The sequence below is a fragment of the Kitasatospora sp. NPDC096077 genome (assembly GCF_040303245.1).
Taxonomy (GTDB): Bacteria; Actinomycetota; Actinomycetes; order Streptomycetales; family Streptomycetaceae; genus Kitasatospora.
The window spans coordinates 1-103,042 of the sequence record NZ_JBEOSV010000030.1; the positions used below are offsets into that span (position 1 = coordinate 1).

Annotated in this window: 52 protein-coding genes; 19 read left to right on the forward strand and 33 right to left on the reverse strand. The window is 75.2% G+C overall.

The features are described 5' to 3' along the window. The 4 genes from ABTZ03_RS24470 to ABTZ03_RS24485 form a co-directional block, all read left to right on the forward strand. Positions 1-255 (forward strand): DegT/DnrJ/EryC1/StrS family aminotransferase (locus tag ABTZ03_RS24470; protein ID WP_350515204.1); only part of this gene is annotated, 255 nt, incomplete at its 5' end. Between the two features lie 62 nt (positions 256-317). After that, on the forward strand, positions 318-1,787 hold the full coding sequence (locus tag ABTZ03_RS24475) for an FAD-dependent monooxygenase (RefSeq protein WP_350515205.1): 1,470 nt from the start codon (positions 318-320) through the stop codon (positions 1,785-1,787). Continuing rightward, a complete protein-coding gene (locus ABTZ03_RS24480) occupies positions 1,778-3,064 on the forward strand; it encodes a nucleotide disphospho-sugar-binding domain-containing protein (RefSeq protein WP_350515206.1) in 1,287 nt (428 codons plus the stop codon). The genes ABTZ03_RS24475 and ABTZ03_RS24480 overlap by 10 nt, the downstream gene beginning before the upstream one ends. 5 nt (positions 3,065-3,069) lie before the next feature. After that, positions 3,070-4,236: a nucleotide disphospho-sugar-binding domain-containing protein gene (locus ABTZ03_RS24485; protein WP_350515207.1), complete on the forward strand. Its 1,167-nt coding sequence runs from the start codon at positions 3,070-3,072 to the stop codon at positions 4,234-4,236. A gap of 13 nt (positions 4,237-4,249) precedes the next feature. Here the strand turns inward: ABTZ03_RS24485 and ABTZ03_RS24490 are convergent, their stop codons facing one another. Continuing rightward, positions 4,250-4,897 (reverse strand): DsbA family oxidoreductase, encoded by a 648-nt coding sequence (locus ABTZ03_RS24490; RefSeq protein WP_350515208.1) that lies wholly within the window; start codon positions 4,895-4,897, stop codon positions 4,250-4,252. 77 nt (positions 4,898-4,974) lie between these two features. Here ABTZ03_RS24490 and ABTZ03_RS24495 point away from each other — a divergent pair, with 77 nt between their 5' ends. From ABTZ03_RS24495 to ABTZ03_RS24540, 10 genes are all read left to right on the forward strand, one after another. Beyond that, on the forward strand, positions 4,975-5,400 hold the full coding sequence (locus ABTZ03_RS24495; RefSeq protein ID WP_350515209.1) for a winged helix-turn-helix transcriptional regulator: 426 nt from the start codon (positions 4,975-4,977) through the stop codon (positions 5,398-5,400). 109 nt (positions 5,401-5,509) lie between these two features. Continuing rightward, the gene (locus tag ABTZ03_RS24500; RefSeq protein WP_350515210.1) at positions 5,510-6,241 is read left to right on the forward strand and encodes a hypothetical protein; all 732 of its coding nucleotides are present in this window, start codon (positions 5,510-5,512) and stop codon (positions 6,239-6,241) included. A gap of 190 nt (positions 6,242-6,431) precedes the next feature. Continuing rightward, the gene (locus tag ABTZ03_RS24505) at positions 6,432-7,952 is read left to right on the forward strand and encodes an MFS transporter (protein WP_350515211.1); all 1,521 of its coding nucleotides are present in this window, start codon (positions 6,432-6,434) and stop codon (positions 7,950-7,952) included. A gap of 60 nt (positions 7,953-8,012) precedes the next feature. Beyond that, positions 8,013-9,254 (forward strand): nucleotide disphospho-sugar-binding domain-containing protein, encoded by a 1,242-nt coding sequence (locus ABTZ03_RS24510; RefSeq protein WP_350515212.1) that lies wholly within the window; start codon positions 8,013-8,015, stop codon positions 9,252-9,254. Between the two features lie 45 nt (positions 9,255-9,299). Next, complete coding sequence (locus tag ABTZ03_RS24515; RefSeq protein WP_350515213.1) at positions 9,300-10,349, forward strand: ketoacyl-ACP synthase III family protein; 1,050 nt, start codon at positions 9,300-9,302, stop codon at positions 10,347-10,349. A 112-nt stretch (positions 10,350-10,461) separates the two neighbouring features. After that, a complete protein-coding gene (locus tag ABTZ03_RS24520; protein WP_350515214.1) occupies positions 10,462-11,943 on the forward strand; it encodes an FAD-dependent monooxygenase in 1,482 nt (493 codons plus the stop codon). Continuing rightward, positions 11,940-13,208, forward strand: a complete 1,269-nt coding sequence (locus ABTZ03_RS24525) for a beta-ketoacyl-[acyl-carrier-protein] synthase family protein (protein WP_350515215.1) — start codon at positions 11,940-11,942, stop codon at positions 13,206-13,208. Before ABTZ03_RS24520 ends, ABTZ03_RS24525 begins: the two co-directional genes overlap by 4 nt. Positions 13,209-13,349: 141 nt before the next feature. Further along, entirely contained in the window at positions 13,350-13,616 is a 267-nt protein-coding gene (locus ABTZ03_RS24530; protein ID WP_350515216.1) for an acyl carrier protein, read from the forward strand. A gap of 106 nt (positions 13,617-13,722) precedes the next feature. Next, the gene (locus ABTZ03_RS24535) at positions 13,723-14,505 is read left to right on the forward strand and encodes an SDR family NAD(P)-dependent oxidoreductase (RefSeq protein ID WP_350515217.1); all 783 of its coding nucleotides are present in this window, start codon (positions 13,723-13,725) and stop codon (positions 14,503-14,505) included. Between the two features lie 197 nt (positions 14,506-14,702). Next, positions 14,703-16,145 carry an MFS transporter gene (locus tag ABTZ03_RS24540; protein WP_350515218.1) on the forward strand — a complete coding sequence of 481 codons (1,443 nt, stop codon included), beginning with the start codon at positions 14,703-14,705 and terminating at the stop codon, positions 16,143-16,145. A 64-nt stretch (positions 16,146-16,209) separates the two neighbouring features. On the opposite strand, the gene ABTZ03_RS24545 is transcribed toward ABTZ03_RS24540, so the two are convergent. The 24 genes from ABTZ03_RS24545 to ABTZ03_RS24660 form a co-directional block, all read right to left on the reverse strand. Next, positions 16,210-17,052, reverse strand: a complete 843-nt coding sequence (locus ABTZ03_RS24545; protein ID WP_350515219.1) for a hypothetical protein — start codon at positions 17,050-17,052, stop codon at positions 16,210-16,212. 84 nt (positions 17,053-17,136) lie between these two features. Continuing rightward, entirely contained in the window at positions 17,137-17,841 is a 705-nt protein-coding gene (locus tag ABTZ03_RS24550) for a response regulator transcription factor (RefSeq protein ID WP_350515220.1), read from the reverse strand. A gap of 392 nt (positions 17,842-18,233) precedes the next feature. Beyond that, a complete protein-coding gene (locus ABTZ03_RS24555) occupies positions 18,234-19,205 on the reverse strand; it encodes a GNAT family N-acetyltransferase (RefSeq protein ID WP_350515221.1) in 972 nt (323 codons plus the stop codon). After that, a complete protein-coding gene (locus ABTZ03_RS24560; protein ID WP_350515222.1) occupies positions 19,202-20,557 on the reverse strand; it encodes an MFS transporter in 1,356 nt (451 codons plus the stop codon). Before ABTZ03_RS24560 ends, ABTZ03_RS24555 begins: the two co-directional genes overlap by 4 nt. Positions 20,558-20,706: 149 nt before the next feature. Further along, positions 20,707-31,275, reverse strand: a complete 10,569-nt coding sequence (locus ABTZ03_RS24565) for a non-ribosomal peptide synthetase (RefSeq protein WP_350515223.1) — start codon at positions 31,273-31,275, stop codon at positions 20,707-20,709. A gap of 130 nt (positions 31,276-31,405) precedes the next feature. Next, complete coding sequence (gene gntD / locus ABTZ03_RS24570; RefSeq protein ID WP_350515224.1) at positions 31,406-32,437, reverse strand: guanitoxin biosynthesis L-enduracididine beta-hydroxylase GntD; 1,032 nt, start codon at positions 32,435-32,437, stop codon at positions 31,406-31,408. Between the two features lie 40 nt (positions 32,438-32,477). Next, positions 32,478-33,587: a capreomycidine synthase gene (vioD, locus tag ABTZ03_RS24575; RefSeq protein ID WP_350515225.1), complete on the reverse strand. Its 1,110-nt coding sequence runs from the start codon at positions 33,585-33,587 to the stop codon at positions 32,478-32,480. 29 nt (positions 33,588-33,616) lie between these two features. Further along, complete coding sequence (locus tag ABTZ03_RS24580) at positions 33,617-40,039, reverse strand: non-ribosomal peptide synthetase (protein WP_350515226.1); 6,423 nt, start codon at positions 40,037-40,039, stop codon at positions 33,617-33,619. A 47-nt stretch (positions 40,040-40,086) separates the two neighbouring features. Continuing rightward, positions 40,087-44,709: a non-ribosomal peptide synthetase gene (locus ABTZ03_RS24585; protein WP_350515227.1), complete on the reverse strand. Its 4,623-nt coding sequence runs from the start codon at positions 44,707-44,709 to the stop codon at positions 40,087-40,089. Positions 44,710-44,740: 31 nt separating this feature from the next. Beyond that, the gene (glyA, locus tag ABTZ03_RS24590; protein ID WP_350515228.1) at positions 44,741-46,099 is read right to left on the reverse strand and encodes a serine hydroxymethyltransferase; all 1,359 of its coding nucleotides are present in this window, start codon (positions 46,097-46,099) and stop codon (positions 44,741-44,743) included. After that, positions 46,096-49,449: a non-ribosomal peptide synthetase gene (locus ABTZ03_RS24595; RefSeq protein WP_350515229.1), complete on the reverse strand. Its 3,354-nt coding sequence runs from the start codon at positions 49,447-49,449 to the stop codon at positions 46,096-46,098. The genes glyA and ABTZ03_RS24595 overlap by 4 nt, the downstream gene beginning before the upstream one ends. After that, on the reverse strand, positions 49,446-50,792 hold the full coding sequence (locus ABTZ03_RS24600) for a cysteate synthase (protein WP_350515230.1): 1,347 nt from the start codon (positions 50,790-50,792) through the stop codon (positions 49,446-49,448). The genes ABTZ03_RS24595 and ABTZ03_RS24600 overlap by 4 nt, the downstream gene beginning before the upstream one ends. Continuing rightward, on the reverse strand, positions 50,789-56,230 hold the full coding sequence (locus ABTZ03_RS24605; RefSeq protein ID WP_350515231.1) for a non-ribosomal peptide synthetase: 5,442 nt from the start codon (positions 56,228-56,230) through the stop codon (positions 50,789-50,791). The genes ABTZ03_RS24600 and ABTZ03_RS24605 overlap by 4 nt, the downstream gene beginning before the upstream one ends. Before the next feature lie 145 nt (positions 56,231-56,375). Then, positions 56,376-56,603: an MbtH family protein gene (locus tag ABTZ03_RS24610; protein WP_350515232.1), complete on the reverse strand. Its 228-nt coding sequence runs from the start codon at positions 56,601-56,603 to the stop codon at positions 56,376-56,378. Between the two features lie 333 nt (positions 56,604-56,936). Beyond that, a complete protein-coding gene (locus tag ABTZ03_RS24615) occupies positions 56,937-58,121 on the reverse strand; it encodes a tryptophan 2,3-dioxygenase (RefSeq protein WP_350515233.1) in 1,185 nt (394 codons plus the stop codon). Positions 58,122-58,307: 186 nt separating this feature from the next. Beyond that, positions 58,308-59,339, reverse strand: coding sequence for a TauD/TfdA family dioxygenase (locus ABTZ03_RS24620; RefSeq protein ID WP_350515234.1), 1,032 nt, complete (start codon positions 59,337-59,339; stop codon positions 58,308-58,310). A gap of 38 nt (positions 59,340-59,377) precedes the next feature. Beyond that, positions 59,378-59,659, reverse strand: a complete 282-nt coding sequence (locus ABTZ03_RS24625) for a phosphopantetheine-binding protein (RefSeq protein WP_350515235.1) — start codon at positions 59,657-59,659, stop codon at positions 59,378-59,380. Positions 59,660-59,783: 124 nt separating this feature from the next. Continuing rightward, the gene (locus tag ABTZ03_RS24630) at positions 59,784-61,118 is read right to left on the reverse strand and encodes a type III PLP-dependent enzyme domain-containing protein (RefSeq protein ID WP_350515236.1); all 1,335 of its coding nucleotides are present in this window, start codon (positions 61,116-61,118) and stop codon (positions 59,784-59,786) included. After that, complete coding sequence (locus tag ABTZ03_RS24635) at positions 61,108-62,646, reverse strand: class I adenylate-forming enzyme family protein (RefSeq protein ID WP_350515237.1); 1,539 nt, start codon at positions 62,644-62,646, stop codon at positions 61,108-61,110. Before ABTZ03_RS24635 ends, ABTZ03_RS24630 begins: the two co-directional genes overlap by 11 nt. Next, complete coding sequence (locus ABTZ03_RS24640) at positions 62,643-63,701, reverse strand: ketoacyl-ACP synthase III family protein (protein ID WP_350515238.1); 1,059 nt, start codon at positions 63,699-63,701, stop codon at positions 62,643-62,645. The genes ABTZ03_RS24635 and ABTZ03_RS24640 overlap by 4 nt, the downstream gene beginning before the upstream one ends. A gap of 331 nt (positions 63,702-64,032) precedes the next feature. Next, entirely contained in the window at positions 64,033-66,774 is a 2,742-nt protein-coding gene (locus tag ABTZ03_RS24645; protein ID WP_350515239.1) for a penicillin acylase family protein, read from the reverse strand. A 146-nt stretch (positions 66,775-66,920) separates the two neighbouring features. Continuing rightward, positions 66,921-67,910: an AfsR/SARP family transcriptional regulator gene (locus ABTZ03_RS24650; protein ID WP_350515240.1), complete on the reverse strand. Its 990-nt coding sequence runs from the start codon at positions 67,908-67,910 to the stop codon at positions 66,921-66,923. A 142-nt stretch (positions 67,911-68,052) separates the two neighbouring features. Beyond that, positions 68,053-68,265, reverse strand: a complete 213-nt coding sequence (locus ABTZ03_RS24655) for a hypothetical protein (RefSeq protein ID WP_350515241.1) — start codon at positions 68,263-68,265, stop codon at positions 68,053-68,055. A gap of 229 nt (positions 68,266-68,494) precedes the next feature. Continuing rightward, positions 68,495-68,761 (reverse strand): hypothetical protein, encoded by a 267-nt coding sequence (locus tag ABTZ03_RS24660; RefSeq protein ID WP_350515242.1) that lies wholly within the window; start codon positions 68,759-68,761, stop codon positions 68,495-68,497. 403 nt (positions 68,762-69,164) lie between these two features. Between ABTZ03_RS24660 and ABTZ03_RS24665 the strand changes: the two genes are divergently transcribed. After that, on the forward strand, positions 69,165-70,100 hold the full coding sequence (locus tag ABTZ03_RS24665; protein WP_350515243.1) for a helix-turn-helix transcriptional regulator: 936 nt from the start codon (positions 69,165-69,167) through the stop codon (positions 70,098-70,100). Between the two features lie 54 nt (positions 70,101-70,154). Here the strand turns inward: ABTZ03_RS24665 and ABTZ03_RS24670 are convergent, their stop codons facing one another. The 4 genes from ABTZ03_RS24670 to ABTZ03_RS24685 all read right to left on the reverse strand — a co-directional run bounded on the left by ABTZ03_RS24670 (position 70,155) and on the right by ABTZ03_RS24685 (position 74,518). Beyond that, the gene (locus tag ABTZ03_RS24670) at positions 70,155-71,225 is read right to left on the reverse strand and encodes a beta-ketoacyl-ACP synthase III (RefSeq protein WP_350515244.1); all 1,071 of its coding nucleotides are present in this window, start codon (positions 71,223-71,225) and stop codon (positions 70,155-70,157) included. A gap of 26 nt (positions 71,226-71,251) precedes the next feature. Beyond that, positions 71,252-72,994, reverse strand: a complete 1,743-nt coding sequence (locus tag ABTZ03_RS24675; RefSeq protein WP_350515245.1) for an acyl-CoA dehydrogenase family protein — start codon at positions 72,992-72,994, stop codon at positions 71,252-71,254. Positions 72,995-73,058: 64 nt separating this feature from the next. Continuing rightward, complete coding sequence (locus tag ABTZ03_RS24680; RefSeq protein WP_350515246.1) at positions 73,059-74,276, reverse strand: beta-ketoacyl-[acyl-carrier-protein] synthase family protein; 1,218 nt, start codon at positions 74,274-74,276, stop codon at positions 73,059-73,061. Next, positions 74,273-74,518 (reverse strand): phosphopantetheine-binding protein, encoded by a 246-nt coding sequence (locus tag ABTZ03_RS24685; RefSeq protein WP_350515247.1) that lies wholly within the window; start codon positions 74,516-74,518, stop codon positions 74,273-74,275. The genes ABTZ03_RS24680 and ABTZ03_RS24685 overlap by 4 nt, the downstream gene beginning before the upstream one ends. 480 nt (positions 74,519-74,998) lie before the next feature. Between ABTZ03_RS24685 and ABTZ03_RS24690 the strand changes: the two genes are divergently transcribed. Genes ABTZ03_RS24690 through ABTZ03_RS24705 form a run of 4 tightly spaced genes read left to right on the forward strand, consistent with a single transcriptional unit; the run spans position 74,999 to position 97,841 of the window. Then, on the forward strand, positions 74,999-92,332 hold the full coding sequence (locus ABTZ03_RS24690) for a non-ribosomal peptide synthetase (protein ID WP_350515248.1): 17,334 nt from the start codon (positions 74,999-75,001) through the stop codon (positions 92,330-92,332). Further along, complete coding sequence (locus ABTZ03_RS24695; RefSeq protein ID WP_350515249.1) at positions 92,326-96,228, forward strand: non-ribosomal peptide synthetase; 3,903 nt, start codon at positions 92,326-92,328, stop codon at positions 96,226-96,228. The genes ABTZ03_RS24690 and ABTZ03_RS24695 overlap by 7 nt, the downstream gene beginning before the upstream one ends. 14 nt (positions 96,229-96,242) lie before the next feature. Further along, positions 96,243-96,464 (forward strand): MbtH family protein, encoded by a 222-nt coding sequence (locus tag ABTZ03_RS24700; RefSeq protein ID WP_350515250.1) that lies wholly within the window; start codon positions 96,243-96,245, stop codon positions 96,462-96,464. 30 nt (positions 96,465-96,494) lie between these two features. Next, positions 96,495-97,841, forward strand: a complete 1,347-nt coding sequence (locus ABTZ03_RS24705; protein WP_350515251.1) for a tryptophan 2,3-dioxygenase — start codon at positions 96,495-96,497, stop codon at positions 97,839-97,841. A gap of 63 nt (positions 97,842-97,904) precedes the next feature. Here the strand turns inward: ABTZ03_RS24705 and ABTZ03_RS24710 are convergent, their stop codons facing one another. From ABTZ03_RS24710 to ccsB, 4 genes are all read right to left on the reverse strand, one after another. Next, positions 97,905-99,020, reverse strand: coding sequence for an alpha-hydroxy acid oxidase (locus tag ABTZ03_RS24710; RefSeq protein ID WP_350515252.1), 1,116 nt, complete (start codon positions 99,018-99,020; stop codon positions 97,905-97,907). After that, positions 99,017-100,126, reverse strand: coding sequence for a 4-hydroxyphenylpyruvate dioxygenase (gene hppD, locus ABTZ03_RS24715; protein ID WP_350515253.1), 1,110 nt, complete (start codon positions 100,124-100,126; stop codon positions 99,017-99,019). The genes ABTZ03_RS24710 and hppD overlap by 4 nt, the downstream gene beginning before the upstream one ends. Further along, a complete protein-coding gene (locus ABTZ03_RS24720) occupies positions 100,123-101,484 on the reverse strand; it encodes an aminotransferase-like domain-containing protein (protein WP_400919754.1) in 1,362 nt (453 codons plus the stop codon). Before ABTZ03_RS24720 ends, hppD begins: the two co-directional genes overlap by 4 nt. A gap of 214 nt (positions 101,485-101,698) precedes the next feature. Continuing rightward, positions 101,699-102,835, reverse strand: a complete 1,137-nt coding sequence (gene ccsB, locus ABTZ03_RS24725) for a c-type cytochrome biogenesis protein CcsB (protein WP_350515254.1) — start codon at positions 102,833-102,835, stop codon at positions 101,699-101,701. Between the last annotated feature and the right edge of the window lie 207 nt (positions 102,836-103,042).

Genomic DNA, 103,042 nt, shown 5'->3' on the forward strand with positions numbered 1-103,042 from the left:
GAGGCCTCCTACAGCCGGGCCGGACTGGTCGACTTCCTGGAGTCGCGGCGGATCGGGACCCGCCGGCTGTTCGCCGGCAACCTCACCCGCCACCCGGCCTACATCGGTCAACCGCACCGCGTGGTAGGGGAGTTGACCAACAGCGACATCATCACCGAACAGACCTTCTGGGTGGGCGTCTACCCGGCCCTGACGGCCGAGATGATCGACTACGTCGCATCCTCGGTGAAGGAGTTCGCGGCCACCCACAGCTGAGCCGGACGGACCGGGCGGGGGCACCGACACGGTGCCGGCGGAGACCGTGGAACGAGGAGCGCATGGACGCTGATGTGATCATTGTCGGGGCCGGCCCGGCGGGCCTGATGCTCGCGGGCGAGCTGCGGTTGGGCGGTGCCCGGGTCGTGGTGCTGGAACGGCTGGCACGGCCCAGCGGCGAGTCCCGCGGGCTGGGCTTCAACGCGCGGACCATGGAGGTCTTCGAGCAGCGCGGGCTGCTTCCCCGGTTCGGCGAGGTCAGCACCACCGCGCAGGGCCACTTCGGCGGCGTTCCGGTGGACTTCGGCCTGCTGGAGGGCGCCCACTACGGGGTCAAGGGGATCCCGCAGTTCCGGATCGAGCAGGTGCTGTCGGACTGGGCGGTCGAGCTGGGCGCGCGGATCCGGCGCGGCCAGGAGGTGGTCGGGCTGGTCGACCGGGGCGAGCACGTCGAGGTCACCGTGCGCGGGCCGGCCGTCACCAGCACCCTGCGCGCCCGCTACCTGGTCGGCTGCGACGGCGGGCGCAGCGTGGTCCGCCGGGCGGCCGGCTTCGACTTCCCGGGCACCGACGCGACCCGTGAACTGCTGATGGCCGACCTGCGCGGCGGCGCGATCACACCCAGGCCGATCGGCGAGACGGTGCCCGGCGGCATGGTGATGTCCGCCCCGCTCGGCGACGGCGTGGACCGGATCGTGGTCTCGGAGCTGGACGCGCCGCCGACCCCGCGCGACCGCCAGGTCGGGTTCGCCGAGGTGGCGGCCGGCTGGCAGCGGCTGACCGGCCAGGACGTCAGCGCGGCGGACCCGGTCTGGGCGAGCTCCTTCACCGACGCCGCCCGCCAGGTGACCGAGTACCGGCGCGGCCGGGTCCTGCTGGCCGGCGACGCGGCGCACATCCACCTGCCGGCCGGCGGGCAGGGGCTCAACGTCTCGACCCAGGACGCGGTGAACCTCGGCTGGAAGCTGGCCGCCACGGTGCGCGGCCGGGCCCCCGCGGGCCTGCTGGACAGCTACCACGCCGAGCGGCACCCGGTCGGCCGCCGGCTGCTCGGCAACACCCGGGCCCAGGGCCTGCTCTTCCTCACCGGCGACCGGATGCGGCCGTTCCAACAGGTGCTCGCCGAACTGGTCGGGTACCCGGCGGTGGCCCGGCACCTGATCGGCAAGGTCTCGGGCCTGGACATCCGCTACCCGAGCGGCGACGACGACCACCCGCTGCTGGGCCGGCGGCTGCCCACCGACCGGCAGCTGGTCCGCCGGGACGGCCGCGCCACCACCACCGGCGAACTGCTGCACCGGGCCCGGGGCGTGCTGCTCGACCTGACCGGCGGGAGTCCGGCCGTCGACACGGTGACGCCCTGGCGCGACCGCGTCGACGTGGTCGCCGCCGAGTCCGACCCGGAGACGGCGGGCGGCGCGGGCGTGCTGCTGATCCGGCCGGACGGGCACGTGGCCTGGGCGGACACCGCCGCCCTGGAGCTGACGACGGCGCTGGAGCGCTGGTTCGGAAAGGGACTTCCATGCGTGTGATGTTCGCGGTCTTCCCCGGCCCCTCCCACGTGCCGCCGGTGGTCCCGCTCGCCTGGGCGCTGCGGGCCGCGGGGCACGAGGTGGTGCTGGTCAGCCACCCCGGCACCGCCGGACGGATCGAGGGCACCGGGCTCGCCCCGGTCGCACTCGGCGAGCCGGAGGACCTGGCGGCCTCGGTCCGCGGCTGCGCGGCCGACCCCCGGATGGCGCGGATCGTGGACGCCTTCGGGCTGGACCCGGCGGACCCGGCCGGCCGCAGCTGGATCGGCACCTACCTGCTGTCCGCCTTCCGGCACTACTACCTGACCGACCAGGCCGCCGGCCCGCGGGCGATGACCCGCCGGCTGACCGCCTTCGCCCGGCAGTGGCGCCCGGACCTGGTGCTCTGGGACCCGCTCTTCTTCCCGGCGCCGCTCGCCGCGCGGGCCTGCGGGGCGGCGCACGCCCGGGTGCTGTGGGGGCTGGACCACCTCGCCTGGGCTCGCCAACGCCTGCGGGACACCGCCGGCACCGCCGGCACCGCCGACCCGATGGCGGAGCTGATGGCCCCCGTGCTCGACGAGGCGGGGATCGACTTCGCCGAGGACCTGCTCGCGGGGCAGTGGACGATCGACCCGATGCCGGCCCGGATGCGGCTGCCGGTGGACCTGCCGTACCTGACGATGCGCCGGATCCCGTTCGCCCCGGCGCGGGTGCTGCCGGAATGGCTGAGCGGCCCCCCGGAGCGGCCCCGGATCTGCCTCACCCTCGGGCACGGCGAGGGCCGGCCGGACACCCAGGGTGCCCGGCTGGTGCGCGCGGTGGTCGACGCGGTGGCCGGCCTGGACGTGGAGCTGGTCGCCACCCTGACCAGCGGTCAGGCCGCGCTGGCCGGCCCGCTGCCGGACAACGTCCGCACCGTCGACTACGTGTCGCTGGACCAGTTGCTGCCGAGCTGTGCCGCCGTGGTGCACCACGGCGGCGGCGGGACGTTCGCGGCCGCCGTGGCGCACCGGGTGCCCCAGCTGATCGCTCCCCCCGAGGTCGGGGACTACGCCGCGATCGCCCGGTACGTCGCCGGACGCGGAGCCGGTGCGGTGCTGGACGGCGCCACCGCGACCGCCGCCGACATCCGCGAGCAGCTGACCGGTGTCCTGCACGGCGACCGCTACCGGGCGGGCGTCACGGACCTGTACGCCGAACTGCTCGCCGCCCCCGCCCCCGGTGACCTGGTGCCGGTGCTGGAGCGGCTCACCCGGCTGCACCGGGAACGCCCGGCGGCCCGGAAGGAAGGCTGACACCCGTGCGCGTACTGCTCATCACCAGTCCGGTCGCCACCCACCTGATGCCGATGGTTCCGCTGGCCTGGGCGCTGCGGGCGGCCGGTCACGACGTGCTGGTCGTCGGCCAGCCGGACGTGCTGGGCATGGCCCGGCAGGCCGGTCTGGAGGCCGTCGCGGTCGGCGACTGGTTCCGCATCGACGAGCTGACGATGCGCCGACTGCGGCCCGGCGAAAGGCCGTTGGAGTCACTGGGCCGGCCGACCGCCGAGCTGTTCGGCACCTTCCCGCCCACCTGGCGGCAGCACAGCGAGGCGGTGCTGCCGCACTATCTCGACCTCGCCCGCCGGTACCGCCCGCAGCTCGTGCTGGCCGACGTCATGGAGGTCAACTCGCTGGCGGTGGGCGCCCTGCTCGGAGTGCCGGTCGCCCAGCACCGGTTCGGTGTCGACCCGGTCTCCGCGCCGGTGCGCGGGGGCGCCCGCCGCGCGCTGGCCGGGCTCTGCGCGGACCTCGGCCTGGACCGGTTGCCCGACCCGGACGTGCTGATCGACCCGTGCCCGCCGCAGCTGCAACTGCCGGACCTGGAACCGGCGTTGCCGATCCGCTTCGTACCGTTCAACGGGAGCGGCGAGGTGCCCGACTGGGTGGTGGACCGACGGGCCGGGCAGCGCGCCCGGTTCCGGGTCGCGGTCTCGCTCGGGGTGCGCACCCTGGCGCTGAACGGCGTGCCGTTCGTCCGCCGGCTGCTCGGCTCGTTCGAGGCGCTGCCCGAGGTCGAGGTGCTGGCCACGGTGGACGCCGGGTACCGCGCGGAGCTCGGCCCGCTGCCGGCCGGGGTCCGGCTGATCGATCCGGTGCCGCTGCACCTGCTGGCGGACTCCTGCGACGTGGTGGTGCACCACGGCGGGGCCGGCTCGGTGCTGACCGCCAGCGCCCGCGGGGTGCCGCAGCTCGCCCTGCCGCAGTTCGCCGACCAGTTCGCGCACGGGGACCGGCTGGCCGCCGTCGGCGCCGGGCTGACCCTGGACGACGTGCGCGGCCAGGACGATCCGGAGCGGGTGGTGAAGGCGGTCGACGAACTGCTCACCGACCCCGACTACACCGAGCGGGCCGGGCGACTGCGCGACTGGATCGCGCAGTCGCCCGCCCCGGCGGAGGTCGTGGCCGAGCTGGTCCGCCGGCTGTGAGGCGCGCCCGGGGTCATGCCGTGCTGCGCGCCGCGTGGGCCAGCACCTCGCTGATCGCGGAGACCGGTTGGGCCCCGGAGAGCGAGAACCGCTCGTCGACGAGGAAGCTGGGCACCCCGCGCACGCCGAACGCCCGGCCGCGCTGCTCGTCGGCGCGGACCGCCTCGCCGTAGGCGTCGCCGGCCAGCAGTTCGCGTACCCGGTCCTCGGCGAGTCCGGCCTCGACGGCCAGCCGGACCAGCGTCTCCCGGTCGCCCAGGTAGGCGCCCTCGGCGGTGTAGCCGCGCAGCACCCGCTCGCGGGCCGGCTCGCCGAGGCCCTGCTCCTCGGCGAGGTGCAGGATCCGGTGCACGTCGAAGGTGTTGACCGGGCGCGCCTGCTCAAGGCGGTAGTCCAGGCCCAGTTCGGCGGCGAGCTGGGTGACGGCCGCCAGCCCTTCGAGCGCGCCCTGCGGGCTGAGGCCGAGGTCGCGCTGCATGCACTGGGGGATGGTCAGTTCGCTGTGCTTGGGGCCCCGCGGGTCCAGCTCGAAGCTGCGCCACACCACCGTGACGGCGTCCCGCTCCTCGAAGTCGGCGAGGGCGAGTTCGAGTCGGCGCTTGCCGATGTAGCACCAGGGGCAGACGACGTCGGACCAGGCCTCGACAGTAATCGTTCGCATGGGCAAACCATAAGACAGGAGCTTTCTGAAAGTAAGACCCACTCTCTCAGTGTGTTCGATTTTGCTATGCTCGGAGCATGAGCGCTGGAACCACCGCCGAAGCCGGAACGACCCCTGCCGCGGAAACGACCCCTGTCTCGGACCGGGTGATCGAGGACGCCTTCAGCGCCGACTGCCCCGCCCGTCAGCTGCTGAACCACATCAGCAGCCGCTGGGGGATCCTGATCCTGGCCGCACTGCGGGACGGGCCGACCCGGTTCTACGTCCTGCGCGACCGGATCGACGGGATCAGCGAGAAGATGCTCTCCCAGCACCTGCGCGAACTGACCCGGGACGGCCTGGTCAGTCGCACGGTGGAGCCCTCGATCCCGCCGAAGGTGAGCTACGGGCTGACCCCGATCGGCGGGGAGGTCGCCGTCAAGCTGGACGACCTGCTCGGCTGGATCACCGCGCGGATCGGTGACGTGACGGTCGCCCAGCGCGTGTACGACGAGGCCGAGTAGCCTCCTCGGGGCACGGCCGGGGCGCACCGCGTCCCGGCGGCACGGCGGTGGACCGGCGGTGACGACCCCGCGGACGCGGGGAACCGACCCGACTGTCGAGGAGCCGGACATGCACGTCCTGCACGATTCCCTGCCCGCCCTGCGCCACCCGGAGGCCGAGTCGGCCCTGGTGGGCCTGCTGCTGTTCCGGGGCGAGGAGTCGCTCCGGGCCGCCGCCCAGCGCGCCGCCGCCGAGGCGGTCGTCGACCACTGGCGGGCCAGCGGCCCGGCCCGGGCGGCGCTCTCGCTCAACTGCCTGGTCAGCACCGACAACCGGGCGCTGCTCAGTTACGAGCAGTGGCCGAGCGAGCGGGCCGTGCGGGACTACCTGGCCGACGGGGAGGCCACCGCCGCGGCGGCCGGCCTGCCGGGGGTCACCGACCACTTCGAGCCGGTGCACTACCGGCTGTACCGGAGCAGCAGTTGGGACACCACCCGGGCGCCCGGCTGCATCCTGATCGCGGCCTTCGAGCTCGACGAGGCCGGACCGGACGGTCCCGGCGCCGGGCGCGCCTGGGCGGACGCGGTGCTGGACAGCCTCGACGCCGCGCACGCGGCGGGTGACGCGCCCGAAGGGGCGCTCGGCGCGCACTTCCACATCAGCGCCGACGGCCGGCACGTCCTCAACTACGCCGAGTGGACCTCGGAGGAGGCGCACGCCGCCTTCATGGTCGGCGCGCAGCGGCGCCAGGCGCTCGGGCGGGTGGGCGGCATGCCCACGAAGACCAGTCCGGGGAACAGCCGCTACCGCCTGTTCCGGGCGCTGTCCGCGGCCCCGGACGGCCGGCCCGCGACCGCCTGACGTTCCGTCAAAGTGACCTGGTAGTCCGCCTGAACTGCCCGACGGCTCACCTGAGCCGCCGGTGCGGGGTCCGCCCGACCCGTCGGGCGGACCCGAATGGGCTGACTCATGGAACTGGGCTTACCGAAAGAAAGCCTATAACCTATAGTGGGTGGAGGATGATCTTCTAGGGAGAGGACTTCGTACGCCCATGTCTGAGAGTTCGGCGCCCGCCGCCACACCCGAGGGCGGCTCGCAACGGCCCGCCCCGCTCGTCCTGGTCGCCATCGTGGTGGCCATGCTGCTCGCGTCGATCGACAACCTGATCATGGGCACGGCGCTGCCGACGATCGTCAGTGAGCTGGGGGACGCCTCGCACTTCTCCTGGGTCACCTCCGGCTACATCCTGGCCACCGCCGCGTCCACCCCGATCTGGGGCAAGGTCGGCGACATGTACAGCCGCAAGTGGGCCTTCCTGATCTCGATCGCGGTCTTCCTGGCCGGATCGGTGCTCTGCGGACTCGCGCCCTCCATGGGCGCGTTGATCGCCTTCCGGGTCCTCCAGGGCATCGGCGGCGGCGGGTTGATGGTGGGCGCGCTCTCGCTGATCGGCGTCCTGGTCGCTCCGCGCGAGCGCGGCAAGTTCCAGGCCATGGCCTCCATGGTGATGGGGGCCGCGATGGTCGCCGGGCCGCTGGCCGGCGGCTTCCTCTCCGACCACCTCGGCTGGCGCTGGTGCTTCTACGTCAACGTGCCGTTCGGCGTGCTGGCCATCGGCGCCCTGATGGTGGCGCTGCACCTGCCGGCCAACCCGCGCCCCGGCGCCTCGCTGGACTACCTCGGCGCGGCCGTGCTCGCGACGGCCGTCGTGCTGCTGGCCCTGGTCACCACCTGGGGCGGCACCCAGTACGCCTGGGGATCGCCGGTGATCATCGGGATGCTGGTGGCCGCCGCGCTCGCGGTGGCGCTGCTGCTGGTGATCGAACGCCGGGTGCCCGAACCGATCCTGCCGCTGTGGATCTTCAAGCGGGCGAACTTCTCCGGGGCCGTGCTGCTCGCCTTCTTCGTGGGGGTGGTGATGATCGTCTGTCTCACCTTCCTGCCGGTGTACCAGCAGGCCGTGCAGGGGGCCTCCGCCTCCAACGCGGGCCTGCTGATGCTGCCGCTGCTGCTCTCGATGGTCGGGATCAACACCTTCACCGGAGCGGTCATCTCGCGCGGCGGCCGGTTCAAGTTCTACTCGGTGCTCGGGGCGGGGCTGTTGGTGGCCGGCGTCCTGCTGCTCGCCACGATGGACGTCGACACCAGCCGGATCCTCACCGGCGCCTACATGGTGCTGATCGGTGTCGGGCTCGGGCTGCTGATGCAGATCACCATCGGCGTCGCGATGGAGAGCGTCGAGCTGAAGGACCTCGGCGCGGCCTCGTCCACCGTGACCCTGTCGCGCTCGATCGGGGGATCGCTCGGCCTGTCCGTGGCCGGCATCCTCTTCAGCCGGTCCGGCGACGGAACCGGACTGGACATCAAGAAGGCCAACGGACTCGACGAGGCCGCCCGCGAGGCGTTCCGACGGACCATCGACCACGGGACGCACCAGGTCTTCGTCTACGTCTCCGCCATGGCCCTCGTCGGCTTCCTCGTCTCCTGGTTCATCCGGGCCAGGGCGCAGGCCCCCAGCGGAGCCGCCGTTCCGGAGCAGACCCCCGCGGAAGAGGCGGCCGAGGCGCACTGACGCCCGGTCGGGGCGAGGGAAGGCGCCGGGCGCGGCCGACACCCAGAAACGGAAGTGCTCATGCGCGTACTGTTCACCGTCTTCCCCGCCACCGCCCACGTCCAGCCGATCGTCCCGCTGGCCTGGGCGCTGCAGAACGCCGGGCACCAGGTCCGGGTGGCCATCCACCCGGACGCGGTCGACCTGGTCACCAGCGCCGGGCTGGCCGCCGTGCCGGTCGGCCCGCAGGACCACCTGCAGCACGTGATCGCCTGCAACTCCGACATCGAGAAGCTCGACATGCTCGACGACGCACTCGCCCTGGACACCGCCAGCGACGAGCGCTGGGAGCAGCAGTGGCTGCAGCTCACCCGGATCCTGTCGGTCTTCACACCGGTCCTGCCCGACCTGGTCGAACTGGCCCGCGACTGGCAGCCGGACCTGGTGCTGTGGGACCCGTTCTGCGTGCCGGCCGCGGTGGCGGCGACCGCGGCCGGCGCCGCCCACGCGCGCATCCTGTGGGGGCGCGACAACATCGCCTGGTTCCGGGCCCGCTCGGTGGAGCGGCTCGCCGCCGGCGCCGAGGACCCGGTGCGGGCCCTGATGGCGCCGCTCCTGGAGCCCTACGGGCTGCCCTACACGGAGGAACTGCTGCTGGGGCAGTGGACCGTGGACCCGATGCCGCCCGGCCTGCGGCTGCCGGTGGACCTGCCGTACCTGCCGATCCGCCGGGTGCCCTACAACGGCGCCGCCGTACTGCCGTCCTGGGCCGTCGCCCGGCCCGCGGTGCCCCGGGTCTGCCTCACCCTCGGCGTCGGCGGCCGCGGCCACCAGGTGTTCCAGGAGAGCGGGGTGAGCTTCGCCGAGCTGGTCGAGGCGCTCTCCCGGCTGCCGATCGAACTGGTGGCGGCCGTGGACGGCAAGCAGCGGGCGACCGTGGCCCAAGTCCCCGACAACGTCCACCTGATCGACTACCTGCCGCTCAACCACCTGCTGCCGACCTGCGCGGCCATCGTCCACCACGGCGGTGGGGGCACCTTCGCCACGGCCGTGGCCCACCAGGTGCCGCAGTGCGTGATCCCGATGAACTTCTGGAACGAGAGCGCGATCGGCGCGTACGTGGTGGAGCACGGTGCCGGCATCCGCATCGAGCCGCGGGAACTGACCGCCGAGCGGCTCACCCGCGAACTCACCGCCCTGCTGGCGGACCCGGCCCACGCCGCCGGCGCGGCGGCCCTCCACCGCGAACTGCTGAGCACACCCGGCCCGGCCGAAGTCCTGCCCCTACTGGAAGAGCTGACCAGGCGTCACCGTGCTGGTTAGGCTCGTGCGAAACCGGGACCGTCGGGTCCGGAACAGAGGAGAGACATGCGCTGGGAGAACGTCAACATCAGCTCCGCCGCCGCCTGGCTGGGCCGGTTCGAGGATGTCAGAACCGCTGTGGAGCAGGGCCGTTACGACGCCGAGGAGGCCGAGGCCGACGGCTACCTCGGGGTACGGGTCACCGACACCGGGTCCCCCGCGGACATGGCGGTGACCGCCGGCCGTACCGCGCTCGCCCGGGTCGCGGATCAGATACCGCACGTCGAACTGCTGATGCACGCGAGCTTCGGCTTCCAGGGCATCGACCACTGGAGCCCGGCCGCCTACATCGAGCAGCGCACCGTCGGCGGGTCGGCCTCGGCCATGGAGGTCAAGCAGGCCTCCACCGGCGGCCTGGCCGCCCTGCACCTCGCCGCGGCCCACGTCACCGCGGGCTCGCCGACCTCGTCGGTCCTGGTCACCACGGCCGACGCCTACCGCCTGCCGGTCTTCGAGCGCTACGGCGCGGACGACGGGGTGCTGCGCGCCGACGGCGCCAGCGCCCTGGTGGTCACCCGTCAGGAGGGCGTGGCCCGGGTCCTGTCCACCGTGCTCTGCGGCGACACCACCCACGAGGCGATCCACCGCGGCGACGAGCAGTGGAGCGACGTGGCCGGCAGCAGCGGCTGGCCGGTGGACCTGCGCCACCGCAAGCAGCAGTACTTCGACCGCACCGGGCTGGCCGGCCGGGACGTCGGCATGGCGCTGATCCAGGGCACCCAGAAGGCACTGCACCAGGCCCTGGACGAGGCCGGCACGCGGCCGGACGAGATCGCCCGGTTCGTCTTCCCCAACCTCAGCCTCCCGGCGCAGCGGATGATGTACCAGTGGGAGGCCAACGGGATCGACGAGTCCCGCACCACCTGGGGCTGGGGGCGCGGGGTGGGACACATCGCGGCCGGCGACCAGGCCGCCGGCCTGGCCCACCTGCTGGAGACCCGCGCCGTGCGGGTCGGTGACCGGGTCGTCCTCTGCGGCACGGGCAGCGGATTCAGCTTCGCCGCCGCCGTGCTGGAGATCACCGCCGTCCCGGACTGGTCCGTCAGCTCGGAGTGATCCGCCGGCGCGGCCCGACCCGGGCGGCGCCACCCACCTTCAGAAGAACCGGTACGCCCCGACGGGGCGCACTGGTTCTTCTGTTTTTCCGCACCCGAGAAGGAGAACACGCATGGAGGAAGCAACCGTCGTCGTGGTGGGCGCGGGTCCCGCCGGGCTGATGCTCGCCGGCGAGCTGCGGCTCGCCGGGGTCGAGGTGGTCGTGCTGGAACGGCTGCCCGAACCCACCGGCGAGTCCCGCGGGCTGGGCTTCACCGCCCGCACCATGGAGGTCTTCGACCAGCGCGGGCTGCTGCCGCGCTTCGGCCCGATCGACACCAGCACCGTCGGCCACTTCGGCGGCCTGCCGGTCGACTTCGGGGTGCTGGCGGGCGCCCACCAGGCCGCCAAGACCGTCCCCCAGTCGCACACCGAGGCGGTGTTGGAGGCCTGGGCCACCGAGCTCGGGGCCGATCTGCGCCGCGGCCACGAGGTGCTCTCGGTGGCCGACGAGGGCGACGCCGTCCGGCTCACCGTGCGCGAGCCCGGTGGCACCGAACGGACCCTGCGCACCCGGTACCTGGTCGGCTGCGACGGCGGACGCAGCATGGTGCGCAAGGCGGCCGGGTTCGACTTCCCCGGCACGGCCGCCACGATGGAGATGTTCCTGGCGGACGTGACCGGCCTCGACCTGGAACCGCGGATGATCGGGGAGACCCTGCCCGGCGGCATGGTGATGGTCGGGCCGCTGCCCGGCGGCGTCACCCGGCTGATCCTCTGCGAGCGCGGCGTCCCGCCGCAGCGGCGCACCGGCCCGCCGTCCTACCAGGAGGTCGTCGACGGCTGGAAGCGGGTGACCGGGCAGGACATCTCGCACGGCGAGCCGGTCTGGGTCAGCTCGTTCGGCGACGCCACCCGGCAGGTCACCGAGTACCGGCGCGGACGGGTCCTGCTGGCCGGCGACGCCGCCCACATCCACCTCCCGGCCGGCGGCCAGGGCATGAACACCAGCATCCAGGACTCGGTCAACCTGGGCTGGAAGCTGGGCGCGGTGGCCCGCGGCCGCGCGCCGGAGAGCCTGCTGGCGACCTACCACGACGAGCGGCACCCGGTGGGCCGCCGCCTGCTGATGAACACCCGGGCGCAGGGGCTGCTCTTCCTGTCCGGCGCCGAGGTCCAGCCGCTGCGGGACGTCCTCGGCGAACTGATCGAGTTCCCGGAGGTCTCCCGCCACCTGGCCGCGATGGTCAGCGGCCTGGAGATCCGCTACCCGATGGGCGGCGGGCGCCACCCGCTGCTCGGCTTCCGGATGCCCGACCTGGAGCTGGTCACCGCGGACGGCGGCAAGACCAGCAGCACGGCACTGCTGCGGGCCGGCCGCGGCGTGCTGCTCGACCTGGCCGACAACCCCGTGCTGCGGGGGCGGACCGTCGGCTGGCGCGACCGGGTGGACGTGGTCACCGCCGCACCGCACGGGCTCGACGAGCACGACCCGCTGGCCCGCACCGCCGCCGTCCTGGTCCGCCCCGACGGGCACGTCGCCTGGGCCGCCCCCGGCAGCACCCAGGACCTGCCGATGTCCCTGGAACGGTGGTTCGGGAAGGCGTCGGCATGACGGCACGGCGTGTCGTCATCACCGGCATCGGGGTGCTGGCCCCGATGGGCGTCGGCACCGCGGACTTCTGGCGGCTGATCAGCGAGGGCCGCACCGCGACCCGGCGGATCAGCTTCTTCGACCCCTCCGCGTTCCGCTCCCAGGTGGCGGCCGAGATCGACTTCGACCCGCACCGGCACGGCCTGGGTCCGCAGGAGGTGCGGCGGATGGACCGGGCCGCCCAGTTCGCCGTGGTCGCCGCCCGCGAGGCGGTACGGGACAGCGGGCTGGCCGCCGCGCTGGACCCGTACCGCACGGGCGTCACGGTCGGCAGCGCGGTCGGCGCGACCATGGGCCTGGACCAGGAGTACCGGGTGGTCAGCGACGGCGGCCGACTGGACCTCGTCGACCACCGCTACGCCGTCCCGCACCTCTACGACCACTTCGTGCCGAGCTCCTTCGCGGCCGAAGTGGCCTGGGCGGTGGGCGCCGAGGGCCCCAGCACGGTGGTCTCCACCGGCTGCACCTCCGGCATCGACTCGGTCGGCTACGCGGCGGACCTGATCCGCGAGGGCAGCGCCGACGTGATGGTCGCCGGCTCCTCGGACGCCCCGATCTCACCGATCACCATGGCCTGCTTCGACGCGATCAAGGCCACCACCCCGCGCCAGGACGAGCCGGAGCACGCCTCCCGGCCCTTCGACGACACCCGCAACGGGTTCGTGCTCGGCGAGGGATCGGCCTTCTTCGTGCTGGAGGAGCTCACGGCCGCCCGCCGGCGCGGCGCCCACGTCTACGCCGAGATCGCCGGCTACGCCACCCGGTCCAACGCCTACCACATGACCGGACTGCGCCCCGACGGCCTGGAGATGGCCGAGGCGATCCGGGCCGCGCTGGCGGAGGCGCGGATGAACGGCGACCGGATCGACTACGTCAACGCGCACGGCTCCGGCACCAAGCAGAACGACCGGCACGAGACCGCCGCCTTCAAACGGAGCCTGGGCGCCCACGCCTACGCCGTACCGGTCAGCTCCATCAAGTCGATGGTGGGCCACTCGCTCGGCGCGATCGGCTCGATCGAGATCGCCGCCTCCGCGCTGGCCATGGAGCACCACGTCGTCCCGCCGACCGCCAACCTGCACACGCCGGACCCCGAGTGCGACCTGGACTACGTCCCGCTCACCGCCCGCGAGCACCGGACGGACGCCGTGCTGACGGTGGGCAGCGGCTTCGGCGGCTTCCAGAGCGCCATGGTGCTGGCCCGACCCGAGCGGACGGCGGCATGACCGCGACCGCGGTGGTGACCGGCCTCGGCATCGCCCCACCCGACGGTCCGGGTACGGCGGCTCCAACCCGGCACTCGTGGTCCGGGCCGCACCGGACCCTTCCCCCCTCCCGCACCCACCCCCGACCCTGAGGAGTTCCCCATGGCCATCCGCGAGTTCACCCTGGACGACGTCCGGCGCATCCTGCTGGCGGCCGCCGGCGCCGGGGAGGGCGTCGACCTCGACGCCGACATCCGCGACCGCAGCTTCGGCGACCTGGGCTACGACTCGATCGCGCTGCTGGAGGCCGGCGGCCGGATCGAGATCGAGTGGGGCATCACCCTGGACGACGCCGCGCTGACCGACGCCGTCACACCGGACGCACTGGTCCTGCTGGTCAACTCCCACCTCGCCGCACTCGCCGTCTGACCCGCGCCGGCCGTTCCCGGGGCGCCGCCGCCCCCGGGAGCGGCGCCCCGCATCCGCCCGATTCCCATGGCGCCGTGCGCCGTTGAGACCGACCCGAGGAGTTCCGATGCCCACCACCAAGCGGCTCGCCCTGATCACCGGCGCCACCAGCGGGATCGGCCTCGCCACCGCCCGACTGCTGGGCCGGCGGGGCCACACCGTCTTCCTCGGCGCCAGGAACGCCGAGGACGTCGCCACCACCGTCAAGAACCTGTGCGAGGAGGGCGTCCGGGCCGACGGAACCGTGCTGGACGTGCGCGACGACGCCGGCGCGCGGGCCTTCGTCCAGGCCGCCGTGGGCCGCTACGGCAGCGTCGACGTCCTGGTCAACAACGCCGGGCGCAGCGGCGGCGGGGTGACCGCGGACCTCGCCGACGAGCTCTGGCAGGACGTCATCGAGACGAACCTCACCAGCGTGTTCCGGATGACCCGCGAGGTCCTCAACACCGGCCGGATGCGCTACAAGACCCGGGGCCGGATCATCAACATCGCGTCCACCGCGGGCAAGCAGGGGGTGGTGCTCGGAGCCCCGTACTCGGCCTCCAAGCACGGCGTGGTCGGCTTCACCAAGGCCCTGGGCAACGAGCTGGCGCCCACCGGCATCACCGTCAACGCCGTCTGCCCCGGCTACGTGGAGACGCCGATGGCCCAGCGGGTGCGCGCGGGCTACGCCGCCGCCTGGGACACCGACGAGGCGGCGGTCCTGGAGAGGTTCCGGGCCAAGATCCCGCTGGGCCGCTACTCCACCCCCGAGGAGGTGGCCGGCCTGGTCGACTACCTCGCCTCCGACCTGGCCGCCTCCATCACCTCGCAGGCGCTCAACGTCTGCGGCGGCCTGGGCAACTTCTGAGCCGGCCTCGGCAACTCCTGAGCCGGACGGCCCCCGCCGGGCCCGGCCACCCCGTCGTCCCACCACCGAGAAGGCAGGCACCCGCATGACCGACAACCGGCCGAGCGACCACCGCACCCGCGAGGTGGCGCACGAGGCCACCGCCCCGGCGCCGGCCGCCGACGTCCACCGGCTGATCGCCGGGGCACGGGGCTGAGATGGCCGACGTCGACACCCGGGTCAGCGCACCCGGCGGCCCCGCCGGAGCGGGGAACCGGACCTGGGCCCTGCTGGGCGTGCTGGCCGGGAACATGCTCATCGACGCCCTGGAGGTCTCCACCCTGGTGGTGGCCGCGCCGACGGTCGGGCGGGCCGTGGGGCTGCCGCCGGCCGGCCTGCAGTGGCTGCTCACCGGCTTCGCCCTCGGCTTCGCCGGGCTGCTGCTGCTCGGCCCGCGGCTCGCCGCGCGGTGGGGCCGGCGGCGGGTCTACCTGGGCGGGCTGGCGGTCTTCGCCGCCGCCTCGCTGCTGGCCGGCGTCACCCGGGACCCCGGCGTGCTGGTGGCCACCCGCTTCGTCAAGGGCTGTTGCGCGGCCCTGACCGCGCCGATGGGCCTGGCCATTATCCTGGGCGCCTTCCCGGACGGCCCCGCGCGGCGGCGGGCGATCTCCGTCTACACCTTCTTCGGCGCCTGCGGCTTCAGCGCGGGCCTGCTGCTGTCCGGGGCGCTGACCGGTTGGAACTGGCACTGGACGCTGGCCTTCCCGGCCCCGATCGTCCTGGTGCTGCTCCTCGCGGGCGCCCGGCTGATCCCCGGGCCGGCCCGGGGATCGGGCGCGCCGGCGCCGCCGCTGGACGTGGCCGGCGCGGTGGCCCTCACCGGGACGCTGGTGGCCCTGGTGACGGGCCTGGCCGCCGTCCCGGGGCACGGCTGGACCGGGCCGCGCACGCTCCTGCCGCTGGGCGCCGCGGTGCTGATGGGCGTCCTGCTGGTCGCGGTGGAGCGGGCCGCCGCGCAACCGCTGCTGCGGGCGTCGCTGTTCCGGAACGGCGCGCTGGCCAGGTCCGCGCTCGGGGCCGCCTCGCTCAACGGCTCCTACCTCGGTCTGCTCCTCGTCGTCACCGTGCAACTGCAGGACCGGCTGCACTGGTCCCCGCTCGGGACGGCGCTGGCGATGCTGCCGGCCAGCGCCCCGCTGGCGCTCACCGCCCTGCGGTCCGCGGCCGTGGTGGCCCGGTTCGGGGCCCGGCCGCTGATCGCCCTGGGCGCGCTGGCCGCCTTCGCCGGGGAACTCCTGCTGCTGCGGCAGGGCCTGCCGACCCGGTACGCGAGCGGTCTGCTGCCCACCGTGCTGCTGCTGGGCGCGGCGTTCGTGCTGGCCTTCACCGCGTTGAACACCCAGGCCGTCTCCGGGTTCCCGGACGGCGAGAAGGCCGCCGCGGGGGCGACGTACCAGACCGCGGTGCAGGCCGGCGCCGCGGTGGTGCCGGCGCTGGTGGCGCTGGTCCTGCCGACCGGGCCGGTCGGGGCCGCCACGGCGGGCGCCTACCGGCCGGCCGAGGCCCTGGTGGCCGGCGTCGGCCTGCTGGGCCTGGTCGCGGCGGCGGGCGGCCTGCGCACCACCCGGCCCGGCGGCCGGGGCGGCGGAGGCACCGGGTGACAGCGCGCCCGGTCGCGCCCGGCCGCCCGGGTGACCGGGCGCGGCGGCCCGTCCCGGCGGGGCCTCAGCCGGCCCGGCGCGACCGGGCGCTGAAGGTGGCGTGGACGTCCGCCTCGTCGTAGTAGGTGTGACCGTTGCGGTGCCGGCGCCAGCCCTCCTTCGAGGCCAGCCGGTACACCGTGCCCAGCGGGGTCCGGAACAGGCGGGAGATGTGCTCGGCGGTGAGCCAGCGTCCGGTGGCCCGGCCGCCGGTGCCGCCGAGTTGCCGGACGAGGCTGGTCCACTGGTCGGCGGGCCAGACGTGCGCCGGATCGGTGTCGCAGGCGACCTCGTCCGGGGTGTCGGCCAACGAGGAGCTCGCGGTGGCCGTGAGCTGACCGGGACAGTCCGGGTGCGGGCAGCCACCGAGCCGGGCCCGCTGCGGTGCGGGCGTGGCGCGGGCGGCGCGGCGGGCGGTGCCGACCACCCGGCGGAAGTCCTCGCAGGCCTCGCCGGCCGCGTTGTGGTCGGCCAGCCACGGCAGTTGGCGCAGCAGGAAGTCCGCCAGCCCGGTGGCGGTGCGGGCCGGTGCGGGCAGCGAGCGTTCGGCCGCCACCAGTCCGCTCCACGAACTGAGCAGGGCGAGGACGTCGGTGCGGGCCTGGGCGGCGGCGGCGTTGAACGGGAGGCCCGAGGGCAGGCCGCCCGTGGTCCGTTCTCGTAGTCGGCCCGGCGGCGAGCTGCTCAACAGGTGTTCGCACTCGTGGTACAGCCGGGTGGCTTCGCGGATGTCGGCGGCCAGCCCGTCGCGGCAGGACGTGCAGAGCGGTGGCCGCGGCGGGGCGGTCGGCGCGGGGCCGGGGTCGGGGCTCCGGCGGCAGTGGGTTCCGGGGCAGTTGACGGCGTCGGCACGGGTCGGTCCGGGCACGGTGGTCCTTCTCTCGTCGGGCTGCGGTGCGCTGGGGCTGCGGTGCGGGGGGAGGGGGTCGGGCGCCCCTCCTCGGCAGTCCGGTCAGACCTGGCCGAGCCGGAACCCGACGCCGCGCACGGTGATGATCCAGCCCGGGTCGCCGAGCTTGCGCCGCAGGCTGTTGACGTGGGTGTCCACGGTTCGACTGCGGCTGTCCTCGGTGTCCTGCCACACGTGCCGCAGGATCTGCTGGCGGGTGATGACCGAGCCCGGGGCGTCGGCGAGCAGGCGCAGCAGGTCGAACTCCTTGCGGGTGACCGGGATCGGCTTGCCCTGCAGTCGCACCTCGCGGGTGCTCGGTTCGACGTGCAGCGGGCCGGGCGCGGTCGGACAGGCGGATCGACGGTCCACCGGGACGCGCCGCATCACGGCGCCGATCCGGGCCAGCAACTCGCGGAACCCGTAGGGCTTCACCAGGTAGTCGTCGGCGCCGGCCTGCAGGCCGAGGACCCGGTCGAGCTCACTGTCCACCGAATTCAGGGCCAGCAGCGGCGCGTTGGAGGTCGCCCTGACGGACCGGCAGACCTCCAGGGCGTCGGCGTCGGGCAGGTCGCAGTCGAGCAGGATCACCTCCGCGCAGTGGTGGCTGCGCAGCGCCGCCGCCCCGGTGGTGACGACGTGGGTCTCGTGGCCGTAGCGGCGCAGGTTGCAGGCCAGGGCCTGGGCGTCCTGTTCGTTGCTCTCCACGACGAGCACCCGCCAGGACTCGGCGGCGGGGACCGCGACGCGCGTCGGTGGTGCGGACACGAATGCGGGTCCGGGACCGGGTGCGGGCGGGACGGGTGCCGGTGGACTCGTTCGTACGGAAGGCATGTAGAGGGACGCGGTCGAGTTCGTCACAACCTACTCCTGTGGGGAGGCGCGGCAGGAACTGCTGACGACGTCGGACACCAAGAACGCCCCCGACGTCTTGCCATGGCAGCGTCACACACTTCGACAGGGCACGGGCGCGCGCATAGCACCAAGGTTGATGGCACCGGGTGCCACCCTCGGATGCTGCTGCCGGGACCGTCCGTCCGAGGTGCCCGGCATTCGGGAAACCGGCACGATTTCCCTCGATCTCTTTACACAATCTTCCAGTTGAGGTCACGAAAGGCGGCCCGCCCGGGTCGGGGCGGGCCGGGTCGGGGCAGGGCGGGTCAGTGCGGGGAGAGGACCAGCCGGCGGGCGTTGTTGTGGTAGCCGAGGCGGGTGAAGGCGGCCGCCATGGGGGTGTTGGTGAGGTCGGTGTCGGCCAGGATACGGGTGGGGGTGTCGGTGGCCGCGGGGTCGGCGGCGAGGACGCGGGTGATCTCGGCGAGGATGTCGTCGGCGTAGTGGCGGCCGCGGTGCTCCGGGAGGACGCCGAGGTAGCCGACCACGGGGGAGGAGTGGTTGCGGGAGGGGATGCCGAAGCCGACCGGTTCGCCGTCGGGGGTGCGGGCCACCCGCCACCAGGAGCGGTCGCCGCGCATGGTGTCGCGGTAGAAGGCGACGTCGGCGCGGGCCTGGGCCTCGGCGCCGAGCCGCTCGGCCTCCTTGCGGGTGTCGGCGTCCAGGGTGTCGACCAGGGCGCGGCGGAACAGGTCGACGAAGACCTCGTCGTCGGGCTCGGGCTGGAGGAGGAGGCGGCCGGACGGCTCCGGGAGGCCGGCCTCGGGCGTCCACTCGAAGCGCAGGCGTTCCAGGCTCACCGGCAGGCCGGCCCGGCGGGCCGCGTCCTGGCGCCAGGCCACCGCCGCGACCGTCTCGGGGCGGTCGCGCCAGTCGCCGGGCAGGGACAGGTGGTACTCGGGGGCGGCGTCCGCGCCGGCCGCGGCGTAGTCGGCGTGGGCGGCGGTGAGCACGGCCGCGGCCAGGTCGGTGCGGTCGGCGGCGGAGCGCACCGAGTCGTGGACGAAGACGCCGTCGAGGGCGGAGGGCAGGGCGTCGGCCGGGTCGCCCCACCAGACGGCGAGGGCGAGCGGGGTGCCGTCGGGGGCCTTCTGCGCGATCCAGGTCCACGCGGGGCGGTACTGGCCGTCGGCGAGCCGGGACCGGTAGGTGTCGGCGGTCAGGGCCGCGCCGGGGTCGGGGGCGATCAGCGGGAGGACGCGGTCGAGCTCGGACGCGGTGGTCGGACGGGCGATCATATCGGCTCCGGATCGGTGGAGTTGGCGGAAATCCTGGTCGATGGCGTTCTATCGCACACGATCGGGTCGGCCGGTGGCAAGGGCTCGACGGTGTGACGGCGTCCGAGCAGGCCGACGACGGCGAGGAACAGGCCGGTGAGGCAGAGCAGCAGGGCGCTGCCGCGGTCCCGGGCGGTGCCGAGCAGCCGGCCGACGGTGGAGCCGAGCGGGCCGTCGGGGGCGACCAGCGGTTCGCAGACCCGGGAGGCGAGCGGCCCGGCCAGCAGGTAGCCGAGCAGGGTGCCGCCCTGGGTGAACATCCGGCGCAGGGCGAACACCCGGCCCTGGGCCTCGGGGGCGACCGCGGCCTGCCAGAGCACCTGGGCGCAGCTCGACACCACCGGGAGGCCCAGGAAGAAGGTGAAGGCGGCCGCCGCCAGTGCGGCGGGCCGGGGGTGGAGGCCCGCGGCCAGCACCGCGACGCCGCTGAGGACGGTGGCCCCGGTGACCCAGGCCAGCGGGCGGCGCGGACCGGACCAGATCGACATGGCGACGCTGCCGAACGCCAGGCCCAGGCCGCCGGAGGTGCTGACCATGGCGACGGCGGCGTTCTGCTCGGAGGCCGGCGTGCCGGACAGCACCAGGGGGAGCAGCAGGGCGGTGGCGGCGGCCTCGGCCCCGTTGAGCACGGTGACCACCCGGAGCAGGTGCCGTAGGCCGGATTGGCCGGTGAGGACTCGGCGGCCCTCGGCCAACTCGGCTCGCCAGCCCAGGCGTTCACCGGGACGGTCGGTCTCCCGGCGCGGTCGGCCGGGCGGTTCGGGGAAGCGGGCGACCAGCAGGGTGAGCAGGCCCAGCGCGAAGGAGACCACGTCGACCACCAGGACGGCGCGCAGTCCGCCCGCGCCGAGCAGGACGGCGGCGAGCATCGGGCCGAGCAACTGGGCGGCGGCCAGGGCGGTCTGGGTCATCGCGCCGGCCCGGCCGCGCTGTTCGGGCCGGACCATGCCGGTGACGGCGGCGGCGAGCGCGGGCCACTGGAAGGCGGCGCACAGGGACTCCACGACGGTGGTCGCGTACACCTGCCAGACGGCCAGGTGGCCGGTCAGCTCGGCGGCGGTCAGTGCGACGGCGGTGAGCATGGCCGCGGTGTCCGCACAGAGCAGGACGGTGCGGCGGCGGTGCCGGTCGACGAGGACGCCGGCGGCGGGGGCGGCCAGCATGCCGGGGGCGAAGCCCAGCAGCAGGCCGGTGGCGAACTGGGTGACGGAGCCGGTCTGTTGGTAGATCCACAGGCCGAGGGCGAAGCCGGAGATGCCGGAGCCGAGGGCGGTGAGCAGGCGTCCGGCCCAGACGATCAGGAAGGTGGTCACGGCGCCTCCGGAGGGGGTGGGGGAGGAGTGGTTGGCAGGTGCATGGCATAGCTCCGGTGGCGGCGAGGTGATGGCGAGGCGGTGGCGAGGTGTGGCGGCTGCCGGGGCGGTGCGGCCGGGGTCGGCCGCACCACCCCGGGGCGGCCGGTTCAGCGCAGGTGGGCGGCCAGCACCGGCCCGATCAGGTCCAGCGCCTCGGGCGTGGTGAAGCGGCTGTGCGGGATGTCCAGCGGGTGGTTCTCGATCGGGCCGTCCACGTGCGCGGTCCACAGATCGGTCAGCGGCGCGCCGTCCGCTCCCCGGCCGGGCAGGGCCTCGAAGAAGAGCACCGACCCCCGGTAGCGGCCCGGCGCCTCGCCGGCGGCCAGGGCGAGGTTGTTGCCGGTCACCCGGACCAGTCGGCCGAGCGCCGCCGGGTCCAGCCCGGCCAGCACGCTGCCGCGCTCCCGCAGCAGCTCCAACACGGCTTCGGCGCCCGGGAGTCCGGCCCCGAGCGGCTCGGTGCCGTCGGCCGCCGGGGTGCCGCCGCCTGCCGAGGTGCCGTCGGCGGCGAGGGCGTCCAGCTCGTCGAGGTCGAGGCCGTCCAGCGCGAGCGAGAGGATCTCCGCGTCGCTGGGGCGGCCGGCGTGCCGGAAGCGGCCGGTGGGGTGCGAGTCGAGCATCGCCAGCAGGGCCACCTCCTCGCCCGCCGCCTGGAGTTGACGGGCCAGCTCGTGGGCCACCGTGCCGCCGAAGGACCAGCCGAGCAGGTGGTACGGGCCGCTCGGCTGCACCTCGCGGATCAGCCGCAGGTAGTCGGCCGCCATCTCCTCGACGCTGCACGGAAGTCGGTCGTCCCCGTCCAGCCCGCGGGCCTGCAAGGCGATGACCGGCCGGTCCCGGTCCAGGTGGCGGACCAGGCCGGAGTAGCACCAGCCCAGGCCGCCGCCGGGGTGCACCGCGAACAGTGGCGGCCGGCTGCCGCCGGTGCGCAGCGGCAGCAACTGCCCGAGCCCGTTGCCGGATTCGGCGCCGCCCTCGGCGTCGAGCCGCTCGGCCAGCAGGGCCACGGTCGGGGTCTCGAACAGGGCCCGCAGGCCGATCCGGACGCCCAGCTCGTCCTGGATCCGGGCGGTCAGCCGGGCGGCGAGCAGCGAGTGGCCGCCGAGGTCGAAGAAGTTGTCGTCGATGCCGACGGTCTCCGCGCCGAGCGTGGCGGCGAACAGGCCGCAGAGGACGGACTCGCGGGGGGTGCGGGGCGCCCGGGCGGGTGCGGTGGTGAGGCTCGGCGCGGGCAGGGCACGGCGGTCGAGCTTGCCGTTGGGGGTGAGCGGGAGGGTGTCGAGCAGCACGACGGCGGACGGCACCTGGTGGGCGGGCAGCTGGGCGGCGGCGGTGGCGCGCAGTTCGGCCGGGTCCGGCGCGGTGGTGTCGTCGGCCGGGACCAGGTAGGCCACCAGGCGCTGGTCGCCGGGCTGGTCCTCGCGCAGCAGCACGGCGGCCTGCACGATGTCCGGGCGGGTGGTGAAGTGGGTCTCGATCTCGGCGGGTTCGATCCGGAAGCCGCGCAGCTTGATCTGGTCGTCGGTGCGGCCGAGGAATTCGAGCCGGCCCTCGCCGTGCGCGTCCTCGTGCCAGCGGCCGAGGTCGCCGGTGCGGTACATCCGGGAGCCGGGCTCGCCGAACGGGTCGGGCAGGAAGCGCTCGGCGGTCAGGCCGGGGCGGCCGAGGTAGCCGCGGGTCACCAGGTCGCCGGCGATGAAGAGTTCGCCGCCGACGCCGATCGGCAGCGCGCGCAGCGCCTCGTCCAGGACGTACATCCGGGTGTTCCAGATCGGCCGTCCGATGGTGATCACGCCGGAGGGCGCGGCGTCGCCGGGCTCGATCCGGAACTCGGTGCAGCCGACCGTGGTCTCGGTCGGGCCGTACTCGTTGATCACGGTGGCGCCCGGGTGGCGGCGGCGCCACTCGTCCAGGACCTCGCCCATCAGCGACTCGCCGCCGAGCACCAGCTGCTCGCTGGGCGAGAACCGCTCGGGCAGCGCGGTCAGCAGCGCCAGGTGGCTCGGGGTGGCCTTGACGAAGGTCGGGCGGTCGAACTCCCGTGCGGTGGGGGCCTGGTCGTCCAGTTCGATCAGCTGGACGGTGCCGCCGCTGGTGAGCGGGGCGAACAGGCCGGTCACGGTCAGGTCGAAGGACACCGGCGAGTGGACCAGCGCCCGGCCGGCCACGCTGCCGTAGGCCTCACGGGCCCAGGCCAGGTAGGCGTCCAGCGAGCGGTGCTCGACCACGACGCCCTTGGGGCGCCCGGTGGAGCCGGAGGTGTAGATGACGTAGGCCGGGTTGCGCAGCGACAGCGGCGCCGAGCGGTCGGCGTCGGTGAGGTCGTGGGCCGGCAGTGCGGCCAGCGCGGCGACCGTCTCCGGGGCGTCCAGCAGCAGCCGGGGGTGCTCGGTGGCGGGCAGCCGCCCGGCCGCCTCGGCGGTGGTGAGCACGCACAGCGGCCGGGCGTCGCCCAGGGTGTAGGCGATCCGCTCGCCGGGGTGGGTGAGGTCGACCGGGAGGTACGCCGCACCGGACTTGAGTACGGCCAGTACGGCCACCAGGGTCTCCACCGAGCGCGGGACGGCGAGGGCCACCAGCCGCTCGGGGCCGGCGCCCCGCGCCACCAGGAGGCGGGCCAGCCGGTTGGCGGCGGTGTCGAGCTGGGCGTAGCTGAGGGTGTCGGTGCCGCAGCTGACGGCGGTGGCGTCGGGGGTGCGGGCGGCCTGGGCGGCGAACAGCTCTGGAAGCGTCCGGCCGGGGAGTTCCCGGGTGGGGCCGTTCCAGTCGGTGAACACGGCCGCGCGCTCGCGCTCGTCGAACAGGTCGACGTCCTGGATGGGGGTGTCGGGGTGTTCGGCGGCGCTGCGCAGGATGCGCTGGAACTGGCGGGCGAGGCGCTCGACGGTGGCGGGCTCGAACAGATCGGTGGCGTACTCGATGGTGACGACGAGGCCGTCCGGGGTGCCGTCGGCGGTGTGCTGCTCGGTCACGGTGAAGGACAGGTCGAACTTCGCGGTCCGGCCCGACTCGTCCTCCTGGACGTCGAGTCGGTCGTTGCCGGGTTGGGTGGTGTTGAGGGTGAGGATGGTTTGGAAGAGGGGGTGGCGGTGGGGGGTGCGGGTGGGGTTGAGGGCTTCGACGAGGCGGTCGAAGGGGAGGTCCTGGTGGGTGAGGGCGGTGAGGTTGAGGTCGCGGGTGTGGTGGAGGAGTTGGGTGTGGGTGGGGTTGCCGGTGGTGTCGGTGCGCAGGACGAGGGTGTTGATGAAGAAGCCGATGAGGTGGTCGAGGTGGGGGTGGTTGCGGCCGGCGGTGGGGGTGCCGATGGGGAGGTCGGTGCCGGCGCCGTTGCGGGTGAGGTGGGTGGCGAGGGCGGCGTGGAGGGTGTGGAAGAGGGTGGCGTGGTGGGTGTGGGCGTGGGTGGTGAGTTTGTGGTGGGTGGTGGGGTCGGTGTGGGTGGTGTGGGTGCGGGCGTGGTGGGTGGGGTTGGTGGGTCGGGGGTGGTCGGTGGGGAGGGGGATTTCTTCGGGGAGGTTGGTGAGGTGGGTGGTCCAGTGGGTGAGTTGGGTGTGGAGGGGGGTGTGGGGGGTGTCGGGGTGGCCGAGGTGGTGGTGTTGCCAGAGGGTGTAGTCGGCGTACTGGATGGGGAGTTGGGGCCAGGTGGGGGTGGTGTGGGTGGTGTGGGCGTGGTAGGCGGTGGTGAGGTCTTCGGTGAGGGGTCGCATGGACCAGCCGTCGCCGGCGATGTGGTGGAGGACGAGGGTGAGCAGGTGGGTGTCGGGTGCGGTGGTGAACAGGGCGGCGCGTAGCGGGAGTTCGGTGGTCAGGTCGAAAGGTCGGGCGGAGAGCTCGGCGATCCGGGTGCGGGCGTCGGCCTCGTCGGTGTGGACGGTGGTGAGGGGGATCAGGCCGGGGGTGGCGGGGCGGATGGACTGTTGGGGTTCGCCGTCGGTCTCCGGGAAGAGGGTGCGCAGCGTCTCGTGCCGTTCCACCACGGAGTCCAGCGCGGCCTGGAGCGCGATGGAGTCGATCTCGCCGGGCAGCGGCAGCACCACCGGGATGTTGTAGGAGGCGCGCTCGGTCTCCTCCATCCGGTTGAGGAACCAGAGCCGGGACTGGGCGTGGGAGAGCGGGATCCGTGCGGGGCGCTCGGCCGGGACGAGCTCCGGCAGGGCGGCCGCGGGTCGGGCCCGCTCCAGCCGCTCGGCCAGCAGGGCCACGGTGGGCGCCTCGAAGAGGTCGCGGACCCCGATCTCGGCGGCCAGTTCGGAGCGCACCGCCGCGACCAGGCGCATCGCCAGCAGCGAGTGGCCGCCGAGGTCGAAGAAGTTGTCGTCGATGCCGACCGTCTCCGCGCCGAGCGTGGTGGCGAAGACCTCGCGGAGCGCCTGCTCGCGCGGGGTGCGCGGCTCGCGGGCGGGTGCGCTGGTGAGGCTCGGCGCGGGCAGGGCGCGGCGGTCGAGCTTGCCGTTGGGGGTGAGCGGGAGGGTGTCGAGCAGCACGACGGCGGACGGGACCAGGTACCCGGGCAGCTGGGCGGCGGCCGCCGCCCGCAGGTCGGCCGGGTCCGGGGCGGTGGCGCCGGCGGCCGGCACCAGGTAGGCGACCAGCCGGCGGTCACCCGGGCGGTCCTCGCGCAGCAGCACGGCGGCCTGGGCGATCTCCGGGCGGGCGGTGAAGTGCGCCTCGATCTCGGCGGGTTCGATCCGGAAGCCGCGCAGCTTGATCTGGTCGTCGGTGCGGCCGAGGAACTCCAGGTGGCCCCCGCTCTCGCCGTCGCGCCGCCAGCGGGCCAGGTCGCCGGTGCGGTACATCCGGGCGCCGGGCTCGCCGTACGGGTCCGGGAGGAAGCGCTCGGCGGTCGCGCCCGGGCGGCCGAGGTAGCCGCGGGCCAGGCCGGCACCGGCGATGAACAGCTCACCCGGCACCCCGGCCGGCAGCCGGCGCAGTGCGGCGTCCAGCACCTGGACCCGCATGTTGTCCAGCGGGCGGCCGATCGGCACGGTGCCGCCGATCGCGTCCCCGGCGGCCATCGGGTGCCGGGTGGCGAACACGGTGGTCTCGGTCGGCCCGTAGCCGTCGACCACCCGCAGGGTCGGGTGGACCTCCAGCACCCGGCGCACGGCGGCGGCCGGGACGACGTCGCCGCCGGTCATCACCTCGCGGACGCCGGTCAGGCTCTGCGGCGCGTCCTCGGCGAGCAGCCGGAACAGGCCGGCGGTCAGCCAGAGCGCGGTGACCCGGTGGTCGGCGACCAGGCGTCCGATCCGCTCGGCGTCCAGCTCACCGGCCGGCGCCACCACCACCTGGCCGCCGCCGAGCAGCGGCACCCACAGTTCGTAGGTCGCGGCGTCGAAGGCGTGCGGGGAGTGGAACAGCACCCGCTCGTGGTGGCCGTCGCGCTGCCACCAGCGGTCGGCGGCCAGTGCGGCCACGTCCGCGTGGGTCACGGCGACACCCTTGGGGGTGCCGGTGGAGCCGGAGGTGTACATCACGTAGGCGAGCTGCGCGGGCTGCACGGTCGGAAGTGCGGTGGCGGGGGCGTCCGGCAGCGGCGCCGAGACGTCCACCACCTGCCCGCCGGCCGCCGCCCGGGCCCGGACGTACGGGAGGTCGCGGGTGGTGGCGTCGACCAGCAGCAGTTCGGCGCCGGTGTCGGCGAGCACCAGGTCCATCCGCTCGGCCGGCCAGTTCTCGGCCAGCGGCACGTACGCGCCGCCGGCCCGGACGACGGCCAGCGTGCTGACCACCAGGGCCGTGGAACGCTGCTGGAGCACGGCGATCCGGCGCTCCGCGCCCGCGCCGAGCGCCACCAGGTGGTGGGCCAACCGCGCGGTGACGGCGTCGAGTTCGGCGTAGCTGAGGGTGTCGCTGCCGCAGCTGACGGCGGTGGCGTCGGGGGTGCGGGCGGCCTGGGCGGCGAACAGCTCCGGCAGGGCGGCGGCGGGCAGCGGGTGGACGGCGCCGGTGGCCAGCGCGGTCAGTTCGGCCCGGCCGGAGTCGCCCAGCAGGTCGACGTCCTGGATGGGGGTGTCGGGGTGTTCGGCGGCGCTGCGCAGGATGCGCTGGAACTGCTCGGCGAGCCGCTCGACGGTGGCGGACTCGAAGAGCTCGGCGGCGTACTCGATGGTGACGACGAGGCCGTCCGGGGTGCCGTCGGCGGTGTGCTGCTCGGCGACGGAGAACGACAGGTCGAACTTGGCCGCGCTCTCGAAGTCGACCTGCTCGACGTCGAGTTCGGTTCCTCCCGGTCGGGTGGTGTTGAGGGTGAGGATGGTTTGGAAGAGGGGGTGGCGGTGGGGGGTGCGGGTGGGGTTGAGGGCTTCGACGAGGCGGTCGAAGGGGAGGTCCTGGTGGGTGAGGGCGGTGAGGTTGAGGTCGCGGGTGTGGTGGAGGAGTTGGGTGTGGGTGGGGTTGCCGGTGGTGTCGGTGCGCAGGACGAGGGTGTTGATGAAGAAGCCGATGTGGTGGTCGTGGTGGGGGTGGTTGCGGCCGGCGGTGGGGGTGCCGATGGGGAGGTCGGTGCCGGCGCCGTTGCGGGTGAGGAGGGTGGCGAGGGCGGCGTGGAGGGTGTGGAAGAGGGTGGCGTGGTGGGTGTGGGCGTGGGTGGTGAGTTTGTGGTGGGTGGTGGGGTCGGTGTGGGTGGTGTGGGTGCGGGCGTGGTGGGTGGGGTTGGTGGGTCGGGGGTGGTCGGTGGGGAGGGGGATTTCTTCGGGGAGGTTGGTGAGGTGGGTGGTCCAGTGGGTGAGTTGGGTGTGGAGGGGGGTGTGGGGGGTGTCGGGGTGGCCGAGGTGGTGGTGTTGCCAGAGGGTGTAGTCGGCGTACTGGATGGGGAGTTGGGGCCAGGTGGGGGTGGTGTGGGTGGTGTGGGCGTGGTAGGCGGTGGTGAGGTCTTCGGTGAGGGGTCGCATGGACCAGCCGTCGCCGGCGATGTGGTGGAGGACGAGGGTGAGCAGGTGGGTGTCGGGTGCGGTGGTGAACAGGGCGGCGCGTAGCGGGAGTTCGGTGGTCAGGTCGAACGGCCGGGCGGAGAGTTCGGCGATCCGGGCGTGGGCCGCGGTGTCGCCGTCGACGGCCAGGACGGCCAGCGGGATCAGGCCGGGGGTGGCGGGGCGGATGGACTGCTGGGGTTCGCCGTCGGTCTCCGGGAAGAGGGTGCGCAGCGTCTCGTGCCGCTCCACCACGTCGTCCAGTGCGGCCTGGAGCGCGATCGGGTCCACCGTGCCGGGCAGGCGCAGCACCACCGGCATCGCGTAGGCCCCGGCCCCGCGCTCCATCCGGTTGAGGAACCAGAGCCGGGACTGGGCGTGGGAGAGTGGGATCCGTGCGGGGCGCTCGGCCGGGACGAGCTCCGGCAGGGCGGCCGCGGGTCGGGCCCGCTCCAGCCGCTCGGCCAGCAGAGCGACGGTGGGCGCCTCGAAGACGTCCCGCACGCCCAGCTCCGCCGCCAGCCCGGAGCGCACCGCCGCGACCAGGCGCATCGCCAGCAGCGAGTGGCCGCCGAGGTCGAAGAAGCTCTCGTCGATGCCCGGCTCGCGGTCGGTGCCCAGCACCTCGGCGAAGATCCGGCTCAGGGCGGCCTCGCGCTCGTTCCGCGCGGTCCGGCCCGCGGCGGCCTCCTGGCGCGGCGGGGCGGGCAGCGCCCGGCGGTTCAGCTTGCCGTGCGCGGTGAGCGGGAGGGCGTCCAGCACCACCAGCGCGGACGGCACCATGTAGCCGGGCAGCGCGGTGGCCAACTCGGCGCGCAGGGCGGCCGGTTCGAGCTCGGCGCCGGGCGCCGGGACCAGGTAGCCGACCAGCTGCCGGTCACCCGGCCGGTCCTCGCGGACCACCGCCGCGGCCGCCGCCACCGGCGCCAGCGCGGCCAGCGCCGACTCCACCTCGCCGAGCTCGATCCGGAAGCCGCGGATCTTCACCTGGTCGTCCAGCCGGCCGAGGAACTCGATCGCGCCGTCCGTCAGCCGGCGGGAGAGGTCCCCGGTGCGGTAGAGCCGGGCGCCGGGCGCGCCGTACGGGTCCGGGACGAAGCGCTCGGCGGTCAGGCCCGGGCGGCCGAGGTAGCCGCGGGTGACCTGGGCGCCGCCGATGAGCAGTTCGCCGGGCACGCCGACCGGCACCGGCTCGCCCCGCTCGTCGAGGACGTACGCCCGCACGTTGCCGAGCGGTCGGCCGATCGGGACGGTCGGGGTGGTGGCGAGCTCCTCGGCCTGCGGCCGGTGGGTGGTCACGCCGACCGTGGTCTCGGTGGGGCCGTAGTGGTTGAGCACCGCGCAGTCGGCCCGGCCCAGCAGGTCCCGCACCAGGGTGCTGGTGGAGCCCTCGCCGCCGAGGATCAGGCCGCGGCGGGGGAGCACCCGGTGCTCGGCGGCCGGGCCCTCCAGGGCCGCCAGGTGGGAGGGGCTGATCTTCAGGTAGTCGATCGCGTGCTCGGCGAAGTAGGCCGCCAGCAGTCGGCCGTCCGAGGCGGTGTCGGCGTCCACCATGTGCAGCGTGCCGCCGCCGAGCAGGGCGGCCGAGAGCACCGTGACGCAGGAGTCGAAGGTGAACGGCTGCACCATCGCGTACCCGGCCCCGGCCGCCAGGTCGAGCGCGGAGACCACGGCGGTGCGGTAGTTGAGCACCTGGCGGTGCTCGACCACCACGCCCTTGGGGCGCCCGGTGGAGCCGGAGGTGAACAGCACGTAGGCGGCCTGGCCGGGGTCGACGGCGACCTCCGGGGCGGTGTCGGGCAGCGCGTCGAGGGCCAGCTCCTCGACCACCACGGCCCGCACGCCGGCCGGCAGCCGGTCGGCCGAGGCGGCGCGGGTGATCACCACGGGCGCGGCGGTGTCGGCGAGCATCATCGCCATCCGCTCCTGCGGCTGGGCCGGGTCGATCGGCACGTAGCAGCCGCCGGCCTTGAGCACGGCGAGCAGGGCCGTCACCGTCCAGGCGCCGCGCTCCAGGCAGATGCCGACCGGGGTCTCCGGGCCGACGCCGAGCCCGCGCAGGTGGTGGGCCAGGCGGTTGGCGAGCCGGTCCAGCTCGGCGTAGCGGTGGGTGCCGTCGGCGCCGACCACCGCGACGGCTTGCGGGGTGCGGGCGGCCTGCTCGGCGAAGCGGCCGTGGAAGGTGCCGGCCGGCACGTCCAGGGCGGTGGCGTTCCAGGTGTCCAGCACCAGCGCGCGTTCGGCGGCGGTGAGCAGCGGCAGCCGGCCGATCGGGCGGTGCGGGTCGGCGCAGGCCTCGCGCAGCAGGGTGGCGTAGTGGGCGAGCAGGCGCTCGGCGGAGCGCTCCTGGTAGCGGTCGGTGCGGTAGGTCAGGGTGAGGGCGAGGGTGTCGCCGGTCTCCGAGACGGTGAAGGTCAGGTCCCGCTTGGCGTCGGCCGGGCCGGCCCCGTCCAGCGGGCGCAGCACCAGGTCGCCGGGGGCGTCCTCGGGGGCGGTGCCCGGTGCGGCCTGGTCGAGCACCAGCATGGTGCGGGCCAGTCCGTCCGGGGAGCCGGCCCGCAGGCCCGCGGCCAGCTGCTCGAAGGGCACCTCCTGGTGCCGGAGGTCCTGGCGGGTCGCCTCGGCGGTGCGGTCCAGCAGTTCGGCGAAGGTCGGCTCGCCGGAAAGGTCTCCGCGCAGCAGCAGGGTGTTGACGAAGCAGCCGATCAGGCCTTCGAGTTCGGTGCGCTCGCGGCCGCCGACCGGGGTGGCGACGACCGGGTCCGGGCCGCAGCCGTAGCGGTGCAGCAGGACCTGGAGCGCGGCCAGCGTCACCGTGAAGAGCGTGGTCCGGTGCCGCGCGGCCAGGGCCCGCAGGCCGGTCGCCACCTCGGCGGGCAGCTCCAGGCCGTGCGAGCCGGCGCCCGGGCGGCCGGCGGGGCGGCCGGTGGTGGTGGCGGGCGGCGGGGTGTCGGTCAGGCCGTCGAGCCGCTGCTGCCAGTAGTCCAGGCTTTCCTGGTACGCGGTGCCGTCCAGCCGCCCGCGCTGCCAGGTGGCGAAGTCGCCGTACTGCACCGGCAGCGGCGGGAGTTCGACGCCGGCCGGTCCGTCGGCCAGCCGGTAGGCCGCCCCGACCTCGCCCAGCAGCACGTTCACCGACCAGGCGTCGACCGCGATGTGATGAACAGTCAGCAGCAGTACGTGCTCCTGCTCGCCGGTGCGCAGCAGTGCGGCCCGCAGCAGCGGTCCGGCGGCCAGGTCGAACGGGGTGTGCGCCTCCTCGGCCAGCAGCTCGCGCGCCCGGGCCTCGACGCCGCCCGGAGCCGACCGCAGGTCGGTCACCGGCAGGGTGAACCCGGTGCCGTCCCGTACCAGTTGGACCGGCGAGCCGTCGGCGCCGGCGGCGAGGGTGGTGCGCAGCACCTCGTGCCGGGCGATCACCGTGCGGAACGCGCCGGCCAGCCGCTCCGGGTCCAGCGGGCCGGTGCAGGCCACCGCCATCGGCACGTTGTACGCGGCCGACTCCGGGGCGAGCTGCTGGGCCAGCCAGATCTGCTCCTGGGTGAAGGAGAGCGGCACCGGCGCCCCCGGTGCGCGGCGCGGCACCCCGGCCGGGGCGGCCGGGCGTCCGGCCAGCCGCTCGCGCAGCCGGGCCTCCAGCCGGGCCCGCTGCTCGGGCGACAGCTCGGCGATCCGGCGGGCGGTGTCGGCGGCGCTGCCGGTGGCCCCGGCGACGGCGGCGGCGGTGCGGTCGGTGGACGGCGCGGTGGCGGACTGGGTGGTGCTCATGGTGCTCTCCCGGAGAAGGTCTGGCCGGCTGGGGCGTGTCGGACACGCCCGGAGGCGCGGAACGGACGGCGGAGTCGGTGCGGCGGCGGGCGCGGCGGGTGGTGGCGCCGGGCGGCCGGCGGTGTCGCGCTCAGAACAGGACGCGGGAGCCGGCGGCGGCCCGGGCGTCGCGGGACGGGCGCAGGTCGCGGGCGACGTTGACCCGCTTGAGCCAGCGGTCGGTGCCGTCGAAGCGCGCGGCGAAGGAGCTGCGGCCGTGCACCGCGCGGTAGTTGTCGACGAAGACGATCTCGCCGGGGGCGAGCGCGGCGCCGCCGAGCTTGCGGTCGATCTCGTCGGAGAGCCGCTGGAGCGCGCCCCGGGCCTCCGGGTCCAGCCGGTCCAGGTCCATGAAGTACGGGTCCAGGCACAGGTAGGGGTCGGTCGGCGAGCCGAACAGCACCGGGACGGGCGCGGCGTCGTCGCGCATCCGCTTCAGCCGCTCGTGCGCCTGGTGGAGCAGTTCGGCCTGGCCGGGGAGGGTCCGGCCGGGGCCGCTGTCCAGCATCTGGAGGTGGGAGTTGTCGGGCAGCATGTAGTACCGCGGCTCGGCGAGCACCCGCCGGTCCTCGGCGGAGATCACCAGGTCCTGCACGCCGAGGAAGGTGGTCGGCACCCGGTCCGGGTTGCGCAGGCAGAGCAGGCCCACGTAGTCGCCCCGGTAGGGGTGGAAGGCGTCCTCGACGTGCCAGAAGATGGTCTGGTTGCTGCCGGTGCCGATCTGCTCGTCCTCGTGGCCCGCCACCGGCAGGACGTCGTGCACCAGGTAGCCGTCCTGCTGGGTGGCCCAGGCGATCGGCTCGCCGAGCAGCGACGCGCACAGCAGCAGGAAGATCTCGTCGCGCAGCGTCGGGGAGGTTCCGGTGCGGTGCTGCCAGTGCGCCGGGGTGGCGCCGATCCGGTCCTGGTCGACGCGGTAGCCGGAGACCACGCAGACGCCGGTCGGCTCGTGCAGCCGGAAGTCGGTGAGGAAGCGGCGCAGGGCCTCGGGCAGCCGGTGGGACTGGACGGTCAGCTCGTCCTGGAGGGCCTGGTCCTCCACGTCGCCGTGGCGTCCGGTCAGTTCGTCCAGGAGGGCGTCGACGGCGTCGGCGTCGGCGGGGGTGAGCGTGAGCGTGTTCATGGGGTCGACCTCGGGAAGGTAGGTGGGACGGCGGACGGTCTCAGCGGGCCTCGGGCAGCAGGGCGGCGAGCCGGTCGAGGCCGGCCGCCAGTTCGGCGGAGGCGCCGCCGAAGCCGAGCCGGATGTGCCGGGGGGCGCCGAAGCAGGCGCCGGGCACGACCAGGACGCCGTGCTCGCGGTCGAGCCGGTCGGCGAACGCGGTGACGTCCGCCACCGTGGTGAGTTCGGGGAAGGCGGTGACCCCGCCGGCCGGCAGGTCGGCGGTCACCCGGTCGCGGTGCTCGGCCAGCCACTCGGCCAGCACCGCGCGGTTGGCGGTGGCCTGGGCCAGGCGCGGGCGCAGCAGCTCGTCGGCGTGCCGGACGGCGTGCGTGGCCACCGCCTCGACCAGCGGGGACAGCGCCAGGCTGGTGTAGTCGCGGCGGCGCACGCAGCCGGCCAGCACCTCGGGGGCGGCGAGCGCCCAGCCGACCCGCAGGCCCGGCAGGCCGTAGGCCTTGGACAGGGTGCCGAAGGAGATCGCCCGGGGGTAGCCGGGGGCGGGGTCGGGCAGCGGCTCGCGGTCGTAGACCAGGTGCTGGAAGGCGTTGTCCCAGGCGAGCCAGGTGCCGTAGCGGGCGCAGGCGTCGACGATCGCCGTCTGCTGGTCCGGGGTCACCGTGGCGCCGGTCGGGTTGTGCGGGAAGTTGACCACCACCATGGCGGTGGCGGGGCCGATCAGCGCCAGCAGCTCGTCCTCGTTGGTGACGACGCCGTGCTCGGTGCGCATCGCCCAGGGGACGATCCGGCAGCCCAGCGAGGCGGCCACCTCGACCAGGGCGTGGTAGGCGGGCGCCTGGACGACGACCTCGTCGCCGGGCTTCAGCAGGGCCTGCACGACCAGGTAGATCGCCTCGCTGGAGCCCTGGGTGGCGATCACCGAGCCGGGGTCGGTGCCGTGCCGCTCGGCGAGCGCGGCGCGCAGCGGCTCGCCGCCCAGCGAGTGGCTGTCGCGGAACACGATGTCGCCGAGCGAGGCGGCGTCGGTGCCGGCCAGGGCGAGGACCTGGTCGACGGTGTAGTTCTCGACACCGCTGCTGCTGATGTCGTAGGTGGTGGTGAAGTACCGCTCGCGGAGCCAGTCTTCGAGCAGTGCCGGGGCGATGGTCACGGGTTCCTCCAGGGGGCCGGGTCGGAAGGTCAGGCGGTGGCGAGGCCGTCCTCGGCCTCCAGTTCGGCGAGCAGGGCGGCCAGGTCGTCCGGGTCGGTCTCCTCGGCCTGGAGCTGGACCACGCGCAGGGCCAACTCGGCGACGGTGGGCGCCTCGTAGAAGACCCGCAGGGGCATCTCGACCCGGCAGGTCTCCCGGACCCGGGCGGCGAAGCGGGCGGCCAGCAGCGAGTGCAGGCCCAGGTCGAACAGGTCGTCGTGCACGCCGACGGCCGACAGGCCGAGCAACTCGCCCGCCAGTTCGGCGAGTTCCGTCTCGGCGGGGGTGCGCGGGGCCTGGAAGGCGCCGTCCGCCAGCTCGGCCCGGCCGGGCCGGGGCAGGGCGCCGCGGTCGAGCTTGCCGTTGCCGTTCAGCGGCAGGGCGGGCAGCAGCACGACGGCCGAGGGCACCAGGTACTCGGGCAGCCGCTCGCGCAGCGCGGTGCGCAGTTCGAGGACGTCCGGGGTGCCGCCGGGGGCGGCCGTCACATAGCCGACCAGCCGCTTCTCACCGGGCTCGTCCTCGCGGACCACGACCGCCGCGGTGCCGACGCCGGGCAGTTCGGCGAGCCGGGCCTCCACCTCGCCGGGTTCGATCCGGTGGCCGCGGATCTTCACCTGCTGGTCGGCGCGGCCGATGAACTCCACCTCGCCGTCGGCCCGGTGGCGGGCCAGGTCGCCGGTGCGGTAGAGCCGGGCGCCGGGCTCGCCGTACGGGTCCGGGACGAAGCGCTCGGCGGTCAGGCCCGGGCGGCCGAGGTAGCCGCGGGCCAGGCCGGTGCCGCCGAGGAACAGTTCGCCGGGGGAGCCGACCGGGACCGGCCGGCCGGCCGGGTCCAGCAGGTAGACGGCGGTGTTGGGCAGCGGACGGCCGATCGGCAGGCCCTCGCCGGCCACCGGCTCGTCGGTGACCCGCCGGGTGGCCGAGGTGCAGGTCACCTCGGTGAGCCCGTACACGTGCACCAGCGGGACGCCGAGGCGCTGCCAGGCGGTCAGCAGGTCGCGGCGGACGCGTTCGCCGCCCATCGCGACGAACTTCAGGGACGGCGGCAGCGCGGCGCCGGTGCGCTCCAGCTCGGCGGTCCAGTCGTGCCAGTAGGCGGTGGTCAGTTCGAGGCCGGTGATCCGGTGCTCCGCCAGGTAGCGGGTCAGGTCGACGCCGCCGGCCAGCAGCCGGGCGCCGGGCAGCACCACGGTGGCGCCGGCCGCGAGGGCCGGGAACAGCTCCTCCAGCAGGACGTCGAAGCCGGTGGAGGCCAGCTGCAGGAAGCGGTCGCCGGGGGCGAGCCGGAACTCCTCGGCCATCGCCAGGGCGAAGTTCACCAGGCCCCGGTGGGTGAACATCGAGCCCTTGGGGGTGCCGGTGGTGCCGGAGGTGAAGAACACGCAGGCCAGCGCGTCCGGTTCGGTCGCCAGGGCGGGGCCGACCGCAGCGGTGGGCTCGTCCGGCCCGTCGATCGGGGCGGTCCGCAGCCCGTCCGGCAGCGGGAGGGCGGTGGGGCCGTCGGTGAGCACCAGGTCGGCGCCGGACAGCTCCAGCAGCAGCCGTAGCCGCTCCTCGGGCAGCTCCGGGTCCAGCGTGGTGAACGCAGCGCCCGCCTTGAGCACTCCGAGCAGGGCGGCGACCAGCCGCGGGGTCGGGGCCGCGTGCACCGCGACCACGCTGCCGCCGCCGACGCCCAGCGCGCGCAGCCGGGCGGCGCAGCGCTCGGCGGCGGCCTCCAGTTCGGCGTAGCCGGTGGTGCGGCCCTCGTGCTCCAGCGCCGGGGCGTCCGGGGTGCGGGCGGCGGCCGCCGCGACCAGCTGGTGCAGGCCCCCGGCGGGGACCGGGCGGGCGGTGTCGTTCCACTCGGTGAGCACGGTGCGGCGCTCCGCGGCGTCGAGCAGCGGCAGCCCGGACAGCGGGGTGTCCGGCGCGTCGGCGGCGGCCGACAGCAGCACGCCGAAGCGGTGCGCCAGGCGGGCGATGCCGGCCGGGTCGAACAGGTCGGTCGCGTACTCGACCGTGAAGGCCAGCCCGCCGTCCCGCTCGACGGCGGTGAACATCAGGTCCATCAGGCAGGAGCCGGTGTCCGCGTCCAGCGGGTCCACCCGCAGCCCGGCGAAGCCGGCCCGGGGCGGGCGGGCGCTCTGCAGCGTCAGCATGGTCTGGAACACCGGGTGCCGGGCCGGGTCGCGCTCGGCGCCGACGGCGTCCAGCACCTGCTCGAACGGCACCTCCTGGGCGTCGAAGTCCGCCAGGGTCCGGTCGCGGGTGCGCTCCAGCAGGGCGGCGAAGGCCGGGTCGCCGGAGAGGTCGCCGCGCAGCGCCAGGCTGTTGACGAAGCAGCCGACCAGGCCGTCCAGTTCGCGCTGGCCGCGGCCGGCGACCGGGGTGCCGACCAGGACGTCCTGGGCGCCGGAGAGCCGGCCCAGCAGCGTCTGGTAGCCGGCCAGCAGCACCATGAACAGGGTGGCGCCGTGCCGGGTGCCGAGGGCGCGCAGCCGCTCGGTCAGCTCGGCGGGCAGCTCGAACCCGTGCACCGCCCCGGCCAGGGTCGGTACGGCCGGGCGGGGCCGGTCGGTGGGCAGCTCCAGCACCGGCAGCGGGCCGGCCAGCCGCTCGCGCCAGTGCGCCAGCTGGTCGGTCCAGCGGCCCTCGGCGGCCCGGTCGGCCTGCCAGCGGGCGTAGTCGGCGTACTGCACCGGCAGCGGGGGCAGCTCGCGGCCGTCGTAGAGCGCGCCCAGGTCCTCGACCAGCACGCCCATCGACCAGCCGTCGAGCGCGATGTGGTGGATCACCAGGACCAGCAGGTGTTCGGCCGGCGCGACCCGCAGCAGCAGGGCGCGGATCGGGAGTTCGGCGGTCAGGTCGAACGGGCGGGTGACGAAGGCGTCGACCACGGCCCGGGCCTGCTCGCCGTCGGCGAGGTCGCGGACGGTCAGCGGCGCCTCGCCGACCGGCAGCACCCGCTGGGTCGGCACGCCGTCCACCTCGGGCAGCACGGTGCGCAGCACCTCGTGCCGGGCGGTCAGCCCGCGCAGCGCGGCGGCCAGTGCGGCCTGGTCCAGCTCGCCGCCGATCCGCACCGCGGTGGGCACGTGGTAGGCCGGGTTGCCGGGGGCGAAGCGGTCGAACAGCCACATCCGCTGCTGGGCGAAGGAGAGCGGCAGCGGCTGGGTGCGGTCGGCCGGGAGGACCGGTGGCAGCGGTGCGGCGGCGCCGGTCGCCGGGGTGCCGTCGGCCTCGGCGCGCAGCCGCTCGACCAGCTCGGCCTGGGCGGCCACGGTGACCGCGCCGAACACCTCGCGCAGCCGCAGCTCCACGCCGAACTCGGCGCGCACCGCGCCGACCAGGCGGTTGGCCAGCAGGGAGTGGCCGCCGAGGGCGAAGAAGTCGTCCAGCACGCCGACCTCGGGCAGCTCCAGCAGCCGCTGCCAGATCCCGGCGATCGCGGCCTCCGCGGCGGTGCGCGGGGCGAGCCGGTCGGCGGGCCCGGCGGGGGCGGCCGGCTCGGGCAGGGCGGCGCGGTCCACCTTGCCGTTGGGGGTGAGCGGCAGTGCGGCCAGCTCCGTCCACAGGGCGGGGACCAGGTGGCCGGGCAGCCGCTCGCGCAGCCAGGCGGCCAGTTCGGCGGCGGTGGCGTGTGACGTGGCGGTGGCCGGGGTGGCGGTGGCGGCCGTCCAGTAGGCGGCGAGCCGCTTGTCGCCGGGGGCGGTCTCGCGGGCCACCACGATCGCGTCGGCCACCGCGGGGTGGCCCAGCAGGACGCCGGTCACCTCGCCCGGCTCGACCCGGAAGCCGCGGATCTTGACCTGGTGGTCGGCCCGGCCGAGCAGCTCCAGCTCGCCGTCGGCCCGGCGGCGGGCCAGGTCGCCGGTGCGGTAGAGGCGCGCGCCCGGCACCCGGCCGTACGGGTGCGGCACGAAGCGCTCGGCGGTCAGGCCGGGGCGGCCCAGGTAGCCGCGGGCCAGGCCCTCGCCCGCCACGCACAGCTCGCCGGGCACCCCGACCGGCACCGGGCGCAGCAGCCCGTCCAGCACCAGCAGTTGCTGGTTGTCCAGCGGGTGGCCGTACGGCACCGGGGCGGCCGGGTCGGCGTCCTCGGGCACCGGGTACTCGTTGTTGCAGAAGGCGGCCTCGGCCACGCCGGCCGAGTTGACCACCCGGCAGCCGGGCGCGGCGGCCCGCAGCCGGGACGGCAGCGCGGGCGGCAGCACGTCCCCGCCGATCAGCGCGGCGCGCAGGCTGTCCACGGTCAGGCCGTGCTCCTCGGCGGCGGTCAGCATCGCCTCCGTGCCGGCCGGTCCCATCGACCAGACGGTCACCCGGTGGCGGGCGACCAGCTCGGCCCAGTGCCGCGGGTCGCGGGCGGCGTGCGGCGCGGGGAAGACGGCGGCGGCGCCGACCACCAGCGGGGCCAGGCAGTCGTGCACGGCCGGGTCGAAGCTCGGCGAGTGCAGCGCGATCATCCGGTCGCCGGGCCCGAAGCCGTGCGAACGGGCCAGCCCGGCGAAGGTGTTGACGATGGCGCGGTGGGTGACGGCGACGCCCTTGGGGCGCCCGGTGGAGCCGGAGGTGTACACCAGGTAGGCGAGGTCGGCCTCGCCGGTTCCGGCCGGGTCGCCGCTGCCGTCGTCCTCGCCGCGGCCGAACTCCGGTCCGTCCTCGGCGATCTCCTCCAGCAGCAGCACCTCGACGCCGGCCGGGAGCGCGTTCGCGGTGGACCGGTTGGCCACCACCACGGCGGGCCGGGCGTCGTCGATCATGAAGGCCAGCCGGTCGGCCGGGTAGGACGGGTCCAGGCCGAGGAAGGCGCCGCCGGCCCGCAGCGTGCCGAGCATGGCGGCGCTGAGCCCGGCGCCGCGCTCCAGGCAGAGCGCCACCGGCACCTCCGGCCCGACGCCGTGCGCGCGCAGCCGGTGGGCGATCCGGCCCGCCCAGGCGTCCAGCTCCCGGTAGTCGAGGGAACCCGACTCGTCGACCGTCGCGAGCGCCTGCGGGGTACGGGCGGCCTGGGCGGCGAACAGCTCGTCCACCCGCCGGCCGGCCGGGAGTTCGCGGTCGGTGTCGTTCCAGTCGTGCAGCTCCCGGGCCAGTTCGGCGGCGGTGAGCAGCGGCAGTTCGGACAGCCGGGTGGCCGGGGTCCGGACGGCGGCCGTCAGCAGGGTGGTCCAGTGGCCGAGCAGCCGGGCCACCGTGGGGGTGTCGAAGAGGTCCCGGGCGAACTCGGCGAAGCCGGTGAAGCAGCCCTCCTCCTCGGTCAGTTGGAGGTCGAGGTCCAGGTGGGCGCTGTCCCGGGCGACGGCCACCGGCTCGACGGCCAGGCCGGCCAGCGCGGGCGTGGTGGCCGGCGCGTTCTGCAGCACGAAGCCGACCTGGGCCAGCGGGTTGCGGGAGAGGTCCCGGCTGGGCGCCAGCTCCTCGACCAGCCGGTCGAAGGGCAGCTCCTGGTGCTCGAAGGCCTCCAGCGCGGTGCCCCGCACCCGCTCCACCAGTTCGGTGAAGCTCGGGTCGCCGGCCAGCGAGGTACGCAGCAGCACGGTGTTCACCAGCGCGCCGACCAGCAGTTCGGTGCCCGGCGCGCGGGTGGCGGGCCCGGTCGCCACGACGACCTCGGCGGTGCCCGCGTGCCGGGCCAGCACCGCCTGGAAGGCGGCCAGCAGCACCATGAACGGGGTGGCCCCGGCGGCCCGGGCGAGGTCGCGGACGGCCTGCGAGGCGGCCGGGCCGAGGCGCACCGGGGCGGTCGCGCCGCGGAAGCTGCGCACCGCCGGGCGGGGCCGGTCGCCGGGCAGCTCCAGGGCCTGCGGCGCGCCGGCCAGCCGCTCGCGCCAGTGGGCGAGCAGCCGGTCGCCGAGGCCGCCGTCCAGCACGGCCTGCCGGTGGGCGACGTGGTCGGCGTAGCGCAGCGGCAGTTCGGGCAGCCGGACCGGGCGGGCCTCGGCCAGGGCGCCGTAGCACTCGGAGAGTTCGGACATCAGCAGGCCGAAGGACCAGCGGTCCACCACGATGTGGTGCAGCACCACGACCAGCAGGTGTTCCTGCGGCCCGAGGGCGATCAGCTCGGCCCGCAGCAGCGGACCCTTGGCCAGGTCGAAGGGCTGCTCGGCGAGCCGGCCGGTCAGCTCCTCGACCTCGGCCGGGTCGGCGCCGGGGGCCTCGGTCAGGCCCAGCTCGAAGACGCGGCGGGGCAGCACCAGTTGGACCGGGACGCCGTCGCGGGCCGGGAAGACGGTGCGCAGCGCCTCGTGCCGGTCGACCAGCTGCTGGAAGGCCTGCCGGAGGTGGTCGACGTCGAGCGGTCCGCGCAGCCGCAGGGCGGCGGCGGTGTTGTAGACGCCGCTCGGGCCCTCCAGCCGGTCGATCAGCCAGAACCGGCGCTGGGCGGCGGAGGCCGGCAGCACCTCGGCGCTGCGGGGGGCGGGGGCCACGGGGTGCTCCTTCGTGGTGGTGGGAACGGGTGCGTGCGGGGCGGGGGTCACCGGTCGCCGCCCATCAGCTCCGCCAGCTCCTCGGCGGACAGGTCGTCGAAGCCGGTGTCGTCGGCCGGGACGGCCTCGCGCACCGGGACGGCGGCGGTGACCGGTGCCTCGGCGGCCGGGGCGCGGCGCACCGCCTCGGCGTACTCGCCCAGCAGCGGTGCCTCGAACAGCGCCCGGACCGGCAGCTCGCGGCCCAGCGACTCGCGGACGGCGGCGGTGACCTGGACGGCCAGCAGGGAGTGGCCGCCGAGGTCGAAGAAGTCGTCGGCCAGCCCGATCCGGGCCACGCCGAGGACGGTGCTCCAGATCTCGGCGAGCGCCCGTTCGGTCCCGTCGCGCGGGGCGAGCAGTGCGGTCGAGCCGGTGGACCAGTCCGGCGCGGGCAGGGCGGCCCGGTCGAGCTTGCCGTTGCCGGTCAGCGGCAGCGCGTCCAGGGTGACGAAGGCCTCCGGGACCATGTACTCCGGCAGCCGTTCCCGCAGGTGGGAACGGAGCCGGGGGACCAGGTGGCGGGCGGCCCGGCCGCGGTGCGGGTCGTTGGCCCAGTGCGGCCAGGGCAGGCCCGCGTCGTCCCCGGCGGGTGCCGGCGCGGTGTGCGGCTCGGTGCCGGCCGGGCGGAAGGCGGCGTCGAAGCGGCCGGTCGGGTCGCCGGTCGCCCAGCTCAGCTCGACGCAGTGGCCCAACTCCTCGGCCAGTTCGCGCAGTTCCTGCGGGTCGAGGGCGGCGGGCCGGTCGGCCTGGTCGGCCTGGACGGCCCCGGCCGCGCCGGCCTGCTCGGCCCCGCCGACCGCGCCGACCAGTCGGGCGGCGGTGCGGGCGTCGGCGTCCACCCGGGCGTTGGGGATGCCGGTGACCACCAGTGGGGAGCCGTCCAGCAGCGCCCCCAGCTCGCCGCCGGTCCACGGCACCGTGCGCACCTCGGCCGGGGCCGGTTCGGCGTCCAGGTGCAGGACCACGTCGTAGCGGTAGCGGGTCATCTCGTTGCGGTCGCGCCCGGGCTTGGGCCGCACCTCGACCCGGCCGATCCGCGGGACCTCCCGGCGCAGCGCGGCGAAGAAGCGCGGGTCGAGCAGCAGTTCGTCCTCCTGCCGGACGGCCTGGCGGACCTGCCGGGCCAGTTCGGCGTCGGCCGTCCCGGCGGGCAGGCCGGGCTGCAGGACGGACACCTGGAAGGCGTCCAGCAGGGCCAGGTGCCGGACGTCGCCGACCACGATCCGCCCGCCGGGCGCCAGCAGCGCGGCGGCCCCGGTGAGGACCTCGACCAGGTAGCCGGCGCTCGGCAGGTACTGGGCGACCGAGTTGACGACGACGGTGTCGAACCCGCCGACCGGCAGGCCGTCCAGCTCGTGGCCGGCCCGGCGCAGCAGCCGCACGTGCTCCCAGTCGGCCGGCAGGTGGCGGCGGACGTGCGCGACGGCGCTGTCCGACAGGTCGAGGGCGGTGTACTGCTCGCAGTGGCCGGCCAGCCGGAAGAGCAGCAGGCCGGTGCCGCAGCCGATCTCCAGCACCCGGCGCGGGCCGGTGCCGCGGATCAGCGCGACGGTGTCGTCCACCCAGCGTCGCATCTCCTCGGCCGGGATCGGCTCGCCGGTGTAACTGCTGGTCCAGCCGCGGATGTTGAAGGTGGGGTCGGCGCCGCCCACCTGCTCGTACTGCTCGTAGGCGGTGTCGAAGACGGTCCGCCACTGGGCGACCTGCGCGGCGTCGCCGGTCGCCTCGGTGTCCGTGCCCTCGGTGTCGTCCGTCGCCTGGGTGTCGTTCGGGGTCTCCTCGGGGACGACGTAGGCGACCAGCCCGAGGTCGCCGCCCGGCGCCTCGCGCGGCAGCACGGCCGCGTGCCGCACGCCCGGGTGGTTGCCGAGCTCCGCCTCGATCTCGCCGAGCTCCACCCGGTGCCCGCGGACCTTGACCTGCTGGTCGATCCGGCCCAGGTACTCCAGCGTGCCGTCCGGCAGCCGGCGGGCCAGGTCGCCGCTGCGGTAGAGCCGCTCGCCGTCGCCGACGGGGGAGGGGACGAAGCGGTCGGCGGTCAGGCCCGGGCGGCCCAGGTAGCCGCGGGCCAGGCCGGGGCCGCCGACGCACAGCTCGCCGGGCGTGCCGGGCGGCACCGGCTCGCCGCGACGGTCCAGCAGGTGCACCGCCAGGTCGGCCAGCGGCTGGCCGATCACGCTGCCGGGGGCGGCCAGGTCGGCGGCGCCGAGCGGGTGCGCGGTGACGTGCACCGTGGTCTCGGTGATCCCGTACATGTTGACCAGCCGCGGGCCGTCGGGGTGCCGGGCGGCCCAGGCGCGCAGCGCGCCCGGCTCCAGGGCCTCGCCGCCGAACACCACGTGCCGCAGGGCGAGCGGCGGGCTGCCCGCCTCTGCGTCCGCGTCGGCGAACCGGCGGAAGGCGGTGGGGGTCTGGCTGAGCACCGTGACGCCCTCCGCGCGCACCAGCGCGTGGCAGGCGGCCGGGTTCTGCCGGGCCTCCTGCGGCACCACCACGACCCGGCCGCCGTGCAGCAGGGCGCCCCAGATCTCCCAGACCGAGAAGTCGAAGGCGGCGGAGTGGTACAGCGACCAGACGTCCTCCGGGCCGAACGGCACGTCCGCGGCGGCGGCCTCGAAGAGCCGCAGCACATTGGCGTGGGTGAGCAGCGCGCCCTTGGGGCGGCCGGTGGTGCCGGAGGTGTAGATGACGTACGCGAGGTGGTCCGGGCGCAGCGGGGCGGGCTCCAGCGGCTGCCCGTCCGCGGGCTGGTCGACGGTCAGCACCGGGATGCCGTCGGCGAGCGCGGTGTGCTCCGGATCGGCGACCAGGGCCACCGCGCCGGAGTCGGCGAGGGTGTAGGCCCGCCGGTCGGCCGGGTGGCGGGGGTCGAGCGGGACGTACCCGCCGCCGCTCTTCAGGATGCCCAGGATGCCGGTGACCAGCGCGGTCGAGGGGTCGACGCAGATCGCCACCCGGCTCTCCGGGCCCACCCCCAGGGCGCGCAGCCGTCGGGCGAGGGCGTCCGAGCGGCGGTCCAGCTCGGCGTAGCTCAGCCGCTCCGGGCCGCAGCTGACCGCGATCGCGTCGGGGCGCAGCCGGACCTGCTCGGCGAACGCGGCCGGCAGGCTGACGGGCCCGGGGGCCGCAGCCGTCCGCGCGGTGCCGGCCGCCAGCTCGGCCGCGCGGCCGGCCGCGTCCAGCAGCGGCAGGGCGTCCAGCCGGGTGTCCGGGGCGGCGACCGCGGCGGCCAGCAGGTGCAGCCACTGGTCGATGAACCGGCGCACCGTGCGCTCGTCGTACAGCTCGGTGCGGTAGTCGGCCAGGCCGGTCAGGCCCTGCGGCGTCTCGGTGACCTGGAGGTGCAGGTCGAACTTGGCGGTGCCGGTGTCCACCGCGGCCACGTCCATCCGCAGCCCGGGCAGCTCGATCCTGGTCTCCGGGGTGTTCTGCAGCACCAGCAGCAGATTGGCGAACGGGGTGCGCCCGCCGGCGTCGCGGTCCGGGCGGACCTCCTCGACGATCCGCTCGAACGGCACGTCCTGGTGGGCGTACGCGGAGAGCGCCGACTCCCGGACCCGGCCGAGCAGTTCGCGGAAGGTCGGGTTGCCGGACAGGTCGGTGCGCAGCGGCAGCATGTTGACGAAGAAGCCGATCAGGCCCTCGGTCCGGGCCTGGTTGCGGTTGGCCACCGGCGAGCCGACCACCAGGTCGCTCTGCCCGCTCCAGCGCTGCGCCACGGCGGTGAAGCCGGCCAGCAGCGCCATGTACAGCGTGGCGTCGTGCTCCCGGGCGAGCGCGGTGAGCCGGGTGGCGAGGTCGCCGTCCAGCCGCCACGGGAAGGAGGCGCCGGCGAAGCCCTGCCGGGCGGTGCGCGGGCGGTCGGTGGGCAGGTCCACCGCGCTGGGCGCGCCGGTCAGCCGCTCCCGCCAGTGCGCCAGCTGGGCGTCCAGTGCCTCGCCGGACACCTTCTCGTGCTGCCAGAGCGCGAAGTCGGCGTACTGGACGGGGAGTTCCGGGAGCTCAGCCGGCGCGGGGCGCCCGTCGGCGGCCGGCCGGTAGTGGTGGGCCAGCTCGCGGACCAGGATGTCCAGCGACCAGCCGTCCGCCACGATGTGGTGCAGCGCGAGCACCAGGACGTGCTCCTCCTCGCCCAGCCGGGCCAGCCGGCCGCGCAGCAGCGGTCCGGTGGTCAGGTCGAACGGACGGCGGCTCTCCCGCTCGGTCAGCTCGGCGAGCGCGGCCGCCCGCTCGTCCCCGGCCAGCGCGGACAGGTCGGTGAGCGGCAGCGCGACCTCGGCCCGGGCGTGCACGACCTGCTCGGGCCGGCCGTCCTCGGCGCGGAAGGTGGTGCGCAGCGCCTCGTGCCGTGCCACCACCAGGTTCAGCGCCCGCTCCAGGGCGGGCGCGTCCAGCCGGCCGGCGAACCGGACGGTGCAGGCGATGCTGTAGAGCGGGCTCGGGCCGGCGAACTGCTCGACGAACCACAGCCGTTGCTGGGCGAAGGAGAGCGGCAGCCGGACGCCCTCGGCGCGGGGCGTGATCGGACCGGCGGCGTCGGTACGGGCGAGGCCCTGCTGCTGGAGCAGTTGGGCGAGCAGCCGGCGCTTCTCGGCGGAGAGCGCGGGGCGCTGGGGTGACTGGGTCATTGGGGAGTCCCGGGAGGGTCGGCGAGCGCGGTCAGGAGGTGTGGTGCGGCAGCGGGAACTCCCGGCAGAGCCGGGCGACTTGGTCGCGCACCTCGGCGCGGACGGCCGGGTCGAGGGCGAAGCCGTCCGTGCCGTGCGGCACCACGGCGGTGAGCACCCGGTCGACCAGGGCGGCGCAGCGGCGCAGTTCGGCCGGGCCCATGCCGCGCAGCGCGAGGGTGTTGGTGCCGAACCGGACGCCGCTGGTGATCCGGGGGCCGTGCGGGTCGCCCGGGATCCGGTTGCGGTTGACCACGATCCCGCAGCCGGCCAGCGCGGATTCGGCGATCGCGCCGGTCAGCCCGCGCCGGCCGACGTCCAGCAGCACCATGTGGTTGTCGGTGCCGCCGGTGACCAGGGTGTGGCCGAGGCCGGCGAAGGCCTCCGCCAGCTCCCGGGCGCCGGTGACCACCCGCTGCGCCAGGGCGCGGAACTCCGGCTGGGCGGCGATGTCGAAGGCGCGCGCCTTGGCGGCCACCGCCCCCAGGTCGGGGGTGCCCTGGAGGAACGGGAAGGTGCCGTGGGAGATCGCCTGGGCCAGGGTGCGCCTGGTGCCGGGCAGCGGCAGGTCGGCGTCCCGGCCGAGCAGGATCAGGCCGCCCCGGGGGCCGTAGAGCTGCTTGTAGGTGCTGGTGGTGGTGGCGTGCGCGTGGTCCACCGGGCTGGGGTGCAGTCCGGCCGCGACCAGTCCGGCGATGTGCGAGATGTCGGCGAGCAGGAAGGCGCCGACCTCGTCGGCGATCCGGCGGAAGCGGGCGAAGTCCACCGTGCGCGGGTAGGCGCTGGCACCGCACACGATCACCTTGGGCCGGTGGGTCCGGGCCAGTTCGGCGACCTGCTCGTAGTCCAGCAGGCCGTCGGCGTCGGTGCCGTAGCCGACCGCGTGGAAGAACCGCCCGGACACCGAGGCCGGCGAGCCGTGGGTGAGGTGGCCGCCCGCGCTCAGCTCCATGCCGAGCAGGGTGTCGCCCGGCTTCATCAGGGTGCACAGCACGATCTGGTTGGCGGTGCTGCCGGAGTGCGGCTGCACGTTGGCGTACCGGGCGCCGAACAGCGCGCGGGCCCGCGCCACCGCCAACCGCTCGACCTCGTCGACCAGTTCGCAGCCCGCGTGGTAGCGGGCGCCCGGGTAGCCCTCGGTGGTGACGTTGGAGATGCTCGCGCCGGCGCAGGCCAGCACCGAGGGGTCGGCGCTGCTGGAGGCGGCCACCATGGCCAGCGTCTCGTTCTGCCGGGTGTGCTCGCGCTCCAGCAGGTCGGCCAGCAGCGGGTCGGCGGCGGCTAGGCGGTGCGCGCCGAGTGCGGCGTGACGGGCCAGGGTGTCGGTGCTCGTGGTGGTGGTGATGCTCATGCGTGGCTCTCCTCGTGCTCCACGGGCCGGTCCGCTCGGGCGAGCAGTCCGTGGGCCTCCTCGTCGGTCATCTCCAGCAGGGCGGCGGCGATCCGGGCCACCGCCGCGACGTCGGTGCCGGTCTCCCGGCCCCGGGCGGCCAGCCGCTGCGCCTGTTCGGCGAGGGTGGGCGCCTCGAACAGCTCGCGCAGCGGCAGTTCGACGCCGAAGGTCTCCAGCACCGCCGAGGCGAGCCGGGTGGCGAGCAGCGAGTGCCCGCCGAGGGCGAAGAAGTCGTCCTCGGCGCCGACCTGCTCGACCTCCAGCAGTTCGGCCCAGAGCGCGGCCAGCACCCGCTCGGTGTCGTCCCGGGGGGCGACGTACGCGGCGGTGGCCCGCTCGGCCGTGGCGTCGGGCTCCGGGAGTGCGGCGCGGTCCACCTTGCCGTTGGGCGACAGCGGCAGCGCGTCCAGCGTCACGAACACCGACGGGACCATGTACTCGGGCAGTTCGGCCCGGAGCAGGGCGCGCAGCTCGGCGGCGGTCGGGGTCGGCGCGTCGGCCGGGGCGGCGACCAGGTAGCCGATCAGCCGGCGCTCGTCCCCGCTGCCGCGGGCCGCGACCACGGCCCGTTCGACGCCGGGGTGGCGGCGCAGCACCGACTCGATCTCGCCCAGCTCGATCCGCAGGCCGCGCAGCTTGACCTGGTGGTCCAGCCGGCCGATCAGCTCGATCACCCCGTCGGCCCGGGTGCGGGCCAGGTCGCCGGTGCGGTACAGCCGGGCGCCGGCCGGCACCGGCCCGTCGCCGGCGCCCGGGTGCGGGCGGTAGCGGTCCGCGGTCAGGCCCGGGCGGCCCAGGTAGCCGCGGGTCAACCCGGTTCCGGCTAGGCAGAGTTCGCCCGGGACCCCGACCGGGGCCGGCTCCAGCGCCGGGGTCAGCACCACGGCCTGCTGGTTCACCATCGGGCGGCCGTACGGGATGCTGGTCCAGGCCGGGTCGACCTCGCCCACCGGGTAGGTGATGGAGTGGACGGAGGCCTCGGTGGCGCCGCCGAGGGCGATGAAGGCCAGCCCAGGCGCCAGCCGGCGGAACCGCCCGGGCAGCGGGACCGGGATCCAGTCGCCGCCGAAGAAGGCGACCTTCAGCTTGGGCAGCCGGACGTTGCGCTCCTCCCCGGCCCGGACGAAGGCGTCGGCCAGCGCGGGCGCCGAGTTCCACACCGTCACCCGGTGGCGGCGCACCAGGTCCACCCAGTGGTGCGGGTCGCGGGCCCGGTCGGGGTGCGGCATGACCACCGCGCCGCCGGCCGCCAGGATGCCGAGCGTCTCGTAGACGAACATGTCGAAGCTGGGGGAGGAGAGGCCGAGCACCCGGTCGTCCGGCCCGACGCCGTAGGTGTCGTTGAGGTCCAGCAGGTTGTTGACGGCGCCGCGGTGCGGGACGGCGATGCCCTTGGGGGCGCCGGTGGAGCCGGAGGTGTAGATGACGTAGGCCAGGTTGTCCGGGGCCGGGCCCGGGCGGTCGGCGGGCTGCCGCTCGGCGGGCCACCGGTCGGCGTCCTCCACCTCCAGCAGCGCGGTGCCCTCGGCCGGCAGCAGTCCGGCCAGGGCGCGTTCGGTGAGCACCACCGGCGGCGCCGCGTCCCGGAGCATGAAGGCCAGCCGCTGTTCGGGGTAGGACGGGTCGAGCGGCAGGTAGGCGCCGCCGGCCTTGAGCACGCCGAGCACGGCGGCGATCAGGGCCGGGCCCTTGGCGAGGCAGACGCCGACCGTGGTGTCCGGGCCGACGCCCAGTTCGGCCAGCCGCCCGGCGATCCGCTCGGCCAGCCCGTCCAGGGCCGCGTAGCTCAGCTCGCCCTCGGCGTGCAGCACGGCCGGTGCCTGCGGGCGCTCGGCCAGCCGGGCCTCGAACAGCTGGTGCAGGCAGGCCCCGGCCTGCGGGTAGTCGTGGGCGGTGTCGTTCCACTCGACCAGGGCGCGGTGGCGCTCGGCCGCGGTCAGCATCGGCAGCGCCGACAGCCGGGTGTCGGGGGCGGCGACGGCGGCGGCCAGCAGGGTCCGCCAGTGGCCGAGCAGCCGCTCCACCGTGGCCGGGTCGAAGAGGTCGCTCGCGTACTCGACGGTGCCGGTGAACGCGCCGTCCAGTTCGCGCAGTTGGAGGTTGAGGTCGAGCTGCGCGCCGCCCCGCGGCACCTCCCGGACGGTCACCGCCAGGCCGGGCAGCTCGGGGGCGGCCAGCGGGGCGTTCTGCACCAGCAGCAGCGACTGCACCACCGGGTTGTGGCTGAGCGCCGGGCCGGTCGACCGCTCCGGGAGCATCCGCTCGAACGGCAGCCGCTGGTGCTCGAAGGCGTCCAGCGCGGACCGGCGGACCCGGGTCAGCAGGTCGGCGAAGGTGGGGTCGCCGGTCAGCGCGGTGCGGATCGGCAGGATGTTGACGAAGCAGCCGATCAGTCCCTCGGCCTCGGCCGGGCGCACCCCGGTGCCGGTGCCGACCACGATGTCCTCGCTGCCGCTGTGCCGGGCCAGCACCGCCTGGAAGGCGGCCAGCAGGGCCATGAACGGGGTCACCCCGGAGCGACGGCACAAGGCCTTTACGGCGTCGGACAGTTCGGCCGACAGTTCGACCGGCAGGGTGGCGCCGCGCAGCGACTGCGCCGCGGGGCGCGGGCGGTCGCAGGGCAGCTCCAGCAGCTCGGGCGCGCCGGCCAGGGCCCGGTGCCAGTGGGCGCGCTCCCGGTCGTCGTCGGCCGCCTGGGTCTCGGCCTCCCAGACCGCGAAGTCGCCGTACTGGACGGGGAGTTCGGGCAGCTCGTCGCCCTGGCCGGCGTAGCACCGGGCCAGCTCGGCGAGCAGCACGCCGACCGACCACATGTCGGCCACCAGGTGGTGGACGGTGACGGCCAGCACGTGCCGCTCCGGCGCCAGCCGGTGCAGCGTCGCGCGCAGCAGCGGGCCGCGGGCGAGGTCGAAGGGGCGGGCGGCGTCGGCGGCCAGCACGGCGTCCAGTTCGGCGGGCTCGGTCGGCCGGGTCTCCAGCGTGAACTCCTGCGGCTCGCCGACCAGTTGCACCAGCTCGCCGTCGACCTGGTCGAAGCAGGTGCGCAGCGACTCGTGCCGGTGGACCAGTTCGGTCAGCGCGGCGGTCAGCGCGGCGGTGTCGAGCGGGCCGGCCAGCTCCAGGGCGAACGGCAGGTGGTAGGCGCTGGTGCCGGGGGTCAGTCGCTCCACCAGCCAGATCCGGCGCTGCGCCGAGGAGGCGGGGAAGGCGAACTGCTGCATGGTCTGCTCTGCTCTCTGCCGGTCGGCCGGCTCGGGTTCGCGGTCGGGGGTGGGGTGGGGGACGAAGGTGGCGGCGGGGGCGGTCATGCGCCGGTGACCAGGTAGGCGGCGGCCTCGGCGCCCAGCCCGGCCGGGATCCGCAGGTCCGGCCGGACGGCGGCGGACGGCGGGCGCTCGGCCGCGCGGCGGGCCCGGCCGCCACCGGTGACGTGCAGCAGCACGGTGTCCCGGGCCGGGATCCGGCCGGCCGCGACGGCCCGCCGCAGGCCGGCCAGGGCCACCGCCGCGGCCGGCGCGAGGTCGATGCCCTCGACCTCGGCGAACAGCCGTCCGGCGGCGACCGCCTCGGCGGTGTCCGCGGCCAGCAGCTCCCCGCCGCTCTCGGTGAGGGTCTCGCGCACCCCGCCGGCCACCGCGTAGGGCGGCTTGCGGGTGGTGAGCTCCTGGGCGTGGGCGGCGGCGATCGCTTTCCGCACGGCCGGGCCGGAGTCGACCACCGGCTCGGCCAGGCCCTCCTGCCAGGCCCGGACCATCGGTGCGAACGGGGTGTTCTGGCAGAGCGTCAGCCGGGGCAGTCCGCCGGAGCGGCCCGCCGGGTCGGCCGCGGTCGGGAAGCCGGCCGCTCGCAGCCGTCCGGCCGCCTGGTGCGCGGCGATCGCGCCGGCCCCGCTGCCCACCGCCTGGACGTAGTGGTCGGGCAGCCGGCCGATGCTCTCGGCGGCGGCCAGCAGCGCGGTGCCCAGGCCGTCGCGCCGGGCCACGTTGCGGGTGCCGCCCTCGGCCCGGTGGCCGGGCCGGGCGGCGATCGCGTCGGCCAGCTCGATCGCGTCGGTGTAGTCGCCGGCCACCGTCACCAGCCGGACGCAGTCGGCCCGTTCACCGGCGGCGGCGAGCAGCGGCAGCGCCGTCTCCGGCACCACCAGCACGCAGGCCACGCCCTGGCGGGAGCAGGCCCGCAGGAAGGCCGCGGCGGTGTTCCCGGCGGACGCCACCACCAGCACCGGCGGCCGCTCGGGCAGCCGGGCCAGCACCGCCTGTGCCTCCAGCTCCTTGAAGCTGCCGGTGGTGAGGGCCGCGCCGCGCTCGGGCCAGTAGCCGCTGAAGGCGACCCACAGCTCGGCCAGGCCCAGTGCGCGGCCCAGTCGCTCGGCCCGGTAGGTGGCGCCGCCGCTGCCCTCGGGCAGGGCCCGGCCGGCGGTCGGCAGCCAGTCGCGGTAGCGGAACGGGCCGCTGCCGGGGCCGGGGGTGAACGCGGTGGCGTACTCCGTGCTCAGCAGGCCCGGCCGGTGCGCGGCGTCGCAGTCCAGCCGCAGCCCGTCGTCCTGGTAGTCCGCCCGGCAGACCGGACATCGCAGCAGGTACGGGCGGTCCGCGCGGCCGGTGGGCGCGGTGGCCGGCCCGGTGGCCGGGGCCTGGGGGGCGGAGGTCATCGGCCCTCCCCGACGGTGGACGCGACGGTCGTCGCGGAGACGGAGACGGAGACGGAGGCGGAGGCGGAGGCGGCCCGCGGGCGCAGCGTGCCGTCGGTGCCGCGGCTGACGGCGTACCGGGAGCGGTCCACCCGGGTCAGCCCCGGTCGGGCCGGGCCGGCGGTCCGCCGCTCCCGGGCCGCCGTGTCCACCATGGCGGCCACGGCCGCGACCGTCGGCCGCTCGAACAGCCGGTGCAGCGGCAGCTCGGCGCCGAACTCGGTCCGGGCGCGCTCGGCGAACCGGGCCAGCAGCAGCGAGTGCGCGCCCCGGTCGAACAGGTCCTCGTGCCGGCCGATCGGGCCGGTGCCGAGCAGGTCGGCCAGCAGTGCGGCGATCCGCTCCTCGGTCGGCCCGGCCGGCGGCTCGGCCGCGCCCTCGGCCCCGTCCTGCGCGGGGGCGGCCTCCGGCGCGGGCAGCGCCCGCCGGTCGACCTTGCCGTTCGCGGTCAGCGGCAGCTCGTCCAGGGTCACCAGCAGCGCGGGGACGGCGTAGCCGGGCAGGGTGCGGCGCAGCTGCTCGCGCAGTTCGGCGGGCGTCGCCGACCGACCGTGCTCCTGCGCGCGGTGCTGCTCCAGGAAGGCGACCAGCCGCGCCCCGGCACCCGTACCGTCCACCACGACCGCCGCCCGGCGCACCGCGGGCAGCCGCTCCAACGCGACCTCGATCTCGCCCAGTTCGATCCGGTGCCCGTGCACCTTGACCTGGGTGTCGGCGCGGCCGACGAAGAGCAGCACGCCGTCCGGGCCGCGCCGCACCAGGTCCCCGGTGCGGTAGAGCCGGGCGCCGGGCCCGCTGCCGAAGGCGTCGGGGACGAAGCGCTCGGCGGTCAGCCCGGGCCGGCCGAGGTAGCCGTCGGCCAGGCCGTCGCCGCCGATCAGCAGCTCGCCGGTGATCCCGTCCGGGACCGGCTGGAGCGACGGATCGACCAGGTGGAGGCGGGTGTTGGCGACCGGCGTGCCGAGCGGCAGCTCCCGGTCGGCGCGGGTCAGCTCGCCGCGCGCCGACCAGACGGTGGTCTCGGTCGGGCCGTAGACCTGCCACAGCCGGACGCCGCGGGCCAGCAGGGCGGCGGCCAGTTCGGCCGGCAGCCGCTCCCCGCCGCACAGCGCGGTCAGCCCGGGGGTGCCCGACCAGCCCGCGTCCAGCAGCAGCTGCCAGGTCACCGGGGTGGCCTGGAGGTGGCTGATCCCGCCGGCCTCCAGGCAGGCCCGCAGCCGGGAGCCGTCGCCGGCCGCCGCCGCGTCCGCCAGGTGCACGGTCGCGCCGGTGGCCAGCGGCAGGAAGTACTCCAGCGCGGCGATGTCGAAGGCCGGGGTGGTGACGGAGAGCCAGCCGCTCCCGGGGGCGGTGCGCAGATCGCGTTCGAAGGAGGCCAGCAGGTTCGCCAGCGCCCGGTGCGGGACCACCACGCCCTTGGGGCGGCCGGTCGAGCCGGAGGTGTGCAGCACGTAGGCGGCTGCCCGGGGGTCGATCGGGGTGTCGCCGGTGCGGCGGGCCCCGCCGATGCCGTCGACCGCCAGCACCGTCCAGTCGCCGGCCGGCACCCGGTCGGCGGGCAGGTCGGTGAGCACGGCGGCGGCCGCGCCGTCGGCCAGCACCAGGGCCAGCCGCTCGGCCGGGTGGCCGGGGTCCAGCGGCAGGTAGGCGGCGCCGGACTTGAGCACGCCGAGCAGTGCGGCGAGCAGCCGCGGGGTGCGCGGCAGCAGCACGGCGACCGTCCGGCCGGGGCCGACGCCCAGGGCGCGCAGCCGCTCGGCGACGCCGTCGGCCAGCCCGTCCAGGGTGGCGTAGTCCAGCTGCTCGCCGCCGTCGGGGCCGGCGGCGCGGACCGCGACGGCCTGCGGGGTGCGGGTGGCCTGGGCCTCGAAGCGGCGCACCACGCCGTCGGCGGGGTCGTAGTCGAGCGCGGTGTCGTTGCCGCCGGCCAGCAGCGCCGCCCGCTCGGCGGGGGTGAGCAGCGGCAGGGCGCCGACCGGCCGGGTGGCGTCGGCCGCGAGCTCCGCCAGCAGGGTGGTGAACCGGGCGGCGAAGCGCTCGGCCGTCACCGGCAGGTACCGGTCGGTGTCGTAGCGGACCGAGCCGGCCAGGCCGTCGGCGGCCGAGCCCAGGGTCAGCTGGAGGTCGAACTGACTGCCGCCGACCGGCAGCGCCAGGGTCGAGCAGGCCAGCGGGCCGAGGGCGAACGGGACGCCGTCGCGGCCGGTGGCCATCGCCACCAGCGCCTCGGCGTGCCCGCCCGGCGCCTGCTGGAGGCTGAACAGGCTGCGCACCAGCGGCCGTCCGCCCTGGTCGCGGTCCGGGCGGACCAGCTCGACCAGCGAGGGGAACGGCAGCTCGGCGTCGTCCAGCGCCCGGCCCGCGTCCTCCCGCACCCGGGCCAGCAGCGCGGTGAACGGCTCGGCGGGGTCGATCCGGGCGCGCAGCGGCACGGTGTTGACCAGGCAGCCGACGGTGTCGGCGAACCCGGCGTCGGCGCGGCCGTGGGTCGGGCTGCCGACCACCACGTCGGACTCCCCGGTGCAGCGGGCCAGCAGCAGCTGGAAGGCGGCCAGCAGGACGGTGTACAGGGTGCCGCCCTCGCGCCGGGCCAGCGCCGTCAGCGCCTCGGCGGTGGTGGCGTCCACGGTCAGCGGCACGGCCGCGCCGCGCATCCGCGGGCGTTCGGGCAGCGGCAGGTCGGCGGGCAGCGAGGTCCCGCTGCGGACCCCGGCGAGGGCGGTGCGCCAGCGGTCCAGGGCGCGCCGTCCGGCGGCGGTGGCGGGCAGGTCGGCCTGGCGGCGGGCGAAGGCCGCGAAGGGGGCGGCGGCGTCGACCGCGGTGGGCGCGGCGCCGCGCAGCACCGCCGGGTAGCCGGTGGCCAGGTCGTCCAGCAGCAGGGACAGCGACCACAGGTCGGCGACCAGGTGGTGGGCGGTCAGGACCAGTCGGTGGCCGTCCTCGGCACCGGTGAACAGCCGGGCCCGCAGCAGCGGGCCGGTCTCCGGGTCGAAGGGCTGCTCGGCGGCCTCGGTGAGGCGCGCGGTCAGCTCCGCCGCGCTCCAGTCGGCGGCGTCGAACTGCTCGAAGACGGGCGGGAGTTCGGCGTGCACCCGCTGCACCGGGCCGGAGTCGGTCCGGGGGAAGGTGCTGCGCAGCACGGCGTGCCGGCGGACCAGCCCGTCCAGCGCGCCGCGCAGCGCGGCGGGGTCGAGTCCGTCGTGCACCCGGAAGGCGGCGGAGACCAGGTGGGCCGGGCTGTCCGGGGCGACCCGGTGCAGCAGCAGGAGGGCGGCCTGGCTGGGGGAGAGCGGGTGGTCGCCGGGCTCGGTGGCGGCGTCCCGGACGGCGGTGGTCCCCGCGGTGGCGTCGGCCGGCTCGTCGAGCCGCTCGGCGAGCAGGTCGGCCAGTCCGGCCAGGTCCAGGGCGAGCGCCTCGGTCAGCGCCAGGTCGACACCCAGTGCGGCACGCAGCTCGTGCCGCAGCCGGACCGCGCCCAGCGAGTCCAGGCCGAGTTCGGCGAGCCGGCGCTCCGGCGCGAGCTCCCCGGCGGTCAACCCGAGCCGGGCGGCGAGCAGTTCGCGCAGCGCGGCGAGCAGCAGCGCCGGGCGGTCGGCCGGGTCGGCGGCCCGCAGCGCGGCGGCGTCCAGCGCCACCGACCGCTCGGCCGCGGCGCCCTGCGGACGGCCGCTGTGGGCGAGCGCGGTGAGGGCGCCCTCCCGGTAGGAGGCGGCGCACACATGGCGCTGGACCTTGCCGCTGGAGGTGCGCGGCAGCGTCGCGGCGCGGATCAGCACCACCGCGGCCGGTCGCACCCCGTGCGCCTCGGCGACCGCCTCGCGCACCGCGCGGGCCAGCGCCGGCAGGTCGCCGTCCTGGTGGTCGCGGGAGACCTCGTGGACGATCACCAGCTCGGCCGCACCGGCCAGTTCGACCTGGACGGCGGCGCCGCAGTTGGCGCGCAGCGCGGGGTGGACGGCGGCGACGGTCTGCTCGATGTCCTGCGGGTAGTGGTTGCGGCCGCGCACGATGACCAGGTCCTTGAGCCGGCCGGTGACGTACAGGTCGCCGTCGCGCAGCAGGCCGAGGTCGCCGGTGCGCAGGAAGGTCGGGCCCTCGTCGTCGGCGGTCTCCTCGTCGGCCAGCCGGGCGCCGAAGGTGGCCGCGCTGTGCTCGGGCCGGTTCCAGTAGCCCTGGGCGACGCTCGGCCCGGAGAGCCAGATCTCGCCGATCGCGCCGGCGGGCACCGGACGCCGGGTGACCGGGTCGACGATCTCCAGCCGCTGGGAGTCGTCCGGCCGCCCGCTGCTGACCAGTTCGGTGCTCCCGGCGGCGGTGCCGTCGGCTCCGGTGACGCCTTCGAGCAGCGAGTGGGGGGCGTCGTAACGGGCCGGGGCGGTGCCGTGCGGCTTGCAGGAGACGATCAGCGTGGCCTCGGCCAGCCCGTAGCACGGGGTGAAGGCCTCGGCCCGGAAGCCGGCCGGGGCGTAGGCCTCGGCGAAGCGCCGGAAGGTCTCGGCGCGCACCGGCTCGGCGCCGTTGAAGGCCACCTCCCAGCTGCTCAGGTCGAGTCCGGCCAGCACCTCGGGGGTGGCCAGGTCCGCGCACAGGTCGTAGGCGAAGTTGGGGCCGCCGCTGACCGTCGCCCGGGTGCGGCTGATCTCGCGCAGCCAGCGCAGCGGGTCCTGGGCGAAGGCGGTGGGCGCCATCAGGGAGCAGGAGCCGGCGTAGTACAGCGGCTGGAGCATGCCGCCGATCAGGCCCATGTCGTGGAAGAGCGGCAGCCAGGACATGCCGCGGGTGGCTTCGGTGGTGCGGAACGCCCGCTGGATCAGCGCCGAGTTGTGCAGCAGGTTGCCGTGGGTCAGCACCACGCCGCGCGGGGCCGAGGTGGAGCCGGAGGTGTACTGGAGGAACGCCACGGTGTCGGCGTCGACCCGCGGGTGCGCCCAGTCCGTCGCCTCGGCCTCGGGCACCTGGTCGGTCGCCACCAGCCGCAGCACGTCCATCACCGCGCCGTCCGGGTCGCCGGGCAGCAGCCGGTCCCGGACGGCGGCGGTGGTCAGCGCCACCGTCGCCCCGCAGTCCGCGACGATGTCGACCAGCCGCTCCAGCGAGCGCGGCCGGCGGTTGGGCGGGTACACCGGGACGGCGACGGCCCGCGCGTACAGGCAGCCGACGAAGGAGACCACGTAGTCCAGGCCCGGCGGCTGGAGCAGCAGCACCGGACGGTCGGTCAGGCCGAGCCGCTGCAGCCGGGCGGCGACGGCCCGGGCCCGGCGGTCGAGCTGTCCGTAGCTCAGCCGCTCGGCCGGGGCGTCCTCCTTCCCGGAGAACTCGAAGGCCGTGCGGTCCGGATCCACCGCCGCGGTGGCGGCGATCGCCGAGATCCAGTCCTGGTGCTCAAGTCGCGGGTCCACGCGTTCTTCCCTCACCGTTCGGTGTCCGATGCCCTGTGTCCGCCGTCGTGGTGGCGGCCGTCGTGCTGTGCCTGCCGTCCTGGTGGCGGACGGTGTGGGGTCGGCCGCCGTGGTGCCGGGTCGGCGGTGGCGGCCGCCCCGGGGGTCAGCCGGCGGCCGGGACCGCCCCGGCCTGCTGCTCCATCGCCCGGCGCAGGCTCAGCGGCCGCATGTCGGTCCACACCTCGTCGATGTGGGCCAGGCACTGGGCCTTCTCGCCCTGCGGGCCCTCGGCCCGCCAGCCGGCCGGCAGCTCCCGGTCGGCGGGCCAGATCGAGTACTGCTCCTCGTGGTTGACGACGACCTGGTAGACGGTGGTGTCCTCGTTGCTCATGACTGCGCTCCGATCGGTGGAGGTGTTCCGGGATGTGCCGGGGTGTGCGGGTGGCGGGGTCCGGTCGCCGCCCGGCGCGGGGTCCGCGCGGGCCGGGCGACCTGTGCTCAAGGCTGTCGTTCCGCCCTGACCGCGGCCTTGGCCCGGCCTGACCGCGGACCTGGCCGGGTCTGGGCCCGAGCTGGGGGGATCCGGACGCGGCTCCGGCGTCCGACCGGTGGGGCACCGGCCGCGCACCGACGCCGTACCGACGGCCGGCCGGGGGCCGACCGGCGGCGCACTGACGGTCGACTGAAGGCCGACTGAAGGCCCACTGAACGTCGACCGAAGCCCTCAGCCGGCCGGCTGCGCCCGGCGGAGGGCGGGGAACAGCCGGGCCTCGGCGGCCTCGCGCAGATAGGCGGCGCCGGCCGTGCCGCCGGTGCCGGGCACCGAGCCGATGATCTTCATCGTGATGCCCCAGTGGGTGCGCTTCATCGCTCCCCAGGCCTCGTCCAACTCGGCCATGACCGGCTGGAGTTCTTCCTGCGGCAGGCCGCTCTCCAGCAGCGCGAGGTGCAGCGTGGGGCAGGACCGCTCGACGCCCCGGTAGGACCTGGACTGGACGGCGCTGCGCCCGTCGGTGTTGGCCCGGATCACCGCGAAGGCGTCCTTGGGCATGGTGGTCAGCACCCGGAACACCCCGGACGTCCCGGCCAGCTGGCGGACCGCCTCGGCCAGCAGGTCCCGGGCCAGGTCGGCCCGGCCGGCGGCCACCGCCTCGGTCGCCCCGGCCACGGCCCGGCCGACGGCGGCGAAGACCGCCTCGAAGATCTGGATCACCCGGATGAACATCTGCTCGTCGTGGCCGCGGGTGGTCGGCGTCAGCGTCAGCTCCACCGCCCGCAGCACCCCGGCCGGCACGGCCTGCCGCGCGACGGCGACCGCCTCGGCGCAGGCCGCGACGAGGTCCTCCGACTCGCCGGGGATCAGCGCCGGGATCCCGGCCGCCGCCGCGAGGGCGCGCAGCGCGGCCCGGGTGCGGGGCAGGCCGGCCGGGTTCCCGGCGAGGACGGCGGCCTCGGTCGCCACCACCTCGGCGAGCAGGGCGGTGATCACCTGGTCCGGGCCCGCCCCGGCGGCGGTCAGCGAGGTGTAGACCGGCGTGCCCAGGTAGCTGTCGTAGTCCCCCTGCTGGCCGTCCACCACCTGGGGCAGCCAGTCCGCGAGCAGCTGCGCCGCGGGGTCCACCGCCCCGGCGGGGCCGTGGGGTTCGACGGCACGCAGGGCGGTCAGCAGCTCCTCGCCGACCGCGTTCTTGCCGACCGCCCGGTAGTGGCCGAGCACGGCCCGGTACGGGAAGCGGTCGGCGGCCGCGTCCTCGCGCCGCCAGCGGGCCAGCTCGCCCAGGGCGTGGCCCGGGTCGAGGTCGGCCCGGTCCGGCCGGGCGGCGGCCAGGCTGGGGCCGTCGACCCCGGGGGCGGGGGTGGCGTCGGGGACCGGCCCGGTGGGCGGGGCCGGGGAGAGGGCGGTGGTCATCGGGGCTCCGTTCGGTGGACGGTCGGGCCGGGAACGGCCCGGGGTGTGGCGCTGCCGCGCGCGGCTGCGCGTGGGCAGGACGGCACAGCCCGGCCGGCCGGGGACCGGGTGGTCCGCGGCCGGCCAGGCTGTGGGGGTGGCGTGGCTGGTGTGCGGCGGGGCAGGCGGGGTGTGGTGGAGCGGGACTCAGCCGTGCGGCTCGTCCGGGTCCACCGGGTCGCCCGGCCGGGCCGGATCGGCCAGGACGTAGCCGTCCTCGGCGCGGTGGGCGCGCGAGCGGCGCAGGTCGGCGAGGACGAAGGTGCGCTGGAGCCACCGGTCGGTGCCGTCGAAGCGCGGGCTGAACGCGGTGCGTCCGTGCACGGTGATCCGGTTGTCGACCACGGCCAGGTCGCCGGGTTCCAGCCGGACGGTCCGGGCGGTGCGCTCGAAGGCGTCCTGGAGCTCGGCCAGGGCGGCCGCGGCCCGCTCGGTCAGCGGCTCGGTGGCGGCCATGTCCACCCGCAGGTCCGGGTCCTCGGGCGCGCCGCCGAGCACCGGGTGCGGGGCGGGGGTGCCGTCGGTGGAGCCGAAGGAGGGCGGTGCGGCGGTGCGGAACTCCGGCCGCCGCAGGTCCGCCCGGGTCCGCTCGTCCAGCAGGGGCAGCACCTCGCGCACGCAGGCGGTGCGCAGTCCGGCGAGCCCGTCCGGGTCGGCGCGCAGGCAGAGCAGCATGACGAAGTCCGGGCGGTGCGGGTGGAAGGCGTTCTCGTTGTGGAAGGTGAGCAGCACCGAGCCGGCGTTGCCCTGGAACTCCTCCTGCCCTGGCACCGGGACGACGTCCTGCACCAGCGCCCCGGTCTTCTCGGGGCGGAAGGCGGCCGGGTCGCCGAGCCCGCACGCGGCGAGCATCAGCACCGCGGCCGGGACGGTGGCGGTGCGCTGCACCGAGCCGCCGGTCAGCGGGGTGCGGCCGAGCGCGGACGCGGCGACCGGCAGGCCACGCACCAGCAGGGCGCCGCCCGCGCCGGGGTCGCGGCGGAAGGCGCGCAGGGTGCGGCGGAGCCGGGCGGGCAGCTCCTCCCAGCGGTCGCGGACCGCGGCCACCCAGGCCGGGTCGTCGACGAGGCCTTGCGGTGGGGCGCAGAGCAGCGCGGCGACCTGCTCGGTCGCGGTGCGCTCGGCCCCGGTCAGCACCAGGTCCGGTGCCGAGATGTCGATGTCCGGTGCAACCGGCACGGGTATCGGCCTTTCTCGTGGTCGTCGCGGGACGGGCGTCAGGGGCGGGCGGGGTCGAGCTGTGCGGCGTCGAGCTGTGCGGCCACCACGGCCCACAGGCTGCCGACGGTCTCGAACGCCTCCCGGTCCAACTCCTCGTCGGGGATGGCGATCCGGTAGGCCTCTTCGAGCCGTACCAGCAGCTCGACGGTGGCCATCGAGTCCAGTCCGGCGGTCCGCAGCTCGCGGTCGGCGGGCAGCGGGCGCTCCTCGGCGAGGCGCGGCAGCAGGTCGGTCAGGACGGCCTCGTACCGCTCGTCCCAGGGGGCGGTGGTGGTCATGGTGTTCAGCTCCTTGCGGGGCGACCCGGAGGGGGTCGCGGTGGTGGTCGCGGTGGTGGTCGGTGCGATGGGTGCGGTCGTGGTCCGGCCGTCCCGAGTGGCCGGTGGAACGAGGGGGCCGGGGTCAGGCGAGCGGCTCGCGTTCGAGGACGAGGCGGTCGGCGCTGACCACCCGCCCGTCCCGGACGGTGATCTCGGCCGGGGCCGGACGGCTGAGGAAGCCGAGCAGGCTCGCGGTGGCGCCGTACGCGCCGACGTTGGGCACGGCCAGCAGCTCACCGGCCCGCGGCGGGACGGTCTCGGCGGCTCGGCTGATCACATCGGCGGGGGTGCAGAGCGGCCCCACCAGGGCGACCCGCCGGGCCGGTTCGGCGCCACCGGTCCCGGCATCCGGTCCGGCGTCCGGTCCGGCCTCCGCTCCGGCCTCCGCTCCGGTGTCCGGCCCGGTGCCGGTCAGGCGCAGCGGTTCGGCGCGCAGCGACGGCAGTCGGCCGACCCCGGAGAGCCCGCCGAGGTGGTTGATCCCGCTGTCCAGCACGCCGTACGTGGTGCCCCGGCTCTCCTTCACCTCGGTGACGGTGCAGATCAGCCGCCCGCTGTCGCCGACCAGGTACCGGCCGGACTCGAAGGCCGGCTCCAACCGGTCCCGCCAGCCCGGCAGGTGCTCGTCCAGCGCGGCCGTCAGCGGCTCGCGCAGCTCGTCGTAGCGCGGTCGCCCGCCCGGTGCCGCGTACGGGCAGGCGAAGCCGCCGCCGAGGTCGAGCAGCCGCAGCGGCACGCCCCAGTGGGCCTCCAGTGCGGCGGCGGTACGGATCGAGGCGACCGCTTCGGCGAGCAGCCCCTGCGGGTCGCCGGCGTTGGTCAGCGGGAAGAAGTGCAGCCCGCACAACTCCGTTCCCTCCACCGTGAGTTCGGCGAGGTCCGGCAGGCCGTCGGTGATGTCGTGGCCGAACTGGGAGGCCCCGCCGGTCATCCGCAGGCCGACGCCCGCGCCCGCCCCGGCGCCGTTGATCCGCAGCAGGCAGCGCGCGGTCACGCCCAGGGCCCGGGCCTCGGCGCCGACCCGGCGCAGGTCGGCCGGCGACTCGACGGAGAAGGTGCGTACCCCGGCGGCCAGGGCCGTGCGCAGCTCCCCGGCGGTCTTGCCCGGGCCGCCGTAGAGGCAGTCGGCCCCGTCGAAGCCGGCCGCGAGCGCGGCGGTGAGCTCGCCGGTCGAGCAGATCTCCGGGCTGCAGCCGGCCAGCCGCAGGGCGCGGACCAGTTCGGGGTGCGGGTTGGCCTTCAACGAGTAGTAGAGGCGGGAGTGTTCGGGCAGGGCCGCCCGCAGGTCGGCGGCGGCCCGGGCGACCCGGTCCAGGTCGTAGACGTACAGCGGGCTGCCGTAGCGGCGGACCAGGTCGGCCGCCAGCTCGTCCTGGTCGGCCGTCCGCTCGGGCGCGGGGGAGTGGTCAGTGCGCATCGTGCTCCAGCGCCTTCCGGTCGATCTTGCCGTTGGGGGTGAGCGGCAGTTGGGCGAGGATCCGGCAGCCGGCGGGCACCTTCGCCGGTTCCAGCCGCTGCTCCAGGCCCTCGATCACCGCGCGCTCGGTCAGGCCGTCCTCGCCGGCGACGACCAGGCGCAGGTCGAGTCCGTCCCGGGGCGGCAGCGCGGCGGCGGCCCGGACGCCCGGTACGTCCAGGGCGGCGGCCTCGATCTCCGGCGTCCCCATCCGCACGCCGCGCCGCTTGAACTGGTCGTCGAGGCGCCCGGCGAAGTAGAGGTGGCCGTCCTCGTCCAGCCGGCCGTGGTCGCCGGTGTGCAGCCTGATCCGCCCGGTGCGCGGGTCGGGGCGGTAGCGGCGGGCGGTGAGGTCGGGCGCGTTCCAGTAGCCGGACATCACGTGCGGGCCGCCGACGACGATCTCGCCGACCTCGCCCGGGGGCAGCGGGCGGCCCCGGTCGTCGAGCACCTCGACCGTGGTGCCGTCCAGGGCCCGGCCCACCGAGCCGGGGCGTTCGCGGTCGACGTCCGGCTCCGCCACGGTCACCCGCTTGCACTCGGTGATCCCGTACATCGCCACCACGGCCGAGCCCGGGAAGCCGGAGCGCAGCGCCTCGATGGTCGAACCGGCGAGCGCCGCACCGGTGTTGGTGAACAGCCGGACGTGCGCCGGCGGGGTGCCGCGGGCCGCGAGCCGGCAGAGCAGCTCGGCCAGCGAGGGCACCACCGGCACCACGGTGGCCCGGTGTTCGCGCAGCGCGGTCAGGGTCCGCACCGGCGCGCTCGCGTCGGTCAGCACCAGCGCGGAGCCGCCGATCGCGGCCAGCAGCAGCTGGTAGAGGCCGTAGTCGAAGGAGAGCGGCAGCGCGGTGAGCACCACGTCGTCCGGCCGGTAGCCGAGCCGACGGGCGATCGCGCGGGCGGCGAAGACCACCTGGCGGTGGGTGCAGACCACGCCCTTGGGCGCGGAGGTGCTGCCCGAGGTGTAGATCAGCTGGGCGACGGCGTCGGCGGACGGGCGTACGGCATCGGTTCCGTGCTCCATCACCCCGTCGTCCGCCAGCAGTTCGGCGGGCGTGGCCGCCCGGGCACCGCAGGCGGCGACCGCTGCGCGGACCGGTTCGGCCTCGGCGGGGTCGAGCACCACCACGGTGGGTGCGGCGTCCGCCAGCACGCCGCGCAGCACGAAGGGCTTCAGCTCCGGGTTGAGCGGCACCGCGACGGCGCCGGCCCGCAGCACGCCGTAGTACAGCGCGACGAACTCCCGTCGGTTGCCCAGTCGCAGGACCACCCGGTCTCCGGGCCGGACGCCGCGGCCCCGCAGTCGGGCGGCCACCGTCCGGCTGGCGTCGGCCAGTTGGGCGTAGCTCCAGGCGCCGCCGTCGTCCCGGACGGCCGGGGCGTCGGGGCGGGCGGCGGCGGTCGCGTCCAGCAGGTCGACGACCAGGGTGCCGTCGTCGGCCGCAGCATCGGCGGGGAACGTCCCCGCGGTCACGGCGGTGTTCACGAGCACCAGCCCGCGGGGTCGGTGATCTCGACGACCGCGCTGGTGCAGCTGTAGCCGGTGCCCCCGCCGACCAGCAACACCCGGTCCCCGCCGTCCAGTTCGCCGGTCTCCAGCAGCTCGTTCAGCCCGGCGACGTGGTCCCCGGCGCCCAGGTGGCCCACCTCGCGGCAGAACTCCCAGGTGGAGCGCCGCTCGTCGACGCCCAGCTGCTGTTCCAGCTGCCACTGCATCCGCTGGTGCCCGGTGGCGTTGAGCACCACCCGGGCGATCCGCTCGATCGGGGTGTCGGCCTCGGCCAGCGCGGCCCGGATCGACTCCGCCGCCACCTCGGCGGTGCGCAGCGTCGCGGCCCGCAGGTTGCGGTGCTCCCGGAAGTGCTCCTCGGTCCGCGCGCCCAGGTCCACCGGCCGGTCGGCCGCGTCCGGGCCGGGCCGGAACCCGGTGCCCCGGGCCAGGCCCTCCAGGGAGTTGTCCACCCTGGTGGCGGTGGCGAGCAGCTGGCCGACCGCGTGCTCGGGCGAGGTGCTCAGCACCAGTGCGGTGCCGCCGTCGCCGTAGACCATGCCGCGTTCGGCCCGCCAGCGGTCGAAGGCGGGCGGGGCGAAGCGGTCGGCGGTGGTCAGCAGTACGGCCTCGTCCCGGCCGGGCTCGGCGGACCGGAGCTGCCGGGCCGCCAGCTCCATCCCCGACAGGCCGGCGTTGCACTGCTGCAGCAGGTCGAAGGCGGGCACCGCCGGGCCGACCGTGTGCTGCGCCACGTAGGCGGCGGCCGGCCACAACTCGGCGCCCTGGAACCACAGGTAGCTGTGGAAGACGGTGCCGACGTGCTCCGCCGAGCGGCCCGACCGGCGCAGCGCGGTGCGGGCGGCGCGGACCGCCATCTCCGGCGCGGCGAGGTCGTCCGGCCCGCCGGCGGTGGCCGCACTGACCGAGTCGATCCGGTTGACGGCGTGTTCCCCGGCGTCGTACGCACCGGCCGCGACCGCGTCCGCGGCGTTCGCGCGGTCGGCCAGCCAGACACCTGTGCCGGCCAGGTACACCTGCTCCCAGCGCATGTCCCTCCGATCTCCGGCCCCATGGCAGCGCTCTGCCGGGGCGACTGTCGGTGACGATGCTTCCGTCCGTCGCCTGCCGCGCGGTTGCCCTCCACTGGCGCCCGGTTGGCGGCCGGCTGGTGTCCGGCTGACGGCGTGCGGGCGGCCGGCTGACCGCCCGGGGCGGTGCCGCTGACGGCCCACCGGGCGGCCACCGGCGGCCCACTGACGGTCCACTGACGGCCCACTGACGGTCCACTGAACGTCCGCTGACGAACGTGGGCACGCCGGTGCCCGGCCCCGCGTGGGCGGGACCGGGCACCGGGAGGGGCGGGGACTCAGCGGCTGGGACTCAGGGGGTGAGGTTCAGCCGGTGGCGGGCGGCGGCGTCCACCGCCGCGGCCCCGTACGGCCAGGCGAGGCTCTCGCCCCTGGCCCACGGGCCGGCCTGGTCCGTGTAGTTGTCGGAGGTCGCGTGGCCGGAGGCCCCGGTCAGGTTGATCCAGCGGGAGCGGTCGAAGTCCGCCAGGTCGACCACCATCCGCATCGAGGGGACCCAGATCACGTCGTACCCCTTCTGCGGGTCCCAGCCGTTGGCCAGCACGGTGTCGGTGCCGCCGCCGACGCCGACCGGGTCGGCGTTCAGCAGCCACTGCAGGGGGGCCGGGCCGGCGGTGCCCAGGGTCGGGTTCTCCAGCGTCAGGGTGTGCAGGGCGCCCCAGCGCCACTTGGCGGGCTGGTCGCCCAGCCGCTTGCGCAGGTCGGTGGCGGCCTGGTCCATGGCCCGGCGCAGCATCGCGTCGCGGCCCTGGACGGAGGGGTCGGCGGTGCTGGTCCACCAGAGGCTGTCCGGCTTGTCGAGCAGGCCGCGCACCACGTCGAACCAGCGGCCGCCGCCGTCCGGGTAGGCGTAGCTCTTGACCCCGGCCCGGCTCAGCCGGTCGGTGAACGCCTCCTTGAGCAGTTCGCGCCAGACCGCGTTGAAGTAGGCGGCCGGTGCCGAGTCGGCGCCCTGGGTGAAGTCCCAGCCGCGCAGCAGCTCCTGGGCCGGGCGGGTGCCGTCGGCGACCTGGACCTGGAGCAGGTGGGGCACCAGGGTGGCGGCGTTGCCGTTCCAGGTGTCCTGGGTGATCCGCTCCATCGCGGCGACGTCCAGCTTGCCGCCCTGCTCGATCAGGTCGGCGATCCGCTTGCTGCGGTAGCCGGTGCCCCAGTCGCTGCCGATCAGGTGCGGGTAGTTCGGGCCGACGACCGCGTTGTTGGCGGTGACGATGTAGCCCTCGGGCGGGTTGAAGCTGGTGGGCAGCTGGTCGAAGGGCAGGTAGCCGGTCCAGTCGTAGGCCCCGGTCCAGCCCGGGACGGGGCGGCGGCTGTCGCCGGCCTTGCGGACCGGGATCCGGCCGGGCGTCTGGTAGCCGATGTTGCCGGCGGTGTCCGCGTAGATCATGTTCTGCACCGGGGAGGCGAAGACCGCGGCGGCGGCGCGGAACTCGTTCCAGTCCTTGGCCCGGTCCAGGGCGAACAGGGCGTCCACGGTGGGGGCGGGGTCGAGCGCGGTCCACTGCATGGCCACCGCGTAGCCGTCCTGGTCGCCGTGCGCCGGGACGTCCGGCACCCGGCCGTGGTCGGCCACCTCGCCCGCGGACTTGAGCACGTCCGAGATCAGCGGGCCGTGCAGGGTGGACCGGACGGTCAGGTCGACCGGCCGCCCGCCCGCCACCTTGATCGTCTCCTGCCGGACGGTCAGCGGCAGCTGCTTGCCCTCGTGCTCGTACTCGGAGCCGCTGACCCGCTCCACGAACAGGTCGGAGTCGGCGGCGCCGAGGTCGGTGAAGCCCCAGGAGATGGTGGCGTTGTGGCCGATCACCACGCCCGGCATGCCGGCGAAGGTGAAGCCGCTGACGTCGTAGGCGCAGTCCGGGCCGATCGTGGTGCAGTGCAGACCGACCTGGTACCAGACGCCCGGGAGCGACGGGGTCAGGTGCGGGTCGTTCTCCAGCAGCGGCTTGCCGGTGGTGGTGCGGCTGCCGCTCACCACCCAGGAGTTGGACCCGATGCCGGTGCCCTGGGGGCCGAGCACGGCGGCCAGCACGGTGCGCACGCGCGCGCTGTCGGCCAGCGCGGCCGAGGCCGCGGCGGGGACGCCGGGCGCGGGGTCGGCGGGCGCAGCCGGGGTGGCGGGCGCGGCCGGGGCGGCGGGGGCGGCCGGGGCCGGGTCGGCGACGATGGGCGCCCAGCGCTGGTAGTCGTAGCCGGGGAACAGGTCGTCGGACGCCCCGTCCGGCAGGTCGGCGGGCAGCATCGCGTGCTGGAACTGGTCGATCATGCCGGTGTTGAGGTTCCAGGCCATGGTCTTCAGCCAGGAGACCGAGTCGGCCGGGGTCCACTGCTCCGGGCGGTAGTCCCCGGAGACGAAGCCGAGCACCGGGTACTCCACCGACAGCTCGGCGCCCTGGTGCTTGGCGAGGTAGGCGTTGACGCCGTCGGAGAAGGCCCGCAGGTACTCCTGGGTCTGCGGCGACAGCATCGTCACCTCCTGCTCGGCCACCCGGCGCCAGCCGAAGGTGCGGGCCACCTTGTCGGTCTGCACCTCGCTGGGGCCGAACATCTCGGCCAGCCGGCCGGCGGTGACGTGCCGCTGGACGTCCATCTGCCAGAACCGGTCCTGCGCCTGGGCGTAGCCCTCGGCGAGGAAGAGGTCGTGGGCGTTGTCGGCGTAGATCTGCGGGATGCCGGAGGCGTCCCGGACGATCCGGGCCCCGCCGTGCAGGCCCGGCACGGTGGTGCCGCCGGACAGCTGCGGCAGCGAGCGCCCGACCGTCCAGTACGCGTACCCGGCCAGGCTGCCGGCCGCCAGCAGGACCAGGGCGGTGAGGACGATCGCGGTGCGCTTGAGGATCCGCAGCACGCGCCGGCGCCGGGTCGGCGGTGCGGGCGCGGGGTCGGCTGCGGGGTCGGGTGCCGGGACGGCTGCGGGGTCGGCGGGGTCCGCGGCCGGCGCCAGGGTGCCGGAGGGTTCGGGCCCGGCCTCCGGAACGGGTTGGGCGGCCGGGCGCGGATCGTCCGGCGCGGCGGTGTCGGTCTGGACTGTCACGGGGCGGTGCTTCCTTGTCTCGACGGGGATCCGGGCATGGCGAGCGCCGCCGTGCGCAGGTGGGCGGGCAACGAGCGCACGGCGGCGGGGAACGGAGAGCGAACGAGAGGGGACGAGGGGGCGGGCGACGGGGAGGTCCGGGTGGCTCAGCGGGCCAGTCGGGCGCCCGCGTCGGTCCAGGGACCGTGGGCGAACGCGCGCGGTGCGGGCCCGGCCGAGCCGGTGCCGACCAGGGCCAGGTGCGGGCGACGGGTCGCCGGCTCGGTCCGGTACGGCGGGGTGTCGTGGGCCGGCGCCGCGTCCGGCGCCGGGTGGACCGGGTGGACCGGGGCGAGGGCGAGCGGGTCGGGGCGACCGGCGAGGATCGCCTCCTCGACCCCGCGCAGCTCCGGCCCCGGCAGCAGGCCGAGGTTCTCGGTCAGGGTGTGCCGGGCCCGCTGGTAGGCGGCGAGTGCGTCGGCCTGCCGGCTGCCCCGGTAGAGCGCGGTCATCAGCAGGGCCCAGAGCCGCTCGCGGTACGGGTGCTCGGTGGTGAGGACGAGCAGGTGCGGCACCAGGCGGGCGTGGCCGCCGAGTTGGAGCGCGAGCTCGGCGTGCTCCTCGACCGCCGCGAGCCGCAGCTCCGCGAGCCGGGCCCGCTCGACGTCGAGCAGCGGGCCGCTGACCCCGGTGAGCGCCGGTCCGGCCCAGGAGTCGAGGGCGGCGGCCAGGGTCCGCTCGGCGGCCTCGGACCGTCCGGCCGAGCGCAGCGTGCGGGCGTCGGCCACCGACTGCTCGAAGCGGCCGAGGTCGTACTGGGTGGGACCGATGGAGAGCCGGTAGGAGGCACCGACCCGGGTGAGGACGCCGCCGGCGGTGCGCGGTGCCCGGGCGGGTTCGAAGAGCCGGCGCAGCTTGGAGACGTACGCCTGCACCAGGTTGGCGCCGTCCGCGACGGTGGTGTCGCCCCAGATCCCGTCGATCAGCTGGTCGCGGCCGACGGGCGAGCCGGCGCGCAGCAGGAGGACGGCGAGCAGGGCGCGTTGGCGCGGGGCCCCGAGCGGGATCTCGGTGCCGTCCCGCCAGCCCCGGACCTCACCCAGCAGTTCGAAGCTGAGGCCGTCCGTGGTGGTGGTCGGAAGGAGGGGAGTGGTCATGGCAGCCTCCGCCGAGCCGGGCGTGGTGTGGTGGGCTCGGACGCAGTCGTGGGAACCGGGACGGGGAGTGGGACGGATCAGGAGGCCTGGGCCGGTCGGAGCGGACCGGGGGTGTGGCGGGCCCGGGTGGGCCGCTGCCGGTTCAGAACTGCCAGCCCATGTCGTCGGTCTGCGGGTTGCCCTTGGGGTTGCCGGCCTGCGGGGCGGCCGCGCCTGCGGCCTGGGCCGCGGCCGAGACGGTGCCGCGGTCGGACGCCGCGCTCGCGGTGCCCTCGGCGAGTCCGGCGCCGAGGCCCAGGACGACGGCGGCGGCGGCGGCGAGGGCGGAGACGAGACGGAGCTTCTTGGCGGCCATGGTGACTCCTTTCGGGCATGGGGATGCCCGGTGGCTGAGGGAGGGGTGGTGGCGAGGCGGCGGTTGGTGCTGCTGCTCGCCGCGCTTCGACGAGATCGATTCTGCCGGGCTCGCAAGCCGGTTGTCCCGGCTCTCGGGTGACACGATCTGCCGTTGGCATATCTGTGTCAGGGGGCTCCGGCCGGACTGTGCCAGTGGCTCCGGCCGGACGGTGCCGGCGGTGCGCCGACTACAGGACGTCCACTAACCACCCTGTCAGTTCAGGGGTTTCGGCGATCGCCCGGGCGCAGACCGCCAGGCACAGGGCGCGGGCCGCGTCCATGCTCGGGGCGATCGCGAACAGCACGCCGCGCGCACCGGCGCGCGACTCGTGCACCCGGAGGTGCTCCGGGCCCTCGTGGAGCAGGGCGGCGGCGCGCAGGGCGGCGGTGACCGTGCCGTCGGCCGGAACGGGCGCGGCGCGTGGGCGGTTCAACGTGAAGGGGATGACGAGCACGCTGCAACGATGGGGGAAGCGGGGAACCGATGGGGCGGCTATCCGTCGGCACGTTCTTGCCATGGCGCGCCTGTGCCAGTCGGAACGTCCGGAATCCCACCGTGCGTCCCGTTCGGGGAGGGCCGTTCGCCTCTTGTCGGCGGCCCGTTCGCGGCCCGTTCCCGGCCCCGGCCGATTCCCGGAGTGTGGCGGGTTACCGCTGGTCGGGGGGTGTCTGGGTGTTCCGGGGCGGTGGTATTTTCTGGTCTGGACCTGACCAGAAGCTCGCCCACGGCGACGGGTCCGACACAGTGCGTGCGCGAACCACGGGCAGGGTTCGCGACGCAGACCGTCTCATGGCCGGGGGGCCGATCGCATGCTGACCACGCTGGGACTCTCACAACAGGCCGAAACCCTCTACCGCTTGATGTTGAGTCAGCCGACCTGGGGCGTCGCCCGGATCACCGAGTCGCTCGGCTGGGTCGAGGCCGAGGTGCGGGCCGCGATGGACGAGCTGGCCGACCAGGAGCTGATCCGCCCCTCCTGGGAGGGCGGCGGCGCGATGCGCACGGTCAGCCCCAAGGTGGCCTTCGAGGCGCTGATCGCCCGCCGGCAGGCCGAGATCGCGCGCAAGCAGCACGAGATGGAGTCGAGCCGGGCCGCGATCGCCGGACTGGTCGCCGAGTACTCCATGCTGCGCCCGGAGGAGGGCAGCGGCGGCATCGAGCACCTGACCGGCCTGGACGAGATCCGGGCCCGGCTGGAGGAACTGGGCGCCCAGGCGCACAGCGAGACCCTGTCCTTCGCCCCCGGCGGCAAGCAGACCCCGGAGAACCGAGCGGCCAGCCGCCCGATCACCCGGACCCTGCTGGACCGCGGGGTCAAGGTCAAGACCATCTACCTGAGCAGCATCCGCAACGACCCGGGCAGCGTCGAGCACGCCAACTGGCTCGCCGAGCACGGCGGCGAGACCCGTACCACCAGCGTCCTGCCGATGCGGATGCAGATCGTGGACCGCGAGGTCGCGATGGTCCCGGTCGATCCGGAGGGCCTGACCCTGGGCGTCGCCGTGATCCGCGAACGCGGCGCCGTCGCCGGGCTGTGCGCGCTCTTCGACCAGGTCTGGGAGCAGTCCGAGGTGCTCGGCGCCGCCCCCGTCACCCCGGCCGGCGAGATCACCCCGCAGCAGCGCGAACTGCTGCGGCTGCTGTCCGCCGGCCTCACCGACGAGGCGGCCGCGCGCCGGCTCGGCGTCTCGCTGCGCACCGAGCGCCGGATGATCACCGACCTGATGGAGCAGTTCGACGCCCAGAGCCGGTTCCAGCTCGGCCAGCGGGTCACCGAGCGCAACCTGCTCTGACCGCCCCGCCGGATGCGGCGGGGCGGTCGGCCGACGGTGTGCCGCGCGCGGCGGTCAGCCGGCGACGGGCCGTGCGGGGCGGCCCTCGCCCACGGCGACCGGCGCGCCGGGGAGGCCGACCTCGGCCCGGACCGCAGTGACCTCGGGCCAGCGGAGGGCGACCGACCCCCAGGTCAGGCCGCCGCCGAAGGCGGTCAGCAGGACGCGGTCACCGGCGGCCAGCCGGTCCTGACCGGCCGCCCAGGCGAGGGCCAGCGGGATGGAGGCCGCCGCGGTGTTGCCCACCTCGGCCAGGTGGCAGACGATCCGTTCGGTGGGGACGCCCAGGCGTCGGCCCACCGCGCGCAGGATCCGCGCGTTGGCCTGGTGGCCGACGAACGCGTCGATCTGCTCCAGCGGCCAGCCCACCGCCTCGGCGACGCCGCGGGCGGAGCGCGTCATGGTCTCCACCGCCCGGGTGTAGACCTCCTTGCCGACCATCTGGAAGTAGCGCGAGGCCTCGTCGACGACGGGGTGCGGGGCCCGCGACCCGCCGCCGGGGACGGTGATCAGCTCGGACCGGCCGCCGTCGCTGCCCAGTTCGGCGTGGAGCACCTCGCCGGGGTCGCCGGCCGTCCCGCGTTCCAGCACCACGGCCGCCGCCCCGTCGCCGAACAGCACGGCGGTGTTGCGGTCGGTCGGATCGATGATGGTGGAGTAGGTCTCCGCGCCGATCAGCAGCACGCTGTCGTAGCGGCCGGAGCCGATCATCGCCGAGGCGACGTCGAGCCCGTAGACGAAGCCGGAGCACACCGCCGACAGGTCGAAGGCCGGCACGCCGGTCATCCCCAGCCGCGCGGCGATCTGCGGGGCGGTGGCCGGACACGGCTGGTCGGGGGTGGTGGTGACCAGCAGCACCAGGTCGCAGCCCCGGCGTCCGGCCGACTCCAGGGCGGCGGCCCCGGCGGCCGTGCCGAGGTCGCCGGTGCTCGTCCCGGGCCCGACCACGTGCCGTCGGGCGATCCCGGTCCGACTGAAGACCCAGTCGTGCGAGGTGTCCAGGACCCGGGACAGGTCGTCGTTGGTCACCACGTCGGGCGGCAGGCAGCTGCCGATGCCCGTGACGACGGCACGGCCGGCGGGCATCTCTCGGGGTCCCTCCGGACGGGCGGTCACGCCGGGTCGCCGACCGGGACGGCCGTGGACCCCGGCCCGTCGACCGGCTGCACGGTGGCCTTCGCGAGGTGGCGCTCGGCGAAGTCGGTGTGGGCGATCGGGGCGGTGACGAGGGCCTCGGGCACGTCGAGCACCTTGAGCAGGTCCGCGGCCTCCAGCGGTGCCGCGCCCTCCTCCGCGTGCAGGTCGGCGATCCGCAGGAACTCCTCCTGGGTCAGCACGCCGGCCCGCAGCGCGGTCACCCCGTGCTCCAGGACGCAGCCGGCCGCGTAGTGCCGCAGCAGCGCCTGTCCGGTGCCGGTCGGCTCGTGCTCGGCCCAGTGGCCGAGGGCGAGGGTCTGGTAGACGGCCCGGGACCAGGCGGTGCTGGCCGCGCCGGGGCCCTCGCGGTCGACGTCCGCCAGCAGCTGTTCGCAGACCGCGCGCATGACCTCCAGCAGGCGCGGGGCGCCCCGGTCGGTGCGGACCGCGGCGTCGAGCAGGGTGGCCAGCGCCGCGCGCTCGCGCAGGGCGAAGCGCGAGGCCTGGTAGCCGAGCACGGTGTTGTCCCCGCCGAAGGTCACCGCGATCTCGTAGTCGTGCTGCAACGGCGAGATCTGGTTCAGCCGGTGGTAGCCGAGGCCGCCGCACAGCTCCCGGGCGTCCGCGAGGGTGTGCCGGGCGTCGCCGGTGCTGCCGGTCTTGCCGCAGGCCACCAGGGCGTGCAGCAGTCGGTCCTCGGACGGGGCCCGGCCGTCGTCGTGGCGGTCGACCGCGACGGCGGTCAGCGCCTCCAGCGCGTGCTTGGCCGCGGTGGCCCGGCCCGCGGCGGTGCGCAGCCGCATCCGGTAGTGGGGGTGGCTGAGCAGTGGGCCGCCGAACGCCTTCTTGCGGTCGGCGAAGCGGACGGTCACGGCGCAGGCGAGCCGCTGGGCCATGCCCGACCCTGCGGTCGGGAAGAGCCGCTCGTGGGTGAAGGTGGCCAGGCACTCGTCGAACCGGCGGTAGCGCTTGAGCGGGGAGTGGTACCGCCCCTGCTCGTCGATCCGCGCCCAGCGGCTCATCAGGCCCGACAGCGGCAGGACGTACCGGTCGAAGCCGATGATGCCGGTCTGGTTGGCCTCGACCCCGCCCTTGGGCTCGGCGCCGCGGACGGTGACGCCCTCGATCAGCCGGCCGTCCGCGCGCAGCGGCACGCGCAGCCAGTGGTGCCCCTCGTCCCGGCCGTCGACGACGACGCGGGACAGCACCATGGCGACGTCCCCGGTGTACAGGCTGTTCCCGATCCAGATCTTGCTGTCGGCGGGCTCCGGGGTGTGCAGCACCAGGCTGCGGTCGGCGTGCCGGTAGGTCGCGGTGGTGCCGATCCGCTTGAGGTCGGAGCCGGCGTGCAGCTCCGAGGCCGCGAAGCAGTAGACCTTCGTCATCCGGTCGATCTCGGGCCCGTACTGCGCGAGTTGGTCGGGATCGGCGTGGCTGAGCAGGGCGTCGCCGGCGATCTGGTGCGAGACGAGGACGTTCGCCAGCGAGGCGTCGTAGGCGCCGATCCAGCCCATCGTGCGCAGGAAGTCGGCGAACTCGCCGGTGTCCCCGCGGCCCAGCCACAGCGAATTGGCCGTGACACCGGCGGAGTTGAGCATCCGGGCCCGGTGCAGCGTCTGCAGGCTGTAGGCGTGCAGCCCCTGCTCGGCGGGCCGGACCTCGGCGAAGTCGGGCTCGGCGAGGAGGCGGGTCAGCGCGGTCACGCGCTTGTCGGTCATGTCGGGTCCCATCGATCGACGGCGGCCGGGGCGCTGGCACCCGGCCGCCGGGAGGGTTCGGCGCTCAGTTCCCCAGGACCAGGGCGGAGTTGGTGCCACCGAAGCCGAAGGAGTTGCTGACCACCACGGAGGGCGCGACGCGGCGGGGCGCGCCGAGCACGAGGTCCAGCCCGGGCAGCTGCGGGTCCACCGTCTCGGTGTGCGCCACCGGCGGCACCACGCCGTCCCGGAGGGCGCACAGGGACAGCACGGCCTCGATCGCGCCGGCGGCCCCCAGGGTGTGGCCGAGCACGCCCTTGTTGGAGGTGACCGGCGGGCGGTGCGGGAACAGCCGGGCCAGCAGCTCGCCCTCGATCCGGTCGTTCTTCGGCGTCGAGGTGCCGTGGGCGTTGACGTGGTCGACGTCCTCCGGCCGCAGGCCGGCGTCCGTGAGCGCCTGCCGCACGGCGGCCTCGGCCTGGGCGCCGTCCGGGCGGGGGTCGGTCGGGTGGTGGGCGTCGGTGGTGCAGCCGTATCCGAGGACCCGGCCGAGCTCCGTGGCCCGGCGGCGGGCCGCGGCCTCGGGCGTCTCCAGCACGAGGGCGGCGGCGCCCTCGGAGATGACGAAGCCGTCGCGGTCGGCGGCGAACGGCCGGGAGGCGCGGGCGTCGGCCCGCTTGGACAGCGCGCCCATCCGGGCGAAGCCGGCCACCACGACCGGGACCACCGCGGCCTCGGTGCCGACCGCGATGACGGTGTCGCAGGCGCCGGTGCGCAGCAGGTCACGGGCGATGCCGATGGCGGCGGCGCCGGAGGCGCAGGCGGACACCACGGTGTGGCACGGGCCGTTGACGCCGTAGCGGGACGCGATGGTGCCGACGGCCATGTTGGCCAGTGACCGCGGGTGCAGGTAGGGGGTGACGCCCTCGGGTCCGCGCGCGGCGTACCGGTCCTGGGCGGCGCTGAGGGTCCCCACGCCGCCGATCCCGGTGCCGACCACCACGCCGACCCGGTTCCCGTCCCAGGCGGCCGGGTCGAGCCCGGACTCCTGGATCGCCTCCTCGACGGCGACCAGGGCGTAGCGGATGAACGGGTCGACGTGCGCGGTGCCCTTGCCCTTGAGGACCTCGGGCCCGAAGGCCGGCACCCGCAGGCAGAAGGGGGCGCCCGCGCTCTTCGCCGCCTCGTCCTCGACCGCGAGGTCGCGCGGCTCCAGGACGGTCCGCCAGGTCTCCGGCACGCCGATCCCGGCCGGGGTGATCAGCCCGGCCCCGGTGACCGCGGCCGGAAAGGGGTGGATCATGCCACGCCCACGCCGGACTGCACGAGCTCGACCAGCTCGGCGAAGGTCATCTTGCCCAGTCGGCTCTCCTCGGCGGAGATGTCGACCCCGAACTGCTCCTGGAGCAGGGTGATGAGCTCGACCGCGGCGAGCGAATCCAATTCGAGGGAATCGAGCAGCGCGTCGGGGGTGATCTGGTCGGCGTCGACCTCCAGGTCGTCCACCAGAATGCCGCGAATGGCGAGTGACAGGTCGTCAGTCATTCAATTCACCCCGTAAGAACAGTATTTGACTTGGAACCAGAGGGACCCTATCACGCCCCCTCGAAGACCTTCCGGACAAATCCCCCCAGGGGTACGGGCGTTATCCTGTGATCGACACCACGTTGCCGGAAACCGCCGCCGGGGGCCGGACGGTGCCGCCCGACTTGTGAAGTCCTTGTACGGGCCCGCCCCCCGCCCGCCCGCCGTGGCGGAGCCCTGCAGTAGTCTCGGCGCCGGGGGGATGATCAGCCGGGCCGACGTGCGGCCCGGCCGAGCCGTACGCCTTCCCGTCGGCAGTAAAGACGGTGTGACCTGCTGATGTTGAAGCGGGCTCAAGCCCGAACACGATTGACTCGGTCGCTGACTGGTGCTTAGCATCCGAGGCGGGCGGGTGACCTGGGACATTTTCACGAGTGCTGCGCAGTCCTGCGCGACCGGGGGCAACGGAACTCCCCGGAGGATTAATGGGGGATTCTCACGGTGTTCGCCGAATCGCATTCCGCTGCCCTCCCGCTGTCCGCGGCCCAACAGCGCGTCTGGTACGCCCAGAAGCTGAACCCGGCGAGTTCCCTCTACAACATCAGCGGATACGTCGAGTTGCGCGGCGCACTCGATCCCGAGCTGTTCGAGCACGCACTGCGGCATTCCGTCGACGCGGCCGAGGCACTGCACGTGCGTTTCGTCGAAGAGGACGGCACCCCCCGGCAGTTCGTCCGGTCCGAGCGCGACTGGCGGCTCATCGTCCACGACCTGACGGCGGACCGGAATCCGCTCCGGGCCGCGCTCGACCTGATGGCCGCGGACCTCACCGAGACCACCGACCTCGCCGCCGGCCCGCTGTTCACCCAGGTCCTGTTCGCGCTCGCCCCGGACCACCACCTCTGGTACACCCGGGTCCACCACATCGCGACCGACGCCTACGGGTTCAACCTCGTGGTGCAGCGGGTCGCCGCCTGCTACACCGCGCTGGCCACGGGCGCCGAGGTCCCGCCCGCGGAGTTCGCCCCGCTGGACGCCTTCCTCGGCGAGAGCGAGCGGTACGCCGCCTCCGAGCAGAGCCGCAAGGACCGCGCCCACTGGCTCGACCGCTTCGCCGACGACCCCGAGCTGCTGAGCCTGCCCGACCGCGAGCTCGGCCTCTGGTCCGAGGCCCGGCGCTCCACCGAGCAGGTGGAACCGGAGCTGGTCGCCGAGCTCAAGCGGCTGGCCGCCGAGGCCCGGACCACCTGGCAGGTCACGCTCACCGCCGCGGCCGCGGCGTACCTGCGCCGGTTCACCAGTACCGAGGACGTGGTGCTCGGCTTCCCGGTCACCGGCCGCCTCGGCGGCATCATGCAGGCCACCCCGGGGATGGCCTCCAACGTGCTGCCGCTGCGCCTCGACGTCCGGGCCGAGGCCTCGTTCGCCGACCTCCAGCGCACCGTCGCGCGCGAACTCCGGGCCCTGCTGCGCCACCAGCGCTACCGCGGCGAGGACCTGCGCAAGGACCTCGGGCTCGGCGCCCACTCCCGGCGGATGTTCGGACCCGCCGTCAACTTCCTCCCGCTCCGGCCCGGCCTGCGTTTCGGCGACTGCCCGGCCGAGATCCACAGCGTGCCGAGCGGCCCGGTCGACGACCTGACCTTCGCCTTCGAGGGCGGCGGCGAGGGCGCCGGGCTGCGGCTGCGGGTCGCCAGCAACGCGTCCGCCTTCACCGCGGACGAGATCACCGACCACGGCCGGCGATTCCTGACCTTCCTGCGGGCGCTCGCCGCCGAACCCGCCCGCCCGGTCGGGCAGTTGGAGGTGCTGGGCGCGGACGAACGCCGCCGGGTGCTGACCGACTGGAACCCCACCGCCGAGGACCTGGCCGCCGGCACCCTCACGGCCCGGTTCGAGGCCCAGGCCGCCCGCACGCCCGAGGCCGTCGCGCTCACCTGGCAGGACACCGAACTGACCTACCGGGAGCTGAACGAGTGGGCCAACCGGCTCGCCCACCGGCTGATCGCCCGCGGCGCCGGCCCCGAGGACCTGGTCGGCCTCGTGCTGCCGCGCTCGCCGGAGCTGGTGGTGGCGATCCTGGCGGTCCTGAAGGCGGGGGCCGGCTACCTGCCGATCGACCCGGACGCCCCGCGGGCACGGATCGACGCCGTGCTGGCCGAGGGCCGTCCGGTGCTCGTCCTGGACGGCCCGGAGGCGGTGCGGGACACCGACGGCGCCCCGGCCACCGACCCGGTGGACGCCGACCGGCGCACGCCGCTGCGGCAGGACCACCCGGCCTACGTGATCTTCACCTCCGGTTCCACCGGCAAGCCCAAGGGCGTGGTGATCCCGCACCGGAACGTCACCCGGCTGTTCTCGGCGGCCGACCGCGAGTTCGACTTCGGCGACCAGGACGTCTGGACGCTGTTCCACTCCTACGCCTTCGACTTCTCGGTCTGGGAGCTGTGGGGCGCCCTGCTGTACGGCGGCCGGCTCGTCGTGGTGCCGCACGCGGTGTCCCGCTCGCCGCAGGACTTCCTGGCCCTGCTGTCCGAGCAGCGCGTCACGGTGCTCAATCAGACGCCGTCCGCGTTCTACCAGCTGATCGAGGCCGACCAGCAGAACCCCGACACCCCGCTCAGCTTGCGCTACGTCGTCTTCGGCGGTGAGGCGCTGGCCCCCGGCCGGCTCGGCGCCTGGTACGCCCGGCACCCGGAGGACCGGCCGACGCTGGTCAACATGTACGGGATCACCGAGACCACCGTGCACGTCACCCACCGCGCGCTGGACCGGGCGGGCGCCGCGACCGACACCGGCAGCACCGTCGGCCCCGCCCTCGCGGACCTGCGGGCCTACGTCCTCGACTCCTCCCTGCGGCCGGTGCCGCCCGGCGTCACCGGCGAGCTCTACGTGGCCGGCGCCGGGCTGGCCCGCGGCTACCTGGGCCGCCCCGCGCTCACCGCGGACCGGTTCGTCGCCTGCCCGTTCGGCCCGGCCGGCGCGCGGATGTACCGCACCGGCGACCTGGCCCGCTGGTCCCCGGACGGCGCGCTGGTCTACGAGGGCCGCGCCGACCACCAGGTGAAGATCCGCGGCTTCCGGATCGAACTCGGCGAGATCGAGGCGGCGCTGTCCCGCCACCCGCAGGTCGCCCAGGCCACCGTCATCGCCCACCAGGACCGGTCCGGGGACAAGCGGCTGGTCGCCTACGTGGTCGCCCGGGGCGCCCTGGACGCCTCGGAAGCCTCGGACGCCTCGGACGTCTTGGACGCCGCCGAACTGCGCGCGTACGCCGCCCGGGCGCTGCCCGGCTACATGGTGCCCGCCGCCGTGGTCCTGCTGGACGCCCTGCCGCTGACCACCAACGGCAAGCTCGACCGCCGGGCCCTGCCCGCGCCCCGGTTCGAGGCCGAGGCCGTCGGCCGCGGCCCGCGCGACGCCCGGGAGGAGGCCCTCTGCGGGCTGTTCGCCCAGGCCCTCGACGTCGACCGGGTCGGCATCGACGACAGCTTCTTCGACCTCGGCGGGCACTCCCTGCTGGCCACCCGCCTGGCCGGCCTGATCCGCGCCGAACTCGGCCTGGAACTCCCGCTCGGCACCCTCTTCGAGGCCCCGACCGTGGCCCAGCTGGTCGACCGGATCGCCGAGGCCGAGACGGCCCGCCCGGCGCTGCGGCCGATGCCGCGACCGGACGCCGTGCCGCTGTCGTTCGCGCAGCAGCGCCTGTGGTTCCTGCAGCAGATCGAGGGCGCGGACCCGACCTACAACATGCCGCTGGCCCTGCGGCTCGACGGCGAGCTGGACCGGGAGGCGCTGCGGGCCACACTGGACGACGTGGTCCGCCGCCACGAGTCGCTGCGTACGCTGTTCACCGAGACCGACGGGTCGGCCCGGCAGCAGGTACTCGACCCCCGCGCGCTGCCCCTGCCGGTGACCGCCGCCACCGCGGCGGAGCTGCCCGGCCTGCTGGCCGCGGCCGCCGCCACCCCCTTCGAGCTGCACCGCGAACTCCCGCTGCGCGCCTCGCTGTTCGCACTCTCCCCGACCGAGCACGCGCTGCTGCTGGTGATGCACCACATCGCCGGCGACGAGTGGTCGATGGCACCGCTGGCCCGCGACCTGGGCACCGCCTACGCGGCCCGGCTGGCCGGCACGGCCCCCGACTGGCAGCCGCTGCCCGTGCAGTACGCGGACTACACGCTGTGGCAGCGCGAGCTGCTCGGCGACGAGGAGCGCCCCGACAGTCTGGCCGGCCGCCAACTGGCCTTCTGGCGCGAGACATTGGCCGACCTGCCGGAGGAGCTCCCGCTGCCCGGCGCCGGTCCGCGCCCGGCGGTCCCCGGCCGGCGCGGCGAGGCGCTGCCGGTACGGTTCGACGCCGAACTGCACCGCGCCCTGGCCGAGCTCGGCCGGGAGCGCCGGGCGACGCTCTTCATGGTGCTGCAGGCGGGCCTGTCCGCGCTGCTCAGCAGGCTCGGCGCGGGCACCGACATCCCGCTCGGCACCGCGCTCGCGGGCCGCACCGACCAGGCCCTCGACGAGCTGGTCGGGTTCTTCGTGAACACCCTGGTGCTGCGCACCGACACCTCGGGCGACCCGGGCTTCGCCGAGCTGGTGGACAGGGTGCGGACCGCCGACCTCGCGGCCTTCGCGCACCAGGACCTCCCGTTCGACCGCCTGGTCGAGGTGCTCAACCCCAGCCGGGCGGCCAACCGGCACCCGCTGTTCCAGGTGATGCTGGTGCTGCAGAGCACCGCCGCCTCCGAGCTCGGCCTGCCGGGCCTGGAGGTCCGCAAGGAGCAGATCCACCCCGGCGGGGCGAAGTTCGACCTGTCGCTCAGCCTGGCCGAGACCCGCGACGCCGACGGCGCCCCCGGCGGCCTCGAAGGCTACGTCGAGTACAGCACCGACCTGTTCGACCGGGAGACCGTCGCCGCCCTGGTGCGGCGCCTGGAGCGGCTGCTCCTCGCGGTGGTCGCCGACCCCGCGCGCGCCATCGGCGCGGTGGACCTGCTGACCGAGGGCGAGCACGACCTGCTCACCACCGGCTGGAACGACACCCGCCGGGAGGTCCCGGCCCTGACGGTGCCGGCCCTGTTCGAGGCCCAGGTCGGCCGGACGCCGGACGCGCCCGCCGTCCTGTTCGGCGACACCGCGCTGTCGTACGCCGAACTCGACCGCCGAGCCAACAGGTTGGCCCGGCTGCTGATCGGCCGCGGCATCGGCCCGGAGTCCGTCGTCGCGCTGATGCTGCCCCGCTCCGCCGACCTCGTGGTCGCGATGCTGGCCGTGCTCAAGGCCGGCGCCGGCTACCTCCCGGTCGACCCCGAGTACCCCGCCGAGCGCATCGCCTACCTGTTCGAGGACGGCGCCCCCGCGCTCACCGTGACCACCGGGGCGCTGGCCGCCGGCCCGCTGCCGGCCGGCACGGCGCACATCGTGCTCGACGCCGACGAGTCGGCCGGCCTCCCGGACCACGACGTCCGGGACCGGGACCGCCGGGCCCCGCTCCGGCTCGGCCACCCCGCGTACGTCATCTTCACCTCCGGCTCCACCGGCCGGCCCAAGGGCGTCGTCGCCACCCACCGCGGCGTGGCCGGCCTGCTCGCCGCCCAGCGCGACCGACTGGTCGTCGGCCCCGGCGACCGGGTGCTCCAGTTCGCCTCGTTCAGCTTCGACGCGGCGTTCTGGGAGCTGGTCATGGCGCTGCTCTCCGGCGCCACCCTGGTGGTCGCCGAACCGGACCGGCTGCGGCCCGGCGCCCCGCTGGCCGAGCTGGTGGCCGCCCACCGGGTCAGCCACCTGACGCTCCCGCCGACCGCGCTGGACGTCCTCGCACCCGAGGACCTGCCCTCGGTGCGCTCGCTGGTGGTGGCCGGCGAGGCCGCCTCCGGGAACCTGGTGGCGCGCTGGTCGCCGGGACGCCGACTGGTCAACGCCTACGGCCCCACCGAGACCACCGTGTGCGCCACCATGAGCCAGCCGCTGCACGGCGACGAGCGGCCGCCGATCGGCGGACCGATCGGCAACATGCGCGCCTACGTCCTGGACGAGCGGCTGCGCCCGGTCCCGGTCGGGGTGCCCGGCGAGCTGTACGTGGCCGGCGACGGCCTCGCCCGCGGCTACCTGCGGCGGCCGAGCCTGTCCGCCACCCGCTTCGTCGCCTGCCCGTTCGGCGAGCCGGGCGAGCGGATGTACCGCACCGGCGACCTGGCCCGGCGCCGGGCCGACGGCACCCTCGAATACCTGGGCCGCACCGACGACCAGGTGAAGGTGCGCGGCCACCGCGTCGAGCTCGGCGAGATCGAGTCCGCCCTGGCCGCGCGGCCCGGCGTGGCCGCGGCCACCGTGGTGGCCCGGACGGACCGGGGGGCCGGCCAACTGGTCGGCTACGTCGTCCCGTCCGACCACGCCGTGGCCGCCGACGCACCGGCCGCCGAGGCCCTGGCCGCGGACCTGCGGGCCGACCTGCGTCGTCGACTGCCGGAGTACATGGTGCCGGCGGCTGTGGTGGTGCTGGGTGTGCTGCCGTTGACGCCGAACGGGAAGGTGGACCGGAAGGCTCTGCCGGTGCCGGATTTCGGTGCGGTGGTGTCGGGTCGTGGGCCTCGGACGGTGCGGGAGGAGGTGTTGTGCGGGGTCTTCGCGGAGGTGCTGGGCCTGGAGCGGGTCGGTGTCGATGACGACTTCTTCGAGCTGGGTGGGCATTCGCTGTTGGCGACGCGTCTGGTGAGTCGGGTGCGTGCGGTGCTGGGTGTGGAGTTGCCGTTGCGGGCGTTGTTCGAGACGCCGACGGTGGCGGGTCTGGTGGGTGCGGCGGGTGAGCCGGTGCGGGTGCCGTTGCGTGCGGTGGAGCGGCCGGAGGCGGTGCCGTTGTCGTTCGCGCAGCAGCGGTTGTGGTTTGTGAGCCAGTTGGAGAGTGCCGGCGCGCTGTACAACATGCCGGTGGTGCTGCGGCTTTCGGGTGTGGTGGACGAGGCTGCGTTGCGGGCGGCGCTGGGTGATGTGGTGGGCCGTCATGAGTCGTTGCGTACGGTGTTCGTGCCGGTGGACGGTCGGGCGCGTCAGGTGGTGCTGGGTGCCGGGGACGTCGAGGTGCCGTGGAGTGGTCGACGGGTCGACGGTGAGGGCGAGTTGGCCGCGGTGGTGCGGGGGGCGGTGACGGCCGGGTTCGACCTGGCAGCCGAACTTCCGCTGCGGGCGCACCTGTTCACGCTGGACGGCGCGGATCATGTGCTGGTGCTGGTGCTGCACCACATTGCGGGTGACGGCTGGTCGATGGCGCCGCTGGCCCGCGACCTGGGCACCGCCTACGCCGCCCGGCTGGGCGGCGCGGCCCCCGACTGGCAGCCGCTGCCGGTGCAGTACGCCGACTACGCGCTGTGGCAGCGAGAGCTGCTGGGTGACGAGGATGTCGAGGGAAGCCTCTCTCACCGCCAACTCGCCCACTGGGCCGAGGTGTTGGCCGATCTGCCGGTGGAGCTGGCGTTGCCGGTGGACCGGCCGCGGCCGGCGCAGGCCAGCCACCGTGGTGGCACGGTGGCGCTGGACTGGGACGCCGAACTGCACCGGGCACTGAATACACTGGCGCGGGAGAACCAGGCCAGTGTGTTCATGGTGGTCCACGCCGCCCTGGCCGCGCTGTTGAGCGCGTTGGGGGCGGGGGAGGACATCCCGATCGGCACGCCGATCGCCGGTCGCACCGACGAGGGTCTGGACGACCTGGTCGGCTTCTTCGCCAACACCCTGGTGCTGCGCACCGACGTGTCCGGCACGCCGTCGTTCCGCGAACTGCTGGAGCGCGTCCGCAGCGTGGACCTGGCGGCCTACGCGCACCAGGACACGCCGTTCGAGCGCCTGGTGGAGCTGGTCAACCCGGCGCGTTCGATGGCCCGTCACCCGCTGTTCCAGGTGATGCTGGCGTTCCAGAACACCCCGCAGGTCAGCCTCGACCTCCAGGGCCTGAGCTTCACCCTGGAACCCGTCGACCTCGACATCGCCAAGTTCGACCTCTCCGTCAACGTCCAGGAGCAGCACGGCGAGCAGGGCCCGGACGGCATCCGCGGGGTGCTGGAGTTCAACGGCGACCTGTTCGACTGGTCGACCGCCCAGGCGCTGGCCGTCCGCTTCGAGCGGGTGCTGCGCGCGGTCGTCGCCGACCCGGACCGGCCGATCGCCGTCCTGGACCTCCTCGACCAGGAGGAGCGCCGACGTCTCCTGCTGGACTGGAACGACACCAAGGCCGCCGTCGACCACGCCTGCCTGCCGGAGCTGTTCGAGGCGCAGGCCGCCCGCACCCCCGCGGCCACCGCCGTGCTCGACGGTGACCTCGCGCTGAGCTACGCCGAGCTGAACGCCCGCGCCAACGGCATCGCGCACCGGCTGATCGAGGCGGGCGTGGGCCCCGAGGACCTGGTCGCGGTGGCGCTGCCGCGCTCCGCGCAGCTGATGTGCGCCCTGCTCGGCGTCGTGAAGGCCGGCGCGGCCTACCTCCCGGTCGACCCCGACTACCCCGCCGAGCGCATCGACTACATGCTGCGCGACGCCGCACCGGCCCTGGTGATCTCCACCGACGGTGCCCTCGCCGACGGCCTGCGGGCCGACGGGCTGCGGGTCGACGGGCTGCGGGTCGACGGGCCGGCCCCCGTCGACGCCAACCCGACGGACCGCGACCGGGTGCGCCCGCTGCGGCCGCACCACCCCGCGTACGTCATCTACACCTCCGGCTCCACCGGCCGGCCCAAGGGCGTGCTGGTGGAACAGCACAACCTGGTCGACTACCTGGAGTGGGCCGGCCGCAGCTACCCCAGCGCGGCCGGGGCGGCGGTGCTGCACTCCTCGGTGTCCTTCGACATGACGGTCACCGCGCTGTTCACCCCGCTGACCGTCGGCGGCTGCGTGCGGATCGCCGAGCTGGAGGACGCCGCGGCGGCGGGCACCGCCCCCACCCTGGTGAAGGGCACCCCGAGCCACCTGCCGCTGCTGGAGGCCCTGCCCGCCGACGCCTCGCCCACCGGAGACCTGCTGCTCGCGGGTGAGCCGCTGACCGCCGGGACGCTGCGGAGCTGGCGCCGGGCGCACCCGGCCGTGACCGTGCGCAATGTGTACGGCCCGACCGAGACCACGGTGAGCTGCGCCGAGTACCGGATCGAGCCGGGTACCGAGCCCGGCACCGGCATCCTGCCGGTCGGCCGACCGCTCGCGAACACCCGCCTCTACGTGCTCGGCGCCGGGCTGGCCCCGGTCCCGGCCGGGGTGACCGGCGAGCTGTACGTGGCCGGGAACGGCGTGGCGCGCGGCTATCTCGGCCGGCCCGGGCTGACCGCCGAGCGCTTCGTGGCCGACCCCTTCGGCGAGCCCGGCTCCCGGATGTACCGCACCGGTGACCTGGCCCGCTGGACCCCGGACGGCGAACTCGTCGTCATCGGCCGTGCGGACCACCAGGTGAAGCTGCGCGGCTTCCGGATCGAGCTCGGCGAGATCGAGGCCGTGCTGGTCCGGCACCCCGCCGTGGCCCGTGCCACCGTTTTGGTCCGCGAGGACCAGCCCGGTGACAAGCGCCTGGTCGGCTACGTCGTCCCGCGCGGCGAGAGCCTGCCGGACGCCGCCGAACTGCGCTCCCACGTCGCCACCGCACTCCCCGACTACATGGTGCCGGCGGCTGTGGTGGTGCTGGGCGCGCTGCCGTTGACGCCGAACGGGAAGGTGGACCGGAAGGCTCTGCCGGTGCCGGATTTCGGTGCGGTGGTGTCGGGTCGTGGGCCTCGGACGGTGCGGGAGGAGGTGTTGTGCGGGGTCTTCGCGGAGGTGCTGGGCCTGGAGCGGGTCGGCATCGATGACGACTTCTTCGAGCTGGGTGGGCATTCGCTGTTGGCGACGCGTCTGGTGAGTCGGGTGCGTGCGGTGCTGGGTGTGGAGTTGCCGTTGCGGGCGTTGTTCGAGACGCCGACGGTGGCCGGTCTGGTGGGTGCGGCGGGTGAGCCGGTGCGGGTGCCGTTGCGTGCGGTGGAGCGCCCGGAGGCGGTGCCGTTGTCGTTCGCGCAGCAGCGGTTGTGGTTCGTGAGCCAGTTGGAGAGTGCCGGCGCGCTGTACAACATGCCGGTGGTGCTGCGGCTTTCGGGGGCGGTGGACGAGACTGCGTTGCGGGCGGCGCTGGGTGATGTGGTGGGCCGTCATGAGTCGTTGCGTACGGTGTTCGTGCCGGTGGACGGTCGGGCGCGTCAGGTGGTGCTGGGTGCCGGGGACGTCGAGGTGCCGTGGAGTGGTCGACGGGTCGACGGTGAGGGCGAGTTGGCCGCGGTGGTGCGGGGGGCGGTGACGGCCGGGTTCGACCTGGCAGCCGAACTTCCGCTGCGGGCGCACCTGTTCACGCTGGACGGCGCGGATCATGTGCTGGTGCTGGTGCTGCACCACATCGCGGGTGACGGCTGGTCGATGGCGCCGCTGGCCCGCGACCTGGGCACCGCCTACGCCGCCCGGCTGGGCGGCGCGGCCCCCGACTGGCAGCCGCTGCCCGTGCAGTACGCCGACTACGCCCTCTGGCAGCGGGAACTCCTCGGCGACGAGGAGCACCCCGACAGTCTTGCCAGCCGCCAACTCGCCCATTGGGCCGAGACATTGGCCGAGCTGCCGGAGGAGCTGGCGTTGCCGGTGGACCGGCCGCGGCCGGCGCAGGCCAGTCACCGTGGTGGCACGGTGGTGCTGGACTGGGACGCCGGACTGCACCGGGCACTGCAGGTGCTGGCGCGGGAGAACCAGGCCAGTGTGTTCATGGTGGTCCACGCCGCGCTGGCCGCGCTGTTGAGCGCGTTGGGGGCGGGGGAGGACATCCCGATCGGCACGCCGATCGCCGGACGTACCGACGAGGGTCTGGACGACCTGGTCGGCTTCTTCGCCAACACCCTGGTGCTGCGCACCGACGTGTCCGGCACGCCGTCCTTCCGCGAACTGCTGGAGCGCGTCCGCAGCGTGGACCTGGCGGCCTACGCGCACCAGGACACGCCGTTCGAGCGCCTGGTGGAGCTGGTCAACCCGGCGCGCTCGATGGCCCGTCACCCGCTGTTCCAGGTGATGCTGGCGTTCCAGAACACCCCACAGGTCAGCCTCGACCTCCAGGGCCTGAGCTTCACCCTGGAACCCGTCGACCTCGACATCGCCAAGTTCGACCTGCTGTGGAGCCTGCGGGAGCGCCCGGACACCGACGGCGTCGACGGCATCCTCGAATACAGCACGGACCTCTTCGACGCCGGGACGGCGGCCACCCTGGTGCGCCGGCTGGAGCGGGTGCTGCGCGCGGTGGTGGCCGACCCGGACCGGCCGATCGCCGTCCTGGACCTCCTCGACCGGGAGGAGCGCCGACAGCTGCTGGCGGACTGGACGGACACCGCGGCCCAGGTCACCCCGGCGCCCCTGCCGGAGCTGTTCGAGGCGCAGGCCGCCCGCACCCCCGCGGCCACCGCCGTGCTGGAGGGCGACCTCGCGCTGAGCTACGCCGAGCTGAACGCCCGCGCCAACCGCCTGGCCCGGCTGCTGGTCGACCGCGGAGTCGGCCCGGAGTCGGTGGTGGCCCTGTCGCTGCCGCGTTCGGCCGAGCTGGTGACCGCCGCCCTGGCCGTGCTCAAGGCCGGCGGCGCCTACCTGGCCGTCGACCCCGACTACCCCGCCCAGCGGGCCGGCTTCATGTGCGCGGACGCCGCCCCGGTCGGCGTGCTGACCGCCGGCGGATCGGACGGCCGGCTCCCGGCGGAGCTGACCCGCTGGCGGCTGGACGACCCGGACACGGTCGCGGAGTTGGCCGGGTACCCCGCGGCCGACCTGACCGACGCCGAGCGCCGCACCCCGCTGCGCACCGGCCACCCGGCCTACGTGGTCTACACCTCCGGCTCCACCGGGACGCCCAAGGGCGTGCTGGTCAGCCACCGCGGCCTGGCCGCCCTGGCCGTCTCGCACCGGGACGCCCTCGGCCTGGACGGCGACTCCCGGGTGCTGCAGTTCGCCTCGCTCAGCTTCGACGCCTCGGCCGGCGAGCTGGTCATGACGCTGCTGTCCGGCGCCACCCTGGTCGTCCCGCGCCCGGAGCAGGTCATCGGCGAGGGGGTCGTGGAGCTCATCGCCACGGCCGGGGTGACCCACGCGATGCTGCCGCCCGCGTTCCTCGCCACCCTCGACCCGGCACGGGTGACCACCCTGCGCGGCCTGATCACCGGCGGCGAGGCCTGCCCGCCCGAGGTCACCGCCCGCTGGTCGGACGGCCGGACGATGCTGAACGCCTACGGCCCCACCGAGTCGACGGTGTGCGCGAGCCTGAGCCGGCCGCTGTCCGGCGCGGTGGTCGCACCGATCGGCCGCCCGGTGGCCAACACCCGCGCGTTCGTGCTCGGCCCGGGCCTGGTCCCGGTCCCGGTCGGCGTCGTGGGCGAGCTCTACCTGGCCGGCGACGGCCTGGCCCGCGGCTACCTCGGCCGGCCCGGACTGACCGCCGAGCGCTTCGTGGCCGACCCCTTCGGCGAGCCCGGCTCCCGGATGTACCGCACCGGCGACCTGGCCCGCTGGACCGAGGACGGCGAACTCGTCTTCGCAGGACGGGCCGACAACCAGGTGAAGCTGCGCGGCTTCCGGATCGAGCTCGGCGAGATCGAGGCCGTGCTGGTCCGGCACCCCGCCGTGGCCCGCGCCACCGTCCTGGTCCGCGAGGACCAGCCCGGTGACAAGCGCCTGGTCGGCTACGCCGTCCCCGCGGACGGCGCCGCGCCGGACCCGGCCGAGCTGCGCGCCCACGTCGCCGCCGCGCTGCCGGAGCACATGGTGCCCGCGGCCGTCGTGGTGGTGGACGGCATCCCGCTGTCCCGCACCGGCAAGGTGGACCGGGCGGCCCTGCCGGCCCCCCGGTACGACACGCTGCGCTCGGGCCGCGGCCCCCGGACCGCCCGCGAGGAGGTGCTCTGCGCGCTCTTCGCCGAGGTGCTCGGCCTGGAGCAGGTCGGTATCGACGACAGCTTCTTCGACCTCGGCGGGCACTCCCTGATCGCCACCCGCCTGGTCAGCCGGATCCGATCGGTGCTGGACCTCGAACTGCCGCTCGCGGTGCTGTTCGAGGCGCCGACGGTGGCCGCGGTCGCGGCCTACACCGGAACCGGGGCGGACGCCCGCCCGGCACTCGTCCGGGGACCGCGCCCGGAGGTGCTGCCGCTGTCCTTCGCCCAGCACCGGCTGTGGTTCCTGGGCCGGCTGCACGAGGCCGACGCCGTCTACAACATGCCCGTCCCGCTGCGGCTGACCGGCACCGTCGACCGGCCCGCCCTCCAGGCGGCGCTGGACGACCTGCTGGCCCGGCACGAGTCGCTGCGCACCCTGCTCGTCGAGGTCGACGGGCGCGCGGAGCAGCGGGTGCTCGACGCCGACCGGACGCCCTTCCCGCTGAGCTTCGTCGACGCCACGGCGGCGGAGCTGCCCGAGCTGGTCACCGCCGCGGCGCGGGCCGGGTTCGACCTGGCCACCGAACTGCCGGTGCGGGCCACCCTGTTCGGCTTCGGCCCGGAGGAGCACGTGCTGCTGCTGGCGCTGCACCACAGTGCCGCCGACGGCTGGTCGCTGGCCCCGCTGGCCCGCGACCTGGGCGCCGCGTACGCGGCCCGGCTGGGCGGTACGGCTCCCGACTGGCAGCCGCTGCCCGTGCAGTACGCGGACTACGCCCTGTGGCAGCGGGAACTCCTCGGCGACGAGGAGCACCCCGACAGTCTCGCCCACCGTCAACTCGCCCACTGGCGTGAGGCGTTGGCCGACCTGCCGGAGGAGCTGGCGCTGCCGGTCGACCGGCAGCGGCCGGCCGTGGCCAGCCACCGCGGCGGCCGCGTCGCGGTGGCCTGGGACGCCGAACTGCACCGGGCCGCGACGGAACTCGCGCGCACCACCGCCACCAGCGTGTTCATGGTGGTGCAGGCCGCCCTGGCCACCCTGCTGACCAGGCTCGGCGCCGGCGAGGACATCCCCGTCGGCAGCCCGATCGCGGGCCGGACCGACGAGGCGCTGGACGGCCTCATCGGCTGCTTCACCAACACCGTCGTGCTGCGCACCGACACCTCCGGCAACCCCGGCTTCCGGGAGCTGCTGGGCCGCGTGCGGGCGGCCAACCTGGCCGCCTACACCCACCAGGACCTGCCGTTCGAGCGCCTGGTGGAGGTGCTCAACCCGGTCCGGTCGCTGTCCCGGCAGCCGCTGTTCCAGGTGCTGCTGGCCTTCCAGAACACCCCGGAGGTGGCCCTGCGGCTGCCCGGCCTGGACATCGGACTGGAGCCGGTCGAGACCGGGGTGGCCAAGTTCGACCTCGCGCTGAGCCTGCACGAGACCCACGGCGAGGACGGCGGGGCCGGCATCGAGGGCATGCTGGAGTACAGCACCGACCTCTTCGACCGCCCGAGCGCGGAACTGCTCGTCACCCGGCTGTCCCGGCTGCTGCGCGCGGTGCTGGCCGACCCGGACCGGCCGATCGGCCAGGTCGACGTCCTCGGCGACGCCGAGCGGCACCGGGTGCTCCGGGAGTGGAACGACACCGCGGCGGCGCTGCCCGCCGAGGCGTCCACCGTGCACCGGGTCTTCGCCGACCGCGCGCGCCGGCACCCGGAGGCGGTCGCCGTCCGGGCGGGCGCGCGGGAGCTGACCTTCGGTGAGCTGGACGCGCGGGCCGACCGGCTCGCCCGGCGGCTGATCGGGCTCGGCGTCCGGCCCGAGGACCGGGTCGCGGTGCTGACCGAGCGCTCCGTCGAGCTGGTGGTCTGCCTGCTCGGCGTGCTCAAGGCGGGCGCGGCCTACGCGCCGCTGCACGAGGGCTACCCGGCCGAGCGGATGCAGCAGGTGCTGCGGCGGTCGGGGGCGAGCGTCCTGCTCACCGACCGCGCCTGGCAGGAACGCGGGGTGCCGCAGGCCGCGCAGGTCGTGCTGGTCGACGAGACGGACCTGCCGCCGACCGGCGGCGCCGCCGTCCCGGCCGTCCCGGCGCACCCCGAGCAGGCGGTGTACGTGATGCACACCTCCGGCTCCACCGGCGAGCCCAAGGGCATCACCATCACCCACCGCGCCCTGCTGGAACTGGTCCTCGACCCGCGCTGGGAGCTGGGGCACCAGGACCGGGTGCTGATGCACGCGCCGTACGCCTTCGACATCGCCGACTACGAACTGTGGATCCCGCTGCTGACCGGCGGCCAGGTCGTGCTGGCCCCGCCCGGGGACGTCGACGTCGCCGAGCTGAAGCGGCTGATCGTCGAGGAGCGGATCACCGGGGTGCACTTCACCGCGGGCCTCTTCCGGGTCGTCGCGGACGACCTGGCGGACTGCCTCGGCGGGGTCCGGGAGATCCTCACCGGTGGCGACGTGGTCTCGGTGGCCGCCGTCGAGAGCGTGCTGCGGGCCGCCCCGCACGTCGTGGTCCGGCACCTGTACGGGCCGACCGAGATCACCCTGTGCGCCACCCAGTACCGGGTCACCGCCCCGGCGGAACTGGGCGACCGGCTGCCGATCGGCCGGCCGATGGCCAACACCCGGGTGTACGTGCTGGACGGCGCGCTGTCCGCGGTGCCGGTCGGCGTCGCGGGTGAGCTGTACATCGCGGGCGCCGGCCTGGGCCGGGGCTACCTCGACCGGCCGGGCCTGACCGGCGAGCGCTTCGTGGCCGACCCCTTCGGCCCGGCGGGCGAGCGGATGTACCGCACCGGCGACCTGGCCCGCTGGCGTCCGGACGGCACGCTGGAGTTCGTCGGCCGGGCCGACGACCAGGTGAAGATCCGCGGCTTCCGGGTCGAGCCCGGCGAGATCGAGGCCGTGCTCGGCCGGCACCCGGCGGTCGCCCAGAACGCGGTGGTCGTCCGGGAGGACCGGCCGGGCGACCAGCGCCTGGTGGCGTACGTGGTCGCGGCCGGCGACGAGGGGCCGACCGGCCCCGAGCACCCGGCGACGGACCGCCTCGACCCGGCGGAACTGCGCACCTTCGTCGGCACCGTGCTGCCCGACTACATGGTGCCCGCCGCCGTGGTGGTGCTGGACGCGCTGCCGCTGACGCCCAACGGGAAGCTGGACCGCAAGGCCCTGCCCGCCCCCGCGGCGCGTCCGGCCGGCTCTGGCGGGGCCCCGCGCAACGCCCGCGAGGAACTGCTGTGCGGGCTGGTCGGGGAGGTCCTCGGGCTCGGCACCGTCGGCATCCACGACAACTTCTTCGAGCTCGGCGGCGACAGCATCGGCTCCATCCAGCTGGTCAGCCGGGCCCGCGCGGCCGGGCTGGCACTGACCCCGAAGGACGTCTTCCAGGCCAAGACGGTCGCCCAACTCGCCCTGGTGGCGGGCGAGGTGGTCGTCCGGGCCGCCGACGACGGGGTCGGCCCGCTCCCGCTCACCCCGGTCATGCACGACCTGCGGGCGCGCGGCGGCACGCTGGACGGCCTGCAGCAGTCGGTGCTGCTGCAGGTCCCCGCCGAGCTGACCACGGCCGGGCTGACCACCGTGCTGCAGAGCGTGCTGGACCACCACGACGTGCTGCGGCTGGAGGTCCTCGACCAGGACTGGCGGCTGCGGACCCGGCCGGCCGGCTCGGTCGACGCCGGGTCCGTGCTGCGGACCGTGGACGTCACCGGGCTGGACGACGCGGCGGCCCGCACGCTGATGCGGGTCGAGGCCGACGCCGCGGGCGACCGGCTGGACCCCGCCGCCGGGGTGCTGCTGCAGGCCGTCCGGTTCGACGCGGGCCCCGCCCGCTCCGGCCGGCTGCTGCTCGCCGTCCACCACCTGGCCGTGGACGGCGTCTCCTGGCGGATCCTGCTGCACGACCTGGCGGCCGCCTGGAGCGCCGTCGCGGCCGGGCAGGAACCCCGGCTGGAACCGGTCGCCACGTCCTTCCGCCGCTGGGCGCGGACCCTCACCGAGGAGGCCGGGCGCCCCGGCCGGACGGCGGAGCTCGCCTTCTGGACCGGACCGGACCGGGCACCGGAACCGCTGCTGGGATCCCGGGCCCTCGACCCGGCCCGGGACACCACCGCCACCGCGCGCTCGCTCACGGTGGCGCTGTCCGCACCGGTCACCGAGGCCGTGCTGACCACCGTCCCGGCGGCGTTCAACGCGGGCGTCAACGACGTCCTGCTGACCGCGCTGGCGCTCGCCGCCACCGTGCTGCGGGAGGACCCGGAGGGCGCCCCGGTGCTCGTCGAGGTCGAGGGCCACGGCCGTCAGGACGACCTGGTGGAGGGGCTCGACCTGTCCCGCACCATGGGGTGGTTCACCACCGTCTACCCGGTCCGGCTCGACCCCGGCGCGGTGGACTGGGACGACCTCTGGTCGGCCGGGCCCGCCGTCGGCCGACTGCTCAAGCGGGTCAAGGAGCAGCTGCGCGCGGTGCCGGACCACGGCATCGGCCACGGCCTGCTGCGCCACCTGAACGCCGGGATGGCCGGAGCGCTGGCGGACACCCCCGCCCCGCAGATCGGCTTCAACTACCTCGGCCGGTTCGACGCCGCCGGACCGGGCGCCGACTGGGGCCTGGCCCCGGAGAGCGCGCAGGACGACGCGGCGGGCCCGCCGTCGGCCGGCCCGACGCCGCTGCGGCACGCGCTGGACGTCAACGCGGTGGTCCGGCCCGGGGCCGACGGCGCCGAACTGCGGGCCGGCTGGACCTGGCCGGACGGTGTCCTGGCCGAGCGGGACGCGCGGGCGCTCGCCGCCACCTGGGTGCGGGTGCTGGAGGCGATGGCCCGCCACGTCGAGCGCGCCGACGCCGGCGGCGCCACCACGTCGGACTTCGACCTGGTGCAGCTGGACCAGGACGAGATCGATGAGTTCGAGAACGAGTTGCTCGAGGACGGGGACCTGTGGTGAAGCGCGCACGGATCGAGGACATGCTGCCGCTCACGGCACTGCAGGAGGGACTGCTCTTCCACTCCCTCTACGACCGGCAGGCCTCGGACGTCTACCACCTGCAGTTCGCCTTCGACCTGCGCGGTGAGCTGGACGCCGAGGCGCTCCACCGGGCGGCCGCCGGCCTGCTGCGCCGGCACGCCAACCTGCGGGCGGCCTTCCGCCAGCGCCGCAACGGCGAGTCGGTGCAGGTCGTGCTGGACGAGGTGACCCTGCCCTGGCGCGTGGTCGACCTCTCCGCCCTGCCCGCGGACCGGCGCGCGCAGGAGCTCGCCACGCTCCTCGCCGAGGACCGGGCGAAGCGGTTCGAGGTCAAGAGCCCGCCGCTGATCCGCTGCCAGCTGGTGCGGCTCGGCGCCCGGGAGCACCGGTTCGTGTTCACCAGCCACCACCTGCTGATGGACGGCTGGTCGGTGCCGCTGCTGCTGAACGAGCTGTTCACCCTGTACGCCGACGGCGGCGACCACGCGCTGGCACCGGTGCGGCCCTACCGCGAGTACCTGCGCTGGCTGGGCCGCCAGGACCGGACCGTCGCCCAGGACGCCTGGCGCCGCCACCTGGCCGGCCTGGAGGGGCCGACGCTGCTCGGCCCGGCCGGGGCCGGCCGCGAGACGGTGGTCCCGGACGAGGCCTCGGTCGACCTCGGCGCGGACCTGACCGCCGGCCTCACCGCGGTGGCCCGGCGCAGCGGACTGACCCTCAACACGGCCGTCCAGGGCGCCTGGGCGCTGGTGCTGTCCCGGCTGACCGGCCGCACCGACGTGGTGTTCGGCGCGACGGTCTCCGGCCGCCCGGCCGACCTCGCCGGCGTCGAGTCCATGATCGGCCTGTTCGCCAACACCGTCCCGGTCCGGGTGCGGACGGACCCGGACCGCTCCCTGGCCGGACTGCTGGCCGACCTGCAGCAGGAGCGCTCGGCCCTCGCCGACTACGAGCACCTCGGCCTCGGCGAGCTCCAGCAGCTCAGCGGCGTGCGCGGCGAACTCTTCGACTCGCTGTACGTGTTCGAGAACTTCCCGGCCCCGGCCGAGCGCGACACCCCCGGCTACCAGGGCCTGACGCTGGCCGGCGCGGACGGCCAGGCCGCCGCCCACTACCCGCTGACCCTGACCGTCCTGCCCGGCGCCACCCTCCGGCTGCGCCTGGACTTCCGCGCCGACCTGTTCGCCCGGGAGACCGTGCTCGGCTGGGCGGACTGCCTGCGCCGGGTGCTGGAGGCGCTGGTGGCCGACCCGGACCAGCCGGCCGGGGCCGTGGACGTGCTCGACGCCGCCCAGCGGCAGCGGCTGCTGGTCGGCTGGAGCGGCGAAACGGCCGCGCCGGACGGCAGTTGCCTCCCGGAGCTGTTCGAGGCCCAGGTCCGCCGGACCCCGGACGCCACCGCGCTCTGGCAGGACGACGCGCCCGTCGGCTACGCCGAGCTGAACGCCCGGGCCAACCGGATGGCCCGCTTCCTGGCCGGCCAGGGGGTCGGCCCGGAGTCGGTGGTCGCGCTCGCCCTGCCGCGCTCGGCGGACCTGCTGGTCGCCCTGCTGGCGGTGCTCAAGGCCGGCGGCGCCTACCTCCCGCTGGACCTCGAACACCCCCGCGAGCGGGTGGAGATGATCACGGCCGCGGCCCGCCCGGCGGTGACCCTGACCACCCGGGACGGACTCACCCGGCTGCCCGCCGGCGAGGCCCGGTGGTGCGTGGACGGCCCCGCCTTCACCGCCGCCGTGGCCGGGTGCGCCGCGGACGACCTGACCGACCGGGACCGCGCCGCCGCGCTGCGGCCCGGCCACCCCGCGTACGTGATCTACACCTCCGGGTCCACCGGGACCCCGAAGGGCGTACTGGTCCCGCACCGCGCCCTGGTCAACTTCCTGCGCGGCACCGGCCGGCTGTTCCCGATGGACACCGCGGACCGGATGCTCGCGGTCACCACGGTGGCCTTCGACATCCACGTGCTGGAGCTGTACCTGCCGCTGCTGGCCGGCGCGGGCGTCGTGGTGGCCGGGCGCGACCAGGTCCGCGACCCCGCCGAACTGGCCGCCCTGCTCCGCCGCAGCGGGGCCACCGTCATGCAGGCCACCCCGACGCTGTGGCAGGCGCTGCTGTCCGAGCACCCGCAGGACGCCCGGGGGCTGCGCATGCTGGTCGGCGGCGAGGCGCTGCCCGCGCCGCTGGCCGCCCGGATGCGGGAGCTCGGCCAGGAGGCCGTCAACCTCTACGGGCCCACCGAGACGACCGTCTGGTCGACCGCCGCCGACCTCGCCGCCGACCTCGGCGCGGACCGCCCGGGGGCGCCCTCGATCGGCCGCCCGATCCGCAACACCCGGGCGTACGTGCTGGACGAGCGGCTCCGGCTGGTCCCGCCCGGGGCGGCCGGCGAACTGTACCTGGCCGGCGAGGGCCTGGCCCGGGGCTACCTGGGCCGGCCGGCGCTGACCGCCGGCCGCTTCGTCGCGGACCCGTACGGGCCCGCCGGGTCGCGGATGTACCGCACCGGCGACCTGGCCCGCTGGACCGAGGACGGCCGGCTGGAGTACCACGGCCGGACCGACCACCAGGTCAAGCTGCGCGGCTTCCGGCTGGAGCTCGGCGAGGTGGAGGCCGCCCTGGTCGCCCAGCAGCAGGTCGCGCAGGCGGTCGTGGTGCTGCGCGAGGACCGGCCCGGTGACCGCCGCCTGGTCGGCTACGTCGTCCCGGCCGGGCCCGCCCTCGACCCCGCGGAGACGCTCGCCGCCCTGCGCCGACGGCTCCCGGAGTACATGGTGCCCGCGGCCGTGGTGCCGCTGGAGGCGCTGCCGCTGACCCCGAACGGGAAGCTCGACCGCAAGGCGCTGCCCGCACCGGACCTCACCGGCCGGCTCTCGGACCGCGAGCCGAGCACCGCCGAGGAGGAGGTGCTGCGCACCCTGTTCGCCGAGGTGCTCGGCCTGGAGCGGATCGGCGTCGACGACGACTTCTTCGAGCTGGGCGGGCACTCGCTGCTGGCGACCCGGCTGGTCACCCGGATCCGCGCGGAACTGGGCACCGACACCTCCATCCGCAGCCTCTTCGAGGCGCCGACGGTGGCGTCCCTCGCCGAGCGGCTGCACCGGCAGGACGACCCCTTCGACACCGTGCTGCGGCTGCGCCCCGGACGCCGCGGCACGCCGTACTTCCTGTTCCACCCCGCGGCCGGGCTCGGCTGGGGCTACACGGGCTTCATCGGCCGGCTCGACCCGGAGTCGGCGCTCTACGCGCTGCAGGCCCGCGGACTCACCGGCGACGGTGAACTCCCCGGCAGCGTACGGGAGATGGCCGCCGACTACCTGGCCCGGATCCGCGCGGTGCAGCCGAACGGGCCGTACCGGCTGCTCGGCTGGTCGTTCGGCGGGCTGGTGGCGCACGCGGTGGCGACGCTGCTCCAGGACGAGGGCGCGGAGGTGGAGCTGCTCGCGCTGCTCGACGCCTACCCGGCGGTGGACGGCCCGGAGGTGTCCGAGGCCGACCTCGACCGGGAGATCCGGGCGGCGCTCGCCGCGGAGCCGTCCGGCGCCCCGGACCCCGCGGGCCCGCCCGCCCGGTCGGACGACCCGCCGGCCGCTCTCGGGGAGCGGGGCGTGGCGGCGCTCAAGCGCGTCGCGGCGAACAACATGCGGATCGCCCGCGGGTTCGTCCCCGGCACCTTCCACGGCGACGTGCTGGCCTTCCGGGCCGCCCGGCAGCCCGGCGGTCCGCTGTCCCCGGCCAAGGCCTGGGCCGCCCATGTGACCGGCGGGATCGACGAGTTCGAGCTGGACTGCACCCACCAGGAGATGACCGCGCCGGCCTCGCTGGACGTGATCGCCGGGGTGCTGCGGGACCGGATGTCGCCGACATCCGGACGATGACAAGGAGAGACACGATGGCGACGAACCCCTTCGAGGACGAGAACGGGACCTACCTGGTGCTGGTCAACGACGAGGGCCAGCACTCGCTCTGGCCCGCCTTCGTCGAGGTGCCGGCCGGCTGGCGCACGGTCCACGGCGAGGACAGCCGGCAGGCCTGCCTCGACCACATCGAGCAGAACTGGACGGACATGCGGCCCACGAGCCTGGTCGAGGCCATGGATGCGGGACATGCCTAAGGTCTGCGGCAGCAGGGGGGAGGCACGGACATGACGAGCTCGGGATTGGCGGCGGACCGGGACCGGACCGGGGAGTCCGGCGGGCCGGTGCCCGGCGCGGGCGTGGGCGGACCCGCCCTCACCGTGGGGACGCCCGCGGACGCGGCGCGGGCGCTGCGGCGGGCGGTCGAGGAGGTCACCGACTGGTCGCACCGGCCGATCGGGCCGGAGAGCTACCCGGACTTTCCGTACCGGGCGGTCGTCGACTACTACCGGCGGGTCGGAAAGGCCGCGGTGGCACCGGAGTTGGTGGAGCTGCTGCGCGGCCTGCGGGTCCGGATCGGCTGCGGCGGGCTGGCCCGGCCGTGGTCGTCCCCGGACGCCTGGCTGTTCGACCAGTGGCTGCCGCTGACGTTCACCGACCAGCCGATGGCGTACAACAGCTACGCCGGCCACGACCTGCTGCAGGTCGCGCACTGGGACGCCGGCAGCGCGGAGCACGCCGAGGACCTGCTGATGGTGGCGCTGCTCGCGGACCTCGCGACGGTCGAGCTGGACGCCCTGGCCCTGCCCGAGCCGACCGACCGGCAGCGGACCAGGACGGTCGCGGTGCTGCAGGCGGTGGCCCGGCTCGGCGCGTTCGCCCCGGCGGCCGTGCCGCACCCCGCGCCGCTGGAGGCGCTGCGGGCCGCGGTCGCCGCCGCGCCCGGGAACGAGGAGCTGGTGGCCGCCGGCCGGGAGACCGTGGCGCTGCTGCGGGCCGGGGTGCCGGCCGGACTGCGGCGAGCGGTGGACATCGGGCTGCTGCCGGTGACCACCGTGCACGACGAGCACATGTTCATCCGGTCCGTGCAGCTCTTCGAGCGGATCTTCGCCCGGGTGGCGGCCGCGCTGACCGACGCGGTCGAGGCGGTCCGGGCCGGCCGGCCGGTCGAGGCGGCGGCCGTGCTGTCGGCGACGGCGGCCCGGCTGACCGGGGCGACCTCGGCGCTGTACCGGATCCTGACCACGATCCCGCCGGAGACCTTCGCGGTGATCCGGGACCACACCCACGGTGCCAGCGCCATCCAGTCCCGGCCCTACCAGATGATCGAACTGGTCAGCGCGAAGCGGCCGGACGGCCCGTACTCCAGCGAGAAGGGCCCGGAGTTCACGGTCGTCGCGACGCTGCAGGAGGAGTTCCTGGCGCGGATGGGCGGCTGGGACGCGGACGAGGCGCGCCGGCTCCAGGAGGAGATGCTCGCGCTGGACGCCGCCTGGCGGTCGATGAAGCGCACCCACTGGGGCGTGACGCTGAAGATCATCGGCCGGGTCTCGGGCACCGGCGGCACCACGGGCGCCGACTACCTGAAGGCGGCGGCGAACATCGAGCTGTTCCCGATGCTGGCCGCCGCCTAGCAGGCTGTCAGGCCCTGTCCGTCCCGGGCCGAGCCCGGCCGGACAGGGCCCGCCGGGCCGGGCTCAGCCCAGCACGGTGGCCAGGTCGCGCGCGGCGCCGAGGTCGGGGCACCCCGACAGGACCAGGGCCTCCCGGAGTTCGGCCTGCAGCAGCTCGAACACGCGGGCGGCGCCCGCCTCACCGTCGGCGGCCAGGCCCCACAGCACCGGGCGGCCGAGCAGCACGCCGTCGGCGCCGAGGGCCAGGGCGCGCAGGACGTCCGTGCCGGAGCGGATGCCGCTGTCGAGCAGCACCGAGCAGCGGCCGCCGACCGCCTCGACCACCGGCGGCAGGGCGGTGATGCTGGCCGGCGCACCGGCGAGCTGGCGGCCGCCGTGGTTGGACACCACCACCGCCTCGGCGCCGATCTCCACCGCCCGGACGGCGTCCCGCGGGTCGAGGACGCCCTTGAGGACCAGCGGCATCGTGGTGCGCTCGCGCAGCCAGGCCAGGTCCGCCCAGCCGATCGCGGGATCGAAGGCCTGCCCGGTGTGGGTCGCGACGCCCGACGCCCCGGGCTGCCGGGTGTGGGTCGCCGCCAGCGGCACCCCGCCCAGGTTGGCCGCGGTCACGTCGGCGGGCAGCGTGAACCCGTTGCGCAGGTCGCGGAGTCGACGGCCCATGACCGGCACGTCGACCGTGACCACCAGCGCCTCGCAGCCGGCCTCCTCGGCGCGGCGGACCAGGTCGAGCACCTGCGCGCGGTCGCGCTGCCAGTACAGCTGGAACCAGCTCGTACCGCCGACCGCGGCGATCTCCTCCAGCGGGTAGCTGCTCAGGGTGCTGATCGCGTACGGGATCCCGGCCTCGGCCGCGGCGCGCGCGGCGGCGAGCTCGCCGTCCGGGTGCATCAGCCGCTGGTAGGCCATCGGCGCCACCACGACCGGCATCGCGGCCGTCCCGCGCAGCAGCGGGCCGGAGGGGTCCGCGACGTCCGTCCCGGCGAGCACCCGCGGCACCAGGCGCACCCGGTCCAGCGCCGCCCGGTTGGCGGCCTGGACGGACTCGTCACCGCTGCCGCCCGCGACGAAGTCCCGCACCTCGGCGGGCAGTCGGTCCGCGGCGAGCCGCTCGATGTCGGCGAGGCAGACCGCCGGAACCGCCGGGACCGGTGCCGGATCCGGAGCGGGGCCGCTCATCGGGCCGCCTCGTCGGTGCGGGACTGCTCCAGCTCCACCGCGGTGTAGAGCGCCTTGATGTTGCCGCTGCCGAAGGTCCGGGCGCCCAGCCGCTCGATCACCTCGAAGAACAGCGTGCCGCGCGGGTGGACGGAGCGGGTGAAGATCTGCAGCAGCTGGCCGTCCTGGTCCTGGTCGACCAGGATGTTGAGCTCCCGCAGCCCGTCGACCGAGTGGCGCAGCAGGTCGAGCCGCTCCGGCACCAGGTCGTAGTAGGCCCCGGGGGTGCGCAGGAACGCGACGCCGTTCGCGCCCAGTCGGGCCACGTCCTGCACGATGTCGTCGGTGGCGAACGCGATGTGCTGGACGCCGGCGCCGCCGTGGTCCTTGATGAACTGGTCGATCTGGCCGGGCTCCCGGGACAGATCGGGCTCGATCAGAGTGAGCGTCACCGTGCCGGAACGATTCTGCACGACCATGGAGTCCATCGCCTGCTTGCCGACCACGATGCGCTCGGTGAAGACCATGTCGAAGTCGAGGACGGTCTTGTAGAACTCCACCGTGGGGACCAGCTGACCGGCCTCCAGGCACACCGCGAAGTGGTCCACCGTGTGCAGACCGGGGGTCGGGCGCGGCTCACCGGTGGCGGGCCCCTCGGCGGAGGCCTCCTCGACGGCGCCCGGCCCGGCCACCGGCAGCCCCGGCAGGGCGCGGGCGTCCACCCCGGGCAGCCGCTGGACGAAGGTGTGCACGACGTCGCCGAAACCGGTGATGGAGGCGGTGACCACGCCGTCCCGGGTGGTCGGCTCGACGACCGGACGGGCACCGCGCCGGACCGCCTCGGCGAAGGCGGCCGCCGCGTCCGGGGTGGCGAGGCCGATCGCCGACACGCCGTCACCGTGCCGCTCGACGAAGGCGGCCGCCGGGTGGTCGGCGTCGCCGGCCGCGGTCAGCACCAGTCGGACGCCCTGCCGGCCCACCGCGACCGCGCGCACCCCGTCCGACGCGTCGGCGGAGCGCGCGTAGACCTCCAGCCCGTACTGGTCCGCGAAGAGTCCGGTCGCCAGGTCGAGGTCGGCGATCGCCAACTCGACGTGGTCGACCCCGAGTATGTCGAGCGCGCTCACAGGTGTCCCCCTTGGTTCGGTGCGGTCGTGCCGTTCTCTTCGCACTGCTCGTCGACGAACTCCGCCAGCCGGTCCAGGCCGACGGTGATCTGCTCCGGCGTCAGGTAGCTGAAGGACAGCCGGATCTGGTGGCGCGGCTCGCCGTCGCCGTAGAAGTGGTGCATGGGCGTCCACAGCACCCGGTGCCGGCGCGCCGAGAGTTCGAGCAGCTCGTCGTCGACCGGGAACGGGACGTCCATGACGACGAAGAAGCCTCCGGTGGGCACGTTCCAGCTCACCCCCGGGCGCCGGTCCGGCCCGAACCGCTCGGCCAGCCCGGCCAGCAGGTGGCGGAGGTTCTCCTGGTAGACCGCGTTCTCCGGGGCGTTCGCCGCGCGCAGGCTGAAGTCGTGCTCCAGGAGCTTCCCGCCGATGACGGCCTGGGCGACCGGCGGGGTGTTCACCGTCAGCATGCTCTTGATCTTGGCGAGTTGGTCGGCGAGCGACTGGGTCCCGCCGTTGCCGTCGCCCACCAGCTGGTCGGCGACGACGTAGCCGATCCGGGCGCCCGGCAGGCCGGTCTTGGCGAACGAGCCGAGGTAGACCACCCGGCGGTCGCGGTCGAGCGCCTTGAGCGTCGGCAGCGGCTCGGTGTCCGGCGCGTGGAAGATCCCGTACGGGTTGTCCTCCAGCAGCAGGAAGTCGTGCTCCGCCGCCAGCCGCAGCAACTGCTGCCGGGTCTCCAGGTCGAGGCTGATCCCGGACGGGTTGGCGAAGTCGGCCACCACGTACAGCGCCCGGGGCCGCAGGCCGGACTCCTTGGCCCGCCGCACGACCTCCACCAGGTCCGCCAGGTCGATGCCCGCCGGCGAGCCCTGGACCGGCAGCAGCGGCATGTCGACCAGCTCGGCGGCTCCGGCGACCCCCACGTAGCAGGGCAGCACGGTCAACAGACAGTCCTGCTCGGTGCGGCGCAGCGCCCGCAGGGTGAGGAACAGCGCCTCCTGGCAGCCGACCGTCACCACGATCGACTCCGGGTCGACCACCACGTTCTCGTCCACCGCGAGGTTCTTCGCGATCAGGTCGTGGATGATCCCCTTGGTCCGGCCGTACTGCAGCACGGTCCGCCGCACCAGCGTGACGTCGCCGTCGAACCGCTCCATCAGGTGCTCGGTGTACCGGCGCAAATGACGGTGGACCAGCTCGGTGTCGAACAGTCCCTCGAAGGGGCGTCCGGCGGCGAAGGAGACGGCCTCCGGGAAGCGCTGTGAGACCTCGTTGAGGAAGTTCATCGATTCGATGACCGGTGAGGCCAGCGATGCGTGCAGGTCGGCGAGTTCCAGCTCCACCGGACTCCGCTCGTTGTCGGACGCGGTCAATCCAGCTCCCCCTTGTGTCTGCACCCGCGCCGAGCGGCGGCGAACTGCTTCCCCGAAGCCGCCTGCGCGGGGTTCACGAACGTGCGGGCGTGCGGGAACGCAGCCCCGGAACAGAGTGAATCATGAAACGATCCCGGCACCGGTCCGAGGTCCGCCCCGTGATCCCGGGGCGCACCACGGCATCACGGGGCGGAGTTCCGCACTGCCGGCGGCGTCAGCCGATCCCGGCGTACGAGTGCTTGCCGGTGACGAAGATGTTGATGCCGTAGTAGTTGAAGAGCATGCAGGCGAACGCGACCAGGGCCACGTAGGCGGCCTTGCGGCCACGCCAACCGGCGGTCGCCCGGGCGTGCAGGTAGGCCGCGTACGCGACCCAGGTCACGAAGGACCAGGTCTCCTTCGGGTCCCACTCCCAGTACTTGCCCCAGGCCGCCTCGGCCCAGATGGCACCCGCGATGACGGTGAACGTGTACAGCGGGAAGACGATCGCGTTCACCCGGTACGAGAAGCGGTCGAGCGTGGCCGCCGCGGGCAGCCGCTCCCAGACGGAGGCGGGGATGCGCAGCGGGCCCGTCTCACGCGCGCCGAGGGCGCGCTGCTTCTCGTACACGTCCTTGCCGAGGTACATCAGGGTCGCGGCGAAGGCCGTGTAGAAGGCGCCCACACAGGCCGTCGCGGCGGTGACGTGGATGCCCAGCCAGTACGAGTGCAGGGCCGGGACCAGCGCGTCCGCCCCGGTGTAGAGCACCGTCACCGCGAGCCCGAGGGTCAGCACGGCGCCGACGGTGACGGGCACGCCCAGCCAGCGCACCGGGGCCTTGGCCGCCAGCAGCCCCAGGTAGACCAGGACCATGGCGAGCGCGAACGCGCAGGAGAACTCGTACATGTTGCCCCAGGGCCAGCGCATCGCCGACAACCCGCGGGCGGTGACCCCTCCGACGTGGAGCAGCGCGCCGAGCGTGGTCAGCGAGATCGCGATCCGCCCCGCGAGGTCCGCCTTCGGGCTGCTCCCCGCGGCACCGGGCCCGTCGACCTGGGGCTCCTCGCCCCGGCCCGTGGTCACCACGGTCGCGCCCTCGCCCGCCACCACGGTGCGGGTGAGGGTGGTGGACCCGCCGTCCCCGGAGGCGACGGTGACCGTGGCCTGCCGGACGCTCCTGCCCTCGTGGGCGGCCACCGTCTCGGCCAGGGTCGTCTGCTCGATCGAGCGCCGGGCCACCGTTCCCCGGCTGCCGAACGTCCACTCGAAGAGGTGGGCGAACATCGCCAGGACGTACACCGCCATGGCCGAGTAGATGAGCTTGTTGGACATGCCAGCCAGTTGGAGGTCGACGACCGAGGCGAGCTTCACCACGAACTCCTTCGGAGTCAGGCTTCGATGGACACTGACCGCCCCCACTCTACGGTGGGTGATCCGCTGCCGACTCTCCGGGGTCCCGCTCCCGGGCCGGGACTGATCCCCCCTCAGAAAGTGTTGGGTAAGTGATCAACTCCGTGGCGTGATGCATGCCGGTGATCTTCGCGGTCTGGGGACCCGCGAAGATCACCGGCATGTGTG

Excerpts from the sequence above, each read along its gene's own strand:
- ABTZ03_RS24475 (WP_350515205.1), top strand. The coding sequence starts at position 318 with ATGGACGCTGATGTGATCATTGTCGGGGCCGGCCCGGCGGGCCTGATG.
- ABTZ03_RS24480 (WP_350515206.1), top strand. The coding sequence starts at position 1,778 with ATGCGTGTGATGTTCGCGGTCTTCCCCGGCCCCTCCCACGTGCCGCCG.
- ABTZ03_RS24490 (WP_350515208.1), bottom strand. The coding sequence starts at position 4,897 with ATGCGAACGATTACTGTCGAGGCCTGGTCCGACGTCGTCTGCCCCTGG.
- ABTZ03_RS24495 (WP_350515209.1), top strand. The coding sequence starts at position 4,975 with ATGAGCGCTGGAACCACCGCCGAAGCCGGAACGACCCCTGCCGCGGAA.
- ABTZ03_RS24500 (WP_350515210.1), top strand. The coding sequence starts at position 5,510 with ATGCACGTCCTGCACGATTCCCTGCCCGCCCTGCGCCACCCGGAGGCC.
- ABTZ03_RS24505 (WP_350515211.1), top strand. The coding sequence starts at position 6,432 with ATGTCTGAGAGTTCGGCGCCCGCCGCCACACCCGAGGGCGGCTCGCAA.
- ABTZ03_RS24510 (WP_350515212.1), top strand. The coding sequence starts at position 8,013 with ATGCGCGTACTGTTCACCGTCTTCCCCGCCACCGCCCACGTCCAGCCG.
- ABTZ03_RS24515 (WP_350515213.1), top strand. The coding sequence starts at position 9,300 with ATGCGCTGGGAGAACGTCAACATCAGCTCCGCCGCCGCCTGGCTGGGC.
- ABTZ03_RS24520 (WP_350515214.1), top strand. The coding sequence starts at position 10,462 with ATGGAGGAAGCAACCGTCGTCGTGGTGGGCGCGGGTCCCGCCGGGCTG.
- ABTZ03_RS24525 (WP_350515215.1), top strand. The coding sequence starts at position 11,940 with ATGACGGCACGGCGTGTCGTCATCACCGGCATCGGGGTGCTGGCCCCG.
- ABTZ03_RS24530 (WP_350515216.1), top strand. The coding sequence starts at position 13,350 with ATGGCCATCCGCGAGTTCACCCTGGACGACGTCCGGCGCATCCTGCTG.
- ABTZ03_RS24535 (WP_350515217.1), top strand. The coding sequence starts at position 13,723 with ATGCCCACCACCAAGCGGCTCGCCCTGATCACCGGCGCCACCAGCGGG.
- ABTZ03_RS24540 (WP_350515218.1), top strand. The coding sequence starts at position 14,703 with ATGGCCGACGTCGACACCCGGGTCAGCGCACCCGGCGGCCCCGCCGGA.
- ABTZ03_RS24555 (WP_350515221.1), bottom strand. The coding sequence starts at position 19,205 with ATGATCGCCCGTCCGACCACCGCGTCCGAGCTCGACCGCGTCCTCCCG.
- ABTZ03_RS24565 (WP_350515223.1), bottom strand. The coding sequence starts at position 31,275 with ATGAGCACCACCCAGTCCGCCACCGCGCCGTCCACCGACCGCACCGCC.
- gntD (WP_350515224.1), bottom strand. The coding sequence starts at position 32,437 with ATGAACACGCTCACGCTCACCCCCGCCGACGCCGACGCCGTCGACGCC.
- ABTZ03_RS24585 (WP_350515227.1), bottom strand. The coding sequence starts at position 44,709 with ATGACCCAGTCACCCCAGCGCCCCGCGCTCTCCGCCGAGAAGCGCCGG.
- glyA (WP_350515228.1), bottom strand. The coding sequence starts at position 46,099 with ATGAGCATCACCACCACCACGAGCACCGACACCCTGGCCCGTCACGCC.
- ABTZ03_RS24595 (WP_350515229.1), bottom strand. The coding sequence starts at position 49,449 with ATGACCGCCCCCGCCGCCACCTTCGTCCCCCACCCCACCCCCGACCGC.
- ABTZ03_RS24600 (WP_350515230.1), bottom strand. The coding sequence starts at position 50,792 with ATGACCTCCGCCCCCCAGGCCCCGGCCACCGGGCCGGCCACCGCGCCC.
- ABTZ03_RS24610 (WP_350515232.1), bottom strand. The coding sequence starts at position 56,603 with ATGAGCAACGAGGACACCACCGTCTACCAGGTCGTCGTCAACCACGAG.
- ABTZ03_RS24615 (WP_350515233.1), bottom strand. The coding sequence starts at position 58,121 with ATGACCACCGCCCTCTCCCCGGCCCCGCCCACCGGGCCGGTCCCCGAC.
- ABTZ03_RS24625 (WP_350515235.1), bottom strand. The coding sequence starts at position 59,659 with ATGACCACCACCGCCCCCTGGGACGAGCGGTACGAGGCCGTCCTGACC.
- ABTZ03_RS24630 (WP_350515236.1), bottom strand. The coding sequence starts at position 61,118 with ATGCGCACTGACCACTCCCCCGCGCCCGAGCGGACGGCCGACCAGGAC.
- ABTZ03_RS24640 (WP_350515238.1), bottom strand. The coding sequence starts at position 63,701 with ATGCGCTGGGAGCAGGTGTACCTGGCCGGCACAGGTGTCTGGCTGGCC.
- ABTZ03_RS24650 (WP_350515240.1), bottom strand. The coding sequence starts at position 67,910 with ATGACCACTCCCCTCCTTCCGACCACCACCACGGACGGCCTCAGCTTC.
- ABTZ03_RS24655 (WP_350515241.1), bottom strand. The coding sequence starts at position 68,265 with ATGGCCGCCAAGAAGCTCCGTCTCGTCTCCGCCCTCGCCGCCGCCGCC.
- ABTZ03_RS24670 (WP_350515244.1), bottom strand. The coding sequence starts at position 71,225 with ATGCCCGCCGGCCGTGCCGTCGTCACGGGCATCGGCAGCTGCCTGCCG.
- ABTZ03_RS24675 (WP_350515245.1), bottom strand. The coding sequence starts at position 72,994 with ATGACCGACAAGCGCGTGACCGCGCTGACCCGCCTCCTCGCCGAGCCC.
- ABTZ03_RS24680 (WP_350515246.1), bottom strand. The coding sequence starts at position 74,276 with ATGATCCACCCCTTTCCGGCCGCGGTCACCGGGGCCGGGCTGATCACC.
- ABTZ03_RS24685 (WP_350515247.1), bottom strand. The coding sequence starts at position 74,518 with ATGACTGACGACCTGTCACTCGCCATTCGCGGCATTCTGGTGGACGAC.
- ABTZ03_RS24700 (WP_350515250.1), top strand. The coding sequence starts at position 96,243 with ATGGCGACGAACCCCTTCGAGGACGAGAACGGGACCTACCTGGTGCTG.
- ABTZ03_RS24705 (WP_350515251.1), top strand. The coding sequence starts at position 96,495 with ATGACGAGCTCGGGATTGGCGGCGGACCGGGACCGGACCGGGGAGTCC.
- ABTZ03_RS24710 (WP_350515252.1), bottom strand. The coding sequence starts at position 99,020 with ATGAGCGGCCCCGCTCCGGATCCGGCACCGGTCCCGGCGGTTCCGGCG.